This window comes from Kitasatospora arboriphila, from assembly GCF_039528095.1.
GTDB classification, from domain to species: domain Bacteria; phylum Actinomycetota; class Actinomycetes; order Streptomycetales; family Streptomycetaceae; genus Kitasatospora; species Kitasatospora arboriphila.
Map to the genome: position 1 here is coordinate 1 of NZ_BAAALD010000012.1, position 102,944 is coordinate 102,944.

84 protein-coding genes, 3 tRNA genes and 1 pseudogene are annotated in these 102,944 nt (G+C 72.9%); 50 read left to right on the top strand and 38 right to left on the bottom strand.

Translation table 11 applies throughout. The features are described from left to right. Positions 1 to 398 precede the first annotated feature (398 nt). The 3 genes from ABD353_RS09155 (at position 399) to ABD353_RS09165 (ending at position 4,193) form a co-directional block, all read left to right on the top strand. A complete protein-coding gene (locus tag ABD353_RS09155; RefSeq protein WP_344622990.1) occupies positions 399 to 1,790 on the top strand; it encodes a phosphomannomutase/phosphoglucomutase in 1,392 nt (463 codons plus the stop codon). Positions 1,791 to 1,910: 120 nt separating this feature from the next. Next, on the top strand, positions 1,911 to 3,104 hold the full coding sequence (gene manA, locus ABD353_RS09160) for a mannose-6-phosphate isomerase, class I (protein WP_344622991.1): 1,194 nt from the start codon (positions 1,911 to 1,913) through the stop codon (positions 3,102 to 3,104). A 165-nt stretch (positions 3,105 to 3,269) separates the two neighbouring features. Continuing rightward, the gene (locus ABD353_RS09165) at positions 3,270 to 4,193 is read left to right on the top strand and encodes an NADP-dependent oxidoreductase (protein WP_344622992.1); all 924 of its coding nucleotides are present in this window, start codon (positions 3,270 to 3,272) and stop codon (positions 4,191 to 4,193) included. 20 nt (positions 4,194 to 4,213) lie between these two features. On the opposite strand, the gene ABD353_RS09170 is transcribed toward ABD353_RS09165, so the two are convergent. After that, a complete protein-coding gene (locus ABD353_RS09170) occupies positions 4,214 to 4,801 on the bottom strand; it encodes an HD domain-containing protein (protein WP_344622993.1) in 588 nt (195 codons plus the stop codon). Positions 4,802 to 5,078: 277 nt separating this feature from the next. Here ABD353_RS09170 and ABD353_RS09175 point away from each other — a divergent pair, with 277 nt between their 5' ends. After that, positions 5,079 to 5,645 (top strand): dihydrofolate reductase family protein, encoded by a 567-nt coding sequence (locus ABD353_RS09175; RefSeq protein WP_344622994.1) that lies wholly within the window; start codon positions 5,079 to 5,081, stop codon positions 5,643 to 5,645. A 74-nt stretch (positions 5,646 to 5,719) separates the two neighbouring features. On the opposite strand, the gene dnaB is transcribed toward ABD353_RS09175, so the two are convergent. Further along, positions 5,720 to 7,306, bottom strand: coding sequence for a replicative DNA helicase (dnaB, locus tag ABD353_RS09180; RefSeq protein ID WP_425555107.1), 1,587 nt, complete (start codon positions 7,304 to 7,306; stop codon positions 5,720 to 5,722). Between the two features lie 488 nt (positions 7,307 to 7,794). Here dnaB and ABD353_RS09185 point away from each other — a divergent pair, with 488 nt between their 5' ends. Further along, on the top strand, positions 7,795 to 9,120 hold the full coding sequence (locus tag ABD353_RS09185) for an MATE family efflux transporter (RefSeq protein ID WP_344622995.1): 1,326 nt from the start codon (positions 7,795 to 7,797) through the stop codon (positions 9,118 to 9,120). A 127-nt stretch (positions 9,121 to 9,247) separates the two neighbouring features. Here ABD353_RS09185 and rplI read toward each other — a convergent pair whose 3' ends face one another. From rplI to rpsF, 4 genes are all read right to left on the bottom strand, one after another. Then, a complete protein-coding gene (gene rplI, locus ABD353_RS09190; protein ID WP_263104424.1) occupies positions 9,248 to 9,694 on the bottom strand; it encodes a 50S ribosomal protein L9 in 447 nt (148 codons plus the stop codon). Positions 9,695 to 9,711: 17 nt separating this feature from the next. Then, complete coding sequence (gene rpsR / locus ABD353_RS09195) at positions 9,712 to 9,948, bottom strand: 30S ribosomal protein S18 (RefSeq protein WP_030270170.1); 237 nt, start codon at positions 9,946 to 9,948, stop codon at positions 9,712 to 9,714. A gap of 109 nt (positions 9,949 to 10,057) precedes the next feature. Then, on the bottom strand, positions 10,058 to 10,660 hold the full coding sequence (locus ABD353_RS09200; protein WP_030270168.1) for a single-stranded DNA-binding protein: 603 nt from the start codon (positions 10,658 to 10,660) through the stop codon (positions 10,058 to 10,060). Positions 10,661 to 10,764: 104 nt separating this feature from the next. Next, positions 10,765 to 11,055 (bottom strand): 30S ribosomal protein S6, encoded by a 291-nt coding sequence (gene rpsF / locus ABD353_RS09205; RefSeq protein ID WP_030270167.1) that lies wholly within the window; start codon positions 11,053 to 11,055, stop codon positions 10,765 to 10,767. Positions 11,056 to 11,377: 322 nt separating this feature from the next. Between rpsF and ABD353_RS09210 the strand changes: the two genes are divergently transcribed. The 3 genes from ABD353_RS09210 to ABD353_RS09220 all read left to right on the top strand — a co-directional run bounded on the left by ABD353_RS09210 (position 11,378) and on the right by ABD353_RS09220 (position 14,068). Continuing rightward, the gene (locus ABD353_RS09210) at positions 11,378 to 11,686 is read left to right on the top strand and encodes a hypothetical protein (protein WP_344622996.1); all 309 of its coding nucleotides are present in this window, start codon (positions 11,378 to 11,380) and stop codon (positions 11,684 to 11,686) included. 185 nt (positions 11,687 to 11,871) lie between these two features. Beyond that, positions 11,872 to 12,990: a lipid II:glycine glycyltransferase FemX gene (locus ABD353_RS09215; RefSeq protein WP_344622997.1), complete on the top strand. Its 1,119-nt coding sequence runs from the start codon at positions 11,872 to 11,874 to the stop codon at positions 12,988 to 12,990. A gap of 31 nt (positions 12,991 to 13,021) precedes the next feature. Further along, the gene (locus ABD353_RS09220; protein WP_344623078.1) at positions 13,022 to 14,068 is read left to right on the top strand and encodes an alanine racemase; all 1,047 of its coding nucleotides are present in this window, start codon (positions 13,022 to 13,024) and stop codon (positions 14,066 to 14,068) included. Here the strand turns inward: ABD353_RS09220 and ABD353_RS09225 are convergent. Both ABD353_RS09225 and ABD353_RS09230 read right to left on the bottom strand, forming a co-directional pair. Further along, positions 14,065 to 15,636 carry a glycosyltransferase family 87 protein gene (locus tag ABD353_RS09225; RefSeq protein ID WP_344622998.1) on the bottom strand — a complete coding sequence of 524 codons (1,572 nt, stop codon included), beginning with the start codon at positions 15,634 to 15,636 and terminating at the stop codon, positions 14,065 to 14,067. The two genes, ABD353_RS09220 and ABD353_RS09225, sit on opposite strands and share 4 nt — an antisense overlap. A 102-nt stretch (positions 15,637 to 15,738) precedes the next feature. Continuing rightward, positions 15,739 to 18,057, bottom strand: a complete 2,319-nt coding sequence (locus ABD353_RS09230; protein WP_344622999.1) for a transglycosylase domain-containing protein — start codon at positions 18,055 to 18,057, stop codon at positions 15,739 to 15,741. A 726-nt stretch (positions 18,058 to 18,783) separates the two neighbouring features. On the opposite strand from ABD353_RS09230, the gene ABD353_RS09235 reads away from it, so the two are divergent. The 4 genes from ABD353_RS09235 to ABD353_RS09250 all read left to right on the top strand — a co-directional run bounded on the left by ABD353_RS09235 (position 18,784) and on the right by ABD353_RS09250 (position 22,935). Continuing rightward, complete coding sequence (locus tag ABD353_RS09235; protein ID WP_344623000.1) at positions 18,784 to 19,467, top strand: PadR family transcriptional regulator; 684 nt, start codon at positions 18,784 to 18,786, stop codon at positions 19,465 to 19,467. A 135-nt stretch (positions 19,468 to 19,602) separates the two neighbouring features. Beyond that, positions 19,603 to 20,685 (top strand): inositol-3-phosphate synthase, encoded by a 1,083-nt coding sequence (locus ABD353_RS09240; protein WP_263104417.1) that lies wholly within the window; start codon positions 19,603 to 19,605, stop codon positions 20,683 to 20,685. A 148-nt stretch (positions 20,686 to 20,833) separates the two neighbouring features. Next, complete coding sequence (locus tag ABD353_RS09245) at positions 20,834 to 22,186, top strand: MFS transporter (RefSeq protein WP_344623001.1); 1,353 nt, start codon at positions 20,834 to 20,836, stop codon at positions 22,184 to 22,186. A 56-nt stretch (positions 22,187 to 22,242) separates the two neighbouring features. Beyond that, positions 22,243 to 22,935, top strand: coding sequence for an LppU/SCO3897 family protein (locus tag ABD353_RS09250; protein WP_344623002.1), 693 nt, complete (start codon positions 22,243 to 22,245; stop codon positions 22,933 to 22,935). A 55-nt stretch (positions 22,936 to 22,990) separates the two neighbouring features. Here ABD353_RS09250 and ABD353_RS09255 read toward each other — a convergent pair whose 3' ends face one another. Continuing rightward, positions 22,991 to 23,749 (bottom strand): restriction endonuclease, encoded by a 759-nt coding sequence (locus ABD353_RS09255; RefSeq protein ID WP_344623003.1) that lies wholly within the window; start codon positions 23,747 to 23,749, stop codon positions 22,991 to 22,993. 122 nt (positions 23,750 to 23,871) lie between these two features. After that, the gene (locus ABD353_RS09260) at positions 23,872 to 25,293 is read right to left on the bottom strand and encodes a CCA tRNA nucleotidyltransferase (RefSeq protein WP_344623079.1); all 1,422 of its coding nucleotides are present in this window, start codon (positions 25,291 to 25,293) and stop codon (positions 23,872 to 23,874) included. Between the two features lie 386 nt (positions 25,294 to 25,679). Here ABD353_RS09260 and ABD353_RS09265 point away from each other — a divergent pair, with 386 nt between their 5' ends. From ABD353_RS09265 to trxA, 7 genes are all read left to right on the top strand, one after another. After that, positions 25,680 to 28,058 carry a DUF6049 family protein gene (locus tag ABD353_RS09265; RefSeq protein ID WP_344623004.1) on the top strand — a complete coding sequence of 793 codons (2,379 nt, stop codon included), beginning with the start codon at positions 25,680 to 25,682 and terminating at the stop codon, positions 28,056 to 28,058. Positions 28,059 to 28,099: 41 nt separating this feature from the next. Beyond that, the gene (murJ, locus tag ABD353_RS09270; protein ID WP_344623005.1) at positions 28,100 to 30,457 is read left to right on the top strand and encodes a murein biosynthesis integral membrane protein MurJ; all 2,358 of its coding nucleotides are present in this window, start codon (positions 28,100 to 28,102) and stop codon (positions 30,455 to 30,457) included. Positions 30,458 to 30,684: 227 nt separating this feature from the next. Further along, complete coding sequence (locus ABD353_RS09275; RefSeq protein WP_344623006.1) at positions 30,685 to 32,856, top strand: serine/threonine protein kinase; 2,172 nt, start codon at positions 30,685 to 30,687, stop codon at positions 32,854 to 32,856. Between the two features lie 26 nt (positions 32,857 to 32,882). Next, positions 32,883 to 33,614, top strand: coding sequence for an RNA polymerase sigma factor SigM (gene sigM, locus ABD353_RS09280; RefSeq protein ID WP_344623080.1), 732 nt, complete (start codon positions 32,883 to 32,885; stop codon positions 33,612 to 33,614). Then, positions 33,611 to 34,513, top strand: coding sequence for an anti-sigma factor family protein (locus ABD353_RS09285; protein WP_344623007.1), 903 nt, complete (start codon positions 33,611 to 33,613; stop codon positions 34,511 to 34,513). The genes sigM and ABD353_RS09285 overlap by 4 nt, the downstream gene beginning before the upstream one ends. A gap of 201 nt (positions 34,514 to 34,714) precedes the next feature. Further along, positions 34,715 to 35,680: a thioredoxin-disulfide reductase gene (trxB, locus tag ABD353_RS09290; RefSeq protein WP_344623008.1), complete on the top strand. Its 966-nt coding sequence runs from the start codon at positions 34,715 to 34,717 to the stop codon at positions 35,678 to 35,680. Between the two features lie 133 nt (positions 35,681 to 35,813). Then, positions 35,814 to 36,140 carry a thioredoxin gene (trxA, locus tag ABD353_RS09295; RefSeq protein ID WP_263104408.1) on the top strand — a complete coding sequence of 109 codons (327 nt, stop codon included), beginning with the start codon at positions 35,814 to 35,816 and terminating at the stop codon, positions 36,138 to 36,140. 93 nt (positions 36,141 to 36,233) lie between these two features. Here trxA and ABD353_RS09300 read toward each other — a convergent pair whose 3' ends face one another. From ABD353_RS09300 to rpmH, 9 genes are all read right to left on the bottom strand, one after another. Next, on the bottom strand, positions 36,234 to 36,851 hold the full coding sequence (locus tag ABD353_RS09300; protein ID WP_344623009.1) for a GNAT family N-acetyltransferase: 618 nt from the start codon (positions 36,849 to 36,851) through the stop codon (positions 36,234 to 36,236). A 117-nt stretch (positions 36,852 to 36,968) separates the two neighbouring features. After that, positions 36,969 to 38,054, bottom strand: a complete 1,086-nt coding sequence (locus ABD353_RS09305) for a ParB/RepB/Spo0J family partition protein (RefSeq protein WP_344623010.1) — start codon at positions 38,052 to 38,054, stop codon at positions 36,969 to 36,971. Then, positions 38,051 to 39,019 (bottom strand): ParA family protein, encoded by a 969-nt coding sequence (locus tag ABD353_RS09310; protein WP_344623081.1) that lies wholly within the window; start codon positions 39,017 to 39,019, stop codon positions 38,051 to 38,053. Before ABD353_RS09310 ends, ABD353_RS09305 begins: the two co-directional genes overlap by 4 nt. Before the next feature lie 289 nt (positions 39,020 to 39,308). Continuing rightward, positions 39,309 to 40,073: a 16S rRNA (guanine(527)-N(7))-methyltransferase RsmG gene (gene rsmG, locus ABD353_RS09315; RefSeq protein ID WP_425555113.1), complete on the bottom strand. Its 765-nt coding sequence runs from the start codon at positions 40,071 to 40,073 to the stop codon at positions 39,309 to 39,311. A gap of 220 nt (positions 40,074 to 40,293) precedes the next feature. Then, positions 40,294 to 40,824 carry a Jag family protein gene (locus ABD353_RS09320; protein WP_425555108.1) on the bottom strand — a complete coding sequence of 177 codons (531 nt, stop codon included), beginning with the start codon at positions 40,822 to 40,824 and terminating at the stop codon, positions 40,294 to 40,296. 79 nt (positions 40,825 to 40,903) lie between these two features. After that, a complete protein-coding gene (gene yidC, locus ABD353_RS09325; protein ID WP_344623012.1) occupies positions 40,904 to 42,064 on the bottom strand; it encodes a membrane protein insertase YidC in 1,161 nt (386 codons plus the stop codon). Between the two features lie 3 nt (positions 42,065 to 42,067). Continuing rightward, a complete protein-coding gene (gene yidD / locus ABD353_RS09330; protein ID WP_344623013.1) occupies positions 42,068 to 42,382 on the bottom strand; it encodes a membrane protein insertion efficiency factor YidD in 315 nt (104 codons plus the stop codon). Further along, positions 42,379 to 42,807, bottom strand: coding sequence for a ribonuclease P protein component (gene rnpA / locus ABD353_RS09335; protein ID WP_344623014.1), 429 nt, complete (start codon positions 42,805 to 42,807; stop codon positions 42,379 to 42,381). The genes yidD and rnpA overlap by 4 nt, the downstream gene beginning before the upstream one ends. Before the next feature lie 21 nt (positions 42,808 to 42,828). Beyond that, positions 42,829 to 42,966, bottom strand: coding sequence for a 50S ribosomal protein L34 (gene rpmH, locus ABD353_RS09340; RefSeq protein WP_030059672.1), 138 nt, complete (start codon positions 42,964 to 42,966; stop codon positions 42,829 to 42,831). A 746-nt stretch (positions 42,967 to 43,712) separates the two neighbouring features. Between rpmH and dnaA the strand changes: the two are divergent. The 14 genes and pseudogenes from dnaA to ABD353_RS09410 form a co-directional block, all read left to right on the top strand. Continuing rightward, positions 43,713 to 45,296: pseudogene (gene dnaA / locus ABD353_RS09345) on the top strand (chromosomal replication initiator protein DnaA); the annotation flags it as partial. Between the two features lie 976 nt (positions 45,297 to 46,272). Next, positions 46,273 to 47,403: a DNA polymerase III subunit beta gene (gene dnaN, locus ABD353_RS09350; RefSeq protein WP_030270114.1), complete on the top strand. Its 1,131-nt coding sequence runs from the start codon at positions 46,273 to 46,275 to the stop codon at positions 47,401 to 47,403. Positions 47,404 to 47,574: 171 nt separating this feature from the next. After that, a complete protein-coding gene (gnd, locus tag ABD353_RS09355; protein WP_344623015.1) occupies positions 47,575 to 48,450 on the top strand; it encodes a phosphogluconate dehydrogenase (NAD(+)-dependent, decarboxylating) in 876 nt (291 codons plus the stop codon). Positions 48,451 to 48,479: 29 nt separating this feature from the next. Continuing rightward, on the top strand, positions 48,480 to 49,613 hold the full coding sequence (gene recF, locus ABD353_RS09360) for a DNA replication/repair protein RecF (RefSeq protein WP_344623016.1): 1,134 nt from the start codon (positions 48,480 to 48,482) through the stop codon (positions 49,611 to 49,613). Between the two features lie 105 nt (positions 49,614 to 49,718). After that, positions 49,719 to 50,252 (top strand): DciA family protein, encoded by a 534-nt coding sequence (locus ABD353_RS09365; RefSeq protein ID WP_344623017.1) that lies wholly within the window; start codon positions 49,719 to 49,721, stop codon positions 50,250 to 50,252. A gap of 270 nt (positions 50,253 to 50,522) precedes the next feature. After that, positions 50,523 to 52,523, top strand: a complete 2,001-nt coding sequence (gene gyrB / locus ABD353_RS09370; RefSeq protein ID WP_344623018.1) for a DNA topoisomerase (ATP-hydrolyzing) subunit B — start codon at positions 50,523 to 50,525, stop codon at positions 52,521 to 52,523. Between the two features lie 115 nt (positions 52,524 to 52,638). Beyond that, positions 52,639 to 55,167 carry a DNA gyrase subunit A gene (gene gyrA / locus ABD353_RS09375; RefSeq protein ID WP_344623083.1) on the top strand — a complete coding sequence of 843 codons (2,529 nt, stop codon included), beginning with the start codon at positions 52,639 to 52,641 and terminating at the stop codon, positions 55,165 to 55,167. 268 nt (positions 55,168 to 55,435) lie between these two features. Continuing rightward, positions 55,436 to 56,059, top strand: a complete 624-nt coding sequence (locus tag ABD353_RS09380) for a DUF3566 domain-containing protein (RefSeq protein ID WP_344623019.1) — start codon at positions 55,436 to 55,438, stop codon at positions 56,057 to 56,059. A 207-nt stretch (positions 56,060 to 56,266) separates the two neighbouring features. Next, positions 56,267 to 57,643, top strand: a complete 1,377-nt coding sequence (locus tag ABD353_RS09385) for a class I SAM-dependent methyltransferase (protein WP_344623020.1) — start codon at positions 56,267 to 56,269, stop codon at positions 57,641 to 57,643. A 16-nt stretch (positions 57,644 to 57,659) separates the two neighbouring features. Then, positions 57,660 to 57,733 (top strand) — tRNA-Ile (locus ABD353_RS09390). 447 nt (positions 57,734 to 58,180) lie between these two features. Then, positions 58,181 to 58,831 (top strand): hypothetical protein, encoded by a 651-nt coding sequence (locus ABD353_RS09395; protein WP_344623021.1) that lies wholly within the window; start codon positions 58,181 to 58,183, stop codon positions 58,829 to 58,831. 105 nt (positions 58,832 to 58,936) lie between these two features. Then, positions 58,937 to 59,245 carry a DUF6191 domain-containing protein gene (locus tag ABD353_RS09400; protein ID WP_344623084.1) on the top strand — a complete coding sequence of 103 codons (309 nt, stop codon included), beginning with the start codon at positions 58,937 to 58,939 and terminating at the stop codon, positions 59,243 to 59,245. Positions 59,246 to 59,407: 162 nt separating this feature from the next. Next, a complete protein-coding gene (locus ABD353_RS09405; protein WP_014137031.1) occupies positions 59,408 to 59,536 on the top strand; it encodes a DLW-39 family protein in 129 nt (42 codons plus the stop codon). A gap of 130 nt (positions 59,537 to 59,666) precedes the next feature. Continuing rightward, a tRNA-Ala gene (locus tag ABD353_RS09410) sits at positions 59,667 to 59,739 on the top strand. Positions 59,740 to 59,832: 93 nt separating this feature from the next. Here the strand turns inward: ABD353_RS09410 and ABD353_RS09415 are convergent. Then, the gene (locus tag ABD353_RS09415; RefSeq protein WP_344623022.1) at positions 59,833 to 60,690 is read right to left on the bottom strand and encodes a DUF5324 family protein; all 858 of its coding nucleotides are present in this window, start codon (positions 60,688 to 60,690) and stop codon (positions 59,833 to 59,835) included. Positions 60,691 to 60,865: 175 nt separating this feature from the next. Between ABD353_RS09415 and ABD353_RS09420 the strand changes: the two genes are divergently transcribed. Both ABD353_RS09420 and ABD353_RS09425 read left to right on the top strand, forming a co-directional pair. Next, positions 60,866 to 61,390: a peptidylprolyl isomerase gene (locus ABD353_RS09420; protein ID WP_344623023.1), complete on the top strand. Its 525-nt coding sequence runs from the start codon at positions 60,866 to 60,868 to the stop codon at positions 61,388 to 61,390. Positions 61,391 to 61,471: 81 nt separating this feature from the next. Beyond that, positions 61,472 to 62,362 (top strand): rhomboid family intramembrane serine protease, encoded by an 891-nt coding sequence (locus ABD353_RS09425; protein WP_344623024.1) that lies wholly within the window; start codon positions 61,472 to 61,474, stop codon positions 62,360 to 62,362. A gap of 296 nt (positions 62,363 to 62,658) precedes the next feature. Here ABD353_RS09425 and crgA read toward each other — a convergent pair whose 3' ends face one another. After that, a complete protein-coding gene (gene crgA, locus ABD353_RS09430; RefSeq protein WP_344623025.1) occupies positions 62,659 to 62,907 on the bottom strand; it encodes a cell division protein CrgA in 249 nt (82 codons plus the stop codon). Between the two features lie 166 nt (positions 62,908 to 63,073). Here crgA and ABD353_RS09435 point away from each other — a divergent pair, with 166 nt between their 5' ends. The 5 genes from ABD353_RS09435 (at position 63,074) to ABD353_RS09455 (ending at position 66,615) form a co-directional block, all read left to right on the top strand. Next, positions 63,074 to 63,832 (top strand): DUF881 domain-containing protein, encoded by a 759-nt coding sequence (locus tag ABD353_RS09435; RefSeq protein WP_344623026.1) that lies wholly within the window; start codon positions 63,074 to 63,076, stop codon positions 63,830 to 63,832. Positions 63,833 to 63,911: 79 nt separating this feature from the next. Beyond that, positions 63,912 to 64,079 carry a hypothetical protein gene (locus tag ABD353_RS09440; protein ID WP_344623027.1) on the top strand — a complete coding sequence of 56 codons (168 nt, stop codon included), beginning with the start codon at positions 63,912 to 63,914 and terminating at the stop codon, positions 64,077 to 64,079. Between the two features lie 64 nt (positions 64,080 to 64,143). Further along, complete coding sequence (locus ABD353_RS09445) at positions 64,144 to 64,803, top strand: aminodeoxychorismate/anthranilate synthase component II (RefSeq protein WP_344623028.1); 660 nt, start codon at positions 64,144 to 64,146, stop codon at positions 64,801 to 64,803. Positions 64,804 to 64,807: 4 nt separating this feature from the next. Next, a complete protein-coding gene (locus tag ABD353_RS09450; RefSeq protein WP_344623029.1) occupies positions 64,808 to 65,896 on the top strand; it encodes a class E sortase in 1,089 nt (362 codons plus the stop codon). A 23-nt stretch (positions 65,897 to 65,919) separates the two neighbouring features. Continuing rightward, positions 65,920 to 66,615 carry a class E sortase gene (locus tag ABD353_RS09455; RefSeq protein WP_344623030.1) on the top strand — a complete coding sequence of 232 codons (696 nt, stop codon included), beginning with the start codon at positions 65,920 to 65,922 and terminating at the stop codon, positions 66,613 to 66,615. 78 nt (positions 66,616 to 66,693) lie between these two features. Here the strand turns inward: ABD353_RS09455 and pknB are convergent, their stop codons facing one another. From pknB to ABD353_RS09485, 6 genes are all read right to left on the bottom strand, one after another. Next, on the bottom strand, positions 66,694 to 68,754 hold the full coding sequence (pknB, locus tag ABD353_RS09460) for a Stk1 family PASTA domain-containing Ser/Thr kinase (protein ID WP_344623031.1): 2,061 nt from the start codon (positions 68,752 to 68,754) through the stop codon (positions 66,694 to 66,696). A gap of 288 nt (positions 68,755 to 69,042) precedes the next feature. Continuing rightward, the gene (locus tag ABD353_RS09465; RefSeq protein ID WP_344623032.1) at positions 69,043 to 70,506 is read right to left on the bottom strand and encodes a peptidoglycan D,D-transpeptidase FtsI family protein; all 1,464 of its coding nucleotides are present in this window, start codon (positions 70,504 to 70,506) and stop codon (positions 69,043 to 69,045) included. Between the two features lie 14 nt (positions 70,507 to 70,520). Beyond that, on the bottom strand, positions 70,521 to 71,954 hold the full coding sequence (locus tag ABD353_RS09470; RefSeq protein ID WP_425555109.1) for an FtsW/RodA/SpoVE family cell cycle protein: 1,434 nt from the start codon (positions 71,952 to 71,954) through the stop codon (positions 70,521 to 70,523). A 45-nt stretch (positions 71,955 to 71,999) separates the two neighbouring features. Beyond that, the gene (locus ABD353_RS09475; RefSeq protein ID WP_344623033.1) at positions 72,000 to 73,613 is read right to left on the bottom strand and encodes a PP2C family protein-serine/threonine phosphatase; all 1,614 of its coding nucleotides are present in this window, start codon (positions 73,611 to 73,613) and stop codon (positions 72,000 to 72,002) included. A gap of 122 nt (positions 73,614 to 73,735) precedes the next feature. Next, positions 73,736 to 74,251, bottom strand: coding sequence for an FHA domain-containing protein FhaB/FipA (locus ABD353_RS09480; protein WP_344623034.1), 516 nt, complete (start codon positions 74,249 to 74,251; stop codon positions 73,736 to 73,738). Between the two features lie 12 nt (positions 74,252 to 74,263). Beyond that, on the bottom strand, positions 74,264 to 75,133 hold the full coding sequence (locus ABD353_RS09485; RefSeq protein ID WP_344623035.1) for an FHA domain-containing protein: 870 nt from the start codon (positions 75,131 to 75,133) through the stop codon (positions 74,264 to 74,266). A 453-nt stretch (positions 75,134 to 75,586) separates the two neighbouring features. Here ABD353_RS09485 and ABD353_RS09490 point away from each other — a divergent pair. Next, positions 75,587 to 75,670 (top strand) — tRNA-Leu (locus tag ABD353_RS09490). A 153-nt stretch (positions 75,671 to 75,823) separates the two neighbouring features. On the opposite strand, the gene ABD353_RS09495 is transcribed toward ABD353_RS09490, so the two are convergent. Beyond that, the gene (locus ABD353_RS09495) at positions 75,824 to 76,960 is read right to left on the bottom strand and encodes a sensor histidine kinase (protein ID WP_344623036.1); all 1,137 of its coding nucleotides are present in this window, start codon (positions 76,958 to 76,960) and stop codon (positions 75,824 to 75,826) included. After that, a complete protein-coding gene (locus ABD353_RS09500) occupies positions 76,957 to 77,628 on the bottom strand; it encodes a response regulator (protein WP_344623037.1) in 672 nt (223 codons plus the stop codon). The genes ABD353_RS09495 and ABD353_RS09500 overlap by 4 nt, the downstream gene beginning before the upstream one ends. 268 nt (positions 77,629 to 77,896) lie before the next feature. Here ABD353_RS09500 and ABD353_RS09505 point away from each other — a divergent pair, with 268 nt between their 5' ends. Beyond that, the gene (locus ABD353_RS09505; protein ID WP_425555110.1) at positions 77,897 to 79,726 is read left to right on the top strand and encodes a phosphatidylglycerol lysyltransferase domain-containing protein; all 1,830 of its coding nucleotides are present in this window, start codon (positions 77,897 to 77,899) and stop codon (positions 79,724 to 79,726) included. Positions 79,727 to 80,019: 293 nt separating this feature from the next. Further along, positions 80,020 to 80,748 (top strand): hypothetical protein, encoded by a 729-nt coding sequence (locus ABD353_RS09510; RefSeq protein WP_344623038.1) that lies wholly within the window; start codon positions 80,020 to 80,022, stop codon positions 80,746 to 80,748. A gap of 44 nt (positions 80,749 to 80,792) precedes the next feature. Here the strand turns inward: ABD353_RS09510 and ABD353_RS09515 are convergent, their stop codons facing one another. Continuing rightward, positions 80,793 to 83,564, bottom strand: a complete 2,772-nt coding sequence (locus ABD353_RS09515) for a SpoIIE family protein phosphatase (protein ID WP_344623039.1) — start codon at positions 83,562 to 83,564, stop codon at positions 80,793 to 80,795. A gap of 361 nt (positions 83,565 to 83,925) precedes the next feature. Here ABD353_RS09515 and ABD353_RS09520 point away from each other — a divergent pair, with 361 nt between their 5' ends. The 5 genes from ABD353_RS09520 to ABD353_RS09540 all read left to right on the top strand — a co-directional run bounded on the left by ABD353_RS09520 (position 83,926) and on the right by ABD353_RS09540 (position 89,738). Then, positions 83,926 to 85,110 carry a rhodanese-like domain-containing protein gene (locus ABD353_RS09520; protein ID WP_344623040.1) on the top strand — a complete coding sequence of 395 codons (1,185 nt, stop codon included), beginning with the start codon at positions 83,926 to 83,928 and terminating at the stop codon, positions 85,108 to 85,110. Between the two features lie 153 nt (positions 85,111 to 85,263). Then, the gene (locus tag ABD353_RS09525) at positions 85,264 to 85,893 is read left to right on the top strand and encodes a DUF5819 family protein (protein WP_344623041.1); all 630 of its coding nucleotides are present in this window, start codon (positions 85,264 to 85,266) and stop codon (positions 85,891 to 85,893) included. Beyond that, positions 85,890 to 86,942, top strand: coding sequence for an HTTM domain-containing protein (locus tag ABD353_RS09530; protein ID WP_344623042.1), 1,053 nt, complete (start codon positions 85,890 to 85,892; stop codon positions 86,940 to 86,942). The genes ABD353_RS09525 and ABD353_RS09530 overlap by 4 nt, the downstream gene beginning before the upstream one ends. Before the next feature lie 10 nt (positions 86,943 to 86,952). Continuing rightward, positions 86,953 to 89,067: an FUSC family protein gene (locus ABD353_RS09535; RefSeq protein ID WP_344623043.1), complete on the top strand. Its 2,115-nt coding sequence runs from the start codon at positions 86,953 to 86,955 to the stop codon at positions 89,065 to 89,067. Continuing rightward, positions 89,064 to 89,738: a TrmH family RNA methyltransferase gene (locus tag ABD353_RS09540; protein WP_425555111.1), complete on the top strand. Its 675-nt coding sequence runs from the start codon at positions 89,064 to 89,066 to the stop codon at positions 89,736 to 89,738. Before ABD353_RS09535 ends, ABD353_RS09540 begins: the two co-directional genes overlap by 4 nt. 7 nt (positions 89,739 to 89,745) lie before the next feature. Here ABD353_RS09540 and ABD353_RS09545 read toward each other — a convergent pair whose 3' ends face one another. From ABD353_RS09545 to ABD353_RS09565, 5 genes are all read right to left on the bottom strand, one after another. Continuing rightward, positions 89,746 to 91,086 (bottom strand): peptidoglycan-binding protein, encoded by a 1,341-nt coding sequence (locus ABD353_RS09545; RefSeq protein ID WP_344623044.1) that lies wholly within the window; start codon positions 91,084 to 91,086, stop codon positions 89,746 to 89,748. Positions 91,087 to 91,212: 126 nt separating this feature from the next. Continuing rightward, positions 91,213 to 92,100, bottom strand: coding sequence for a pyridoxamine 5'-phosphate oxidase family protein (locus tag ABD353_RS09550; RefSeq protein ID WP_344623045.1), 888 nt, complete (start codon positions 92,098 to 92,100; stop codon positions 91,213 to 91,215). A gap of 8 nt (positions 92,101 to 92,108) precedes the next feature. Then, positions 92,109 to 92,582, bottom strand: coding sequence for a VOC family protein (locus tag ABD353_RS09555; RefSeq protein WP_344623046.1), 474 nt, complete (start codon positions 92,580 to 92,582; stop codon positions 92,109 to 92,111). 118 nt (positions 92,583 to 92,700) lie between these two features. Further along, positions 92,701 to 93,783: a hypothetical protein gene (locus ABD353_RS09560; RefSeq protein ID WP_344623047.1), complete on the bottom strand. Its 1,083-nt coding sequence runs from the start codon at positions 93,781 to 93,783 to the stop codon at positions 92,701 to 92,703. 269 nt (positions 93,784 to 94,052) lie between these two features. Beyond that, complete coding sequence (locus ABD353_RS09565; RefSeq protein ID WP_344623048.1) at positions 94,053 to 96,200, bottom strand: protease pro-enzyme activation domain-containing protein; 2,148 nt, start codon at positions 96,198 to 96,200, stop codon at positions 94,053 to 94,055. A gap of 199 nt (positions 96,201 to 96,399) precedes the next feature. On the opposite strand from ABD353_RS09565, the gene ABD353_RS09570 reads away from it, so the two are divergent. After that, positions 96,400 to 96,957, top strand: coding sequence for a CGNR zinc finger domain-containing protein (locus ABD353_RS09570; protein ID WP_344623049.1), 558 nt, complete (start codon positions 96,400 to 96,402; stop codon positions 96,955 to 96,957). A gap of 24 nt (positions 96,958 to 96,981) precedes the next feature. On the opposite strand, the gene ABD353_RS09575 is transcribed toward ABD353_RS09570, so the two are convergent. Further along, positions 96,982 to 98,466, bottom strand: a complete 1,485-nt coding sequence (locus tag ABD353_RS09575) for an FAD-dependent monooxygenase (RefSeq protein WP_344623050.1) — start codon at positions 98,464 to 98,466, stop codon at positions 96,982 to 96,984. A gap of 104 nt (positions 98,467 to 98,570) precedes the next feature. On the opposite strand from ABD353_RS09575, the gene ABD353_RS09580 reads away from it, so the two are divergent. Continuing rightward, on the top strand, positions 98,571 to 99,788 hold the full coding sequence (locus ABD353_RS09580) for a bifunctional glycosyltransferase family 2/GtrA family protein (RefSeq protein WP_344623051.1): 1,218 nt from the start codon (positions 98,571 to 98,573) through the stop codon (positions 99,786 to 99,788). Between the two features lie 76 nt (positions 99,789 to 99,864). Here the strand turns inward: ABD353_RS09580 and paaN are convergent, their stop codons facing one another. Continuing rightward, positions 99,865 to 101,565: a phenylacetic acid degradation protein PaaN gene (gene paaN / locus ABD353_RS09585; protein ID WP_344623052.1), complete on the bottom strand. Its 1,701-nt coding sequence runs from the start codon at positions 101,563 to 101,565 to the stop codon at positions 99,865 to 99,867. Between the two features lie 101 nt (positions 101,566 to 101,666). Then, on the bottom strand, positions 101,667 to 102,944 hold a 1,278-nt coding region (locus tag ABD353_RS09590), incomplete at its 5' end, for a hypothetical protein (protein ID WP_344623053.1).

The window sequence follows — 102,944 nt, forward strand, 5'->3', positions numbered from 1 at the left end:
CTGCCGAGATCGGCGAAGGTGGTCTCCTCAGGGGCAGTCACGGCACAGCCTTTCGAAACTTCGGGGAACGTGCGGCGAGCCCGCAGCCGGAGGGGTCGACGGCGCATGTCATCGCGACAGGGCCCGGATGGCTCCCGAGCACACGGCCCGGAATGCGGATCGTACAACGTCGTGTCCACCCGACCGGCCGCCGGGACGGGCCCTGCCCGGGCAACAGGTAGTCTCAGCACCACGTGAACACCCGAAGGTCGCGCAGCAACCGGTCGCTCGCGACCGGCTCCCCGGCCGGCCGGCGCCCTCCCCGGGCATCGGCGGCGCCCGGCACCCGGAGCCCCGCACCGGGTGTCGACGAAGAGACCGTGCGGGCCGTCCCGCACCGAAACAGGGTGGGAGCCGCGATGCGGGACCTCAGTCAGCTGGTGAAGGCGTACGACGTCCGGGGCGTGGTGCCGGACCAGTGGGACGCCTCCTACGCCCGTGCCTTCGGCGCGGCCTTCGTCCAGGTGCTGGGCGCCTCCGCGGTCGTCGTCGGCCACGACATGCGCCCCTCCTCCCCCGAGCTGTCCCGGGCCTTCGCCGAGGGCGCCGCCGCGTACGGCGCGGACGTGGTGGAGATCGGCCTCTGCTCCACCGACCAGCTCTACTACGCCTCCGGCAGCCTCGACCTGCCCGGCGCCATGTTCACCGCCTCGCACAACCCGGCCCAGTACAACGGCATCAAGCTGTGCAAGGCCGGCGCCGCCCCGGTCGGCCAGGACACCGGCCTGACCGAGATCCGCGAGCTGGTGGAGTCCTGGCTCGCCGAGGACGGCACCGTCACCGTCCCCGCCGCCGCCGAGGGCACCGCCCCGGGCACGCTGTCCTCCCGGGAGACCCTGGACGGCTACGCGGCCCACCTGCTCTCGCTGGTCGACCTGTCCGGGATGCGGCCGCTCAAGGTCGCCGTCGACGCCGGCAACGGCATGGGCGGCCACACCGTGCCGGCCGTGCTCGCCGCGCTGCCCGTCGAGGTCGTGCCGATGTACTTCGAGCTGGACGGCACCTTCCCGAACCACGAGGCCAACCCGCTGGACCCGAAGAACCTGGTCGACCTGCAGGCCAAGGTGCGCGAGGTCGGCGCCGACCTCGGCCTCGCCTTCGACGGCGACGCCGACCGCTGCTTCGTGGTGGACGAGCGCGGCGAGCCGGTCTCGCCCTCGGCGATCACCGCCCTGGTCGCCGAGCGGGAGATCGCCCGTGCCCGCGCGGCCGGCGAGGAGAAGCCGACCGTGATCCACAACCTGATCACCTCCTGGACGGTGCCGCAGGTCGTCACCGACCTGGGCGCGGTGCCCGTCCGGACCCGGGTCGGCCACTCCTTCATCAAGGAGGAGATGGCCCGCACCGACGCCGTGTTCGGCGGCGAGCACTCCGCGCACTACTACTTCCGCGACTTCTGGCGCGCCGACACCGGCATGCTGGCCGCCCTGCACGTGCTGGCCGCGCTCGGCGGCCAGGAGCAGCCGCTCTCGCAGCTGTGCGCCCGGTACGACCGCTACGCGGCCTCCGGCGAGATCAACTCCACCGTGGCGGACCAGGCCGGCCGGACGGCCGAGGTGCGCGCGGCCTACGGCGCGCTGGAGGGCGTGACCGTCGACGAGCTGGACGGCCTGACGGTGGCCGGCGCCGACTGGTGGTTCAACCTCCGGGCGTCCAACACCGAGCCGCTGCTGCGGCTGAACGTCGAGGCCGAGGACCCGGCCCGGATGGCCGAGCTCCGCGACGCCGTCCTGGCGATCGTCCGCGCCTGACCCCGGGGTGCGGTGCGGCGTCCCGGCCGGGATGCCGCACCGCACCCCGTCCGTACACACCGCTCGGCTAGAGTCTGGCGTTCCGACAGCAACCCCGCGGAACAGCGAGGAACCGAGCCGATGGACAGGCTGCAGAACACCGTCCGCCCCTACGCCTGGGGATCGACCACCGCCATCCCCGCCCTCCTCGGCCAGCAGCCCACCGGGGAACCGCAGGCCGAGATGTGGCTCGGGGCACACCCCGGCGACTCCTCCCGGGTGGACCGCGGCAACGGGCCAGCCACCCTCGACGCGGTGATCGCCGCCGACCCCGAGCGCGAACTCGGCGCCGCCGCCGTCGCCCGCTTCGGCCCCGCCCTGCCCTTCCTGCTCAAGGTCCTCGCCGCCGGCCGGCCGCTCTCCATCCAGGCCCACCCCACGCTGGAGCAGGCCCGCGCCGGGTACGCCGCCGAGGAGGCCGCCGGCATCCCGGTCGACGCTCCGCACCGCAACTACAAGGACGCCAACCACAAGCCGGAACTCCTCTGCGCGCTGGACGAGTTCGAGGGCCTCTGCGGCTTCCGCGAGCCCGCGGAGGCGGCCGCGCTGATGGCCTCGCTCGCGGTGCCGGCGCTCGACCCGCTGATCGACGTCCTGCGCAGCAAGCCCGCCGCGGAGGCGCTCGCCGAGACCCTCGCCGCCGTCCTCTCGCTGACCGGCGAGGAGGCCGGGCGCACCGTGGCCGAGGTGGCCCGCGCCGTCGAGGCCGCCGCCGAGGGCGACCCGTCGGGCGCCATGGCCGGATACGCCTTCGCCGCCCGCGAGTTCCCCGGCGACACCGGCCTGATCGCCGCCCTGCTGCTGAACCACGTCCGGCTGCAGCCCGGCGAGGCGCTCTACCTGGGGGCCGGGGTCCCGCACGCCTACCTCCGCGGCACCGGCGTCGAGATCATGGCCAATTCCGACAACGTGCTGCGCTGCGGGCTCACCCCCAAGCACATCGACGTCCCCGAGCTGCTGCGCGTGGTCCGCTTCGAGCCCGGCGCCCCCGACGTGCTGCGGCCCGCGGCGGCCGCCGACGGCGAGCACCACTACCCGGTGCCGGTCGACGAGTTCCGGCTCTCCCGGTACACCCTGGGCGCCGAGCCCGCGGTACTGCCCGGCCCGGCCCCCCAGGTCCTGCTCTGCACCGAGGGCTCCGTCCGGCTCACCTCCGCCGACGGCGGCACGCTGGATCTCGCCCGCGGGCAGTCCGCCTTCCTGCCCGCCGACGGCACCGACACCGCCGTCGCCGGGCCGGGTGCCACCGTCTTCCGCGCCACCGTCACCCTCTGACGCCGGGTCGCCCGGGCGGCGGGGTACGACGGCCCCGCCGCCCAGCCCGGGACCGGCAGTCCCAGGGTCAACTCTCCTCTGCCGCCGCCGATCGCCCGGTGACAGCCTCGAAGCACACCGACCGGCCGGGCCGACGCCCGGCCGACGAGAACCGAGGAGAGCACCATGCGCGCTGTCACCGTCCGCAGCTACGGCGACGCCCGGCAGGCCGAGATCACCGAAGCGCCCGTCCCCGTCCCAGGGCCGGGCGAGGTCCGGGTCCGCAACCGGGCGCTGGCCGTGCACCCCGCGGACACCGCGGTGCGCTCCGGTCTGATGGCCGGACTGCTGGGCGCACCACCGTTCCGGCTGGGCTGGGACGTGGCCGGCACGGTCGACGCGGTGGGCGAGGGCGTCACCGCCTTCGCGGTCGGCGAAGACGTCATCGGCCTCTCGCACTGGTTCGCGACCCGCAACGGCACCCACGCCGACTACGCGGTGCTGCCCGCCGACCAGCTCGCCCCCGCCCCGGACGACGTCCCGGCCGCCACCGCCGCGGCGCTCCCGCTCAACGGGCTGACCGCGCTGCAGGCCGTCGAGCGCACCGGCCTCGGCGCCGGCGCCACCCTGGTGGTCACCGGTGCCGGCGGCAACCTGGGGTACCTCACCACGCAGCTGGCGCTCGCCCGCGGGCTGCGCGTGCTCGCCGTCGCCGGCCCCCGGGACGAGGCGGAACTCACCGCGATGGGGGCGGAGTTCGTCGCCCGCGGGGAGTCGGCGGTGGACGCCCTGCGCGGCCTCGCCCCCGGCGGTGCCGACGCGGTGGTCGATGCCGCCGGCCTCTCCACGCCGCTGCTGGCGGCGGTGCGCGACGGCGGGCTGTTCGTCGCCGTCCGTCCGCCGGCCGCACCCGCGGCCGAACGCGGCATCGAGGTCGCCGTCCACAACGTCCGCCCCGACGGGCCCGCGCTCGCCGGACTGGCGAAGCTGGTCGCGGACGGCCGACTCGTCGTCCGGGTGGACTCCGTCCTCCCGCTGGAGGAGGTCGCCGCCGCGCACGCCCGGCTGGAGGCGGGCGGCACGCGGGGCGCGGTGGTGCTGACCGTGTGACCGGGCGGCGCTCCGGGGCCTCAGCCCAGGACGGGGTGGGCGGCCTGGTAGGCCAGGCGTTCGTCGGCGCCGTCACCGATGCGGGTGAGGAGTTCGTCCAGGGCCAGGAACTCCTCCCACCCGGGGCGGCCGCCGGCCCGGCACAGCTCGGCCACCACGCGGTCCTCCAGGTCCGGGACGCGCTTGTTCTTCCAGACCTTGTCGGCCAGGCTCACCAGCAGGTCCTCGGCCCGGGTGCCGGGGGCGTCCCAGGTGGCGTGCCCGGCGGCGAACCGGGCCAGCTCCGCGGACACCCCGTGCTCCAGCAGAAGGTCCCGCCCGGCCGGTTCGTGTGCGGAGCCGGGGCCGGACAGCTCGGCGGGGTGCCGGACCTTGCCGATGTCGTGCGTGGCCGCGCCGAACAGCACGGCCCCCCGGTCGAGTTCGAGCGCCGGGCAGTGCTCCGCCACCCAGTCGAGGAGCTGCCCCGCGACCTCGTGGACGGCCCGCAGGTGGGCCACCAGCCGGGGCGGGGCGCCGAGGTCCCGCAGCAGTTCGGCGACCTCCTGCGGCAGCGGCCGCAACCGCGGTGTCCGGCAGTCGTCCAGGGCGACGGCGAGCACGTCCACGACCCCCTCGTAGGGTCTCGCCGCCCGCGACATGTCGATCTCGCGTGACCCGGGCGTTCCCGGCTGCCTCACGGCCCTGTCATCCATGATCGGTCTCACATCCGTGGCATGCCCTCGCGAGGGCGAGGCCGGAATCGGGCGGCTTGCCCGTGCCGGCCAAGTACACCAGGCTGAGCCACGAGCACGAGGACCACCGGCGAGCCCGGTTCGCGCACCGACGGGCTTCCCCGGCCGCGCCGGTCCGTACGCCGGACACCTACGGACGGAAGGCTGAGCCGTGCGGAAACTGATCTACGGGATGAACCTGACCCTGGACGGCTACATCGCCGCGGCCGGTGACGACATCGGCTGGAGCGGACCGCCGAGCAGCGAGCTGTTCCAGTGGTGGCTCGACCACGAGCAGGCAAGTGAACTGTCGCTGTACGGGCGCAAGCTGTGGGAGACCATGAGCTCCTACTGGCCGACCGGCGACCGGCAGCCCGACGCCACCCCGGCGGAGGTCGAGTTCGCCCGGAACTGGCGGGACACGCCGAAGGTGGTGTTCTCCTCGACGATCCACGAGGTCGACTGGAACACCCGCCTGGTCACCGGCGACGCGATCGCCGAGATCACCCGGCTCAAGGCCGAGGACGGCGGCCCCATGAACATCGGCGGCGCAACGCTCGCCGGGGCCGCCATGCGCGCCGGGCTGATCGACGAGTACGTGATCGCCACCCATCCGGTCCTGGTGGGCGGCGGCACACCGTTCTTCACCGCGCTGGACGGCTGGGTGAACCTGAACCTGGTGGAGACGCGGACGTTGCCCGGCGGCGTGGTCCTGACCAGGTACGAGACGAGGCGCTGAGCAGCTTCCCGCTGCCCCGGATCCGTGTCGGACATGCCGTCGCCGGCCACGGAGTCCGAGACCTTGCCTGCCCCTCAGCCCATGTCGCGGGTCATGTCGACGAAGCGCGAGTAGTGGCCCTGGAAGGCGACGGTGATGGTCGCGGTGGGGCCGTTGCGGTGCTTGGCGACGATGAGGTCGGCCTCGCCCGCGCGCGGGGACTCCTTCTCGTAGGCGTCCTCGCGGTGCAGCAGGATGACCATGTCGGCGTCCTGCTCGATGGATCCGGACTCTCGCAGGTCCGAGACCATCGGCTTCTTGTCGGTGCGCTGTTCGGGTCCACGGTTCAGCTGGCTGAGCGCGATGACCGGGAGCTCCAGCTCCTTGGCGAGCAGCTTGAGGTTTCGGGACATGTCGGAGACCTCCTGCTGACGGCTCTCGGCCCGGCGGGAGCCGCCGGACTGCATCAGCTGGAGGTAGTCGATGACGACCAGTCGGAGGTCGTTGCGCTGCTTGAGCCGGCGGCACTTGGCCCGGATCTCCATCATCGACAGGTTCGGCGAATCGTCGATGTAGAGCGGCGCGTTGGTGACGTCGGGCATCCGGCGGGCGACCCGCGTCCAGTCGTCGTCCGTCATGTTGCCCGAGCGCATGTGGTGCAGCGCCACCCGCGCCTCGGCGGACAGCAGGCGCATCGCGATCTCGTTGCGCCCCATTTCGAGCGAGAAGATGACGCTGGGCAGGTTGTTGTGGATGGAGGCGGCCCGGGCGAAGTCCAGCGCCAGGGTCGACTTGCCCATCGCGGGACGGGCCGCGATGACGATCATCTGACCCGGGTGCAGTCCGTTGGTCAGCTGGTCGAAGTCGGCGAACCCGGTGGGCACGCCGTTCATCTGGCCGGCCCGCGAGCCGATCGCCTCGATCTCGTCGAGGGCGCCCTCCATGATGTCGGCGAGCGGGGCGTAGTCCTCGTTGGTGCGCTGCTCGGTGACGGCGTAGATCTCGGCCTGCGCGGCGTTGACGATCTCGTCGACGTCCCCCTCCGCCGCGTAGCCCATGCCGGCGATCCTGGTGCCGGCCTCGACCAGGCGTCTGAGGACGGCCCGCTCGTGGACGATCTCCGCGTAGTACTCCGCGTTGGCCGCGGTCGGAACGGAGTTGACCAGGGTGTGCAGGTAGCCGGGGCCGCCCACCCGGGCGAGCTCGCCGCGCTTGGTCAGCTCGCCGGCGACGGTGATCGGGTCGGCGGGCTCGCCGCGGGCGTACAGGTCGAGGATCGCGCCGTGGATGAGCTCGTGGGCGGGCCGGTAGTAGTCGGCCGGCTTGAGCACCTCGACGACGTCGGCGATGGCGTCCTTGGAGAGCAGCATGCCGCCGAGGACGGACTGCTCGGCCGCCAGGTCCTGCGGGGGGACGCGCTCGAAGCCGTCCGCGGCGGGCATCCGCTCCTCGTCGGACCCGCCGTCCCGCCGGCCGCCGTCGCCGCGCCGGAAGCCGTCGCCGCCGCGCTGGAGGGAGCCCCGGCCGCCGCCCTGGCCGCCGCCGTCACGGCTGCGGGAGACCGGCAGGCGGTCGCTCGGCGTGCTGGGGAAGGAGCCGGGACCGAAGGCGTCGTCGGACGGCTGCCAGTCGTCCTCCGGGGGCGGGGGAACGTCGTGGTCGTCGTACTGGGGGCCGGTCACGCGTGTTCCCCGATCAGCGAATCGTGCGAGTGGAGCGGGCCTTGCCGATGACGCATCCTCCTTCATACGCCACCCGGCCGACATTTCCGCCACCGGGCCACGGGTGTCGCGCGGGGCGGCCCCGGCCGGGCCCGGAACGGGCACGGGGCAGGGGCGGGTCGGCGCCCCACGCTACGGCGCCGGGGGCTGTTCGGCCAAGACGGTTATCCACAGGGGGTGTGGACGACGGGTCGCCACCTGTGGAGAAGTGCCCGAAACCTGTGCACAACCCTGTGGACAGGTCTGTGGATAACCACACCATCCTCCACCGTCAACCGTTTGACCTGCGATTACTTCCTCGATCGGCTGTGCATGAGAAAAAGTTCACACGGCCGCCCGTTCACCCGACGGGCCGTGGACATCCCGTTCCGTGGTCCCTCGATCAAGATTTCGAGTAAGTGATGCATATCCTATTCACCACTTACCTGTGGATGAGTAGTCTGGCTCACATGACCTCCCCGACCGCCCGTCGCAGCCACGACCGCGAGATCCTCGCGCTCGCCGTGCCGGCCTTCGGCGCCCTGGTCGCCGAGCCGCTCTTCCTGATGGCCGACTCGGCGATCGTCGGCCACCTCGGCACCGCCCAGCTGGCCGGGCTCGGCATCGCCTCCGCCGTGCTCACCACCGTCATCGGCGTCTTCGTCTTCCTCGCCTACGCCACCACCGCCGCGGTCGCCCGCAGGATCGGCGCCGGCGACCGGCGGGCCGCCGTCCAGCAGGGCGTGGACGGCATCTGGCTGGCCCTGCTCCTCTCCGCCGGGCTCGTCCTGCTGACCGTGGCGCTGGCCCCGCAGGCGGCCGCCCTGCTGGGCGCCTCCCCCACCGCGGCCCCGCACGCCGTCACCTACCTGCGGATCAGCGCCCTCGGCATCCCCGCCATGCTGGTCGTGCTGGCGGCCACCGGCGTGCTGCGCGGCCTGCAGGACACCCGCACCCCGCTGCTGGTCGCGGTGGCCGGCTTCGCGGCGAACGCCGTGCTCAACCTCGGCCTGGTGTACGGGGCCGGCCTCGGCGTGGCCGGCTCCGCCTGGGGCACCGTGCTGGCCCAGAACGCGATGGCCGCCGCCTACCTGGTCGTGGTGGTGCGCGGCGCCCGGCGGGAGGGCGCCGGCCTGCGGCCGGACGCCGCCGGGATCCGGGCCTGCGCCCGGGCCGGCGGGCCGCTGCTGGTCCGCACCCTCAGCCTGCGGGCCGTGCTGCTGATCGCCACCGCGGTGGCCGCCACCCTGGGCGACGCCGAGATCGCCGCCCACCAGATCACCATGACCATCTGGTCCTTCGTGGCCTTCGCCCTGGACGCCGTGGCGATCGCCGGGCAGGCGATCGTCGGCCGGTACCTGGGCGCCGGCGACGTGGCGGGCACCCGCGCGGCGACGCGGCGGATGGTCGAGTGGGGCATCGGCGCGGGCCTGCTGCTCGGCCTGCTGATCGTGCTGGCCCGTCCGCTGTACGTGCCGCTGTTCACCGCCGACCCGGCGGTGCGGGCGGAGCTGGGCACCGCGCTGCTGCTGGCCGCGCTGACCCAGCCGGTGGGCGGTGTGGTGTTCGTCCTGGACGGGGTGCTGATGGGCGCCGGCGACGGCGGCTACCTGGCGGCGGCGATGCTGGCGACCCTGGTGGTCTTCGCCCCGGCCGCGCTCGCGGTGCCGGGCCTCGGCGGCGGGCTGGCCGCGCTCTGGTGGGCGATGAACCTCTTCATGCTCACCCGGGCGTTCTTCCTGGTGCTCCGGGTGCGCACCGGGCGCTGGCTGGTGACCGGCGCCGTCCGCGCCTGAGCCGCACCTGAGCCGCACCTGAGCCGCACCCGTCCCCTCCGGGGCCGGGCCCGGACGGGACGGCGGAACGACCGAGGGCCGGCCTCCCCCTGCGGGGAGACCGGCCCTCGAACTGCTACGGGAGCGCTCAGGCGGCCACGACGTTGACGTCGAGGTTGGCCTGCACGTCGGAGTGCAGCTTGACCGAGACCTTGTGGGTGCCCAGGGTCTTGATCGGGGAGGCGATCGCGACGGCGCGCTTGTCCACCGCCGGGCCGTCGGCGGCCTTGATGGCGTCGACGACGTCGGCCTGGGTCACCGAGCCGAACAGGCGGCCGGCGTCGCCCGAGCGGACGGCGAGCTTGACCTGCAGGCCCTCGAGCTTGGCCTTGACCTCGTTGGCCGCCTCGAGGGTCTGGATCTCGTGGATCTTGCGGGCGCGACGGATCGCGTCGACGTCCTTCTGGCCGCCCTTGGTCCAGCGGATGGCGAAGCCGCGCGGGACCAGGAAGTTGCGGGCGTAGCCGTCCTTGACCTCGACGACCTCGCCGGCGCTGCCGAGGCCGGGGACCTCGTGAGTGAGGATGATCTTCATTGTTCGGTCACCCTCTCTTAGCGCGTGGTGGAGGTGTAGGGCAGCAGCGCCATCTCACGGCTGTTCTTCACGGCCGTGGCGACGTCACGCTGGTGCTGGGTGCAGTTGCCGGTGACCCGGCGGGCACGGATCTTGCCGCGGTCGGAGATGAACTTCCGCAGCAGGTTCGTGTCCTTGTAGTCAACGTAGTTGACCTTGTCCTTGCAGAAGACGCAAACCTTCTTCTTCGGCTTGCGAGCAGGCGGCTTCGCCATCATGTGCTCCATTGGGGATGGACGGTCCGGACGCGCGAGGCGGCGCGGACCGCACGAAATCTCTCAGCATGCCGGGGCCCGGCCCAGGGGCCGTGCCCGGCGTGCACCGCTAGAACGGAGGCTCTTCCGAGTAGCCGCCGCCGGAGTTGCCACCCCAGCCGCCGCCGCCCTGGTTGCCACCGGAGGGCGCGGAGGACGCCCACGGGTCGTCGGACGGGCCGGACTGACCGCCGGAGTTGCCACCCCAGCCGCCGCCGCCACCGCCCTGCTGGCCGCCCCAGCCGCCGCCGGACGGAGCCCCGCCCTGCTGGCCGCCGAAGCCGCCGCCACCGCCGGGGCCGCCGGACCGGTTGGCCCGGGTGACCTTGGCGGTCGCCGACCGCAGGCTCGGGCCGACCTCGTCGACCTCCACCTCGAAGACCGTCCGCTTCTCGCCTTCCTTGGTGTCGTAAGACCGCTGGCGCAGCCGGCCCTGCACGATGACGCGCATGCCCTTCTGCAGCGACTCGGCGACGTTCTCCGCCGGCTGCCGCCAGACGTTGCACGTGAGGAAGAGGCTCTCGCCGTCCTTCCACTCGTTGGTCTGGCGGTCGAAGGTGCGCGGGGTGGACGCGATACGGAACTTCGCGACCGCGGCACCCGACGGGGTGAAGCGCAGCTCGGGGTCGTCGACGAGATTGCCGACGAGGGTGATGACGGTCTCGCCTGCCATGGTGGTGATGACCTCTCGGAAAAAGGAGTTCTGCGGTGCTCGCTCGGTGTTTCACGTGAAACACCGGGCGTGAGTCACCTGACGCCGGAGGCGTCAGAGGTGGCTCAGTGGGTGTCCGGGCGCAGGACCTTGGTCCGCAGAACCGACTCGCTCAGGCTGAGCTGGCGGTCGAGCTCCTTGACGACCTCAGGCGTGGCCTTCAGGTCGATGACCGAGTAGATGCCCTCGGACTGCTTGTTGATCTCGTAGGCCAGACGACGACGGCCCCAGGTGTCGATCTTCTCGACCTTGCCGCCACCGGTGCGGACAACGTTGAGGAAGTTCTCGATCAGGGGGGAGACAGCGCGCTCCTCGACCGACGGGTCGAGGATCACCATCACCTCGTAGTGACGCATGGGTAACCCACCTCCTTTGGACTCAACGGCCACGGTCTCTCCGTGGCAGGAGGGTTGTGCAGCGTCGCACCGGTGCGGTGTCGACTCCGGCCACCGTAGTGGCGGGGTCTGACAACCGGTCCCGGCGAAGGGCACACGGGGGCACACCTACACCAGTGCAGACCGCACAGCCTACCGGGCCGGAGGGTCCGACCCAAAACGCATAGGGGTTGTGATCCTGGGCATACCGGCCGCAATCTGGACGGAACGGCACGCTGTCCGGTCCGTGCCGCCGACGGGCACCGCCCCGTCCCGCCCGTAGTCCACCCGGGAGGTGGGTCCCATGGCTCAGACCGTCCGCCGGTTTCCGGCCCTCACCCTCAACACCGACGGCCACACGCACCCGCGCGAGAACGCGTTCGTCGCGGTGGCCGCCATCTTCGGCCTGCTGGCCTTCGTCAGCGCGTTCTTCGACAACCTGCACATCATGAGCTCGTGGACCGGCCTGGTCGGCATCGTGGCCGGCCTGTGGGGCCAGTTCATCTCGGTCACCACGGCCGAGCGCTTCGCCCTGGTGATCTCCACCGGCCTGGCCGGTGTGGGCCTCTACCTCGGCCTCGCGCACGGCGGCTTCTTCGGGGGCTTGTGGTGACCCGCGCGCGCCGGTCCGCCGCGTGACCTCCGGTGCCCTCCTCGCGTACTCGCCCGTGCTCGGGTATCAGGTACGCGGAGAGGGCACCGGCATGTCCGGCCAGCCCCGGCAGAAACGGACCATTCGGGCGATAGGGTCGCCGTGACCTCACCCTGGACCGCCCGACCGAGGAGGAGCATCCCAGCATGAGCCTGCGCCTGAGGACGATCAGCCGCGAGGAACACCTCGCCTTCATCCAGTCCCGTCCCTCCGCCAGTCACATGCAGGTGCCCGCCTGGGCGGACGTGAAGGCGGAGTGGCGCTCGGAGAGCCTCGGCTGGTTCGACGAGTCGGGCGTGCAGGTCGGTGCGGGCCTGGTGCTGTACCGGCAGCTCCCCAAGGTGAAGCGCTACCTGGCCTACCTGCCGGAGGGCCCGGTGATCGACTGGTTCGACCGGGACCTCGACGGCTGGCTGCAGCCGATGCTGGCGCACCTCAAGGACCGGGGCGCGTTCTCGGTGAAGATGGGCCCGCCGGTGGTCGTCCGCCGCTGGGACGCCACCACCCTCAAGGCCGCCATCGCCGGCGGACAGGCCAAGCGGCTGCGCGACGTCGAGCCGGACTGGTACGAGCCGCGCGCCTTCGAGGTCGCCGACCGGCTCCGCAAGGCCGGCTGGCTGCAGGGCGAGGACGGCGGCGCGGGCTTCGGCGACGTCCAGCCCCGCTACGTCTTCCAGGTGCCGCTCGCCGACCGCTCGCTCGACGACGTCCAGCGCGGCTTCAACCAGCTGTGGCGGCGCAACATCAAAAAGGCCGAGAAGAGCGGCGTCGAGGTCGTCCAGGGCGGCTTCGACGACCTGGAGGTCTTCCACCGCCTCTACGTGGTCACCGCCGCGCGGGACCGCTTCACCCCCCGGCCGCTGGCCTACTTCCAGCGGATGTGGAAGTCGCTCGCCGCCGAGGACCCGAACCGGATGCGGCTCTACATCGCCTACCACGAGGGCGAACCGCTGGCCGCGACCACCATGCTCGCCGTCGGCGAGCACGTCTGGTACTCCTACGGCGCCTCCGCCGACCACAAGCGCGAGGTCAAGCCGTCGAACGCGATCCAGTGGCGGATGATGCGCGACGCCTACGCGCTGGGCGCCACCCTCTACGACCTGCGCGGGATCAGCGACACCCTCCAGGAGGACGACCACCTCTTCGGGCTGATCCAGTTCAAGCTCGGCACCGGCGGCCAGGCCGCCGAGTACCTCGGCGAGTGGGACTTCCCGCTGAACAAGCTGCTGCACAAGGCGCTCGACCTCTACATGTCGCGCCGCTGAGACGCCCTCACCACATCCTCGGGGAGTGACGATGACCCTGTCGCTGTACGTGGACACCGCCCGCTGGCGGGCGCACCAGCAGGCGGTGCTGGCGGAGTACCCCGGCCTGGTGCCGGTGGCCAAGGGCAACGGCTACGGACTGGGCAACGCCCGGCTCGCCGAGGAGGCGGCGCTGCTCGGCACCGGGATGCTGGCGGTCGGCACCGCCCAGGAGGCCGCCGACGTGTCCTTCCCCGGGGACCTGCTGGTGCTCACCCCGTACCGGCCGGGCGAGGACGCGCCCGCGGTGCCGCCCGGGACGATCCGCACGGTCGCCCACCTCGACGCCCTGCGGGCGCTGCCGGCCGGCGCCCGGGTGGTGGTGGAGTGCATGACCAGCATGAGACGCCACGGCATCGCCCGCGCCGACCTGGCCAAGCTGCCCACCGACGGCCCGGTGGTGGAGGGCTTCGCGCTGCACCTGCCGCTGGACCGGCCGGACGGCTCGGACCCGGCCGGCGAGGTGGCCGACTGGATGGAGGCGATCGCCGCGGCGGGCCCGGCGCCGGGCACGGTCTACCTGAGCCACCTGGCCGCCGCCGACGTGGCGCGCCTGGGCTCCCGGTACCCGGACACCGCCTTCCGCTCCCGAATCGGCACCCGGCTCTGGCTTGGCGACGTCGCCGCGCTGCACGCCGCCGCCACCGTGCTGGACGTGACCGCGGTGGCCAGGGGCGAGCGCTACGGCTACCGCCAGCACAAGGCGCCCTCCGACGGCCACCTGCTGGTAGTCACCGGCGGCACCGCGCACGGCGTCGGCATGGAGGCCCCCAAGTACCTGCACGGCGTGCTGCCCCGCGCCAAGGGCCTGGCCCGGGCCGGGCTGGCCGCCGTCAACCGCACCCTCTCCCCGTACGCCTGGGGCGGCCGCCAGCTGTGGTTCGCCGAACCGCCGCACATGCAGGTGTCGATCCTCTTCCTGCCGGGCGCCACCAAGCCCCCGGTGATCGGCGACGAACTCCCGCTCACCGTCCGCCACACCACCACCCACTTCGACCGGGTGGTCGACCACCGGGAGACCCTGCTGGGCGCCGCCTAGGCGCCGGGCGCGTCCCGGTCGGGGGCCGCGCCGTCGGCGGGCACCGGGGCGGCCTCGTCGGGCGCGCTCCAGGTCCAGTCGTACTGCGGCGCGTACTCCGCGTAGGTCGCCTCCTCGCGCAGCCGGCGGGCGGCGCCGAGCACGAAGACGTCCGGGGCGCCGTCCAGCACACCGCCGGAGGGGTCGTCGCTGCCGTCCCAGCGGACGGGGTCGTGCTCCGGGTGCAGCATGTCGCGGACGACCATCGCGCAGAGGTAGAGCGTGCCGAGCAGGTGCAGGGCGATCGCCAGGTGGTACCAGTCCTGGCCGATGCCGTGCTGCTTGGAGTCGCCGGTGTAGGCGAGGTACGACCAGACGCCGAGGAAGTACAGCACCTCGCAGGTCTGCCAGATCAGGAAGTCCCGCCAGCGCGGCCGGGCGAGGGCGGCGAGCGGGATCAGCCACAGCACGTACTGCGGCGAGTAGACCTTGTTGGTGAGCACGAACGCGGCGACCACCAGCAGGGCGAGCTGGGCGAAGCGGGGGCGGCGCGGCGCGGAGAGCGCCAGCCAGCCGACGGCCAGGCAGCACAGCACCAGCAGCACCGAGATCCAGGTGTTGAGGGTGGGCAGCTGCTGGTTGCGGTCCTGCATGAGGATCAGCCAGAACGAGCCGAAGTCCTCCTTGCGGACCTGGCTGAAGGTGTAGAAGGTCGCCCAGCCCTTGAAATTGGCGATCATGATGGGCAGGTTGACGACCAGCCAGGCCGCGACCGCGCCGCCGAGCGCCCGGCCGAAGTCGCGCCACTTCCCGGCGCGCCAGCACAGCACCAGCAGCGGCCCGAGCAGCAGCACGGGGTAGAGCTTGGCCGCGGTGGCCAGTCCGATGAGGACACCGGCCGCGACCGGCCGGGAGCCCGCCCAGTACGCCATGGCGACGGCGGCCAGCGCCACCGCGAGCATGTCCCAGTTGATGGTGGAGTCCAGGGCCAGGCAGGGCGCGACGGCGAACAGCAGCGCGTCCCACGGGCGCCGGCGGTGGGTGCGGGTGAGCGCCACCACGACGACCACCGCGCAGACCATCAGCATGCCCGCGTTGACCATCCAGAACCACTGTTCGCGCCCCTGCAGCTCGCCGCCGGTCGGCGTCAGCCAGGCCGCGACCTGCATGAACAGACCGGTCAGGACGGGGTACTCCAGGTACTGCATGTCCTGGGTCGGGAAGGGCAGCGGGTCCAGGTACGGGTGGCGCCCGCTGTCGAAGCCGCGACCGGAGAACAGGTGCGGGATGTCGCTGTAGCAGGCGTGGGTGTACTGGGTGGTCGCGCCGTGGAACCAGCCGCCGTCGTAGCACGGCACCTTCTGCACCAGGCCGAGCACGTAGGTGGCGATGACGACCAGGGCGAGGAAGCGGGCCGGGGTCCACCAGGAGACGCCGAGCAGCGCGCGGCGTCCGGGCGGGCCGCCGAACACCTCGCTGCCGGCCGCCGCGACCGGGTCCTCGTCGGCCGGCACGACGACGGTGTTGGGCAGCGGACCGGCCGCCGGTGCGGGCGCGGGCCCGGCGGTCTCGTGGGTGCTGGACGTCATGGCGGACATACTGCCGCACCACCGCCCGCACGACGAGGAGACCCCGGCAAAGACACCGGCGCCGGCCCGCCCCCTGGGGGGTGGACCGGCGCCGGTGCTCCGTCACTGTCCTGTCAGCGCGCCTCCGCCGCCTCCTCCGCCGCCACCGCCCTGGGTGGAGGTGTCGGTCGGGCTCGGCGAGGGCTTGCCGGTCCGGGTCGGGCCCGTCCTGGTCGGGCAGATGAGGAAGCAGCTCTCCGTCGCGGTCGGCGAGGGGCTGCCGGTCGGCCCGGTGGTCGGGCTCGGCGTGGTCGACGGGCTCCCCGACGGGGAGGCCGAGGCCGAGGCCGAGGCGGAGGCCGAGGGCGACGCGGTCGACGGGGCGCCCGAGGCGTCCACCTTCACACCGGCCTCGCCCGGGTCCGGGAAGTTGCGCGGGTTGCCCGGGCCGATGACCTTCATGTAGCGGGTGAAGACGTCGGTCGGGAAGTCACCACCGTGGATCTCGGTCTTGCCGGCGGTGCCGTCGAGCGAGAGCAGACCGGGCTTGCCGGGCTCCTCGCGCCACATGCCGACCGAGGTCACCAGGCTGTTGGTGTAGCCGACCCACCAGGCCGAGGTGCCGGAGTCGGTGGTGCCGGTCTTGCCCGCCACCGGGAAGCCCAGCTCGTTGGTCTTCTTGCCGGTGCCGTTCTTGGCCACGTTCTCCAGCACGTCGGTGATGTTGTCGGCGACGGCCGGGTCGAGCACCTTCTTCGCGGGCGGCTTGGTGAACATCGGAAGGTCGACGCCGTCCTTGGACACCCGCTTCACCGAGTACGGGTCGGTCTGCTGGCCGTGGGCCGCGAACACCGAGTAGGCCGAGGCCATGCGGATCGCGCTCGGCGTCGAGGTGCCCAGCGGGAAGGTGATGGTGCTGGACGGCGCCAGGCTGCCCTGGCGGAGGCCCATCTTCAGCACCATGGCCTCGACGTTCTTGCCGCCGACGTCCTGGTTGAGCTGGACGAAGGGCACGTTGTAGGAGTTCTTCATGGCCTCCTTCAGCGTCACGTACCCCGGGGCGGAGGTGCTGTCGTTGCGCTGGCGGTAGGGCTGGCCGTTGTCGCCGATGACGGGGCTGCCGTCCGGCTTGAAGATCTCGGTCAGGTTGTTGGCCATGTACCGGCTGTCGGTGCTGATCTTGGTCGGATGTCCCTCGTCGTCCGTCTTGGTCAGCACGCCGGTCTGCATGGCGGTGGCCAGGACGAAGGGCTTGAAGGTCGAGCCGACCGGGATGCCGGGGGCGTCGGCGTTGTTGGTGTAGTGGCCGTTCTCGATGCCGTCGCCGCCGTAGATGGCCACGATGGCACCGTCGTTGGGCACCACCGAGGCCGCACCCATCTGCACGAACTTGTCCTTGTCGTGCTTGTCCGGGTGGAGGTTGTCCTTCTGGAAGCCGTCCACGGCGGCCTTCAGCGCGTCGACCTTGGTCTTCTCGAAGGTGGTGTAGATCTTGTAGCCGCCGTGCTGGAGGTCGTTGTCCTTGATGGTCGGGTCCTTGGCCATCAGGTACTTGTTGGCCGTCTCCACCAGGTAGCTGATCTCACCCTTCATGTTCGACTGGGCCTTCGGCGGGATCGGCTCCGGGAAGGTCTTCCCGCACTTGTCGACGTCCGCCTGGGTGGCCAGGTTGGCGACGACCATGCGCTTGAGGACGTACTCCCAGCGCTCCTGCATGCGCTTGCGGTTCTCGGGGGTCAGCGACGGGTCGTAGAGGCCCGCGCCCTTGAGCAGGCCGGCCAGCATGGCGCCCTTGCAGATGTCGATCTGCGAGGCGTCCTTGCCGTAGTAGGCCTGGGCCGCGGCCTGGACCCCGATGGAGTTGCGGCCGTACCAGCTGGTGTTGAGGTAGCCCTTGAGGACATCGTCCTTCTGGTCGGCGATCTTGAGCGTGATGAACAGCTCCTTGACCTTGCGGGTCACGGTCTGGTCCTTGCTCAGGTAGTAGTTCTTGACGTACTGCTGGGTGATCGTCGAGCCGCCCTGGGTCTCGCCGCCGGAGGCCATCTTGTAGACGGCGCGGGCGATGCCCTTGGGGTCGATGCCGCTGTCGGTGCGGAAGGTCTCGTTCTCGGCCGCGATCGTGGTGTCCTGCGCCGCCCGGCTGATGTCGGCCAGCGGGACGACCTGGCGGCTGGTGGTGCCGCCCGTGCGGGTCATCTCACTGCCGTCGGCCCAGAAGTAGATGTTGTTCTGCTCGTCGAACTCCTTGTTCGCGTCCGGGACGGGGGTCAGCGCGAAGGCGACGCCGACGGCCGCGACGGTGCCGCCGAAGAAGACGAGGAAGAGCGTGAGGATCTGCTTCCACGAGGGGATCCAGCGGCGGAAGCCGCTCCTGCCCCAGCGCGGGTAGTCGACGAAGCGCTTCTTGGGCGGCGCGCCGGCCGGCGGGGCGCCGCGCACCCCGCCGCCGCCCCCCCCGCCCCCCCCCCGGGGGTGGGGGCGCGCGCGCCGCCGCGGCCCGCCGCGAGCCCCCCCCCCGCCCGCGCCGCCGCCCCTCTGGGCCTGGCGGCGCATCTCGGCACGGGTGAGCTGGGGCTGCTGCGCGGTCTCCCGGGCGGTCGCGCGCGCACGGCGGAGCCCGTCGGCGCGGAGCTCGTCCTGCCCGGGCCGACCGCGGGAGGGCGCACCCTGCGGGGGGTTGCCCGGCGGGTACGGGCGACGACCGTCGCCGTGGCCGCCCGGGGGCTGGCCTCCGCCGTTGGGCGACCTTCGCCGGTGTTCGCTCATCTCTCAGCAACTCCTCGGTCGGGCTGTCCGGGCCCGAAGGCAGGGTTCACGTCCGATGCCCGCAACCGCCTGAATCCCCGGAGGTGGTCCTCGTGCACACGCGACAGCGTACGCATCCTTCAATCGTCAACATCCGGACATCAAAGGACAAAAGCCGCATATGTTCGGCAGATCATTACAGTGCCGTTGCCTAGCGGGCCGCGTCGGCCCTTGACGCGGGGCCCTGCGCGCCCCGTCGGCACACGCCCCCGCCGCCTTGTGATCACGTTCACGCGTGCCCCCCTTGCTCGCATCGTGACCCCGGTTTACTGTTCTCGATATATCGAGCCGATACATCGGAGCGGCATAGCCGCGCCGTGCACCGGACCGAACGGCCACGGGGAGAGGAGGCGGCAGGGGATGAGCAGGCGTTCCGGAGTGCTGGAGTTCGCCGTTCTCGGCCTGCTGCACGACGCCCCCATGCACGGCTACGAGCTGCGCAAGCGGCTCAACGTCCTGCTCGGCTCGTTCCGCGCCTTCTCGTACGGCACGCTGTACCCCTGCCTGAAGAACCTGGTCGCCCAGGGCTTCCTGGTCGAGGACAACCCGGACGTCGAGTACGTCCCCGCCACCGCGCTCAACGGCAAGCGGTCGAAGATCGTCTACCGGCTCTCCCCCGAGGGCAAGCAGCGCTTCGAGGAGCTGCTCGCCGACTCGGGCCCGGACGCCTGGGAGGACGAGCACTTCGGCGTCCACTTCGCGTTCTTCGCGCGAACCGACAGGGCCGTGCGGATGCGCGTCCTGGAGGGCCGCCGCAGCCGGCTGGAGGAGCGGCTGGAGCGGATGCGCAGCTCGATCGCCCGCACCCGCGAGCGGTTCGACGACTACACGCTCGAACTCCAGCGGCACGGACTCGAATCGGTCGAGCGCGAGGTCCGCTGGCTCAACGAGCTCATCGAGACCGAGCGGGCCAACCGCACCGGGCGCAACGGCGCGCCGAACGGTGCCACACAGACTTCGGACGGCCGTGGCCAGGAGGCCGGGTCCTCGGACCCGCCGGGGCCACCGCACGACCGCCCGGGGCGCTCCGCACAGGAGCGCTGAGACCCGCGGCCCGGTGCCCTCGCAGCACCGGATCCACGGGAGGAGTGGGCGCCGCGCGCCCGTCAGACAGTCATACCAGTAGGGACGAGAACCGCCTTCCCGGCGGGCCTCATGAGAACACAGGGAGCAACCGGAATGGGTTCGGTTCGCGTAGCCATCGTGGGCGTAGGCAACTGCGCCGCGTCGCTGGTGCAGGGTGTCGAGTACTACAAGGACGCCGACCCGGCCGGCAAGGTCCCCGGGCTGATGCACGTGCAGTTCGGCGACTACCACGTCCGTGACGTGGAGTTCGTCGCCGCGTTCGACGTCGACGCCAAGAAGGTCGGCTTCGACCTGGCCGACGCCATCGGCAACAGCGAGAACAACACAATCAAGATCTGCGACGTGCCGCCGACCGGCGTCACCGTGCAGCGCGGCCACACCCTGGACGGCCTGGGCAAGTACTACCTCGAGACCATCGAGGAGTCGGACGAGGCCCCGGTCGACGTCGTCCAGGTCCTCAAGGACAAGCAGGTCGACGTCCTGGTCTGCTACCTGCCCGTCGGTTCCGAGGCGGCCGCCAAGTTCTACGCCCAGTGCGCCATCGACGCCAAGGTCGCCTTCGTGAACGCCCTCCCGGTGTTCATCGCCGGCACCAAGGAGTGGGCGGACAAGTTCACCGAGGCCGGCGTGCCGATCGTCGGTGACGACATCAAGTCCCAGGTCGGCGCCACCATCACGCACCGCGTGATGGCGAAGCTCTTCGAGGACCGCGGTGTCATCCTCGAGCGCACCATGCAGCTGAACGTCGGCGGCAACATGGACTTCAAGAACATGCTCGAGCGCGAGCGCCTGGAGTCCAAGAAGATCTCCAAGACCCAGGCCGTCACCTCGCAGATCCGCGACCGCGAGCTGGGTGCGAAGAACGTCCACATCGGCCCCTCCGACTACGTCGCGTGGCTCGACGACCGCAAGTGGGCGTACGTCCGTCTCGAGGGCCGCGCCTTCGGCGACGTCCCGCTGAACCTGGAGTACAAGCTCGAGGTCTGGGACTCCCCGAACTCGGCCGGTGTCATCATCGACGCCGTGCGCGCCGCGAAGATCGCCAAGGACCGCGGCATCGGCGGCCCGATCCTCTCCGCGTCCTCCTACTTCATGAAGTCCCCGCCGGTGCAGTACTTCGACGACGAGGCCAAGGAGAACGTCGAGAAGTTCATCCGCGGCGAGGTCGAGCGCTGAACGGACGGCTCCGCACCCGGCGACGGGCGCTGATCCGCTGAGCACGCCTCCCCGAGGGGCCCCGGTCCACGACCGGGGCCCCTCGGTGTTCCCGGGCCGAGGGATGTTTCACGTGAAACCGCGCCGCCCGGCATGGCAACCTGTCCGAGTGGCGATCATCCAGAACGACGGCAGGCAGGCACCCCACCGCGCCACCCTCCGCGGGCTGCTGCGAGGGCGCGACTTCCGCCGGCTTCTGGTGGTCCGGATGCTCAGCCAGCTCTCCGACGGCACCTTCCAGGTCGCGCTCGCCGCGTACGTGATCTTCTCCCCCGAGCGGCAGTCCTCGCCCGCCGACATCGCCGCGGTGCTCGCCGTCATGCTGCTGCCCTTCTCGGTGGTCGGCCCGTTCGCCGGTGTGCTGCTCGACCGCTGGCGCCGCCGGCAGGTCCTCCACTACGGCAACCTCGCCCGGTTCGGGCTGGGCCTGGTCACCGCGGCCCTGCTGCTCGGCCGCGCCCCGGAGTGGCTGTTCTTCGCCTCCGCGCTGCTGGTCACCGCCCTCAACCGGTTCATCCTGGCCGGCCTGTCCGCCGCCCTGCCCCGGGTCGTCGGCCCGGGCCAACTCGTCACCGCGAACGCCGTCTCCCCCACCCTCGGCACGGTCGCCGCCACCCTGGGCGGCGGACTCGGCTTCCTCGTCCACCAGGTGCTCCCGCCCAGCCCGCGGGCGGACGCCGCCCTGGTCGGCATCGCCGCACTGCTGTACCTCTCCGCCGCCCTGGCCGCCCTGCTGATCGACCGCGACCTGCTCGGACCCGAGCACCACCCCGGCCGGCCGCCGCTGAGCCGGGCGCTCACCACCGCCGCCCGCGACCTCGGCACGGCGCTGCGGCACCTGGTCCGCGACTGCCGCCCGGCCACCCACGCGCTGGCCGCCGTCACCCTGGCCCGGTTCTGCTACGGCGTGCTGATCGTCGTGGTGCTGATGCTCTCCCGCTACACCTTCAACTCCCCCGACGACGCCGCCGGCGGCCTGACCAGCCTGGGCCGCGCGGTCGGCTTCTCCGCGGTCGGCTTCTTCCTGGCCGCGCTGATCAGCCCCTGGTGCACGCGCCGGCTCGGACTCACCGGCTGGATGGTCACCTGCCTCGCCGCCGCGGCGGTCTTCGTCCCCGCCCTCGGCCTGTTCTTCCGCGAGTGGCCGAGCCTGGTCGCCGCCCTGCTGCTCGGCGTGGTCACCCAGGGCACCAAGATCTGTGCCGACACGCTCGTCCAGGAGTCGGTCGAGGACGACTTCCGCGGCCGGGTGTTCGCCGTCTACGACGTGCTGTTCAACGTCTCCTTCGTCGCCGCCGCCGGCGTCACCGCGGTGGTCCTGCCGCTCGACGGACGGTCCGTCGCGGTGGTCTGCGGAGTCGCCCTGACCTACGCGCTGGGCGCCCTGTACTACGCCCGCGCGGCCCGTTCCGACCGCCGCGGGCCGGGACTGACGTCCCGTCGGCCCGCCGGGAGTCGCTAAGGTACGTCCGCGTACGTCCGCGTACCGGCGCGACCTCAGAGCCCACGGGGGGACCGATGAGCACACCGCAGAATCCGTACGGCCAGCCGCAGTACGGCGCAGCGCCCCAGGGGCAGCCGCCCTACGGCGCACCGCCGCCGCCTCCGGCGTACGGCCAGCCGCCCGCCTACGGGCAGCAGCAGCCCTACGGCCAGCCTCCGGCCTACGGAGCGCCGCCCGCGTACGGACAGCAACCGCCGGCGTACGGCTACCCCGGCCCGGGGCAGCCGCCGCCCGCACCGCCCGGCGGGCCGCAGCCCCCGTACGGCGGCGGCCCCGGCCACCAGGCACCCGCGTACCCGCCGCCGCCCGGCCCCGCCGCGATGCCCGCACCGCCGAAGCCGAAGCGCCCGCTGAAGTTCTGGCTGCGCGGCGCCGTGGCGGCGGCCGGCCTGGTCGTGATCGTCATCGGCTTCTTCGTCGCCGACTCCTCGCCGTCGGCGGCCAAGGCGGGCGACTGCGTGGAGAAGACCGGCTACAAGAGCGTCTCCAAGGTGTCCTGCACCGACCCGAAGGCCACCTACAAGGTGCTGAACAACATCAGCGGCGGCAGCACGGCCGCCTGCGACGGCACCCCCGGGACGACGGCCACCTTCAGCGGCAGCACCGGCCGCCGCTGGCGGAAGAAGCACTACGTGCTCTGCCTGGGCCCGCTGACCTCCGGTTCGGTGAAGACCCCGGGCTCGGCTGCCTCGCCGAAGAAGTTCTGACCCTCGGCACCCCACGGGGCCCGGGGCGGGTGTTCCCGCCCCGGGCCCCGCGCCGTCAGCTCAGCAGGGCGGCCAGTTCGTCACCGTCCGCACCCTCGTCGACCGCCTGCAGCAGGGGGCGGCGGCGCCGGGCGACGGTGCGCTCTCCGTCGTCGAGGACGATCCGCTCCAGCCGGTCGACCCGGTCGGCCATCGCGTCGATCTTGCTGCTGTTCCGGCCGACCTCGACCGCCAGTGCGTTGAGCAGCGGCACCACCGCCGTGCCGACGACGTCCCGGACGACCTGCTCGGCCACCCCGGCGACCGCCGCCTGCAGCGAGCCCTCGGGCCACCTCGGAGCGTTGTCCACAGGCGGTGCGGCGCCGTCCACAGGCGGTGCGGCGCCGTCCACAGGCGGTGCGGCGCCGTCCACAGCCGCCGGGCGCGCCGCCCGCTCGGCGTCCAGCAGGTGGCAGCGCACCTGCCGGGCGGTCTCGCTGTCCCGCAGCAGCATGGCGACGTTGAGGACGGCGCGCCTGGTGAACAGGGCGAGCGAGCGGGCGCGCGACTGAATCCCACTGACTTCCTTGAAGGAAGTCAGTCGCGCACCGGCCACCACGACGTACCCGTTGGAGGCGAGTTCGGAGCGGTGGTCGGCCACCAGGGAGTAGATCGCGTTGATCCCCACCCCGAAGTAGGCCGCCACCCCCTCGGTGGTGACGTGCACGCCGTCCGGCAGCAGTTCCAGGGCCCGCACCCGGTCGAGCGCCTCGACCCGGCCCGCGACGGTCGCCCGCATGGTCGGCGACTCCAGGAGGACTGCATCCACAGCCATGGCCGTGTCCTTCCGTCCGGGGAGGGGCGGATCCCCTCCCTCGGACGGAGCAACGCTCCGCCGAGCGGGTGGTTACGCTCGGCGATGCTCGGATGCGAGGTTCCCGGCCGGGGCCGGGCGGCTCACTGCTGGCCGGCCCACCACTCCCGCAGCGCTGCGACGGCCTCCTCGTACTCCATCGGGCCGTGCTCCAGGCGGAGTTCCATCAGGAACCTGTAGGCCCTGCCGACCTGCGGGCCGGGCTTGAGGCCGAGCAGCTCCATGATCTGGTTGCCGTCCAGCGCCGGCCGGATCGCGTCGAGCTCCTCCTGCTCCTTGAGCAGGGTGATCCGCTCCTCCAGCGAGTCGTAGGTGCGGGCGAGCGCGGCGGCCTTCTTGCGGTTGCGGGTGGTGCAGTCGGAGCGGGTGAGCTTGTGCAGGCGCTCCAGCAGCGGGCCGGCGTCGGTGACGTAGCGGCGCACCGCGGAGTCCGTCCACTCGCCGCCGCCGTAGCCGTGGAAGCGCAGGTGGAGCTCGACCAGCCGGGAGACCTCGTCCACCAGCTCGTTGGAGTACTTGAGGGCGCGCATCCGCTTGCGGGTCATCTTGGCGCCGACCACCTCGTGGTGGTGGAAGGAGACCCGGCCGTCGGACTCGAAGCGGCGGGTGCGCGGCTTGCCGATGTCGTGCAGCAGCGCGGCGAGCCGCAGGGTGAGGTCCGGGCCGTCCTGCTCCAGCGCGATCGCCTGCTCCAGGACGGTGAGCGAGTGCTCGTAGACGTCCTTGTGGCGGTGGTGCTCGTCGCTCTCCAGCCGCAGCGCGGGCAGCTCCGGCAGCACGTGCTCGGCCAGGCCGGTGTCGACCAGCAGCCGCAGGCCCTTCACCGGGTGGGCGGCGAGCAGCAGCTTGTTGAGCTCGGCCTGGACGCGCTCGGCGGAGACGATGGTGATCCGCTCGGCCATGGCGGTCATCGCGGCGACGACCTCGGGCGCGGGCGTGAAGTCCAGCTGCGCCGCGAAGCGGGCCGCGCGCATCATCCGCAGCGGGTCGTCGGAGAAGGACTCCTCGGGGGTCGCCGGGGTGCGCAGCACCCGGGCCTCCAGGTCCTCCAGGCCGCGGTGCGGGTCGACGAAGCCGCGGCCGGGCAGGTCGACGGCCATCGCGTTGACGGTGAAGTCCCGGCGGACGAGGTCCTGCTCGATGGTGTCGCCGTAGGTGACCTCGGGCTTGCGCGAGGTGCGGTCGTACGCCTCGGAGCGGTAGGTGGTGATCTCGATCAGGAAGGAGCCGTCGGCGGTGTCCTTGCGGGCGCCGACCGTGCCGAAGGCGATGCCGACGTCCCAGACCGCGTCGGCCCAGCCCTTGACCAGCTTGAGCACCTGGTGCGGGCGGGCGTCGGTGGTGAAGTCGAGGTCGTTGCCCAGCCGGCCGAGCAGCGCGTCCCGGACGGAGCCGCCGACCAGCGCCAACCGGAAACCGGCCGCCTGGAAGCGGCGGGCGATCTCGTCGGCGACCGGCGAGACCCGGAGCAGTTCCTGCAGACCGAGGGTCTGCGCCTCGCTCAGCCCGGGAAGGGCGGTCGGCGCGGTGGAACTGGAATGATGGACGCTGGAGTCATTGGCAGTGGACACGGCTCCCTAGGGTACGTGCCCGGCAGGCCGCGCCGCCCGTCCGTTTCCGCCGTGTGCGGCGCTCGACGCCGGGGCGCGCCGGGTGCCCCTCCGGGCAGTCGGCGGCCCGCACCACCGGTCGCTCGGACACGTCGTTACCATGCCGGGAGAGCCCGGTGCGGGCGGCGCCCGCGGTGCTCCGGTCGGTCGGGGCTGCCCGGCGCCGGACGAGGCCTCCGGCCGGGTCCGCGATGGTCATGGCTATCCACTCATTCGATCGAGAAACGGCGAGGGCACAGCACGTGGGCGAGGCGCGGCACGGCCTGACAGCGTACGGACGCGTGGGACGGGCGGCGCGCCGCCTGGCCGCGGTGCTGGCCGGCGGTACCGTCCTGCTGTCCGCGGCGCCGTACGCCACCGCCGCGGCCCCGGCCCGGACGGGCTTCCCGGCCGCCTCCCCGGACTACCCGGCGACCGTGCAGATCGACTCGCTCTCCGCGCCGGTGGCGGGCGACAACGCCACGGTGACGGTCACCGGCCGGGTCACCAACGCCGGCTCGTCCACGGTGAAGGCCGCGCACGTGGTGCTGCGCTCCCCCAAGGAGGAGCTGGACACCCGCAGCGCGATCAACCTGGTCGCCGGGCGCACCGGGCCGACCGGCAAGGACGGCACCGTCCTGGCCGGCCACAAGGCCGACCTCGGCGACCTCGCGCCCGGCCAATCCCGGGCGTACACCCTGCAGGTGTCGACCGCCGACCTCGGGCTCAGGACGGCCGGCGTGTACGAGCTGGCGGTGGACGTCCGCGACGCGGACGAGGACCGCCCGCTCGGCATCGCCCGCACCTTCCTGCCGTTCAACACGGCGCCGAGCGGCAAGCAGACCCGGATCGCCACGCTGTGGCCGATCACCCACGCCCCCGAGCTGGTCGCCCAGACCATGCCGGACAACGACCAGATGCCGGTGCTGCGGGACGACAGCCTGGCGACCGAGCTCGCGCCCGGCGGACGGCTCGGCAAGCTGGTGAGCATCGGCCAGACCCTGCCCAACCTGACCTGGGTGGTCGACCCGGACCTGCTGGACACGGTGTACGCGATGACCAAGCCGTACCGGGTGCAGAAGCCCGGCACGGCGGGCGAGTCCGCCAAGGACGAGAACACCGTCGCCGGCACCGGCCAGAACGTCGCCGCCGCCTGGCTGGCGCAGCTGCGCACCGCAGTGGCCGCCAACGGCTCGCAGGTCGTGGCGCTGCCCTACGCCGACCCGGACCTCGCCTCGATCGCGCACAACGGCAACGGGCTGGCGGGCATGGACACCGCGCTGCGGAAGGCCTCCACCGCGGGCAAGGTGACCGCCGAGGGCCGGCTGTCGGTGGACGTGAGCGGCAACGTCGCCTGGCCGTTCCTGGGACGGCTGGACCAAGCGACCGCCGGTGTCGCCCGGACGGCCGGCGAGGACCTGGTGCTGGTGAACGGGTCGAGCATGCCGGAGTCCCGCTCGCTCTCCTACACGCCGAACGCGGTGCGGCCGATCGGCAACGGCCAGACCGCGGTGGTCGCCGACCCGGTGCTCTCCTCGCTGTTCTCCGGCGACCTCGACTCCGACCAGGCGCAGAGCCTCGCGCAGCAGCGTTTCCTGGCCGAGACGATGACGATCACCCAGCAGCGTCCGGACGACCAGCGCAGCCTGCTGGTGATGCCCTCCCGGACGCTGACGGTGGGCACCGCGGAGGCGCTCGCCGACGCCCTGCACGCGGCGGCGCAGCCGAACGGCTGGGTGGCGCCCACCCGCCTCGACGCGGTGGCCACGGCCGCCGCCGACCCGGAAGCCAACGGTTCGGTGCCGGGCGACTACCCGGGCGAGCTGCGGGGCTCCGAGCTCTCCTCGGCCGCGCTGGGCTCGGTGATGGGCGTGCAGACCGGGCTGGACCAGCTGCTGCAGATCCTGACCCAGCCGCAGCGGGTGCGCGGCCCGTTCAACGCCGCCATGGTCCGCTCGATGTCCACCCAGTGGCGCGACCACGCCGAGGCGTCCGCCGCCTACCGGAACGGCGTGCGGAGCTACCTGGACAACCTCACCGCAGCGGTGAAGGTGCCCGCCAAGAGCTCGATCACGCTGCCAGGCGACAACGCCATCCTGCTCGTGAGCGTCAAGAACGACCTCAACCAGGCGGTCGGCAACCTCGAACTGCGGGTCACCTCCGCGCAGGTGAACCGGCTCAACGTGGGCCAGCCGGCGACCGTGGTGCTGGACGGCACCACCAGCCGCACCTTCCGCTTCCCGGCCGAGGCGCAGGTCAACGGCCCGGTGCAGATGACCGCCCAGCTGTGGACGACCGGGCCGAACGCGCAGCCGTACGGCCAGGCGGTGTCCTTCACCGTCGAGGTGACCTCGGTGGCGAGCGGCGTCATGTACGTCATCGGCGGCGGTGTGGTGCTGATGGCGCTGGCCGGCGTCCGGTTCTCGCTGCAGCGCAAGAAGCGCTCCGCGGCCGGCGAGGTCGACCTCGACCCGGAGCGGCTGCTGGAGCCCGAGGACGCCGAGGCCGGGGCCGACGCCGCGGCGGCCGCGGACAGCACCGCGGAGACCGCCCCGGGGACCGCCGAGGAAGCGGTCGGCGCGGCCGGCGCGGAGGGTGTCGGGGAGCCGTCCGACTCCACGCCGGAGAGCGCCTCAGATGCCCGGGATCGGGCCACCGGTGATGAGAAGGTTGGTCACTGAGGGAACCCCGTCCGGGCTCCACCGACCAGCGAAGAGGTGGCATGAGCAGCGGTCCGCGCGAGGAGCGAGCACAGGGCCGGGGCGGCCCCGGCAGCACGGGCGGGCCGAAGGCCGCCGAACCCGCCACCGACTGGTACGTGGACGACACCTACGCCCGTGATCCGCACGCGGGCGACGCCTTCGGCAGCGCGGCGGAGCACGATCCGTACGGGCTGGCCGCCGCCGAGGCCGCGGCCCTGCCGCCGCAGCCCGGCCCCCAGCCCGCCGAGGCGCAGCCGGCGGTCCTCGGCGCCCCCGTCCCGCACTGGGCGGGGACCCCGGTGCTGACCGCGGCGGAGCCGCCCGCCCGGAACGGCGGGAACCACGAGGGGAACGACGGCAGCGGGGACGACGACGGCACGGCCGACGAGGACCCCGACGAGGACTCCGACGCGGACGGGGCCGGCGAGACCGGGGCCGACGCCGAAGCCGAGGCGGAGGCGGAGGCCGAGGCCGAGGCCGAGGCGGAGGCGGAGGCCGCCGACTACCTGGGCGTCGACGCGCTGCTGAGCGGCGACCGGAGCGCCCCCGAGCCGCTGCCCTTCGTCCCGGCGATCGAGTTCGACCCGCCGCTCACCGCGGAGGAGGCGAGCCTGCACGAGGCGCTCGCCGAGGGCGGCCCTCAGGGCACCTCCGCCGCCCCACCGCCCGCCGGCCCGCCGCCCGCGGCCCCGCCGGCCGCTCCCCCGCCCACAACCGCGCCCGCCCCGGTGGCGGGCAGGGTCTCCGGCCTGGTCAACTCCAGTGCGCTGATGGCCGCCGGCACGCTCGTCTCCCGCGGTACCGGCTTCCTGCGCACGATGGTGATCGCCGCCGCGATCGGTGTCGGCACCATGGGCGACTCGTACAACGCCGCCAACACTCTGCCGACCCTGCTCTACATCCTGATCGGCGGCGGCGCGCTCAACGCCGTCTTCGTGCCGCAGCTCGTCCGCAGCATGAAGAACGACGAGGACGGCGGCACCGCCTACGCCAACCGGCTGCTCACCCTGGTGGTCTGCGGGCTGGCGGGCGTGGCGGCGGTGGCCGTGATCGCCGCGCCGCTGCTCGTGCAGCTGATCTCGCACTCGCTGATGCGCGACCCCGCCAGTGCGGAGACCACCGTCGCCCTGGCCCGGTACTGCCTGCCGACCATGTTCTTCATGGGTGTGCACGTGGTGATGGGCCAGATCCTCAACGCCCGCGGCCGGTTCGGGGCGATGATGTGGACGCCGGTGCTCAACAACCTGGTGGTGATCTCCACCTTCGGCGCCTACATCTGGGTCTACGGCACCTTCCAGCACAGCCAGGTGACGCCGCAGACGATCGCCCCCGAAGGCGTCCGGCTGCTCGGCGTCGGCACCCTGCTGGGCCTGGCCGTCCAGGCGCTGTCGATGATCCCCTACCTGCGGGCCGCCGGGTTCTCGTTCAGGCCCCGCTTCGACTGGCGCGGCCACGGCCTGGGCAAGGCCGCCCGGCTGGCCAAGTGGACCTTCCTGTTCGTGCTGGCCAACCAGGCGGGCTTCCTGGTCGTCACCCAGCTCGCCACCGCCGCCGGCGCCGCGGCCGAGGAGGACGGCCACCTGGGCGTCGGCCTCGCCGCGTACTCCAACGCGCTGCTGATCTGGCAGCTGCCGATGGCCGTGGTGACGGTCTCGGTGATGAGCGCGGTGCTGCCCCGGCTCTCCCGGGCGGCCGCCGACCACGACGCCGGCGCCGTCCGCGACGACCTGTCGTACGGACTGCGCACCTCCGCGGTGGCGATCGTCCCGGCGGCCTTCCTCTTCCTCGCGCTCGGCCCGGTGATCGGCTACGCCGTCTACGGCCTCGGCAACGGCGGCTCGTCCGCCCACGGCGCCCTGTCGATCGGCTACATGCTGTCGGCGTTCGCGCTCGGCCTGATCCCCTACTCCGTGCAGTACGTGCTGCTGCGCGGCTTCTACGCCTACGAGGACACCCGGACCCCGTTCTCCAACACCGTCTGGGTGGCCGCCTGCCAGGCCGTGACCGCGGTGCTCTGCTGGCTGGTCCTCCCCGCCCAGTGGGCGGTCACCGGCATGGCGCTCTGCTACGGCGCCTCGTACGCGGTCGGCGTCGCCGTCGCGGTGCCCCGGCTGAAGGCCCGGATCGGCGGCCTGGACACCGGCCGGATCGGCCGCACCTACGTCCGTCTGGCGATCGCCTCGCTGCCGGCCGCCGCCTTCGGGCTCGCCGTCGAGCTGGTGATGCTCGACCTGCTGGACGGCTGGCCGGCCGGGGTGCTGACCCTGGTGCTCGCCGCGTCGGTGCAGACCGGTACCTTCCTGCTGGTCGCCCGGCGGATGCGCATCGAGGAGCTGAACGCGATGCTCGGCATGGTGCGCAGCCGGCTCGGCCGCTGAGCATGACATGACGTCAACCCGGCGCGGCCCGAGCGGCTGCGCCGAGGGGGACCCCGATGACGGGCCGTCCACCGGATCGCGGATGATTGCGCAACCGGTCGGGCGGCCCAGCGGTCGTACCAGGGGAGAATCAGTGGGCACAATTGTCCTGGCGGACCCGGCGGCCGGGCGGACGGGCAGACCGGATTCTCAGGACCGGGCCGGAACTAAGGGGAGGCAGGACCACGGTGGCTGATGGCACCAAGGCGGTCGTCGACACGTCCGTCGCGGACGGGGCGGCGCTGGCCGTGGCAATCGAGGACGTCGAGCCCGAGGACGGCACCGCGGCCGACGGGCACGGCTCCACGGACGGGACCCCTGACGCCGCCTCGGACGCCTCTGACGCCGGCTCCGCCCCCGCCGCAGCCACCACCCGCGGCAAGGGCTCCGAGAGCCGCTCCGAGGCCGCTCAGCAGCCCTCCGGGGCCGCTGACGACGCCGACGGCACGGAGGTCGGCAAGGCCGTCTCCGAGGCCGTCGAGGCGGCCGTGACGGTCCGTGAGCCCGCCTCCGAGTCCTCCGGTGCCGACCGTGCCACCGGTGCCCCCGCGACCACCTCGGACACGGCGGACGCGGCGCCCGCGGACGACGCCGGGGAGTCCACCGCCCAGCTCTCCGCCGCCGAACTCGCCGCCGAACTCACCGCCCGGGGAGCCGCCGCCCCGGCCCGCCGCCCCTCCCGCTCCGGCCGCCCCGCCCCGCAGGCCCCGGCCCGCGAGGACCGACCCGTCGTCAGCACCGAGACCCTGGACGCCGACACCGGCACCCTCCCGGCCGCCAAGCCGGCCCCCCTGCGGCACAGCGGCGACAAGATCGGCGGCCGCTACCGGCTGGAGGAGTGCATCACCCAGTCGGAGACCTTCAGCAGCTGGCGCGCGGTCGACGAGAAGCTCCGCCGCGCGGTCGGCGTGCACCTGATGGCGGCCGGCCACCGGCGCGCCAAGGCGGTGCTGACCGCCGCCCGCGCCGCCGCCCTGCTCAACGACCCGCGCTTCGTCCAGGTCCTCGACGCCGTCCAGGAGGGCGACCTGGTCTACGTCGTCCGCGAGTGGCTGCCGGACGCCTCCGACCTGGCCCACCTGCTGGCCGACGGCCCGATGGAGCCCTACGACGCCTACCAGATGGTCCGTCAGGTCACCGACGCGGTCGCCGCCGCCCACCGCCGCGGCCAGGCCCACCTGCGGCTCACCCCGCGCTGCGTGCTGCGCACCGACACCGGCCAGTACCGGATCAACGGCATCGCGGTGGACGCCGCCCTGCGCGGTCTGCCCACCGAGGAGGCCGAGCGCACCGACACCCGCGCGATCGGCGCCCTGCTGTTCGCCGCGCTCACCCACCGCTGGCCGTACCCCGAGGACCGCTACGACCTGCGGGGCATGCCCAAGAACCTCGGCTGCGTGCCGCCGGACCAGGTCCGGGCCGGCGTCCACAAGGGCCTGTCCGAGCTGGCCGCCCGGGCCCTGTGCGAGCACCCCCCGCACCACCAGGACCCGATCACCACCCCCGAGCAGTTCGCCAAGGCGATCGCGCTCATGCCCAAGGTCCGACAGCCCGAGCAGCCGGCCCCGGCGTTCACCGCCAAGCCGAAGCCCCAGCCCCAGCCGCAGCCGGCCCAGCACAGCGCGGCCGCGCACACCGCCGTGCTCCAGCCCCCGCACGCCCGGCCGCCGCACGCCCCCCACCCGGACCCCGTCCCGGCGCCCCGGCCCCGGCGGCGCCGCCGGTTGGTGCGCACCGCCCTGCGCACGACCGCCTCGCTGGTGGCACTGGCCGCGATCGTGGTCGGCTCCTGGCAGGGCGTCGAGTACCTGAACAAGTCGAAGAACGGGCAGGCCGACGCCCCGCCCGCCCAGCAGTCCAGCGCCCCGCCGGCCCAGCAGTCCGGTGCGCCGCTCTCGGGCGTCACCCTCGACTACACGCCGACCTCGTTCAACGCCTTCGGCGACCGCAAGGACGAGCACGCCTCGGAGCTGTCCCTCCTCAAGGACGGCAAGGCCGACACCGCCTGGACGACCCAGAGCTACAACGACCCGTTCGGCGGCGGCTACCGGCCCGGCACGGGCCTGTTGCTCGACCTCGGCTCGGCCCGCCCCGTCGGCTCGGTCGTCGTCAAGCTCGCCGGCGGCGCCCACACCGTCGAGCTGAAGGCGCTGCCCGGCGCCACCTCGGCCCCGCAGATCAGCAAGGCCGGCTTCGAGAGCTTCGGCGACGCGATCGCCTCCGGCACCAGCAGCAACGAGCTCCAGCTGAAGCCCAAGAAGCCGGTCACCACCCGCTTCCTCTTGATCTGGCTGACCGCCATCCCCAACGATGGGAGCGACTACAAGGGCCAGGTGGCCGAGATCACGGTCAACGGCTGAGCGAGGACGGACAGGGGGTGGCGGACATGGCGGAGGAGCCGTCCGACGCCGATCTCCTGGCCCGGCACGTGGCCGGGGACCCGGACGCCTTCGGCCTCCTCGTCCGGCGCCACCGGGACCGCCTGTGGGCGGTCGCCCTGCGCACCCTCGGCGACCGCGAGGAGGCCGCCGACGCCCTCCAGGACGCCCTGGTCTCCGCGCTCCGCGCCGCCCACACCTTCCAGGGGCGCTCCCAGGTCACCACCTGGCTGCACCGGATCGTGGTCAACGCCTGCCTCGACCGGGCCCGCCGGGCCGCCTCCCGCCGCGCCGGCTCGCTGGACGAGGACCCGCAGCGCCTCGACGCCGCCCTCGGCAGCGCCGAGGCCACCGACAGCGTGGTGGTCCGCGCCGAACTGCGCCGCGAGGTCGCCGAGGCACTGACCGCCCTGCCGGCCGAGCAACGGGCCGCCCTCGTCCTGGTCGACATGCAGGGATACCCGGTCGCCGAGGCGGCCGAGGTGCTGGGCGTACCGGTCGGCACGGTGAAGAGTCGCTGCGCCCGCGGCCGGGCCCGTCTGCTGCCGCTCGTCCGCCATCTGCGCGGCGACGCCGTTTCACGTGAAACGGCGGAGGAGGACGGCCCGGCCCGCGGCACTCGCACGGATGTTTCACGTGAAACGCCGCCCCGTGGGAACCCGTCCGGCACCCGCGCCGTCCCAGCTACGGACGCCGCCGGGCGCCGCAGCGTGGTGGAAGGAGATGCGACCAAGCGATGACGCCGCACCCGCCTTCCACGCCGTCCGCCCCGGACCCCGGGCACCCGGACGTCGAGGCACTGGCCGACCTCGCCGAGCAGCTGACCGACCCCGCCGACGAGCCGGCCCTGCGGCGCCACCTCGCCGGCTGCGCCGAGTGCGCGGACACCTTCGCGGCCCTCGCCGAGGTGCGGGAGCTGCTGGGCGAGGCGGAGACGCCGCCGATGCCCGCCGACGTCGCCGAACGGATCGACGCCGCCCTGGCCACGGCCCGCACCGAACCGGCCGCCGCCACGACGCCGGCTGCCGACCGCCCCGCCACAGCTCCCGGTGGTCCCGGTGCCGCCTCGCCCCCCGCCGGACGGCCCGCCGGCAGCACCCGCCCGGGCAACGGCGGACCGGGCCGCGAGCGGCGCCCCCGACGCCGCGTCCGCCTCCTGCTGGCCACCGTCACGGCCGCCGCCGCGATCGGCTTCGGCGCGCTGCTGCTCCCGCTCTCCACGACCGGCGGCGGCACCGCGGGTGCCCCCGCCGACAGCGCCGCCCGGCCCGCCGCGGGCTCCGCCCAGAAGCCCGCGCTCACCGCGGGCACCGCCTTCCAGGACGGCACCCTGGCCGCCCAGGCCCAGCAGCTGGTCCGCGCCGCCTCGGCCGCCCCCGGCAGCTCGAAGGCGCCCGAGGGGCTCGCCCAGCCGGACCGCGACGGATCCCCCGCCGGCACCGGTGCGCCGTCCTGCGCCGCGGCCCTCACCGGGCAGGGCGACCGGACACCGCTCGCCGTCGCCGGCGGCCGGTACGGCTCCACGGCCGTCACCGCCCTGGTGTACCCCGACGGCTCCGACCGGCTGGACGTCTACCTGATCACCCCGGACTGCTCGGCCCCCGGCGTCGTGCTCCACCGGACGGTCCCCGCGGGCTGATCGGGCCGACCGCCCCGGCCCGGAGCACCCGGCAGCGGGCACCGGGAACGGCCACCCATCGGAACATCCGCTCCCACAGTGCGGGCATGTGGCACAGCCGGGCCCGGGAATGCGGGAGACTGGTCAGTCGTTGTCCCGGGCGGCGGAGCAGGACCGCCCTCCCCGCCCCAGCGCGGGTCGCGAAGCGAACCAGGAGATGCAGTGAGCGACGTCCGTAACGTGATCATCATCGGTTCCGGCCCCGCCGGATACACCGCTGCGCTGTATACCGCGCGCGCCTCCCTGAAGCCGCTGGTCTTCGAGGGCGCCGTCACCGCGGGCGGCGCGCTGATGAACACCACCGAGGTCGAGAACTTCCCCGGCCACCGCGACGGCATCATGGGCCCCGAGCTCATGGACAACATGCGCGCGCAGGCCGAGAAGTTCGGCGCCGAGCTCGTCCCGGACGACATCGTCGCCGTCGACCTCACCGGCGACGTCAAGACCGTCACCGACTCCGAGGGCACCGTCCACCGCGCCCGCGCCGTGATCGTCGCCACCGGCTCCCAGCACCGCAAGCTCGGCCTCCCCCGCGAGGACGTCCTGTCCGGGCGCGGTGTCTCCTGGTGCGCCACCTGCGACGGCTTCTTCTTCCGCGACCAGGACATCGCCGTGGTCGGCGGCGGCGACACCGCCCTGGAGGAGGCCACCTTCCTCTCGCGCTTCGCCCGCAGCGTCACCGTCGTGCACCGCCGCGACAGCCTGCGCGCTTCCAAGGCCATGCAGGAGCGCGCCTTCGCCGACCCGAAGATCACCTTCGCCTGGGACAGCGCCGTCCAGGAGATCCACGGCGACCCGAAGCTGACCGGCCTCACCCTGCGCGACACCACCACCGGCGAGACCCGCGAGCTGCCGGTCACCGGCCTGTTCATCGCGATCGGCCACGACCCGCGCACCGAGCTCTTCACCGGCCAGCTCGACCTGGACGCCGAGGGCTACCTCAAGGTGGAGTCCCCCTCCACCCGGACGAACATCCCCGGCGTCTTCGGCGCCGGCGACGTGGTCGACCACACCTACCGCCAGGCCATCACCGCCGCCGGCACCGGCTGCTCCGCCGCCCTGGACGCCGAGCGCTACCTCGCCTCGCTCGCCGACCTGGAGGCCCAGGCCGCGGCCGTCGCGGTCTGACGCCACCGAGGCCACGAGGCCTCGAAGGCCCCCGAAACAGAACAGCCCTCGCGGTTGTTGTCCCTACCGAAGGTGCCGAGCCGCCGCCCGGGCGGGGAGGCACCGCCTCGTCCGTGACCCCAAGGAGAGTTCCGTGGCCGGCGCCACCATCACCGTGACCGACGCGACCTTCGACGCCGAGGTGCTCAAGAGCGACAAGCCCGTCCTGGTCGACTTCTGGGCCACCTGGTGCGGCCCGTGCCGCCAGGTCGCTCCGATCCTGGAGGAGATCGCCGCCGAGCACAGCGACAAGCTGACCATCGCCAAGCTCGACGTCGACAACAACCAGGAGACCGCTGCCGCCTACAACGTCATCTCGATCCCGACGCTCAACGTGTACCAGAACGGCGAGCTGGTGAAGACCATCACCGGCGCCCGCCCGAAGGCCGCGCTGCTGCGCGAGCTGGCCGACTTCATCTGAGTCGCCGCCCGCCTGCCGGCCGCGGAGGGCCCCCGGACGATCCGGGGGCCCTCCGGCGTTTCCCGGCCCCCTCGCGGAGGCCTCCGGCACGGCTCAGAACGGCCGCAGCGCCGGCTCCTTCCGGGCTCCGCCCAGCAGCCGTTCCAGCGCCCCCTCGACGTCGCTGCGCCAGGACAACGTGCTCCTGGCCTCCAGCCGCAGCCGCGGGTAGCGGTGGTGCGGCCGTACGGTCTTGAAGCCCACCGCCAGCAGGTGGTCGGCGGGCAGCACGCAGCTCGGCGTCGGGCGGCCCACCGCCCCGAACGCCTCGATCGCCCGGAAGCCCCTGCGGAGCACGTCCTTGGCGACCGCCTGGACCAGCACCCGGCCGAGTCCCTGCCGCTGGTAGCCGGGCACCACCCGGCTCACCATCAGCTGCACGGCGTCCGAGGACACCGGGCTGGTCGGGAACGACTGCGAGCGCGGCACGTACGCCGCCGGTGCGAAGAGCACGAAGCCCGCCGGGACGTCGTCCACGTAGACGATGCGTCCGCAGGAGCCCCACTCCAGCAGCACCGCCGAGATCCACCCCTCCTTCTCCAACTCCCCCTTGCCCCCGTCCACCGCTGCCCGTCCGCTGACCGGGTCGAGTTCCCAGAACACGCACGAGCGGCAGCCGTCCGGCAGGTCGGCCAGGTTGTCCAGCGTCAGCGGAGCGAGCCTGCGACCCACGCCCCACACACCTCCTCCGGCTCGGTCCCACACCACGAGCTTGCTCCGAAAAACGCGAGGGGTGCACGTTTCACGTGAAACATGCACCCGCTCGTCCGCTTCTCGGTGAGCCTCCGGTCAGCCCTGGGAGAGCCGCAGCCCCTCCTCGCCAGGGGCGAGGCTGTCCAGGATCCGGTTCAGGTCCTCGACCGAACCGAACTCCAGCACCACCTTGCCCTTGCCGAGCTTGCCGCCGCGCTGCGAGACCTCGACCTTCACCCGGGTCTCGAACCGGTCGGAGAGCCGGCCCGCCAGGTCGTCGAAGGCCGGCGAGAGGATCCGCCCTGCCTTGGGGGCGGCGGCCTTCTTCGGCTTCTCCTCCCGCTCCATGAGCGAGACGATCTCCTCGGTGGTCCGCACCGAGAGGCCCTCCGCGACGATCCGCTGGGCCAGCGCGTCCTGCCGCTCGGCGTCCGGCACCCGCAGCAGCGCCCGGGCGTGGCCTGCGCTCAGCACCCCGGCCGCGACCCGGCGCTGCAGCGCGGGCGACAGCTTCAGCAGCCGCAGGGTGTTGGAGACGTGCGGACGCGAGCGGCCGATCCGGTCGGCCAGCGCCTCGTGGGTGCAGGCGAAGTCCCGCATCAGCTGGTCGTAGGCGGCCGCCTCCTCCAGCGGGTTCAGCTCGGCCCGGTGCAGGTTCTCCAGCAGCGCGTCCAGCAGCAGCTTGTCGTCCTCGGTGGCCCGGACGATCGCCGGGATCACCTCCAGGCCGGCCTCCCGGGAGGCGCGCCAGCGGCGCTCGCCCATGATGAGCTCGAAGCGCTCCGGGGCGGTCTGCCGGACGACCACCGGCTGCAGCAGGCCCACCTCCTTGATGGAGGCGACCAGCTCCGCGAGCTTCTCCTCGTCGAAGACCTCGCGCGGCTGCCGGGGGTTGGGCGTGATCGCGTCCAGCGGCAGCTCGGCGAAGCGCGCCCCGTCCACCGGCGCCAGCGCCGGCTCCGGGACGCTCCGCGCATGGGCCTCGCCCGCCAGCTCCCGCAGGCTCTCCGCGGCGGCCTTCGCCGCCACCGTTCCGCGGCCGGTCGGCAGGACCGGCACGGCCACCGGGGTCGCCGACCCCGCGGTCGCGGCCGGGACGGCCGCCGGCGTCCCTGCCGCCGGGGTGGCGGCCGGGATCAGCGCCCCCAGACCCCGTCCCAGTCCTCTGCGCCCACCACTCACCGGTTGCCCTCCATCGTGCCGTGCTGTGCCGTCGCGGCGGTCGCCGCCGCGGCAGCCGTCCGCTGCTGCCCGACCGCACCGTAACCGGCCGGGGCACCGGGCGCGAAACCGCCCTCCGCGGACCGCATCGCGATCTCCCGGGCGGCCTCCAGGTAGGAGAGCGCACCGGTGGAACCGGGATCGTAGGTGAGCACGGTCTGCCCGTAGCTGGGCGCCTCGGAGATCCGGACCGAGCGCGGGATGGCCGTCCGCAGCACCTCGTGCTCGAAGTGCGTCCGGACCTCCTCCGCGACCTGGGCCGCCAGCCGGGTGCGGGCGTCGTACATGGTGAGCAGGATCGTGGAGACGTGCAGCGCCGGGTTGAGGTGGGCGCGCACCAGCTCGACGTTGCGCAGCAGCTGCCCGAGGCCCTCCAGCGCGTAGTACTCGCACTGGATCGGGATCAGCACCTCCTGGCCGGCGACCAGGGCGTTGACGGTCAGCAGGCCGAGCGAGGGCGGGCAGTCGATCAGGACGTAGTCCAGCGGCTGCTCGTACGCGGCGATCGCGCGCTGCAGGCGGCTCTCGCGGGCCACCAGCGAGACGAGTTCGATCTCCGCACCGGCCAGGTCGATGGTGGCCGGGCAGCAGAACAGCCCCTCCACGTCCACCACCGGCTGGACGACGTCGGCGAGCGGCTTGCCCTCGACCAGGACGTCGTAGATCGACGGCACCTCCGCGTGGTGGTCGATGCCGAGCGCGGTGGAGGCGTTGCCCTGCGGGTCGAGGTCGACGACCAGCACCCGCAGCCCGTGCATCGCCAGGCCGGCGGCCAGGTTGACGGTCGTGGTGGTCTTGCCCACCCCGCCCTTCTGGTTGGCCACCACGATCACCCGGGTGCTGGCCGGCCTGGGCAGCCCCTCCCCGGTCCGCCCGATGGCCTGCACCGCGGCCTGGGCGGCGCGCGCGATCGGCGTGTCGTCGATCTGGTGAATGGTCTCGGAGTCCTGCATGGGGGTCAGTGTTTCACGTGAAACCGGAGCGGCAACAGTCACCGCCATGGCGCGGTCGAGGATTCCGGGGAGCAGTGAGCGTCGTTTCACGTGAAACACCATGACCGGAATGTCACACATCTGACGGTGCGACACTCCGTCCCCGATCCGATACCACCCTCCTGGCGACGTTCCCGTCCGGAGCACCGCCTCCGGCCTGCACAAACGCGAGGAGCGGGCGGCCCGACGGCCACCCGCTCCCGGCACTTCCGGAACCGGTCGATCAGCGCCGGCGGCGCGCACCCCCGCGGCCGCCGTCCTTGGCGCCGCGGCCGGCCCGGGCCGCCTTGGCCCGCCGAGTGGCCGCCCTCACACCGCCGGGGCTCTCGCCCGCCTCCACCCGGACCACCCGGGTCGAGGTCTCCAGCGTGCCCTCGCCCACCGAGATCACCGACCAGCGCTCCGCACCCAGCTTGGTGAGCGCGGACCGCGAGTCCTCGATCTCCTGCTCCGCGGTGTCGCCCTTCAGCGCCAGCATCTGGCCGTACGGCCGCAGCAGCGGCATCCCCCAGCCGGCCAGCCGGTCCAGCGGGGCCACCGCCCGGGCCGTGACGATGTCCACCGCGACCTTGCCGACCATCTCCTCGGCCCGGCCGCGCAGCACCGTCACGTTCTCCAGACCGAGCTCGCGGACCACCTCCTCCAGGAAGGTGGTGCGCCGCAGCAACGGCTCCAGCAGGGTGACCGAGACGTCCGGCCGGGCCATCGCCACCGGGATGCCCGGCAGGCCGGCCCCGGAGCCGACGTCGCAGAGCGAGGCGTTGGCCGGCAGCAGCTCCGCCAGCACGGCGCAGTTCAGCACGTGGCGGTCCCACAGCCGCGGCACCTCGCGCGGACCGATCAGCCCGCGCTGCACCCCGGACGTCGCGAGCAGCTCGGTGTACCGCACCGCGACCGGCAGCCGGTCCCCGAAGATGCCCGCCGCGGCCGCCGGCGGCTCGCCGGGCCCCGCACCGGGGGCCGGAACGCCGGCAGCGGCGTCCTCCACCGGGGTGCCCCGACCGGGTGCGCCCTCCGACGGGCCGCCCTCGGTCGCCACGCCGTCCGTCTCCATGTCAGCCTCTCCGCTCACCGTATCCACCCCACATCAGGCACCATCCTCACGCGGACACCCGCCCCGCACGCAAACCGGGCCGTACGAACCACCCTCGAAGGAACGACGACCCCGCCCGCACGCGGCGGACGGGGTCGCTCGACAGGGCACGGGGTCAGCTCGGAAGCACGACCACGCACCGCTGGGGCTCCTCGCCCTCCGACTCGCTGCGCAGACCGGCGGCCGCGACCGCGTCGTGCACCACCTTGCGCTCGAAGGGGGTCATCGGGCGGAGCTTGACCTGCTCGCCGGTGGACTTCGCCTTCTCGGCCGCCTCGGCGCCGAGCGTGGCCAGCTCGGCCCGCTTGCGGGCCCGGAAGCCCGCGATGTCCAGCATCAGACGGCTGCGCTCGCCGGTCTCCCGGTGCACCGCCAGGCGGGTCAGCTCCTGCAGCGCCTCCAGCACCTCGCCGTCCTGGCCGACCAGCCGCTGCAGCGCCCGGTCGGTGCCGTCGCTGACGATCGAGACCAGCGCCCGGTCGCCCTCGACGTCCATGTCGATGTCGCCGTCCAGGTCCGCGATGTCCAGCAGACCCTCCAGGTAGTCGGCGGCGATGTCGCCCTCGCGCTCCAGCCGCGCGACGACGCTCTCGCCGGACTCCGCGCCTGCCTCGACCTCGACGGCGGAGGTGGTGCCTTCCGTCACTGATGGACTCCTTCGGGGATGGGCCCTCGGGTGGGGCCGAGAGGGAAGATCTGGGTCCGCGTCGACCGGCGTCGGCCGGTCAGGACTTCTTCTTCGGCCGCTGGCCGCCGCCCTGGCCGCCGCGCTTCGGCTGCTGGCGCGGACCGGTCTTGCCGGCGGGCTGCTTGGCCGCGGAGTGACCGGCCGGGACGGCGTCGTCCTGCTTGGACAGCGCCACCGGCTCGTCGGCGACGTGCTCCTCGGCGTGCTCGCCGGTCGTCGTCTGCGCCTGGTGGCCGGCGGTCTGCTGGCGCTGCGCCTTGCTCTGCTTGCGCGGCTGCTGGCGACGGACCTGGACGGTCTCGGCCACCACGGCCTCGGCGGTCGCCGCGGGCTGCTTGTTGCCACCCGTCAGCGCGGCCAGCCAGGGGGCCTTGCGGGCGGAGCCGTCCGGGTTGAGCCGGCCGGCCTTCTTCAGACGGGCCTGGCGCTCGGCGAAGGCCTTGGAGCCCGGCGTCGGGTTGTTGCGGATGACGATCAGCTGCTGGCCCATCGACCAGACGTTGGTGGTCAGCCAGTAGACCAGGACACCGACCGGGAAGTTGATGCCCATCACGGCGAAAATGATCGGGAAGACGTACATGAGCATCTTCTGCTGCTGCATGAACGGCGTCTTGATCGTCAGGTCGACGTTCTTGGTCATCAGCTGGCGCTGGGTGACGAACTGCGACAGCGACATCAGGACGATCATCACCGCGACGACGATCTTGACGCTCAGCTCGCTGCTGCCCAGGAAGGTCGCCGAGAGCGGGGCGCCGAAGATGTGCGCCTGCTTGGCGCTGTCCAGCAGCTGCTCGTTGATGACGCCGATCGTCTTGTCGGCGGCCACCGAGGCCAGCACTCCGTAGAGGGCCGTGAAGAACGGGGCCTGCACCAGGATCGGGAGACAGCTCGAGAAGGGGTTGGTACCCGCCTCCTTGTAGAGCTTCATCATCTCTTCGGACTGGCGCTGCCGGTCGTTCTTGTAGCGCTCCTGGATGGCCTTCATCTTCGGCTGGATCGCCTGCATGGCGCGGGTCGCCTTGATCTGCTTCACGAAGAGCGGGATCAGGCAGATCCGGATGACGACCACCATCGAGACGATGGACAGACCCCAGGCCCAGCCGCCGTCCGGATCGAAGACGTGGCTGTACAGCGAGTGGAACTGGACGATGATCCAGGACACCGCTGTGTAGAGGGGGCTAAGGAAGGAGAACGTCACCGGTCAGGCTCCTTGGACATCAGGATTGGCCACCGGCTCCGGCCCGGCGGTCCCACTCTTCGGGCTCAGCAGATTGCGGACCCGGCGGTGCCACACCGGGTGCTTGCGCGGTGGCACATGGTCGACCCCACCCGGCGACCAGGGGTTGCAGCGCAGGATGCGCCATGCGGTCAGACCGCTCCCCTTGATCGCACCGTGCTGGCGCACCGCCTCGTACCCGTAGTGCGAGCACGAGGGGTAGTAACGGCACACCGGCCCGAGCAGCGGACTGATCGTCCACTGGTAGAGCCTGATCAGCCCCATCAGCAGGTACTTCATCGCCCTGCTCCCGTCGGCGCACTGCCGGTCGGCTCCGCCCGGAGCAACCGCCGCAGCGCCGCGTCCAGGTCGTGTTCGAGATCGATGTACGACGCCGACCCCGCCTGGGGCAACGCGCGTACCACTATCAGGCTACCTGCGGGCAGCCGGGGCAGACGCTCACGGACGAGGTGACGAAGGCGACGCTTCACGAGATTGCGCACGACCGCGGATCCCACGGCCTTGCTCACGACGAAACCCGCACGCGCCGAAGGAAGCCCCTCGGCGGCGTGCGGGCCGCAGTCGCTTTCCCGGTCCGTCGGCCCCGGCCGGCCACCCTCTCTGTCGAGGTGGACGACCAGCAGGGGCTTACCGGCCCGGCGACCGCGTTTCACCGCGGTCGAGAAGTCCTGGCGCCGCCGCAGCCGATTCTCGGAGGGCAGCACGATCAGAACCCGTGCGCCGGATCAGGCGGACAGGCTGGCGCGGCCCTTGCCACGGCGAGCGGCCAGGATGGCGCGGCCGGCGCGGGTACGCATCCGGAGCCGGAAGCCGTGGGTCTTGGCGCGACGGCGGTTGTTCGGCTGGAAGGTGCGCTTGCTCACTCGGGGGCTCCTGAGGTGAATCGTAGGATGACGGGACGTCGCTTGGCCGTCACCGTGCGTCCGCGCGATCTCCCCTTCGACGGGAAATCCACCCCAACGGCCCAGGTCTGCTGGGGTTGGGGCCATCCACGGCGCCCGTGCTGCGCGCCTTGTGGAAGCGGGTGGACCCGCGGGCATGCGGCAGCGGCCATCGACAACTCGACCTGGTTACGGTACGCGGCACCGCCCCGGAGGGTCAAACCGGCAGCCCCGCCGCCCGTCGCCCACAGCCTGTGGACAACAACTTGAATCAGCTCTGCCCGCTGACTACCGTTGCAGGACTTGTCGGGTTTGTTCATCGATCGGACCGGCACCCCGAGTCCCCCTGAGCCCCCCACCGCGGGGAACGAGAAAGCGTGCACCAGTGGCTGATGTCAACAGCGATCTCGTCCCGCTCTGGGCGAAGGTCGTCGAGCGGCTGGTCAACGACGCCGGGGTCGGGGACAGCGACAAGATGTGGCTGCGGCGCACCCAGCCGATGTGGATGATGCACGACACCGCCCTGCTGGCGGCCCCCAACGAGCGGGCCAAGCAGGTGCTGGAGGGTCGTCTCCTCCCCCAGCTCACCGAGGCGCTCACCTACGAGTTCGCCCGGCCCGTCCGGATCGCCGTGATGGTGGACGCCAACGCGCTGCCGACCCCCGCCCCCGAGCCGCAGCAGGCCGAGCCGCCGCGCCCGCAGCCCGGCCAGGAGTGGTCCGAGCGCCCGTACCACGGCGAGCCCGAGCGCTACGCACCCCCGTCCTACGACCAGCCCCGGCCGTACGAGCAGCAGCCCGAGCGCCCGTACGAGCAGCCGGAGCGGCCCGACCGGTACGACGCCCCACGCTACGAGCAGGTACCGGCCCCGTACGCCGAGGAGCAGCGGCCCTGGGGCGAGCGCCCCGCCGCCCCCGCCGAGTGGGACCGCCCCGACTACGAGCAGGCGCCTCCGCCCGCCGCCGAGCGGCAGCCCGAGCCGCCCCGGCCGAAGGGGCTGCCGACCGCCACCCCCGCGCAGGGCGACCTGTTCGGCGGGGTGCTGGGGCCGGACCCGTCCGAGGCCAGGCCGCGGGCCGGCGGCGGCTCGCGCCGCGGTGCCGCCCGGCTGCCCGTCGCCCCGGCCCCGGGCCCCCCGGCCCTGCCCGAGCGCACCCCGGCGCCCGGCGGGCCGGCGCCGCCCGGGGCCCCGCCGGCCGGCCCGGGGAGGCGGCTGCCGATGCGGGCGTTGTGCACCGCCGCCCGGGGCGCCGCCGGCCGGCGGCGCCCGCAAGGACGAGCCGGCCCGGCTGAACCCCAAGTACCTCTTCGACACCTTCGTTATCGGCGCGAGCAACCGCTTCGCGCACGCGGCCGCGGTCGCCGTGGCCGAGGCACCCGCGAAGGCCTACAACCCGCTGTTCATCTACGGCGAGTCCGGCCTCGGCAAGACGCACCTGCTGCACGCCATCGGCCACTACTCGCGCAGCCTCTTCCCCGGCACGCGGGTGCGGTACGTGAGCTCCGAGGAGTTCACCAACGAGTTCATCAACTCGATCCGGGACGGCAAGGCGGACGCGTTCCGCAAGCGGTACCGGGACATGGACATCCTGCTGGTGGACGACGTCCAGTTCCTGGCGAGCAAGGAGTCCACGCAGGAGGAGTTCTTCCACACCTTCAACACCCTGCACAACGCCAACAAGCAGATCGTGCTGTCGTCCGACCGGCCGCCCAAGCAGCTGATCACGATGGAGGACCGGCTGCGCAACCGCTTCGAGTGGGGGCTGATCACCGACGTCACCCCGCCGGAGCTGGAGACCCGGATCGCGATCCTGCGCAAGAAGGCGATCCAGGAGCAGCTGAACGCCCCGGCCGACGTGCTGGAGTTCATCGCCTCCCGGATCACCCGGAACATCCGCGAGCTGGAGGGCGCGCTGATCCGGGTCACGGCCTTCGCCAACCTCAACCGGGCCCCGGTCGACCTGGAGCTGGCCGGGATCGTCCTCAAGGACCTGATCCCGGGCGGCGACGAGGACGCCGGGCCGGAGATCACCGCGCAGGTGATCATGCAGCAGACGGCCGCCTACTTCGGCCTCGGCGTCGACGACCTCTGCGGATCCTCCCGCAGCCGGGTGCTGGTGACGGCGCGCCAGATCGCCATGTACCTCTGCCGCGAGCTGACGGACCTTTCGCTGCCGAAGATCGGCGCGCAGTTCGGCGGGCGCGACCACACCACGGTGATGCACGCAGACCGGAAGATCCGCTCGCTGATGGCCGAGCGCCGGTCGATCTACAACCAGGTCACCGAGCTGACCAACCGCATCAAGAGCTGATCCCCCGAGTCGCCCCGCGGGGCGACAGCCGGGCGTTCCAGGGCCCCGTCGACGCACCGTCGGCGGGGCCCTCGCCGTCCCCGGGGCCGGCCCGGCACGGGCGCCGGACGGGGTCGTACGGCAGGTGTGGACGCCGCCGCGCCGGGGCAGCATCCACCGGACGGCGCGAGGGGCGGGAAATGCGCCGAATGGAACGCGCGTCCAGAAATTCGAACGGGGCGGCCGCGGGGCGCTGCAATCCACAGGACGGCCGGGTTTTCCCCCGTCCACAGGGGCCGGGGCGCCGAGTTATCCAGAATTCGTCCACAGGGGCATCCGGGCTACGCTCTTCCCTGCAGGTCAGGTGGCTGTGGACTTGTGCACAACGGTTATCCACAGGGTGTGGAAAGTTGACGCTCCGCCAGTCGGCCGATCAGGTTGTCCACCGGTTGTCCCCAGGGAGTCGACGGTTTTCCCCAGGTTCTCCACAGCTGTATCCACAGTTCGACAACTCGGCGCAGATGTTCACCCCCAGGTGTGAAAGGCGTCACGTGATGTTGCTCGACACCCGTGGATAACCGGGGCATCATCTGGGGACAGTCCTGGGGATAACCTGTGGATACTCAGCGTGCCCTGTGGGTAACTCTCGGTTGTCCACAGCGGGGCCCGGTTGTCCACAGCGGCCGTCCACAGCGACTGTGGACAAAATATCGGCCCTGACCTGTGGAAACAGGGTTATCCACGGTTTCCACAGGCCCTACTACTACCACTACACATAGAGACCCCTGAGCTTGATCAACAGGGGGGCGGGCCGAAATCTGTGGACAACGCGATCCCGACACCTGTTCGGGTTGCTTCCGCCCATCTGCTCCGTCTGTCGGTGGAGTACGTCAGACTGTCCTCGGCAACTGGAAGCCGCGCGGTTGCGCCGGGCGGCCCAGTGCACCGAGACGATCGAGCGCGCAGCGCACAGCAGTGAGCCAGGAGGCGGTTACCGGTGAAGTTCCGGGTGGAGCGTGATGTCCTCGCGGAGGCGGTGGCCTGGGCTGCTCGCAGCCTCCCGGCGCGGCCGCCGGTGCCGGTGCTGGCCGGCCTGCTGCTGACGGCCCAGGAGGGCTCCCTGGCCCTCTCCGGCTTCGACTACGAGGTCTCGGCCAGGGTCGAGCTGGAGGCGGACGTCGAGGAGGCCGGCACCGTCCTGGTCTCCGGCCGCCTGCTCAACGACATCTCCCGCAACCTGCCGAACCGGCCGGTGGAGATCTCCACCGACGGCATGCGGGTCAGCGTGGTCTGCGGCAGCTCCCGGTTCACCCTGCCGACCCTCCCGGTCGACGAGTACCCGGCCCTGCCGGCGATGCCGACCGCCACCGGCACGGTCTCCGGCGACGTCTTCGCCTCCGCCGTCAGCCAGGCCGCCGTCGCCGCCGGGCGGGACGACACCCTCCCGGTGCTGACCGGCGTCCGGGTCGAGATCGAGGGCGACCGGATCACCCTGGCCGCCACCGACCGGTACCGCTTCGCCGTCCGCGAGCTGCTGTGGAAGCCCGAGCAGCCGGACATCAGCGCGGTCGCCCTGGTGCCCGCCAAGACCCTGCAGGACATCGCCAAGTCCCTCGGCAGCGGCGACACGGTCTCCATCGCGCTCGCCTCCGGCGGTGCGGGCGAGGGCCTGATCGGCTTCGAGGGCGCCGGCCGCCGCACCACCACCCGGCTGCTGGAGGGCGAGTTCCCGAAGTTCCGCAGCCTGTTCCCGACGGAGTTCTCGGCCGTCGCCGCGATCCAGACCCAGCCGTTCCTGGAGGCGCTCAAGCGCGTCTCCCTGGTGGCCGAGCGCAACACCCCGGTCCGGCTCAGCTTCGAGCAGGGCGTGCTGACGCTGGAGGCCGGCTCCGGCGACGACGCGCAGGCCACCGAGCGGATCGACGCCGACCTCGAGGGCGACGACATCTCGATCGCGTTCAACCCGGGCTACCTGGAGGAGGGCCTCAAGGCCATCGACTCCGCCTTCGCCCAGCTGAGCTTCACCACGCCGACCAAGCCGGCGCTGCTCAGCGGCAAGCCCGCGGTGGACGCCGAGGCGGACGAGGCGTACCAGTACCTGATCATGCCGGTCCGGCTCTCCGGCTGACCGCTGCGCCCGCCGTCCACAGGCGGGCGCAGCCGGTCCACACCCTGTGGACGACGAGGCCTCGCCCGGTCGGCTGCGACCGGCGGGGCCTCGCCCCTGGGCGGCGTAGGCTCAGGGCAGCGCGGCAACGGCGCCGCCGTCTCGGCACGAAACCACAGTGAAGGACTTGTCATGGAGCTCGGCCTCATCGGTCTCGGCAAGATGGGCGGCAACATGCGCGAGCGCATCCGCCGCGCCGGCCACACCGTCATCGGCTTCGACCGGAACCCGGACCTCGCGGACGTCGACAGCCTCCAGGAGCTCATCGAGAAGCTGCACGGCCCGCGCGTGGTGTGGGTGATGGTGCCGGCCGGCGGTCCGACCCAGGAGACGGTGGAGCAGCTCGCGGAGCTCCTCGCGCCCGGTGACGTGGTGGTCGACGGCGGCAACTCCCGCTGGACGGACGACGTCAAGCACGCCGAGCTGCTGGCCGCCAAGGGCATCGGCTTCGTCGACTGCGGCGTCTCCGGCGGTGTCTGGGGCCTGGAGAACGGCTACGCGCTCATGTACGGCGGCGACGCCGAGCACGTCGAGCGGGTCAAGCCGATCTTCGACGCGCTGAAGCCCGAGGGCGACTTCGGCTCGGTGCACGCGGGCAAGGCCGGCGCCGGCCACTTCGCGAAGATGGTCCACAACGGCATCGAGTACGCGATGATGCAGGCCTTCGCCGAGGGCTGGGAGCTGCTGGAGGCGGCCCCCGAGGTCACCGACGTGCGCGAGGTCTTCCGCTCCTGGCAGGAGGGCACGGTCATCCGCTCCTGGCTGCTGGACCTGGCCGTCCGGGCGCTGGACGACGACGAGCACCTCGCCAAGCTCAAGGGCTGGGCGGCGGACTCCGGCGAGGGCCGCTGGACGGTCGAGGCCGCGATCGACCACGCGGTGCCGCTGCCGGCGATCACCGCCTCGCTGTTCGCCCGCTTCGCCTCGCGGCAGGAGGACTCGCCGCAGATGAAGATGATCGCCGCCCTGCGCAACCAGTTCGGCGGCCACGCGGTCGAGTCGAAGTAGTCCACGGAAGGCGGGCGCAGTCCACCACCATGCATGTCGCGCATCTGTCGCTCGCCGACTTCCGTTCCTACGCCCGGGTCGAGGTGCCCCTCGACCCGGGCGTCACCGCGTTCGTGGGGCCCAACGGCCAGGGCAAGACCAACCTCGTCGAGGCGGTCGGCTACGTGGCGACGCTCGGCAGCCACCGGGTGGCCACCGACGCCCCGTTGATCCGGCTGGGGGCCGAGCGGGCGGTCGTCCGCTGTTCGATCGTGCGCGAGCAGCGGCCCACCCTGGTCGAACTGGAGATCACCCCGGGCAAGGCCAACCGGGCGCGGATCAACCGCTCGGACAACGTCCGGCCGCGCGACGTGCTGGGGCTGCTGCGGACGGTGCTGTTCGCCCCCGAGGACCTCGCCCTGGTGAAGGGCGACCCGGGGGAGCGGCGACGCTTCCTGGACGAGCTGCTGACCGCACGCGCCCCCCGGCTCGCCGGGGTCCGGCAGGACTACGAGCGGGTGCTGAAGCAGCGCAACGCCCTGCTGAAGACGGCGGCGATGGCCCGCCGGGCGGGCGGCGGCAAGGGCGCGGACCTCTCCACCCTGGAGATCTGGGACGGCCACCTGGCCCGGGCCGGCGCGGAGCTGACCGCCTTCCGGCTGCAACTGGTCGGTGCGCTGCAGCCGCTGGTCGCCCAGGCGTACCGGCAGCTCGCGCCGGGCGGCGGCGAGACGGTGCTGGAGTACCGCAGCTCCTTCGAGGGGGCGCTGCCCACCAGCCGGGAGCAGGCGGAGGAGCAGTTGCTCGCCGCGCTGCAGGAGATGCGCAAGCAGGAGGTCGACCGGGGGCTGACCCTGGTCGGTCCGCACCGGGACGAGCTGGTGCTGCGGCTCGGCCCGCTGCCGGCCAAGGGGTACGCCAGCCACGGCGAGTCCTGGTCGTTCGCGCTGGCGCTGCGGCTGGCCTCGTACGAGTTGTTGAAGGCGGACGGCGGCGAGCCGGTGCTGATCCTGGACGACGTCTTCGCCGAGCTGGACGCGCGGCGCCGCGACCGGTTGGCGGAGCTGGTGGCCGGCGGCGAGCAGGTGCTGGTGACCGCGGCCGTCCCGGAGGACGTCCCGAAGGCCCTGACCGGCGCGCGCTACGCCGTCTCCGAGGGCACGGTGGCCCGGCTCGACCCCTAGTTCCGGGCCCTCCCGGGCGTGCGGGCGGGCCCGCGCGCGTCCTCGTAGGCGGGCCGGTGCGTACCCTGGAAGGCTCAGTGTTGCCGCGACGAGGGAGAGCCGCGCATGGGCGAGACGCCGCCGCAGGGGGCCGGGCAGGCCGATCCGTCCGGGGTCGACCTGGCCCGGGTGGCGCTGCGGGCGGCCAAGGAGCAGGCGCGCCGGCGCGGCGAGCAGGTCCGGGAGAAGCGCGAGGCTAAGCGGCACGGGCTGCGCAGCGGGGCGCGGGCGGACGGCCGCGATCCGGTTCCGCTGGGGGCCGCGCTGAACCGTCTGATCACGGAGCGGGGTTGGGAGGCGCCTGCGGCGGTCGGCGGGGTGATGGGCCGCTGGCCGCAGATCGTCGGACCGGACATCGCGGCGCACTGTGTGCCCAAGCAGTTCGAGGAGGCCGCGGCGGTGCTCACCGTGCAGTGCGACTCCACCGCATGGGCCACCCAACTGCGGCTTCTGGCGCGGCAGTTGGTGGCTCGCTTGAACCACGAGCTGGGGCACGGCACGGTACGGGTGATCAAGGTTCTGGGGCCGGACGCCCCCAAGCGCGGCTACGGCCGGCTGCGTGCGCCGGGTAGCCGCGGGCCGGGCGACACCTGGGGCTGACGGCATCACCCGGAGTGAACGGATCCGGAACGGCTGGCGGCCCGTCCAGGGGCCCTGAGCCCCCCTGGCGAGTATCGGGACATGTGCGGAGGGGATTCAGGGCGGCACATCTGCCCTCAGGGGCTGCCAAACGCCCGTCTCTGTCAGTCGTACCGGTAGACTGAAGAGCAAACGCTGTTGCTCGCAGCAACCGAGTCGAAACGCCGTGGTCGCAGACCCGCCCGACGAAGGGGCGGGGTGCGGCCCGCGCTGTGCCAGAGAGGGCGCTTCGTGGCCGATTCCGGCAATCCCAGCCAGACCAATGAATCCATCGACCCCGCGACCGGGAAGTCCTACGACGCCAACGCCATCCAGGTGCTGGAGGGTCTGGACGCCGTCCGCAAGCGCCCGGGCATGTACATCGGCTCGACCGGTGAGCGCGGCCTGCACCACCTCGTCTACGAGGTCGTGGACAACTCCGTCGACGAGGCACTGGCCGGGCACGCGGACACCATCGGCGTGACGATCCTGGCCGACGGTGCCGTCCGGGTCGTCGACAACGGCCGCGGCATCCCCGTCGGCATCGTGCCGGGGCAGGAGAAGCCCGCCGTCGAGGTCGTCCTCACCGTGCTGCACGCGGGCGGCAAGTTCGGCGGCGGCGGCTACGCCGTCTCCGGCGGTCTGCACGGCGTCGGCGTCTCGGTCGTCAACGCGCTGTCGACGCGTCTGGCGGTCGAGATCCACACCGACGGCCACCGCTGGACCCAGGACTACAAGATGGGTGCGCCGACCGCGCCGCTCGACCGGCACGAGGCCACCGAGCGCACCGGCACCAGCGTCACGTTCTGGGCCGACGGCGACATCTTCGAGACCACCGTCTACTCCTTCGAGACGCTCTCCCGCCGCTTCCAGGAGATGGCCTTCCTCAACAAGGGCCTGACCATCTCGCTGACCGACGAGCGCCCCGAGCACTCCGACGACGAGGGCAACCCGCTCTCCGTCACCTACCGCTACGACGGCGGCATCGCCGACTTCGTCGCGCACCTCAACTCCCGCAAGGGCGAGGTCGTCCACCCCTCGGTCATCTCCTTCGAGGCCGAGGACAAGGACCGGACGATCTCCGTCGAGGTCGCCATGCAGTGGAACGCCTCGTACAGCGAGGGCGTGTACTCCTTCGCCAACACCATCCACACCCACGGCGGCGGCACCCACGAGGAGGGCTTCCGCGCCGCGCTGACCGGTCTGATGAACCGGTACGCCCGCGACAAGAAGCTGCTCCGCGAGAAGGACGACAACCTCTCCGGCGAGGACATCCGCGAGGGTCTGACCGCGATCATCTCGGTCAAGCTCGGCGAGCCGCAGTTCGAGGGCCAGACCAAGGACAAGCTCGGCAACACCGAGGCCAAGACCTTCGTGCAGAAGGTCGTCAACGAGCACCTCGCCGACTGGCTGGACCGCAACCCCAACGAGGCCGCGGACATCATCCGCAAGTCCATCCAGGCCGCCAGCGCCCGGGTCGCCGCCCGCAAGGCCCGCGACCTGACGCGCCGCAAGGGCCTGCTGGAGACCGCCTCGCTGCCGGGCAAGCTCTCCGACTGCCAGTCCAAGGACGCGGCGGAGTGCGAGATCTTCATCGTCGAGGGCGACTCGGCCGGCGGCTCGGCCAAGCAGGGCCGCGACCCCCGCACCCAGGCGATCCTCCCGATCCGCGGCAAGATCCTCAACGTCGAGAAGGCGCGGATCGACAAGGTGCTGCAGAACACCGAGGTCCAGGCGCTGATCTCGGCCTTCGGCTGCGGCATCCAGGAGGACTACGACGCCGAGAAGCTGCGGTACCACAAGATCGTCCTGATGGCCGACGCCGACGTCGACGGCCAGCACATCCGCACCCTGCTGCTCACCCTGCTGTTCCGCTTCATGCGGCCGCTGGTCGAGGCCGGGTACGTGTACCTGGCGATGCCCCCGCTGTACAAGATCAAGTGGGGCAAGGACGACTTCGAGTACGCCTACTCCGACCGCGAGCGCGACGCCGTGATCGCGGCCGGCGTCGAGGCCGGCCGGCGCCTGCCCAAGGACGACGCCATCCAGCGCTTCAAGGGTCTCGGCGAGATGAACGCCGAGGAGCTGCGGATCACCACCATGGACCCGGCGCACCGCCTGCTGCTGCAGGTGACCCTGGAGGACGCCGCCCGGGCCGACGACCTGTTCTCCGTCCTGATGGGCGAGGACGTCGAGGCCCGCCGCTCCTTCATCCAGCGCAACGCCAAGGACGTCCGCTTCCTGGACGTGTGATCCCCACCGGGATCCCACGGACCAGTCACGCGTGAAAGGAAACTGACCACCAGTGGTCGACGACAACCGTCCGGACGGCGACGAGACTCCGGAGAACACCGAGGCCCAGGGCACCCTGCGGATCGAGCCGATCGAGCTCGAGACGGAGATGCAGCGCTCGTACCTCGACTACGCGATGAGCGTCATCGTGAGCCGGGCCCTGCCCGAGGTCCGCGACGGCCTCAAGCCGGTGCACCGGCGCGTGCTCTACGCGATGTACGACGGCGGCTACCGCCCCGAGAAGGGCTACTACAAGTGCGCCCGCGTCGTCGGCGACGTCATGGGCAACTACCACCCGCACGGCGACTCGTCGATCTACGACACCCTGGTGCGCCTCGCCCAGACGTGGTCGATGCGGATGCCGCTGGTCGACGGCAACGGCAACTTCGGCTCCCCGGGCAACGACCCGGCCGCGGCGATGCGCTACACCGAGTGCAAGATGATGCCGCTGGCCATGGAGATGATGCGCGACATCGACGAGGAGACCGTCGACTTCGCCTCCAACTACGACGGCCGCTCGCAGGAGCCGACCGTCCTGCCCTCGCGCATCCCCAACCTGCTGATCAACGGTGCCACCGGCATCGCGGTCGGCATGGCCACCAACATCCCGCCGCACAACCTCCGCGAGGTCGCCTCCGGTGCCCTGTGGGCCCTGGAGCACCCCGAGGCCTCCAACGAGGAGCTGCTGGAGGCCCTGATCGAGCGGATCAAGGGCCCCGACTTCCCGACCGGCGCGCTGATCGTCGGCCGCCGCGGCATCGAGGACGCGTACCGCACCGGCCGCGGCTCGATCACCATGCGCGCGGTCGTCGAGGTCGAGGAGATCCAGGGCCGCCAGTGCCTGGTCATCACCGAGCTGCCCTACCAGGTCAACCCGGACAACCTCGCGCTGAAGATCGCCGACCTGGTCAAGGACGGCAAGATCGCCGGCATCGCGGACGTCCGCGACGAGTCCTCCTCGCGCACCGGCCAGCGCCTGGTCATCGTGCTCAAGCGGGACGCGGTCGCCAAGGTCGTGCTCAACAACCTGTACAAGCACACCGACCTGCAGACCAACTTCGGCGCCAACATGCTCGCCCTGGTCGACGGCGTGCCGCGCACCCTCTCGCTGGACGCCTTCATCCGGCACTGGGTCGCCCACCAGATCGAGGTCATCGTCCGCCGGACGACCTTCCGGCTGCGCAAGGCCGAGGAGCGCGCCCACATCCTGCGCGCGCTGCTCAAGGCCCTCGACCAGATCGACGCGGTCATCGCCCTCATCCGGGCCTCGGAGAGCGCCGACGCCGCCCGCACCGGCCTGATGGGCCTGCTCCAGATCGACGAGCTCCAGGCCAACGCCATCCTCGAGATGCAGCTGCGCCGCCTCGCCGCCCTGGAGAGCGCCCGCATCCTCAGCGAGCACGACGAGCTGCAGGCGAAGATCAACGAGTACAACCAGATCCTCGCCTCCCCCGTCCGCCAGCGCGGGATCGTCTCCGAGGAGCTCACCGCGATCGTCGAGAAGTACGGCGACGAGCGGCGCTCCACCCTCATCCCCTCCGACGGCGACCTCTCCATCGAGGACCTCATCGCCGAGGAGGACATCGTCGTCACCATCACCCGCGGCGGCTACGTCAAGCGCACCCGCTCCGACCTCTACCGCTCGCAGAAGCGCGGCGGCAAGGGCGTCCGCGGCGCCCAGCTGAAGCAGGACGACATCGTCGACCACTTCTTCGTGACGACGACCCACAACTGGATCCTGTTCTTCACCAACAAGGGCCGGGTCTACCGGGCCAAGGGCTACGAGCTGCCGGACGCCGGCCGCGACGCCCGCGGCCAGCACGTCGCCAACCTGCTCGCCTTCCAGCCCGAGGAGCACATCGCCCAGGTCATGGCGGTGCGCACCTACGAGGACAAGCCGTACCTGGTCCTCGCCACCCGGGCCGGCCTGGTCAAGAAGTCCGCGCTGAAGGACTACGACTCCCCCCGTTCCGGCGGCCTGATCGCGATCAACCTGCGCCAGGACGACGAGGGCCGGGACGACGAGCTGATCGGCGCCGAGCTGGTCTCCGCCGACGACGACCTGCTGCTGATCTCCCGCAAGGCCCAGTCGATCCGGTTCACCGCGACGGACGAGGCGCTGCGCCCGATGAGCCGCGCCACCTCCGGCGTGAAGGGCATGGCCTTCCGCGAGGACGACGAACTCCTCTCGATGAACGTGATCCGGCCGGGTACCTTCGTGTTCACGGCCACCGACGGCGGCTACGCCAAGCGCACGTCGGTCGACGAGTACCGTGTCCAGGGACGCGGAGGCTTCGGCATCAAGGCGGCGAAGATCGTCGAGGGCCGGGGCTCGCTGGTCGGGGCCCTGGTCGTCGAGGAGACCGACGAGATCATGGCCATCACCCTCTCGGGCGGCGTGATCCGGACGAGGGTTTCCGAGGTCCGTGAAACCGGACGTGACACCATGGGCGTCCAACTGATCAACCTCGGAAAGCGCGACGCGGTCGTGGGCATGGCCCGCAACGCGGAGGCGGAGGACGAGGACACCGCGGAGGGCGAGGCCGACGAGGCCCAGGCCGCCGCGGACACGACGACGGCGGACGGCACGGCCGACCAGGCCTGACCGCACGTCCGGGCGGCCGGCGCAGCCCTCCCCGAGGGGCGCGCCGGCCGCCGACCGGCGCCGGCCCACCTGGCCGGGGCCGGCCGACAGACGATGACCGGGCGGCGGCGGCCTCCCGGGAAGGAACGGCGGGAGGACCAGGGTGAGTGGAGCCACGGGCGGAGCGGGAGGTGCCGCGGGCGGAGCTCCGGGTGCCGCGCAGGGCGGAACGCCCTACAGCGGCGTACCGCAGCCTCCGGCCGAGCACCCGGCCGCTTCCACCTCGCTGATGCCCCCCGTCGCCTCCGCCGGCCAGCCCGGCTCCGGCGGCACCGGCGGCTTCCCCGCGGGCGGCGGCACTCCGCCGGCCCCCAGCGCCCCGCCCTCGCCGGGCGGCTACTCGCAGCCGACCACGTACTCCAAGGGCCAGCCCACGCCGGCCCGCGGAACCCGCGTCCCCGGCGCGGCGGCGCAGTCCGCCCCGGCCGCGCGCCGGCCCTCCGGCAGCCCCGGCTCCGCCGCCGGTGCCGGTGCCGGCGGCCGCGTCCGCAAGGCCCGGCTGCGGGTGATCAAGGCCGACCCGTGGTCGGTCATGAAGGTCAGCTTCCTGCTGTCGCTGGCCGTCGGCGTGGTCATCATCGTGGCCTCCGCCGTGCTGTGGATCGTCCTCAACGCGCTCGGCGTCTTCGACTCGCTGACCAGCACGCTCAAGGACGTCACCGGCTCGGACACCTCCGGCGGCTTCGACCTCATGGAGTACATCGGCTTCGGCCGGGTGATGGTCTTCACCACGCTGATCGCCATCATCGACGTCGTGCTGATGACCGCGCTCGCCACCCTCTCGGCGTTCATCTACAACACCGCGGCCGGCTTCACCGGCGGTGTCGAGCTGACCCTCGCCGAGGAGGACTGACCACCACCCCCGGATCACTGACATCGGGTCAGTTCCCGGGAACAACGCGGGCCCCGACGGCTGTTGCAGCTGTCGGGGCCCGCTGGCATCCGGGTGACAGCGCCACCGCCCCGGCGTGCCGGACGGCCCCGCGGCCCCGGGCGGCGGTTGGCTGTGGCGGTGCCGGGGGCGCCCGGACTGTCCGGTATGGCTGCTCGGAGGTGTCTGATGGCCGAGGTCGCGACGGAGCTGGTCGGTGCGGTGGAGTCACTGCTCGGTGCCCGGATCCCGGTGCGCCTGACGGCCTGGGACGGCAGCACCGCCGGCCCGCCCGGCGCCCCCGGACTCGTCCTGCGCAACCGGCGCGCCCTGCGCCGCCTGCTCTGGCACCCGGGTGAGCTCGGCCTCGCCCGCGCCTACGTCTCCGGGGACATCGACACCGCCCCGGACACCGACCTCTACGAGGTGCTCTCCGCCGTCGGCCGGTTCTCCGACCGCACCGACGTGCACCGGCCCGGCCTCGCCGACGTCCTGTCGCGCCCCGGGCGGCGCGCCCTGCGCACCGCCCTCGTGACGGGCGCCGTGGGCCCGCAGCCCGCTCCCCCGCCGGAGGAGGTCCCCAAGGGCCACGGGCGCGCCCACAGCCGCCGCCGGGACCGCGAGGCCATCAGCCACCACTACGACGTCGGCAACGACTTCTACGGGCTCGTCCTCGGCCCCAGCATGGTCTACTCGTGCGCGTACTGGACGCCCGGGGCCAAGAGCCTGGAGGCCGCCCAGGAGGCCAAGCTCGACCTGATCTGCCGCAAGCTGGGGCTGCGGCCCGGCCTGCGGCTGCTCGACGTGGGCTGCGGCTGGGGCTCCCTGCTGCTGCACGCCGCCCGGCACTACGGCGTCAGCGCGGTGGGCGTCTCCATCTCCGCCGAGCAGGTGGAGTACGCGCGCCGCCGGGTCGCCGACGCCGGTCTCGCGGACCGGATCGAGGTCCGGCTGCAGGACTACCGGGAGATCCCCGACGGCCCCTTCGACGCGATCTCCAGCGTCGGCATGGCCGAGCACGTCGGCGCCGTCCAGTACCTCGGATACGCCCGCGGCCTGTACGGGCTGCTCACCCCCGGCGGCCGGCTGCTCAACCACCAGATCTCCCGCCGCCCCGACCGCCCCGGCGAGCCCTACGTCCCCAGCCCCTTCATCAACCGGTACGTCTTCCCCGACGGCGAGCTCGCGCCGGTGGGCAGCACCGTCTCCCTCCTGGAGGAGGCCGGCTTCGAGGTCCGGGACGTCGAGTCGCTGCGCGAGCACTACGCACTGACCCTGCGCGAGTGGGTGGCCAACCTGGAGGCGCACTGGCAGACGGCGGCCCAGCTGGTCGGCCGCGGCCGTGCCCGGGTGTGGCGGCTGTACATGGCCGCCTCGGCCGTCGCCTTCGAGGAGAACCGCATCGGCATCAACCAGGTGCTCGCCGTCCGCACCACCGAGGCCGGCGCCAGCGGCCTCCCCGCCACCCGTGAGCAGTGGCTCGCCGAGGCCCGCCACAGCTCCGACCGGCACCGATCGGAGCATCCGGCCGATACGGATTTGGGAGATCGGCCGTCGGTCCGCTAATCTTTCAGTGCGGCAAGGGGCTATAGCTCAGACGGTTAGAGCGCTTCCCTGATAAGGAAGAGGCCACAGGTTCAAGTCCTGTTAGCCCCACCTGCCAGAAGGGCCCGGATGACTCGTCATCCGGGCCCTTCTGTTTGCCCGTTACGCCACCACGCCACGCCGACGGCGAATCAGCCCGACCGGGCCGGAGAACGGCTGTGCCGTGCCCACCCCACGGGCAGAGAGGCGGGCCGGTTCGCGGAGGGCCTGCCAACGGCCGCCTCACATCATGGACGGGCGGGCTCCTCACCTTGCCGCCCGAGCCGACGGTGGACCGGCGTGATGCAGCGCGCTCACCGCTCGTTGGACCGGGTACGCGGAGGCACCTCGGGGTTGGGCGACTCGAAACCGCCGTGAAGTCGGGGATCGCCGGGCGACGGAACCGGTCATTGGATCCGTGGACGTGATGCGACCTCCGCTCCTGCCGGCGGAAGACCATGCCCCCGGCCCGGGGTGACGGGGCGGTCCACCATCCACTCCGTTTCCGGAGGCGTACCCGTGTCCGGGGAAGCTGCCCTGCTCGAATCCCCGACTCTCCGCCGCAGCACGTGCGACCGGGTCGAGGCGCTCGACCGCGTGAAGGCGCTCGTCCTGCTGCCCGACGGGCTGCACATCACGACCCGGATGGTCGCCGACTGTTTCGAGGTCGGCGAGCGTGCGATCAACGCGGTTGTCCACAGGCATCGGGCCGAGCTTGTGGACAACGGCCTGAAGGTCGTCCGCAGGAATGCAAAAGCCCAGGTCACGCCCGGCTGCAAGTTGCAGCCTAACTCGAATGGGGGATGGCGCGCGGAGCTCTATCCGCGCCGGGCGGTGCTCGACGTGGCCATGCTGCTGCGCGACAGCGACGTCGCCCGGCAGGTGCGGTCGCACCTGCTCGACGTCGAGGAGGCGGCCGCCGTGCCGATCGGCCGTGATGGCTTCCTCACCGCCGCCGAGCAGTGGATCCTGGCCGGCGAGGTCGGCGACCGGCTCGCGGTCTGCGAGCGGATGGTGCTCGCCGACCGCGCCGTGGTGCGGGCGATGAGCGCCCGGCTCTGCGAGGTCGCCCACGACCTGCGCGAACTCCGTGAGGACGTCGCCGAGCTCCGCCGCGGCCTCGGTCGGCTCGGTGCCGTTCGGCCACGCAGGTGGAGCTTCGGCCGCTGACCGGGTGATCCACGTCCCTGGACCTTTCGTTCCGGGCCCGCCAGGCTGGTGCCGACGGACAAGGGCCCGGGACGGGAGGCGGTCGGTGTGGCGATCTTCTGGGCGATGAGCCTGCCCGGGCTGGTGTGTGCCCTGGTGGCCCTGGCCGCGGTGGATCAGCTGGCCCTGCGCGCACGCCGGGCCGGACGGCTGCCGTGGCGCGGTGCCGGCCGGGAGGGCCAGGTCTCCGCCACCGGGTTCGAGCAGCTGCACGCCCAGTTCGCCGCGGGCGAGCAGCACGAGCTGAAGCAGCGCGGCACCACGCTGATGCTCCGCGACGAGGAGGGCGACGGGGCCCCGCCCCGCGGCGGCGTCGACCTGCAGCGCGGCACCGCGGTGCTGTCCGCCCGTTCGGGCGCCGACGGCCGCCGCTAGGAGCCGTCGCGTCAATCGGGCACGGGGAGAGCGGCGTTGGACGCGGTGGCGGGCCGCTCGGAAGCGGGTTACCGGTGTGTATCATCGGCCGCAGGGCGGTCTGTCGGCCCGACCGCCCTTGATGCTCGTACATCCGATCTGCAAGAAGGACGAGGTCCCGCGGTGAAGAAGCTTCTCCTGGTCGCCCTGGTCGCCCTCGGCGGCTTCTTTGTCTACCGTCAGGTCCAGGCGGACCGCGCCGAGCAGGACCTGTGGACCGAGGCCACCGACCCGGTCCCGGCCGGTCGCTGAGACCCTGGACGATCTTCGTCGGTCCCGGTCCGGCCTGCCCGGCCGGGGCCGCTGTCGGCGGCCCGCTCAAGATTTCCGTCGGGAGCGGGTACGCTAGTGCGCAGTGCACGGCTCTTCGCGCACTGTTGCTGGGGCTTTAGCTCAGTTGGTAGAGCGCTGTCTTTGCATGGCAGATGTCAGGAGTTCGAATCTCCTAAGCTCCACACACGGATCGGCCGCTGACCTGGAATCAGGTCGGCGGCCGATCGTCGTTCCCGGGGCCGGATCCCCGGTGTCAGTCCGGTGTCTCGCCGGCGTCAGTGCGGCTTGCGCGGGTCGTGCGGCTTGGGCCGGTCGGCGTCCGGTCGGCTCGGCGGCGGCGGGGTGGGCTTCGGAGTGGTGTCGCCGCCCTGCTGCTGGTCGTGCGGGACGGAGCCGTTGACCGGGGCGTCCGCAGCCGTGGTGCCGGTGTCGGCGGGCCGGTCGGCGGTGTGGGTGCCGGTGCCGTTGTGCGCGCCCGCCGGGGGCTCGACCAGCCACTCCGGGTTGTTCTGCTTGCGCCACCACTGCCAGGCGCAGACGCCGGCGCCGATCGCGACGACGCCGCCGACCGCGAGGCCGGTCGCCCAGCCGCTGCGGTTCTCCTTCTTGATGTTCTTGGCGGCCAGCTCGCTGATCTCGGAGGCGGTCACGTGGCCCTGCAGCGCGGTGAGCGCCGCGGCGCCGCGGACCTGGGCCTCCTGGGCGACCGGGACGACGGTGGCCCTGGCGCCGCTGTACGCGTCGGTGACCTTGGGGCCGAGGGTGGCCTTGGCCTGCCCGGCGGCCTTCGTTGCGTTGATCTTGGCGGCCAGCGCCGCCTCCTGGGCGCGGTGGACGGCCTTCAGGGTGCTCTGCTGCGCGCCCGGGGGCAGCGAGAGGAAGGCTTGCTCCAACTGCGGAGCGACGTGCTTGGCGTACTGAACGCGGGCCGCCTGCGCGGCCTGGGTGGCGCTGCTGCGGGCCTGTGCACCGGCCGCCGCGGCCTTCGGCCCGAGCGCCTCGACGGCCGGGCCGAACCGCTGCCTGGCCTCGTCCGCGTAGTGGAGCGCGGCGTCCTTGGCAGTGGCGGCGTAAGCGGCGGCGGCTTCCTTGTTCCAGCCGGCGTTCTCGCGCGCTGAGTCCAGACGGGTCACGGGCTTCTCCTCTTCGGTGGCGTCCGGTATGCACATTTCCACCTCTTTCGAGATCATGCATCCCGTTACGGCGGGGGGCACGCCGGGCTGGGCCGTCCGCGGGGCCCGTGGGATGATTCCGGTGCCGAGTGACCGGAGCGACCCGGGGTGACACCCGGAACGAAGGAGGACGGTCGTGGCCCACGTGCGCACGGCGACCCTGAGGACGGACCAGGGCGACATCGTGGTCGACCTCTTCCCCTTCCACGCCCCGCGGACGGTGGCGAACTTCGTCGAGCTGGCGGAGGGCACCCGCGAGTGGGTGGACCCGGAGTCCGGCGAGAAGGTGGCGAGGCCGCTCTACGACGGCACCGTCTTCCACCGGGTGATCGACGGCTTCATGATCCAGGGCGGCGACCCGCTGGGCGACGGCACCGGCGGCCCCGGCTACGCGTTCGCCGACGAGTTCCACCCGGAGCTGGCGTTCACCAAGCCGTTCCTGCTCGCGATGGCCAACGCCGGCCCGGGCACCAACGGCTCGCAGTTCTTCATCACGGTCGCGCCGGCCACCCGGCTGACCCGCAAGCACACGATCTTCGGCGAGGTCACCGACCCGGCGGCCCGGGAGGTCGTGAAGAGGATCGCCGCCGTGGCGACCGACGGCGACGACCGTCCGCTGCGGCCCGTGGTGATCGAGTCGGTGGAGATCACCCGGCGCTGAGCCGCCGGCAGTAGCCTGGACGGTCCTGGTGGTGCCCGCGCAGGGCGGCCGCCGGGACCTGTCACGAGGAGGGAATCCCGGATGCTTCCGGACGAGCCCGTACGTCCGCAGCCGGAGGGGCCGGCGCCGCTGCCGGGCTGCTACCGGCACCCCGAGCGGGAGACCGGGGTGGGGTGCTCCCGCTGCGGCCGGCCGATCTGTCCGGACTGCATGGTGAGCGCCTCGGTCGGGTTCCACTGCCCCGAGTGCGTGCGCGGCGAGGCCGCGGAGCGGCGGCCGGCCAGGACCCTCTTCGGCGGGCTCCCGGTGACGGACGGCGCGCTGGTCACCAAGGCGCTGATCGCGGTCAACGCGCTGGTCTTCCTGGTGACGGAGTACCTCAGCCCGGAGTGGGGCGTCCGGCTGGCGATGCTCAGCGGAACGCACGCCGGGGCCTTCCCGGTGCGCTTCGGCGTCGCCGAGGGGCCCGGGGAGTGGTACCGGCTGGCCACCGCGGTCTTCGTGCACGCCGGGCCGTTCCACATCCTGATGAACATGGTCTCGCTCTGGGTGCTCGGTCCCCAGCTGGAGCGGGTGCTGGGACGGGTGCGCTACCTGGCGCTGTACCTGCTGTCCGGCCTGGCGGGGAACGCCTTCGCGTACGTGGTGACCGGGGGCAACGTCTACTCGGTGGGCGCGTCCGGGGCGATCTTCGGGCTGCTGGGCGCCACGGCGGTGCTGTTCCGGGTGACCCGGACGCCGCTCGGGCCGGTGATCGCCCTGCTGGTGTTCAACCTGGTGATCACCTTCTCGGTGTCGGCGATCGACTGGCGGGCGCACGTCGGCGGGCTGATCGCCGGCGCGGTCACCGGCGCGGGGCTGATGTACGCGCCGCGGGCCCGCCGGAACCTCGTCCAGGGGCTGACGGTGGCCGGCGTGCTGGCCGTGGTGGTGCTGATGGTCGTGGTGGAGACGGCCCGCCTGGGGGCCTGAGGACGGCCGTGGAACGGGTCGTTGTCCACAGCGCGCGGCGGGTTGTGCACAGCTTGTTCCATCACCGCTGTTCACTCGCCGGGTCTACGCGCGTCCCCCTCGGTGAATTCATGGTTCCGTGGAATGCGGGCCGTGGCCCGGCGGGGAAACGCGAACAGGTTATCCACAGGCCGGGGCGAGTTTTCCCCAGTGTGGATAACCGTGTGGATAAACGTACGATCGCCTGGACGGCGGGCAGCGAAACGCCGCCCCGGACGGACCGGGGCGGCGACAGGCGGAACGGATGCGCCGCGCTGCTACTTCCACTGCGTCGAGACGCCGAATCCCGCCGCGATGAAGCCGAAACCGACCAGGATGTTCCAGTTGCCCCAGCTGCCGACCGGCCAGTCGCCGCTCGTCACGTAGTAGGTGACGATCCACACCAGGCCGATGAGGAAGAACGCCAGCATCAGCGGGGCGACCCAGCCGCGGCCGGAGCTGATCTTCACGGCGGTGGTGGCCGGCGGCGTGTAGTCGGCCTTCTTCCGGACTCGGGACTTCGGCACGAGGGGCTCTCCTGTCGATGCGCTGTGACCGCGCGGTGTGCAGCGGAGCGCGGCGGCTGTGTGGGGCCGGTCCGTAGCGGGAGACGTGCTCCGCACATGCCACCGGCGTCCGTTAGCGTAGTGGTTCGCCGGGTCTGAAGGAGATAAGGGTACGGTGCCTAATTCCATGATTCCCCCTTCTCCGGCAGTTCGCCGCCCCTCGCGCATCCGAATTGTCGGCCGTGCCCTGACCTGCACCGTTTTCGCGCTGGCCGGTCTGCTCTTCTACATCAGCGCCCGCACCGCCCAGGGCACCGACCTGCGCACCGACGACTCCCTGCTGCGGCTCAGCGACGTCATACAGCAGCGCAGCACCCAGAACCAGCAGATCCAGGCGCAGATCGGCGGCCTGCACGACCAGGTCGACCGGCTGGCCGGCGACCAGAGCCAGGACCCGGCCGACACCGCGCACCTGGACGCTCTGGAGCGGACGGCCGGACTGGAGCCGCTGCGCGGCCCCGGCCTCACCGTCACCCTCAACGACGCCCCGCCCAACGCCACCGCCCGCATCCCCGGCGTGCCCGACCCCGGCGTCAACGACCTGGTCATCCACCAGCAGGACATCCAGGCCGTGGTCAACGCGCTCTGGCGGGGCGGCGCCGAGGGCATCCAGGTCATGGACCAGCGGTTGATCGCCACCAGCGCGGTGCGCTGCGTCGGCAACACCCTGCTGCTGCAGGGCCGGGTCTACTCCCCGCCGTACGTGATCCGGGCGGTCGGCAGGACGGACGCCCTGCGCTCGGCGGTGGACGCCGACCCGGCCATCAAGAACTACCTGCAGTACGTCGCCGCCTACGGGCTCGGCTGGAAGGTCCAGGAGAGCGGCGACCTCACCGTCCCGGCCTACCAGGGCTCGGTGGATCTCTCGGCCCAGGCCGCTCGTTAGGGGGTGCGGAAGGCGACGGACGGCGTGCCCCGGCGGTACGGCGTCTAATCTGGTCCCCGACCCCAATCCGAGGAGCTCGATGTACGGCTGGCTCTGGCGCCACCTGCCGGGGAACACCCCGGTCCGCGCGATCATCTCGCTGCTGCTCGTCCTCGGGGCGGTCTACGTCCTGTTCAGGTACGTCTTCCCGTGGGCCGAACCGCTGCTGCCCTTCGGCGACGTCACGGTGGAGAGCGGCACCGGCTGACCGGCCGCCGTTCCCCCGTCCCTTGCCCGATCCGCACCCCGGACCCACCCCAGGAGAAGCACGCATGAGCTCCGCAGGCTCGCCCCGGATCCTCGTGGTCGACAACTACGACAGCTTCGTCTTCAACCTCGTCCAGTACCTGTACCAGCTGGGCGCCACCTGCGAGGTGGTGCGCAACGACGAGGTGACCGTTGAGCACGCCGTGCGCCGCGCCGGGGACGGGGGCTTCGACGGGGTGCTGCTCTCCCCGGGTCCCGGCACCCCGGAGGAGGCCGGCGTCTGCGTCGAGATGGTGCACCACTGCGCCTCGACCGGCCTGCCGGTGTTCGGCGTCTGCCTCGGCCTGCAGTCGATCGCCGTGGCCTACGGCGCCGTGGTGGGCCGCGCGCCCGAGCTGCTGCACGGCAAGACCTCGCTGGTGGAGCACGAGGACGGCGGCGTCTTCGAGGGCCTGCCCTCGCCGATGACCGCGACCCGCTACCACTCGCTGGCGGTCGAGCCCGGCACCGTGCCGGACGACCTGGTGGTGACCGCACGGACGGAGAGCGGCGTGATCATGGGCCTGCGCCACCGCGAGCTGCCCGTCGAGGGCGTCCAGTTCCACCCCGAGTCGGTGCTCACCGAGGGCGGCCACCGGATGCTGGCCAACTGGCTCGCCGAATGCGGGTTCCCCGAAGCGGTCGGACGGTCCCGCGGGCTCGCCCCGGTCATCGGCCGGAGCTGACGCGGTGACCGCCGTACGCCCGGAGGGGGGCGGTCAGCCGGGTCGGGGGACCGACGACTGGGGCGTCTACGAGTCCGCCGACCCGCCGCAGCCGTTCCCGCAGCAGGCTCCGCAGCAGACCCCGCAGCAGCCGGGGTCCCACCGTGACGCGGCGCCGGGCGGGCAGGCCGAACCGCATTTCACCGAAACGCAGTTCGGCGGCCCGCAGTTCGACGACCGGACGATGCAGCTGCGGACGGTGCCCGAGGCGGCCGTGCCCGCGGCGCCCGCGGCGCCTGCGGTGCCCACCGTCCCCGGGGGCCGCGCCGAGCGCCGCCGGGCGGCGAGCGGGCTGGGCGCCCCCGGCACCGGCCGGCGCCGGGCCCCGGGCGGCTCCGGCGCCGCCGCCCGGCCGCGGCCGCAGGAGAAGAAGCGGGTCGTCGTGGCCCGGGCGGTCGGCGAACTCTTCATCACCCTCGGCCTGGTGATGCTGCTCTTCGTCGCCTACCAGCTGTGGTGGACCAACGTGCAGGCCGACGCCTCGGCGAACGCCGCCGGGGACCGGCTGGAGCAGCAGTGGAACAGCGCCCCGCAGCCCACCGGGACGCCCGCGCCCGGTGCGGCGCCCGCCGGGCAGTTCGAGCCCGGCAAGGGCTTCGCGCTGCTGTACATCCCCAAACTGGGCCTCAAGTACCCGATCGCCGAGGGCACCCAGAAGCAGCAGGTGCTCGACAAGGGCCTGGTCGGCCACTACACGGGCACCGCGATGCCGGCGGACAAGGCCGGCAACTTCGCGATCGCCGCGCACCGCACTACGCACGGTCAGCCCTTCCGCAAGATCGGCCAGTTGGCACCCGGCGACAAGATCGTGGTGGAGACCGCCACCGCCTTCTACACCTACGAGGTCGCCGGCGGCATCCCGGAGACTCCGCCGACCAACGTGACGGTCATCCAGGCCGTCCCCAAGGGCTCGCCGTTCACCCAACCGGGTCGTTACATCACGCTGACCACGTGTACACCCGAGTTCAGTGCCCGTGGACGCCTGATCGTGTTCGGGAAGATGCTCGAGGAACGGCCGAGGAGCCAGGGCAAGCCCGCCGCGCTCACCGGCTGATCCCGCACCCGGGAGGCCCCGCCGTGAGTCCTGTGTCCGTCGGTCGTCGGATCCGGGCGGCGGTCGGCGCCGCGGGCGAGCTGATGATCACACTCGGGGCGGTGATCGCCCTCTTCGCGGTGTACTCGGTCTGGTGGACGGACCTGGTCGCGGACCGGCAGACCGCGCAGCAGGCGGCCCGGCTGCGGGCCGGCTGGAGCGCCCCGCCGCCCGCCGGGGGCCGGGCGCGGTCCGCCGGCGCCGTGGGCTTCCTGCACGTCCCCGCGCTCGGCCGGGGCAACGAGGTGCTGATCCGGGCCGGCACCGGTGCCGACGTCCTGGACACCGGCGTCGCCGGCCTCTACGAGGCGCCGTACCGCTCCGCGATGCCCTGGGACCCGGTCGGCAACGTCACCCTGGCCGCGCACCGGGACGGGCACGGCGCCCGCTTCCACGACCTCGACCGGCTCGGCCCCGGCGACCCGGTGGTGATCGAGACCGACGACCACTGGTACGTCTACCGGGTCGACGGCGTCCTGCCGCAGACCTCCCCGGACGACACCGGCGTCATCGCCCCCGTCCCCGAGCGCTCGCCGTACACCCGGCCCGGCCGCTACCTCACCCTGACCACCTGCACGCCGGTGTACACCTCGCTGTACCGGCTGGTGGTGTGGGGGAGCCTGCAGCGGGTCGAGCCGGTGGACGCCCGCCGCACCCCGCCGCCCGAACTGACGGCCTGAAGGGCTGCGGCGACGTACCCGGGGAACGCGGAAGGGGCCGCGCGGTGCTGCGCGACCCCTTCCGTGGGCTTCGGTCCGTCAGTTGCCCGTGGGCGGGCCGTCACCGGCCCGGGTGGTCAGACGGACGACCGAGCCCGCGTCGACCGGGGTGCCGGACGGCGGGTCGCTGCTCAGCACGATCGCGTTGTCGTCCTGCGGGCCGAAGACGACCTGCGGCTGGAGGCCCTTCTGGGTCAGCAGTGCGAAGGCCTGCTTGTAGGTCTTGCCCACGAGGATCGGCACCGAGGGCTTCTCCGCCATCTTGCCGACCGTGATGGTGACCTGAGCGCCCTTTTTCAGTTGGCCGCTCTTCGGGTTCTGGTCCAGGACGACGTCCACCTGGGCCGGATCGGTCACCGACTGGGTGCTGACCTTGACCGTCAGGCCGGCGTCGGTGATCGCCTGGCTGGCCGCGTCCTTGGTCTGGCCGGTCACCGGCGGCACCGCGACCTTCCCTGCGCCGCCGGAGATGGTCAGGGTGATCTGCGTGCCCGCCGCGGCCTTGCCGTTCGGGCTGTACGAGATGACCTTGTCCTGGGCGACCGAGTCGTCGTTCTTGATCTCGGTCTTGACCGTGAAGCCCTTGCCCGTCAGCGTCGTGGTCGCCGCGTCCACCGACTGGCCGGTGACGTCCGGGATGTCCGTCTCCACCGGGCCGGCGGACAGGTGCACCTTGATCGGCGTGTTGACGTCGATCTGCGAGTTGGCGACCGGCTCCTGGGTACAGACCTGATCCTTCTGGATCTTGGCGTCCGGGCAGGCGATCGGGGTGCTCTGCTGCACCTGCAGCTTCTCGTTCTGCGTCTTCGCCTTCGCCTGCGCGTCGGCGAGGCTCAGGCCGACCAGGTTCGGCGCGGTCGTCTTGCCGCCGCCGCCACCGCTGTTCAGCATCGCCTGCACGACGAAGAACGCACCCACCAGCACCAGCACGGCCGCGACGGCCAGCACGATCCAGGAGGTGTTGTTCTTCTTCTGCTGGCTCTGCCGGCGGCTGCCGCGGCCGTAGTTGTCGTCGTCCTCGTAGCCGCCGCCCCGGCCGCCGGAGCCGCCGTAGCCGTCGTCCTGCGCCTGGGGCGGGTAGCCGTAGCCCGGCTGCTGGGAGCCGACCTGCGGCAGCATCGTGGTCGGGCCGGCCGCGCCCTGCTGCGGCAGCAGGTTGGTCTGGCCGTACGGGTCGTACTGCGCGGCGCCGGCCTGGTCGTAGCCGTACCCGGCGCCGCCCATGCCGTACGCGGCCGCTTGCTGGGCCGCGGCCACCGGCAGGCCGTCGAGGAAGCGCTCGATGTCGTCGCGCATCTCGTCGGCGCTCTGGTAGCGGTAGTCGCGCTCCTTGGCGAGCGCCTTCAGCACGATCGCGTCGACCTCGGGGCGGACCTCCGGGTCGAACGCGGACGGCGGCTGGGCCTCCTCCCGCACGTGCTGGTACGCCACCGCCACCGGCGAGTCGCCGACGAACGGCGGACGCACGGTCAGCAGCTCGTACAGCAGGCAGCCGGTGGAGTAGAGGTCGGAGCGGGCGTCGACCGTCTCGCCCTTGGCCTGCTCGGGGGAGAGGTACTGGGCGGTGCCGATGACGGCCGAGGTCTGCGTCATCGTCATGCCGGCGTCGCCCATCGCCCGGGCGATGCCGAAGTCCATCACCTTGACGTTGCCCTGGCGGGTCAGCATCACGTTGGCGGGCTTGATGTCGCGGTGGACGATGCCGGCGCGGTGCGAGTACTCCAGCGCCTGCAGGATGCCGATCGTCATCTCCAGAGCGCGCTCCGGCAGCAGCCGGCGGCCGGAGTGCAGCAGCTCGCGCAGGGTCGAGCCCTCGACGTACTCCATCACGATGTACGGGATGGAGATGCCGTCGATGTAGTCCTCGCCGGTGTCGTACACGGCGACGATCGCGGGGTGGTTCAGCGAGGCCGCGGACTGCGCCTCGCGGCGGAAGCGCGCCTGGAACGACGGGTCGCGTGCCATGTCCGCGCGGAGGGTCTTCACGGCGACCGTGCGGCCGAGCCGGGTGTCATGGGCCAGGTAGACCTCGGCCATGCCGCCGCGTCCGAGGACGCCGCCGAGCTCGTACCTGCCGCCGAGGCGACGAGGCTCTTCCATAGTTCCGACCCTCTCCCTCACCGGGTGGTGAGGATGTGACGTAGGTGACCCCGCACGCACTGTTGGACGCTTGCCACCGCCACAGCGGTTCTGCGGCGCCGACCCCGCGGCCGGAGCCGCGGCTCAGCAGTGGGTACACCCGCTGCTGGCGGATACGCTACCGGGCGAACCCGTGGCAACCCGAACAGCCTGCCAGCTGAGACCAGACCGGTATGCACCGGAACGGTCCCACTGTGACGATTCCCTCAGGTCGTCGGGCCTTCGGATCCTCGGGGCGGGCGCCCGCTGCTACTTGCCCTGCACCACCGCCTGCATGATGCTCTTCGCGATCGGCGCCGCGATCGAACCGCCGCTGATCTCGTTCCGGTCGCTGTCGCCGTCCTCGACCACGACCGCCACCGCGACCTGCTTGCCGTCCGCGCCCTTGGCGTAGGACATGAACCAGGCGAACGGCAGGCCGCTGTTGTCCTGGCCGTGCTGGGCGGTGCCGGTCTTGCCGCCGACCGTGACCCCGTCGATCTTCGCCTTGGTGCCGGTGCCGTTCTGCACCACCGACTCCATCAGCTGCTGCAGCTTCTGGGCGGTGGTCGCCGAGACCGCCTGGCTCATGACCTTCTCGGAGTGCTTGGACACCACCGCGAGGGTGCTGGACCGCTCCTGGTCGACCAGGTACGGCTCCATCAGCGTGCCGTTGTTGGCGATCGCCGAGGCGACCATCGCCATCTGCAGCGGGGTGGCCCGGGTGTCGTGCTGGCCGATGGCGTCCATCGCGGTGCCGTCCGGCGAGGAGTTGGACGGGAACACGCTGGTGGTGGCCCGGATCGGGACGTCCACCTTGGGGTTGTTGAAGCCGAACTTCTCCGCCTGCGCGCGCAGCTTCGCCCCGCCCACCTCGGCGCCGATCTTGCCGAAGACGGTGTTGCAGGACAGGTCCATGGCGTCCTGCAGCGTGGCGTTGGTGCAGGGCTCGGTCTTGCTGGCGTTCTTCAGCTCGGTCTTGGTGCCCGGCAGGAAGAACTGCTCCGGGGTGTCGGTCTTGTCGCCCGGGTTCTGGAACTTCCCGTCCTCGAACGCGGCGGCGGCGGTGACCAGCTTGAAGGTCGAGCCCGGCGGGTAGGTCTCGCGCAGCGCCCGGTTCAGCATCGGCTTGTTCTGGTCCGCGTTGAGGTCGTTCCACGCCTTGGCGTCCGCCGCAGAGCTGCCGGAGAACTTGCCCGGGTCGTAGGACGGGGTGGAGACCAGGGCCAGGATCGCGCCGGTGCGCGGGTCGATGGCGACCGCCGCGCCCTTCTTGTTGCCGAGGCCCTCGAAGGCTGCCTTCTGGGCCTTGGCGTCGATCGTGGTGACGACGTCGCCGCCCTTCTTGTCGTCACCGGTCAGCATGTCGAGGGTGTTCCGGAAGAACAGCCGCGAGTCGGTGCCGGCCAGGATGCCGTCCTCCAGCGACTCCAGCTGGCTGGTGCCGAAGGACTGCGAGGAGTAGCCGGTGACCGGCGCGTACATCGCGCCGTCGACCCAGCTGCGCTTGTACTTGTAGCGCAGGCCGTTGACGAAGTCCGAGTTGGTGACCGCCTGGCCGCCGACGATGATGTTGCCGCGCGGGTAGGCGTACCGGTCGTACTTGTTGCGGTCGTTGTTCTCGTTGGTCGCCCAGGCGTGCGCCTGGACGCCCTGCACCCAGTTGGTGCGCACCATCAGGGCGAGGACGAGGATCAGGCAGAAGACCGAGACCCGGCGGATGGGCTTGTTCACGTGTCGGATCCCTTTCAGGCCGAGGCCGGGGCAGTGGCCGGCTCCGGTTCGGCGGCCGGGCGGCGCGCACTGTCGCTGATCTTGAGCAGGATGGCGATCAGGGCCCAGTTCGCCACCACCGAGGAACCGCCCTGGGCGAGGAAGGGCATCGTCATACCGGTCAGCGGGATGAGGCCGGTGACGCCGCCGGCGACCACGAAGACCTGCAGCGCGAACGCCGAGGACAGGCCCACCGCGAGCAGCTTGCCGAACGGGTCGCGGGCGGCGACGGCCGTCCGCAGACCGCGCTGCACGATCAGGCCGTACAGCAGGAAGACCGCCATCATGCCGGTGAGGCCGAGCTCCTCGCCGAACGAGCCGAGGATGAAGTCGCTCTTCGCGGCGAACTGGATCAGCCACGAGCGGCCCTGGCCGAGGCCGCTGCCGGTGACGCCGCCGGAGCCGAAGGCCATCAGGGTCTGGCCGATCTGCTCGCTGGTGCCGGGCGGCGGCGGGTCGGCGAAGGCCGCCATCGGGTCGAGCCAGGAGTTGATGCGGGTCTGCACGTGCGACTCGACGGAGGCCACCACCGTGGCGCCGCCGATCGACATCACCAGGCCGAAGACGATCCAGCTGGTGCGTTCGGTGGCGACGTACAGCATCACCACGAACAGGCCGAAGAACAGGAAGGACGAGCCGAGGTCGGTCTCGAAGACCAGGATCAGGATCGACAGCAGCCAGACCACGATGATCGGGCCGAGGTCGCGGCCGCGCGGCAGGTACAGGCCCATGAAGCGGCGGCTCGCCAGCGCCAGCGCGTCCCGCTTGACCATCAGGTAGCCGGAGAAGAACACCGTCAGGATGATCTTGGCGAACTCGCCGGGCTGGATCGAGAAGCTGCCGATGTGGATCCAGATCTTGGCGCCGAAGTCGCCCGCCCGGGCCGGGAAGAACGCCGGCGCGGCGAGCAGCACCAGGGCCACCGCCATCGAGATGTACGTGTACCGCTGCAGGATCCGGTGGTCCTTCAGCAGCACCATGACGCCGATGAAGAACGCGATGCCCAGGCCCGACCACATCAGCTGGTTCGCGGCCGCCGGGAAGTTGTTGGCGAGCAGCTTGCCGGCCTTGTCCAGCCGCCAGATCATCACCAGGCCCAGCCCGTTGAGCAGGGTGGCCAGCGGCAGCAGCAGCGGGTCCGCGTACGGCGCGAACCGGCGCATCAGCAGGTGCGCGACCAGCGCCAGGGCGCCCATGCCGAGGCCGTACGCCAGCATGCCGGCCGGCAGCGAGCCGTCCATCGCGAGGCCCACGTTGGCGTAGGCGAACATCGGCAGCACCACCGCGAAGCCGAGCATGGCCAGCTCGGTGTTGCGGCGGTTCGGCGCGTTCTGCGGCGTGATCGTGGTGTTGCCCCGCCGCGCGCCGCGGCGGTCGGTGTCGCTGTTGCTCAGGTCAAAGGTGCTCACGTGTAGGCCGCTCCCCGACGGCTGAGTCCCCTGGCGGGGTCGGTGCTAGGGGGTCGGGCAGGAGGACGCCAGCTGCTTCTCCTGCTCGGTCAGTTCGGGCGTGGTGCCGGGGTTGCCGGTGCTCAGGGTGTCGGTGCTCGGGCTCGGGCTCGGGCTGGCCCCGGGGGCCGGGGTCTCGTTGCGGAAGCCCACCTGGGTCAGCGCCGTGCCGGAGGCCGACGGGGCGGCCGCCGACGCGGTCGGGCTCGGGCTCGCCCCGGGCTGCGGCGTCGCGCCGCCGCCGGTGGTGGTGCCCTGCGCCGGCTTGGCGCCCTGCGCGACCTTCTTGCAGACCGAGGCCTGGGTGCCCAGGGTACGGACCTGCTCGCGGGCGTCCGCCAGGCTCTTCGCCTGGATGGTCTTGGTGACCTGCGTCCGCTGGTAGGTCGGCAGGAACTTGAGTTCGATGTCGTCGTGCTGCTCGTACACCGAGGACAGGCTCAGCCCGGCCAGCGACTGGTTGAGGCCGCGGTAGACCGCCACGCCCTCGCCGTCGGCACCGACGTAGTACTGGTCCTGCGTCCACTTCCAGCCGACGTACCCGCCGGCGCCCAGCAGGCCGAGCACCGCCAGCACCGCCAGCGAGACCTTCAGCTTCCGGCCCTTGCGCTTGCGCCGGGACGGGCGCTCGCCCTCGTACGGCTGCGCGTCGGCGCCGTAGCCCTCGGCCGCGCCGTAGCCGTCGTCCTCGTAGCCCTCGGCGGGGCCGAAGCCCGCCGCCTCGTAGCCGCTGGCCGGGCCGAACGCGCCCTGCGGGGCCTGCGGGCGGCCGAGACCGGCGGCGCGGCCGGCCGGGGTGTTCAGCAGGTTGTGGTCGCCGTGGTGCGGCTGCGCCTCGGCCACCGCGCCGACGACCACCGGGATGTCCGCGAGCTGGCCGCTCAGGGTGTCCGTGGCGCCGACGTCGATGACGTCCGCCACGATGCAGGTGATGTTGTCCGGGCCGCCGCCGCGCAGCGCCAGCTGGATCAGCTCCTGGACGGTCTGCTGCGGGGCGTAGTAGCTCCCGAGCGTGGCCTCCAGGGTCTGGTGGCTGACCGGGCCGGACAGGCCGTCGGAGCAGATCAGGTAGCGGTCGCCGGCCCGCACCTCGCGGATCGAGAGGTCGGGCTCGACCTGGCCGCGGCCGTCCAGCGCGCGCATCAGCAGCGACCGCTGGGGGTGCGTCTCCGCCTCCTCCGGCGTGATCCGGCCCTCGTCCACCAGCCGCTGGACCCACGTGTGGTCCTGGGTGATCTGGGTCAGCGAGCCGTCCCGCAGCAGGTACGCCCGGGAGTCGCCGATGTGCACCAGGCCCATCCGCTGGCCCGTCCACAGCATCGCGGTGAGGGTGCAGCCCATGCCCTCCAGCTGCGGGTCCTCCTCGACCATCTGCCGCAGCCGGTCGTTGGCGCCCTGGACGGCGTCGCCGAGCAGGGTCAGCAGGTCGGCACCGGGGACGTCCTCGTCCAGCCGGACGATCGAACCGAGCACCTCCGAGGAGGCGACCTCGCCGGCCGCCGCGCCGCCCATGCCGTCGGCGACGGCGAGCAGCCGCGGACCGGCGTAGCCGGAGTCCTCGTTCCCCTCCCGGATCAGGCCCTTGTGGGAGCCGGCGGCGAAGCGCAGCACCAGGCTCATGCCGTCGCCGCCCCCTTCCGGGCCCGGGCGGTGGCGACCGTGCCGTGGGCGCGCACGGCAGCGGCAGCGCGGCGCCCGCGCTCCCGGCTGGTCTTGGACGGGGTGGTGTCCCTCATGCGCCGCTACTTCCGCAGTTCGATGACGGTCCGGCCGATACGGATCGGCACGCCGGGCTGGAGCGGCATCGGCGCGGTGAGCCGCTGCCGGTCCAGATACGTGCCGTTGGTGGAGCCTAGATCCTCCACCGTCCACTGCCCAGTCTGATCCGGGAAGATCCTGGCATGGCGGGAGGAGGCGTAGTCGTCGTCCAGCACGATCGTCGAGTCGTGCGCCCGGCCGAGCGTGATGGTCTGCCCCTGCAGGGCGACGGTGGTGCCGGCCAGCGAGCCCTGCACGACCACGAGGTGGGTCGGCGCACCGCGGCGCTGGCGCGGCTGCGGCGGCGCGGCGGCCTGCCCGCCCTGCTGGGGCGGACGGCCCGTGGACGCGGTGGCGGCCGAGGCGGTCCGCCGCGCCGTGCGCGGGTTCACCTTGGTGCCGAACAGGTCGCTGCGGATGACCTGGACCGCGACGATGACGAACAGCCACAGCACGGCGAGGAAGCCCAGCCGCATGACCGTGAGGGTCAGTTCTGACATGAGTGGCCCGCTCTACCCTTCGACCTGTCGGTAGACGATGGTGGTGGACCCGAGGACGATTCGGGAGCCGTCGCGGAGCGTAGCGCGCTGGGTGTGCTGTCCGTCCACCACGATGCCGTTGGTGGACCCGAGGTCGAGCACCATCGCGGGCGTCCCCGGCCGGATCTCCGCGTGCTTGCGGGAGACCCCGGGGTCGTCGATCCGGATGTCCGCCTCGGTGGAGCGGCCGAGCACGCACGCGTTGCCCGTGATCTGGTGCCGGGCGCCGTTGACCTCCACCCAGCGGCGGGTGTTCGCACCGCTGTGGCCGGCACCCGGGAAGGGGCGGACGTTCCCGCCGGTCGCGGGCGGACCCTGCGGCGCCGCCGGGGGAGCGGCGGGCGGCGGCGGCGCACCGTACGGCGCCGCACCCTGCTGCTGCCACGGCGCACCGGGCGCGGGCGGGGTCGGGGGCCGCTCGTAGCCGCCCGGGGCGGCCGGCGGCTGCGGCACCTGCGCCGCGGGCTCCTCGCCGGCCAGGGTGCGGCTGCGCACCCGGTACAGGCCGGTGTCCAGCTCGTCGGCCTTCTCCAGGGTCACCTGGAGCGGGCCCATGAAGCTGTAGCGCTGCGCCTCGGCGTACTCGCGGACCATGCCGGCGAGCTCGGTGCCGAGCTGGCCGGCGTACGGGCTGAGCCGCTCGTAGTCGTGCGGGCTGAGCTCGACGATGAAGTCGTTCGGGACGACCGTGCGGTCGCGGTTCCAGATGGTCGCGTTGTTGTCGCACTCGCGCTGGAGCGCGCCGGCGATCTCGACCGGCTGGACCTCGGACTTGAACACCTTGGCGAAGGTGCCGTTCACGAGACCCTCGAGCCGCTGCTCGAACTTCTTCAGGACTCCCACGGGGCACCCCCTTCCAGGGCGTCGGCCGGGCCGCGCTCGCGGGCCGGGTTGCGGTTTTCCGTACTGATCGTATCCACGTCGGGCCCATCCGTACGGTTCCCCGGGAACGTGGTCCCGGGGCGTGAGACCGGGCACACCGCCCGCCACCTGCCCGGCAGGGGGCCGGGCGGGGGCGTGCGCCGGGTGCGGACAGCCGTGCGGAGGGAGCCGCACGGCATGCGGGAGGTACCCGCGGCGGGCCCCGATCATCCCTCGGTCACCCGTTCGTCCGCCCCGCGTCGGAGCGGTTCCCCGGGGTGCGGGGAAACGGATTCGGAGGTAGCCCGCAGGCCGTGCTAATGTTTTCCACGTCGGAAGGGGCGCCCGAGAGGGAGCCGAACGGAAGACCAAGCGAGATACGGTAAGGTTCTCGTCAGGTCGGAAGAGCGGGAAGCATCTTACGACAGCACCCATGCGCGGGTGGCGGAATAGGCAGACGCGCTGGATTCAGGTTCCAGTGCCCGAAAGGGCGTGGGGGTTCAACTCCCCCCTCGCGCACAGCGAAGCCCCGCAGATCTTCGGATCTGCGGGGCTTTCTCGTTTTCCGGCGACGGCACCCACGGCAATTCCCTTCCGTGCGGACGGCCGGGTCGGGCGGCGGAATTCCCGCCGAGCACCGGCCGCACCCGGGGGCGCGGCCGGTGCCGGGGTTCAGTCCGCGGCGGCGGGGAGGGCGGCCCGGACGGTGAAGCCGCCGTCCGCGGTGGGGCCGGCCACCAGGGTGCCGCCGAGCAGCTGGGCCCGTTCGCGCAGGCCGACCAGTCCGTGCCCGCCGCCGGGCAGCACCGGCCGGTCGGAAGCGTCCTCGGGCGGCGGGGCGTTCCGCACCTCGACCAGCAGCCGGGAGCCGCCCCCCGCCACCCGGACGGACACCGCGGCGCCGGGCGCGTACTTGGTGATGTTGGTCAGCGCCTCCTGGACCGTCCGGTACGCGGCCCGCTCCACCGCCTCCGGCCAGTGCCGGCCGCCGGTGGAGAGGTCGCTGGTCACCGGCAGGCCGCTGCCGTCGATCAGCTTCGGCAGGTCGGCCAGCCGCGGCTGCGGGGCGAGCGGCTCGGAGGGCTCGACGCCCGCGGCGCGCAGCACCCCGACCATCTGGCGGAGCTCCTGGAGGGTGCGGACGGCCAGCTCGCGGATGGTCGAGGCGGTGTCCTTGGCGGCCGGGTCGCCGGTGGACACCTGCAGCGCACCGGCCTGGATGGAGATCAGGCTGACCTGGTGGGAGACCACGTCGTGCATCTCGCGGGCCAGCCGGGCCCGCTCGGTGGCCAGCACCCGCTCGGCGAGCAGCCGGCTCTCGCGCTGCTGGCCGCGGGTGAGCTCGTCGAGGCGGTGGGCGAGCTCGCGCCTGGTGCGGGCGAGCAGACCGAGCGCGGCGGGCCCGGCGGCCAGCATCACGCACTGGATGGCGTACAGCGCGTTGTCCCGGTCGAGGGCGAGCGGGTGGTCGGCGAGCGGCCAGTGGAAGAACTCGACCAGGGCGAAGGCGGTGGCGCAGGCCGCGGTGACCCTCAGCGCCGCCCGCTGCGCGGCGACCGTGTAGACCGCGGTCATCGGCGCCAGCCAGATGTAGTTGACGAACGCCCCGGGCAGGGTGAGCAGCAGCACCGTCACCGGGAGGCGGCGGCGCAGCAGCAGGGCGAGCGCGGCCAGGACGGAGAGCGCCGCCTCCCACCACTTGGCGCCCTTGGAGACCAGGGCGGCGTCGACGAGCGAGATCAGCACCGGCAGCAGCAGCATCAGCCAGGTCGCGGTGCACCAGGCCGGCAGGGCTCTGGGGCCGGTCATGCGCCCGGGCCGCCCTGGGCGCGGACCAGCCCGGCGCGGTGGGCGACCACGGCGGCCTGGACCCGGTTCGCCGCGCCGAGCTTGGCGAGGATCGCGCTGATGTGGTCCTTCACGGTGCCGGTGCCGAGGTAGAGGCGGTCGGCGATCTCCGCGTTGGACAGGCCCTCGCCGAGCAGGGCGAGCACGTCGAGCTCGCGGGTGGTGAGCTGGCGGGCCAGCGCGGCGGCGTCCGCGTCGGGGCCGCCGCCCTCGACGTAGCCGTTGATGACCGTGCGGGCGACGGTGGGCGAGAGCATGCTGCCGCCGGCGGCGAGCACCCGGACGGCGTGCACCAGCTGCTCGGGGGCGGTGTCCTTGAGCAGGAAGCCGGCCGCGCCGGCGCGCAGGGCGGTGCCGATGTACTCGTCGGTGTCGAAGGTGGTGAGCATGGCCACGGCCGGCGGGTCGGGCAGGGCGCGCAGCCGGCGCAGCACGCTGATGCCGTCCAGGTCGGGCATCCGGATGTCGAGCAGGACGACCTGCGGGCGCAGCTCGACGGTCTGCTGCTCGGCCTGGCCGCCGGAGCAGCCGCCGACCACCTCCAGGTCGGGGGCGGAGCCCACGATCAGGCCGAGGCCCGAGCGGACGAGGACCTCGTCGTCCACGATCAGGACGCGGATCGGTGGCATGGCTCTCCTCGGGCGTGCGCGGCTCGTCTTCGAGCCTAGGGGCCGGCGGGGCGCGATCCGGTCCACCGGCGGGGTGGTGACCCCCGCCGAACGGCGGGGGTCGGAATCCGCTACCGGATTCACGCAATTCTCATCCGGGGTGGGGAACCATGGAACACGGAGCCCCCTGTGGGCCCTGGCCGCTCGGTGACCGGGTGTGCGGGCCGCTCCGTCCCTCCCGGGTGTCGTACGGATGCGTCCCCCACGTTGATCGTCTGCAATTGGAGCTGTGTCCACCGTGAAGCCGGCGCCCACCGCCGTTCCCGCGCATGTCGGATCCCCGTCCGGGCTGCTCGCCCGGTGGCGGCCGAGGGCCGCCGCGACGACGGTCTGGTACCTGAGGCTGCTGGCCCTGCTGAACCTCGTCGCGGTGCTGGCGGTGCCGTTCCGGGACCAGGTGCAGGAGCACAACGAGGGCGAGTACTTCACCCCGTACCTGCTGACGGCCGGTCTGACGACCGTGCTGCTCTCGCTCTTCCTCGCGGTGGCGATGCGGCGCCGCAAACGGGCCGCGTGGATCTTCAACGCGGTGGTGTCGGGGCTCTTCTCGGTGCTGTACCTGCTGCTGATGCTGGTGCCGGACAGCCCGTTCGCGGACCATCCGATGAACTGGTTCTCCACCGTGCTGACGGTCGGCTTCTTCCTGACGCTGCTGGTCGGCCGGCGGGAGTTCACCTCCAAGGGGGACCGCTCCAACCCCAAGACCGGGGTGGCGACGTTCATCGGCGGCCTGCTGTTCGGCGGTGTGGTCGGCGCGACCCTGGTGCAGCTGACCAACGCCGTGCACGGCGCGGAGTTCGGCACCCGGTTCGGCTACGCGGTGGCCCGGATGGTGACGATCACCCCGTCCGGCCGGCTGGCGGACGAGATCTCCGTGCCGACCTGGGTGAACGCCTTCATCAACGCGATGGGCGCGGTGCTCTTCCTGCTGGTGCTGTACCTGGCCTTCCGCAGCCCGCGCGGCCAGGAGCTGCTGACCGCGGAGGACGAGGTCCGACTGCGCGAGCTGCTGGAGCGGCAGGGCGAGCGCGACTCGCTGGGCTACTTCGCGCTGCGTCGAGACAAGGCGGTGATCTTCTCGCCGTCCGGCAAGGCCGCGGTGGCCTACCGGGTGCTGGGCGGCGTCTCGCTGGCCTCCGGCGATCCGATCGGCGATCCGGAGGCCTGGCCGGGGGCGATCGACGCGTGGCTGGAGGAGGCCCGGGAGCACGCCTGGGTGCCGGCCGTGATGGGCGCCTCCGAGGAGGCCGGCGTGATCTACGCCCGGCACGGCCTGGACGCGCTGGAGCTGGGCGACGAGGCGATCGTCGAGGTCGACGAGTTCTCGCTGGACGGACGCGCGATGCGGGTCGTCCGGCAGGCGTACAACCGGGTCAAGCGGGCCGGGTACACGGTGCGCATCCGGCGGCACGAGGACATCCCCGACGAGGAGATGGCGGAGCTGCTCGACAAGGCCGACCACTGGCGGGACGGCCAGACCGAGCGCGGCTTCTCGATGGCGCTGGGCCGGCTCGGCGACCCGGACGACGGCCGCTGCGTGATGCTGGAGTGCCACGACGCGGACGGCGAGCTGCGGGCGCTGCTGAGCTTCGTCCCGTGGGGCCGCAACGGCCTCTCGCTGGACCTGATGCGCCGGGACCGCGACAGCGAGAACGGCCTGATGGAATTCATGGTCATCGAACTGCTGCAGCGCGCCGACGAGGTCGCCCTGGAACGGGTCTCGCTGAACTTCGCGATGTTCCGCTCGGTTTTCGAGCGCGGTTCCAAGCTGGGCGCCGGTCCGGTGCTGCGGCTGTGGCGCTCGGTGCTGGGATTCTTCTCCCGCTGGTGGCAGATCGAATCGCTGTACCGGGCCAACGCGAAGTACCGGCCGATCTGGGAGCCGCGTTATCTGCTCTTCGAGAAGAGCAGCGAGATTCCGCGGATCGGCATCGCCAGTGCGCGCGCCGAGGGCTTCATCACGGTGCCGAGTCTCCCCGTCCTCTTCCGTCGCCGTCACGTCCGGGCCGCCGCGCAGGCGGTGTCCGGCGGGGGGTCGGCGGCGGAGCGGGACGGGTAGGGGTAGTCCCTCCGCCGGGGGGCGGAGGGCCACCGCCGATCGGGGGGTGCGGCCGCGTCCGGTGGTCGCCCCCCTCCGACTTGAGGATGATCCGCGATTCGCCTCGCAAGGTGACGCCCCCCGTTTGTCCGATGCCTACCGTGGATGTATCGGCGGGAGAAACCCCGGCCGTACGGGAAATGTCCCGGGAATTGCACGGCGGGGCGCGGGGGTGCCGGCCGGAAAACGGACGGGGAGATTCAGCGGTGGATCGGATGGCTCGTGCGGGGGGCGTACGACCGGGTGTCGGACCGGTGGCGGTCCGGGCCGCGGTCGCGGAGTGGGGCACGCTGATCGGAATCGTCCGCGGGCACGTGCGCCGGCACCGGTTCGCCTCCGTCCCGCTGGCCACCGCGGCGACCGTGCTGGTGCTGCTCTTCTCCGTCGTCCAGCACCTGCCGGGCGGCGAACGGCTGGTCACCCAGGTCGGCGTCGTGCGGGCCGCGCTGCCGCTCGGGATCTCGCTGCTGCGGACACCGCTCTCGCTGTACGTCCCCGCGCTGGACCTGCCGGTGTGGGGCGCGCTCGTCCAGGTCTTCCTGGTCTTCGGGATCGCCGAGATCGTCCTCGGCCGCCGCCTCACCCTAGCCGTCGCCTACGCCTGCACCCTGGCGGGCACGCTGTTCGCCCGGATCGGCGTGGAGCTCGGCCCGGAGCACCTCTTCGGCTTCCCCACCTGGGTGGGACACGTCCGGGACACCGGCCCGTCCGCGGCCGTGGTCGCGCTGGCGGTCTGCGTGGCGATCCGCTGCCGGGCCTGGTGGACGGGCGGTGCGGTGGTGCTGGCGATGGTCGTCGAGGCCGTGCTGCTGCCGAACCTCGCCGGGCTGGAGCACGTCGTGGCGGTGCTGGTGGCCGGGCTGATCGCGGCCTCGCTGGAGGTCTTCGGGCAGTTCTGGCCGCGGGTGCTGGCCGGGGTGGGCGCGGCCGCCTCCGTGGCGGCCGAGGGCGGCCCGCGGACGGCCGTGCCCCTGGTGCGCTGAGGCGGCGGAGCCGCGCCGTACGGCCGGGGCCGTACGGCGGTGCCTCAGCTCCTCGGCAGTGCCAGTTCGAACCAGACCACCTTGCCGACCGCCTTGCGGGCGGTGCCCCAGCGCTCGGCGAGCTTGCTGACCAGGTGGAGCCCCCGGCCGTGCTCGTCCATCGAGCCGGCGGGCTCCAGCGAGGGCAGGTTGTGGTTGTCGTCGCTGACCTCGACCAGCAGCTTGTCGACCCTGATCAGCTGCAGCTGGACGTGGTCCCTGGCGACCCGGACGGCGTTCGTCACCAGCTCGCTGACCAGCAGCTCCACCGTGTCGTCCACGGCGTCCAGTCCCCAGGCGGCGAGCTGGCCGCGCACCAGCGACCGGGCCCGGCGGACCTCGCCCTCCGCGACGGCGAGCTCCCAGGTCGCCACCTCGCTCGGCGGCACGCCGTCGAAGCGGGCGACCAGCAGGGCCACGTCGTCGGCCCGGTCGTCGGAGTGCAGCCGCTCCAGCACCGTGTCGCAGGCCTCGTCCGGGGTCTGCTTGGGGTCGATCAGGTTGCCGCAGAGCGCGGCCAGGCCCTCTCCTATGTCACCGCCCCGCACCTCGACCAGGCCGTCGGTGCACATCACCAGCATCGAGCCGTCCGAGACGTCGATCCGCTTCGCCACGAACGGGACCCCGCCGACGCCGATCGGTGCGCCCTCCGGGATCTCCAGCAGCTCGCCCCGGCCGTCGGGGTGCACCAGCACCGGCGGGACGTGCCCGGCGCTGGCCAGCTCGCAGGTGCGGTTGATCGGGTCGTAGACCGCGTACAGGCAGGTCGCCAGGTGGTCGTCGCCGAGCTTGTGGGCCAGGTTGTCCAGGTGCCGCAGCAGCTGGCCGGGCGGCAGGTCCAGCGCGGCGAGGGTCTGCATGGCGGTGCGGAACCGGCCCATCGCGGCCGCCGAGTGCAGGCCGTGGCCCATCACGTCGCCGACCACCAGGGCGACCCGGCTGCCCGGCAGCTGGATCGCGTCGAACCAGTCGCCGCCGACCTCCGCCCGGGAGTCGCCCGGCAGGTAGCGGTGCGCGATCTGCACACCGGGGATCCGCGGCGGCCGGGTCGGGATCATCGACCGCTGCAGGGTGGTCGCCACCCGGGACTCCGCCCGGTGCAGCCGGGCGTTGTCCAGCGACAGCGCGGCCCGGGCCGCCAGCTCCTTCAGGGTGGCGGCGTCGGACTTGTCGAACGGCGAGCGGTCCGGCAGCCGCAGCAGCTTCAGGATGCCCAGCACCGTGCCCCGGGCGGACAGCGGCAGCACCAGCATCGACCGGCCGACCACCACCGGCACCAGGTCCGGCCCGCCGCCCAGCGAGGCCGCGTAGTCCACCGCCACGTCCGGGTCGATCACCGGCACCAGCACCGGCTGGTTCTCCTGCAGGGCGAGGCCCGGCGGCGTGGAACGGGGCATCGCGAGCAGGGCGCCCTCGTCCAGGACGTGGTCCCAGTGGCCGGGGGAGCTGTTCACCGCGCGGGCGACCCGGCGCAGCATCGTCCGGTCGTCCGGGCGTTCGTCGGGCAGCTCCGAGTCGGAGATCAGGCCGTCCAGGAGGTCGACGCAGGCGAAGTCGGCGACCCGCGGGACGAGGACCTCGCACAGCTCGCGGGCGGTCGTGTCGAGGTCCAGGGTGGTGCCGACCCGGTTGCCGACCTCGCTCAGCAGGGCCAGCTGCTCGCCGGCCTGGCTGACGGTCAGCACCTCGACGGACGGCGGTGCCGGCGGTGCCGGGACACCGGGGGTGTCGTGGGGGTGTCCGTCCGGCCCGTCCGATCGGCCCTGCGGCGGAGCGGACCCGACGGCGGCCCTGACGGGCGCGGTGCCGTTGGCGGTGGACTCGATGGCTGGGCCTCCCTGGCTCTGGCCGTTCGCGGTGACCGCCCCGGACTCGCGCTGCCCGGGCACGGTGGTGCCGATCCCCCGCCCGTCCTCGGCGCCGCGCGGCGCCCCGGCGGGCAGGACCTGCAGGCCGATCGTGCGGCGCCCGCCGGGCGCGGCCGGATCGGCCGGGCGGCGGGCCGCCCGGGGCCGGTCGGCGCGCTGCAGCGGGGTCGGGTACCGGCGGACCAGTCCGGCGGCGACCCGGGCCGCGCCGCGGCCGGCCGGCTCGTAGGGGAGGACGGGCAGTCTGGTCGCCGCGTCCACCCAGAGCGCGGGCACCCCGGCCGCGGCGACCTGCCCGAGCAGCCGTCGGCGGCGCTCCTCGGAGCCGCGCGGCAGCAGGCCGTCCAGCTGCGCCGCACCGCCCGGTCCGACCGGGGCGAAGGCGGGGGAGACCCGGTGGAAGGCGCCGGTCGCGGCGGGCGCCGCGGCGTACGCCAGCAGCCGCTCGCCGAGCGCTATCCGCGGCCCGCCGGCCCGCAGCGGCCGGGCGTCCGCGGCCAGCGCCAGCAGGCTGCGGCCGGCCGGCTCGACCAGCGGGTACGCCCACCAGATGACGTCGCGCAGCCGCTCCTCGCGGTCGACCACGGCCATCGCGCCCGACCAGGCGGCGTCGGGCCGGGTCAGGTCGTCCAGGGTGTCCAGGGCGTCGCAGCGCCGCGGCGGCGTGCCCGGACGCGGCGCACCGGTCTCCGGGCGGGGTTCGACGGCGGGCAGCAGACCGGAGGCGGTGCGGCCGCAGGCGACCTCCGCCCGGTGTCCGAAGAGCTCCTCCGCGGCGCGGTTCCACAGCGCGATCCGGCCGTCCGGGTCGACCATCACCGCGGCGACGCGCAGCAGGGCGACCACTCCGGAGGGAGGGTCGCCCGCGGCCTCTCCCGCCGTCGGTGCGGAGTTCGGCTCGTCCACCATCGGTTCGGTCTGCTCCCGCCTGGCCGCCCTGCCGGGGAGCGGCCGCCGTGTCGGCGCGGCGCACCGGCTCCTTGTCTCCGGCCGCTCCTGCGTGTCCCATCCTTCTGTACGCGGGCCCCCGGGCTGTGTTCGGCCACAGGCGCGGCGCAGGACGGAGGCACCCTCCAGCGAAGCACGTGCGAGCCCGGCTCCGACAGCGAATCGCGGAGATTCCTCGGTATCAGTTGCGTGTCGCTGGGTGAGCGCCCGTGTGCGCTGCGGGTTCAACCGGAAGGGGTACCGGGACGCGGGCCCGGCGGACCGGTCCGGCCCCCCGGTAGGGTGGCAGGCTCGGAGACCGGGTGCATGCGGAGGCGGACTGGTGAGCGCGGAGAGCCCCGTCCAGTGGAGCGAGCAGGATCGGCTGCTGCTCGAGGAGCGGGTGGCGGCCGCCGAACTGGCCTGGCTGACCCTCGACGTCGACGTCGCCACCCTCCGGGTGGAGATCGACAACTTCGCGCTGGTCCACCACCAGCTGCTCGGGCCGCTGTACGCCCGCCTCGACGAGCTGGACGCACTGATCGCCGAGGCCGTAGCCGTCCGCACCGGGGACCCGGAGGCGCTGCGCCGCGCGGCCGAGGCCCGCAGCCGGGTCGCCGAGCCGGACGACCCGGCCGCCGCCGACCTCGCCCCCGAGCCGCCGGCCGCCGCCAAGGTCCGGCCCGACCGGGACGCCCAGCGGATCTACCGCGACCTCGCCCGCCGCGCCCACCCCGACCTCACCACCGACCCGGCCGAGCAGGAGCGCCGCTCGGCCTTCATCGCCCGGGTCAACGAGGCGTACGCGCAGGGCGACACCGCCGGCCTGGAGGAGCTGGCCGGCGAGTGGTCGACCGCCCCGGAGACCGCGCCCGACCCGGACTCCCCCGACCGGCCGGACTGGCTGCTGCGCCGCCTGGAGTGGCTGACCGCGCGGATCGGCCAGCTCGCCACCGAGCAGGTCCGCCTGGAGCGCACCCCGATGGGCGAGCTGCTGCTGCTGGCGCCGCAGGAGCCGGAGCGGCTGCTGGAGGAGCTCGCCGAGCAGCTCCTCGCCCGGGCCTCCGAGCGGCGCGCCGACCTGGAGCGGCTGCTCGGCGACGACGTCGTGCCCGGTCCGGCGCCGACCGGTCGGCACAATGGAGGGGAGGACCCCTCGCAGACCCGCCCCCGTACCCACGCCCAGGAGAATCCGACGATGTTCGCGCAAGCGCTGCCCACCACCGACGCCGCGTCCGTGCCGGCCGACGCCGCACTGCTCGACGTCCGCGAGCAGGACGAGTGGGACGCCGGCCACGTGGACGGCGCGCTGCACATCCCGATCGGCCAGGTGATCGCCCGGATCGACGAGCTGCCCGACGGCAGGCTGTACGTGCTCTGCCGGGTCGGCGGCCGCTCCGCCCAGGTCGTCCAGTACCTGGTCGCGCAGGGCCGGGACGCGGTCAACGTGGACGGCGGCATGTTCGCCTGGGAGGCCGCCGGCCGCCCGATGACCGCCGCCGACGGCCGGGACCCGTTCGTCCTCTGACCGCACCGCGGCCGCCCGCCCGGCTCCGGGGCCCGCTCCGGCGGGCCCCGGCCGGGCTGCCAGGGGCCACTCCCCGGCCCTGTCCCCCGGCGCGCCGGTACGGCAGGATGACCGGGCGAACCGTGCCGCAGCAGCCGTAGGGGAGGACACCGCGTGCGCACCTGGTCCACCCCCGCCCTCACCGTGCTCTGCCTCTCCGGGGCCGGCATGATCGGCGGGACGGCGATCCTGCTCGGGGCGCTGTTCCTGCACAACGCCCCGTCCAACGCGCTCTCCCAGGAGTACCGGCAGCAGCTGGACGGGCTGGTCTACCCCGAGTTCGAGCAGAACTGGAAGCTGTTCGCGCCCAACCCGCTGCAGCAGAACATCACCGTCGACGCCCGGGTGCAGACCATCGCCGAGGACGGCGAGGTGCACACCCGCGACTGGACCGGCCTGACCGCCCGGGACGCCGCCGCGATACGCCACAACCCGGCGCCCAGCCACGTCGACCAGAACATGCTGCGCCGCGCCTGGGACTTCTACGAGTCCAGCCACCCCGCCGAGGACGGCGCCGTGCCGGGACAGCGCGGCAAGCTCGCCGAGGAGTACCTCAAGCGGATAGCCCTGCAGCGGTTCGGCCGCACCGCCGGCGGCGAGCGGATCCTGCAGATCCAGTTCCGCTCGGCGGCGAAGGCCGTCCCGCCGCCCGCCTGGAGCACCGAGGAGCCCGGCGAGTCCACCCCGTACAAGGAACTGCCCTGGTGGCCGGTGGACGAGGACGACTACCGGGGGCTGCTGTGAGCGGAACGGCCACCGACCCGGTCGCGGCCACCGACCCCGCGCCGGTCGCGGCGGCGCCGCCCACCCGCTTCGAGCGGCTCTTCGACGCCTTCACCGGCACCGTCGTCGGCCGCCGCCAGGCGGCGGTGGTCCGGATCGGCTTCGGCCTGGCCTGGCTCGGCTTCCTGCTCCGCGAGTGGCCGAACCGGCGGGTGCTGTACGGCGACCGCTCGCCGTGGTCCGCCGACCTCTCCGACCGGCTGCTCTCCGCGACCCACGCCTTCACCGTGCTCTCCTGGTCGGACGGCCGGCTCTGGTTCGAGACCGTCTACCACCTGGGGATCCTCGCCGCCGTGCTGATGGTGCTGGGCTGGCGCACCCGGGCGAGCGCCGTGCTCTTCGCCGTCACCGTGCTCTCCCTGCAGAACCGCAACGTGCTGGTCGGCGACGGCGGCGACAACGTCGTGCACCTGATGGCGATGTACCTGGTGCTCGTCCGCTCCGGCCTGGTGTGGTCGCTGGACGCCCGCCGCCGGGCCCGCCGGGAGGCGCCGGCCGCGCCCGTCGGGGAGCTGCGGGCCGTCCGCGACGCGCTCGTCACCATGCTGCACAACTGCGGCATGGCGATCATCGCCGCGCAGGTGGTGCTGATCTACTCCACGGCCGGCTGGTACAAGGTGCAGGGCTCCCGCTGGCAGGACGGCACCGCCCTGCACTACCCGCTGCACCTCGACTACTTCGCGCCCTGGCCGGAGCTGTCCGCGCTGCTGGGCTCCAGCCTGCTGATCACCTTCGTGCTCAGCTACGGCACGGTGATCCTGCAGGTGGCCTTCCCGTTCACGCTCGCCAACCGGCGCCTGAAGAACGTGCTGCTGGCCCTCATGATCGCCGAGCACTCCGCGATCGCGGTCGTCCTCGGGCTGCCGTTCTTCTCGCTGGCGATGATCGCCGCCGACCTGGTCTTCCTGCCCACCGCCTTCCTGGAGCGGCTGGACGCCCGCTGCGGCCCGGCCGCCCGACGGCTCCGGGCGGCCGTACGCCTCCCGGCGGCGCGCCCGCCTTCGCCCTAGACTGCCCGACATGCCCTGGTCTGTCGCACTTCGGGAGACTGCGAAGGCCGGACTCGTCCCGGCCCGCGAACTCTCCGACCCGCGACGGGCCGTGCGCGGCGCCCTCGCCGTCGGCCTGGTGCTGTTCCCGGTGCTGGCGGTCGCCGGCAGCGGCCCGGCCACCTCGGCCGCGATGGGCGGCTACATCGCCGGCACCGCGACCTTCCAGCGCACCTTCCGCCCGCGCGCCTCGATCGCCGTCGGCGCCGGACTCGGCCTCGGCATCAGCACCTTCCTCGGCTACGCCGCCGTCGGCGTGCCCGGCGCCTTCCCGGTGCTGCTCGCCGTCTGGGCGTTCGGTGCCGGGATGATCTGGGCGGTCGGCCCGACCGGCGGCACGGTCGCCGCCACCACGATCTCCGTGATGCTGGTCGTCGTCCAACTGCCCGTCAGCCTGGCCAGCGCGCTCGGCCACGGCCTGCTCTGCGCCCTCGGCGGCGCCGTCCAGGCGCTGGTCACGCTGCTCTGGCCGGTCGACCGCTGGCGCGGCCACCGCGACGCCCTCGCCGACACCTACGCCGAACTCGGCCACTACGCCCGCCGGCTGCGCCACGACCCGCTCGCCGCCGTCGACCCCGAGCCGTTCATGACCGCCCGGCGGGCCGGCGCCCTGACGGGCTGGCAGGCCCGGCACCGGCCGCCCGAGATGCGCGGCCTGCGAGCCGTCGCCGAGCACATCCGGCCCGCCCTCGCCGCCCTCGCCGACCCGGCGGTCGGCGCCCCCGCCGAGGGCCCCGGACGCGACCTCGCCCGCGAGATCCTCGCCGCCGCGGCCGAACTCCTGGACGCCGTCGCCGCCGCCGTCCGGGCCGGGGAGGCCGTCCGGCCGCCGACCAGCACGCCCGCGCTCACCATCGCCGAGGCCGCCCAGAGCCCCGACCTGACCGGCGCCGCCCGCCGGGCCGCCAAACGGCTCGCCACCCAGCTCTCCCGGGCCACCGGCGCCCTCGACCGGCAGGACCGGACCGTCGTGCGGACGAGCGGCCCGCAACTGCGCCGCCCCCCGCTGCTGAAGATCGTGCCGGTCGCCCTCCAGACCGTCCGGCGGCAGCTGCAGCCGCGCTCCGCGGTCTTCCAGCACGCCGTGCGGCTGTCCGCCGTGGTCACCCTCTCCTACCTGGCCGCCCGGCCGACGGGGCTGCACCACAGCTACTGGGCGCCGCTGACCGCCGCCATGGTGATGCGGCCCGACTTCGCGCAGACCTTCAGCCGCGGCGTGGCCCGGCTGGCCGGGACGGTCGTCGGCGTGGCCGTCACCACCGCCGTCGTGCAGCTGCTGGACCCGGGCGCGTACCTCTCCGCCGCCCTCGCCGTGGTCTGCATCGGCGGCGCCTACCTGACCATCCGCACCGGCTACGCCTTCACCACCGCCTGCGTCTCCTCCTACGTGGTGTTCCTGCTCGGCCTGCAGGCCGGGAACCCGCTAGAGACCGCCCTGGAGCGGGTGCTGCTGACCCTGCTCGGCGGCGCCATCGCGCTCGGCGCCTACGCGCTCTTCCCGACCTGGCAGACCGCGCGGCTCGCGGAGCGGCTCGCCGAGTGGCTCGCCGCGGCCGGCCGCTACGGGGCGGCCGTGCTCCAGGCGTACGGCGATCCGGAGGGCCGCGACGACCGCGGGGTGCGGGACGCGCTGCTCGACTCCCGGGAGGCCCGCGCCGAGCTGATGGAGGCGCTCGAACGGGCCGACGCCGAGCCGGTCAAGCACGGCGACCGGCTGCCCGAGCTGAGCCGCAAGCAGCTCGACCGGGCCCGCACCGCGGTCGGACTCCTCGCCCGCAGCGCCGTCCTGATGGAGGCGCACGTGCCGCACCGGGACAGCCCGCCCGTCGCCGGCGCGGCCGAGTTCGCCGAGGAGCTCCAGTACGCCACCGCGATCGCCGCGGCCGGGGTGCTGATCGGTGAGCCGGTCGACTTCTCCGGGCTGCGCGAGGCCTACGCCCGCTGGGACGGGTACCCGGTCGGGGACGCCGTGCCCGGGCACGAGGACCGCGCGGTGGTCGCCCGGGCCGGCGCCAAGCTGATGCTGCAGGCGCTCGGCGACCTGGAACGGGCCGTCCGGCCGCGCCGCGTACCCTCGGGGGCGTGAGCGAGACCGGAGTGCCCCACGAGGGCGAGCAGTACGACGACGCCTTCGTGCCCGACGACCGGGAGATCGGCGTCGGCCCGCACCCCGGGCCGTGGCCCGAGGGCGACCACTGGGACCGCGGGCTGCTGGCCGACGGCGACCGCCGCAACGTGGTGGACCGCTACCGGTACTGGACCCGCGAGGCGATCGTCGCCGACCTCGACACCCGACGGCACGGCTTCCAGGTGGCCGTGGAGAACTGGCAGCACGACTTCAACATCGGCTCGGTGGTGCGCACCGCCAACGCCTTCCTGGCCGGGCAGGTGCACATCGTCGGCCGGCGCCGCTGGAACCGGCGCGGCGCCATGGTGACCGACCGCTACCAGCACGTCCGCCACCACGACTCGGTCGCCTCGCTGGCCGCCTTCGCGGCCGCCGAGGGACTGCCGGTGATCGGCATCGACAACCTGCCCGGCGCCGTCCCGCTGGAGACCTACGAGCTGCCGGAGCGCTGCGTGCTGCTCTTCGGGCAGGAGGGCCCCGGGCTGACCCCGGAGGCGTGGGAGCACTCCACCGCGGTCTGCTCGATCGCCCAGTTCGGCTCCACCCGGTCGATCAACGCCGGGGCGGCCGCCGCCATCGCCATGCACGCCTGGGTGAGGGTGCACGGCGCGGGCGTCGGCCGCCCCTGACCGCGGCTCAGCCGAACAGCAGCCGCCAGGTGTGCGGACCGGGGTAGCCGTCCGCCTCGGTGCCCGTCCAGCCCTGCGCCAGCTGGAACGCCTCGACGTTGCGCCGGTCGCCCTCCGTCCACTCGGGGCTCGGGCCGACGGTGTAGAACCCGCCGAAGCCCTTGCGGACCAGCTGCTCGCCGAGCAGCTGCACGGTGGCGTTCACCCGGCCCGGACCGAAGGCGTCCGTCCCGGGGAAGGCCGGCGCCGGCGCACCCGGGACCCTCGGCACCGGGGGCACGGTCGGCACCGTCGGAACGCCGGGAACGCCGGGAACGCCGGGAACGCCGGGGACGGTGGGTACGGGCGGCGGCACCGGCTGCGGGGCCTGTGGCGGGACGTCCCGGCCGCGGCCGGCCACCAGCAGCGCCCAGGTGTCCTTGCCCGGGACGCCGTCCGCCTCGGTGCCCGTCCAGCCCTGCGCCTGCTGGAACGCCTGGGTCGCCCTGCGGTCCGCCTCGCTCCAGGTCGCGTCCGCTCCCTCGGTGTAGAACCGCCCGGCGCCGCGCTGCACCAGCATCTCGCCCAGCCGCTTCACGTACTGGTTGGTCTGGCCGATGCCGAACCACACCGACCCGGGGAATGCCTCCCCGTCCGCCGCGGCGGCGACGCCCCGGTAGCGGTACGGCAGGTAGGAGCCCGAGTGGCTCCAGTAGGCGTACGGGGTGCTGCGTTTGATCGTGTTCGGGCTGGTCTGCTCGTACGCCGTGTAGCGGGTGTGGGAGGAGTCCGTCCAGCCGCCGAAGAGGACGGCGTGCGAGCCGCCCTGCGGGTTGGCGGAGTCGTTGTAGATCAGCGCGTCGCCGGGCTGCAGGTCGTCCTTGGCGATCCGGTCGGCGAAGTTCGGCAGCGTCCAGGTGGTCTGGCTGCTGCCCAGGCCCCAGGCCATCGAGATGAAGCCGGAGCAGTCCTGGCGGTAGCCGTCCGACCAGTACCGGCTCATCGAGTACGGCACCTTCCTGTCCACCCACACCTGGGCGCGGGCGAGGATCTCCTCGCGGGTGGTGGCGCGGAGCAGGGCGCGGGGCTGCTCGCCCTCGCCGCCGTAGGGGCCGGCGACCTCGCCCTGGGGGGAGGTCGGGGTCGGGGCGGGGGTGTCCGCGGCGGCGGCCCGCGGGACGACGGCTATGGCGCTGGTGGCGCCGCCGAGGACGGTGCCGACCGCGGCGATCAGCACGGCGGCTCGGCGGGCTCCCCGGGCGGCCGGCCCGGCGGCCGGGGTGCGGGCGGCGTGCAGCCGCGCGAGGCTTCGGGCGCCGCAGCCGGGGCAGCCGCAGCCGCCGTCCGGCTCGACCTCGGTGAACTCCATCAGCACGGTGGGTCCCTTTCTCCGGATTCAGGAAGGGGATGTGTTCCACCGTCAGCCGACGGAATATCACCTGATAGGTAACAAAATATGACAAGTCGGTGAAGCGGAGGGGACGCCGACGGCCGGTCAGCGGACCGGGCGGGAGATCGGGTGGGGGAGGGCCGGGGAGAACTCGGGGGCCGTCCAGGTGAGCGGTACGGCATGGGTCAGGTCGACCGTGCGGAGGACGGTGTAGTCGACGACCGGGGCGGACGGGTCGGACCAGTCGACCTCGGCGCGGCCGGTGAGCAGCAGGGCGTCGCCGGTGTCCCAGTCGGGCAGCAGCAGGCCGGCCGCCGGGTCGAGCTCCAGGTTCCCGAGGCTCATGAACATGCTGTTGCCCGCGTACTCCGCCCAGCGCAGCCGGTTCGGCCCCAGCACCTCGACGAAACCGGGGAAGCCGCCGCGGTGCGAGGCGTCCACCCGGCCGTCCGGGCCTGCGGTGGCCAGGAAGAAGGTGTCGGCGGCGGCGACGGCGAGCTGCCGGGGCAGCGTCAGCCGGTCGCCCGCGGTGGCGGTGGGCTCGGCGGCCGGCAGCTCGCGCGGGCTGCGCCGCTGGATGTACTTGGGGCAGTTGGCGTACACCTGCTCGGCGGTGATCCGCAGGCCGTCCGGGCCGTCCGGCTCGGAGCGGCCGTTGAGTCGCATCCGGCGCCGTCCGGCCGCGTCCAGCGCGATGGTGCCGACCTCGGCCGGCCCGGCCAGCACCTCGGCGAGCGGGTCGCCGGGGGCCGGACGGGCGGCCACCAGCACGGCGTGGTCGCCGTCGGCGCGGACGAAGCCGGGCGGACCGGCGAGCTGGGTGGCCCAGATCCGCCCGGCCGGGTCGGCCGCGCCGACCACGATCGTCCGCCGCTCGGTGAGGAAGCGGGCCGCGACCGGTGGGATCGTGCGCCCGATCGACCGGCCGGTGTGCTCGGCCCGCTCCTGCTGCCCGGTGCGCCGCTGGACGGCGCGCTCGCCCGCGTGCCACATCCCGGCTCCTAGAAGAATCCGCAGGTGGGGGCGGTGGCGTCGGGTGCGGTGGCCCCGGTCTCGGCCACCCCGGCGGGGGTGAAGATCTCCAGCCGGATGCCGTCCGGGTCGGTGAAGAAGACGCCGCCCGAGTCGGCGCCCTCGCGGTGCGGGACGACCCCCTCGTGGGCGAAGTCGGCGCCGAGCTCCTTGAGGACGGCCTCGGCGGCCCGGACCTCCTCGACCGAGTCCACCCGGAAGGAGAGGTGGTGCAGCCCGGGGGCGCCGGGGGCGAAGCTGCCGGTGCTCTGCTCCCAGAGGGTGAGCACCAGGGTGCCGTCGCGGCCGAGCAGGGCGTGGCGGCGGCCGGGCTCGTCGCTCGCGGCGGCCACGTCGAGGCCGAGCAGGCGCCGGTAGAAGGCGACCGAGCGGGTCAGGTCGGTGACGTTCAGCCCGACGTGGCCGGTCTGCAGGGTGCGTGGGGCAAGGGCGGCGGTGGACACGACGCATCACTCCCGGAAGAGGGGACGGCCCGGTCGTCTAACCGGTACCTCGGACAGTACGGGTTAGAAGATCGGGGCGCAAACCGGTATGGGGTCGTGTAATGGTTAGATGATCCGGCTACTCCCACTGCCAGCGGATGCCGACCTGGCCCGGGGGCTGGTCCGGGGCCAGCACGTGGGCGCTGGCCGAGGCGCCGATCCACAGCTGCTCGCGCTTGCGGTCCACCTCGGCGCACGGCTCGCGCTCGAAGCGCTCGCAGTGCGCGGGCACCGCGGCCGGGTCGAAGTGCACCTGCAGCACGTACTCCCGGACCGGCACGGCGAAGAAGCGGCCGTAGTCGGTGGTCGGCCCGGTGTCGGGGATGTCCACCTCGTACTCGAAGACGGTGGAGTCGCCCAGCGCCAGCGGGCGGTCCAGCAGCAGCTCGGCGACGAGCAGGCCGCTCTCCGGCCGGCGGCGGACCCGGCCGAGCCGGGCGTGCCGGACGGAGGTGATCTCGGGGCAGCCCGGGGCGCCCTCGTCCGCCTTGTGCACCACCACGCAGCGGGCGACCCCGCCGACGGTGGCCCGCACGACCTGGCGCATCCTCAGCAGGTGACCGCGGCGGTTGGCGTTCACGAAGTACGAGTCGTGGATCGAGAGCCGCTCCAGGTCGCCGGTGGGCGGGGCGTCCAGCTCCTCGAAGACCTCGGCGATCTCCTGCTCGCCCGGCCAGACCTGCTCCACCCGCAGGGCGTCGTGGGTGGTCGGGGCGATCCAGCGGCCGCGCGGGCGGGGCGGTCCGAGCAGCGAGGAGAGGGTGCCGCGGCGCAGCGCCAGCAGCTCCTCCAGCAGGTGGACGGCGCGCAGCGAGGCGGCCCGTTCGGGCTGGCTGCGGCCGCGCCGCCAGTAACTGAGGGTGGTGACGCTGATCCTGACGCCCTGGTGGGCGAGGGCGGCGCGGATCCGGTCGAGGCTGAGCCCGCTGGCCTCGATCGCCGCGTTCAGCACCTCGGCGAAGCCGAGCGCGCCGGCGGCGGGCGCCTGCGGCGCGGGCTGGGGCGGGACCTGGGCCGGTGCGGGGGGCTGCCCGGGCGTGCGGGCGGGCGGGGGCGCTGCGGCCCGGTCGCCGTTCGGCCGCGGCCGGCCGTACGCCGGCCCCGCGTCGCGCTCACCGACCAGCCTGAGCCGACCCGCGTGCTGCGGCTGCTGAGAACTCATCCGGATACCTCCCCCACCAGGCGAGTTCGGCGGCGTCGGCCCAGCGTTCCGTGATCGGGCTGCCACACCGAGCTGGGGGCACACCCTACGCACCGTCGAGAGGTTACGTCATCAACTCGGACATATGACAGTGGTCACGACAAGAAAGTCCCAGTTCACGGCGGATAGAAACACAGCCGCAACAGTGCGGGCGGGGGGGGGCGGGGGGGGGGCGGGGCGGGGCGGGGGGGGGGGGGGGGGGGCCGGCCCCGGCCGGGGCGATGGAGGTGTCAGGAGACGGTGAGCGCGGCGTCGTCCACGACGAAGCTGGTCTGCAGCGAGGAGTCCTCGGTGCCGGTGAACTTCAGCGTCACGGTCTGCCCGGCGAAGGCCGACAGGTCGAAGGACTTCTGCACGTAGCCGCTCGCGGCGTTCGTGTTCGAGTAGGTGGCCAGGGTGGTCGAGCCGGCCGCGACGGTCAGCTTGTCGTAGGCGGTGCTGCCGGTCTCGGCGGTGTCCACGTGCAGCCAGAAGGTGAAGGTCGCCTTGCAGCCGGCCGGGATCGACACGGTCTGCGAGACCGAGTCGGTGTGGGCGGAGCCGTAGCCGTCCATCCACGCCTTCCAGGAGCCGCCGTGCGCGGCCTCGGAGGCGCTGTTGTCGACGACGCCGGAGGAGGCCGTCCACGGCGCGGCGGTGCCGGTCTCGAAGCCGGCGTTGCCGAGCAGCTGGGCGGAGGTGCAGCCGCCGGTGGGCGGCGGGGTGGTGCCGCCGAGCAGGGCGGTGGTCAGCGAGTCGGCGACCGGGGTGCCCCAGCCGGTGACCTGGTCGTAGCCGGTCTTGGTGGAGAAGTCCTGGTTCTTGCCGGTGGTGACGTCGTGCAGCACGGTGCCGTAGCTGCTGGAGTTGGCCAGCGAGTAGAGCTTCGGGTTGGCCTCGCCGAGCACGGCCTGGCCGGCCGCCTTGGCCTTCTGGTTGAACAGCGCGGTGTAGCCGGACCACAGCGGGGCCGCGGCGGAGGTGCCGCCGTAGACCTGCCAGCCGCCCGTGGTGTAGATCGCGAAGCCGCTCGCCGGGTCGGCGTTGGAGGCGATGTCCGGCACGGTGCGCATGGTGCCGGTGACGCCGGTGCCGGTCTGCCAGCTCGGCTTGGCGAACTGGGTGGAGACGCCGCCGCCCGCGGTGCTCCAGGCGCTCTCCGAGGAGTACGCGTTGCCGCTCACCTTGAGGTTGGTGCCGCCGACGCCGGTGTTGTACGGGCTGGACGCCGGGAAGTCGACCGCCTTCACGGTGGAGCCGCTGGTCGAGCGGGTGCAGTCGCGGGAGCCGTCGTCGCCGGAGGCCGAGAAGATCGAGATGCCCTGGGCGGCGGCCTGCTTGAAGGAGTTGTTCACCGCGGTCATCGAGGACGCGGTGGTGTCCGGCTCGCAGGAGCCCCAGGAGATCGAGATGACCGAGACCCGGTTCTCCGAGACGATCTGGGCGGCCATGTCGATCTCGCCCTGGTCGCTGTTGGGGGCCTCGTAGACCAGCTGGGTGGCCTTCGGGGCGACACCGCGGACGATCTCGCTGTCCAGCTCGACCTCGCCCTGGCCGTCGCCCGGCTTGGCGTCGTAGTTGGCGCCGTCCACCGAGACGGTGGAGACCGCCGGGCCGGTCAGGCCGTACTGGCTGTCGTAGGTGCGCAGGTTGGTGGAGCTGTAGCCGTCGAACTCCCAGAGGGCGACGGTCGTGCCGGTGCCGTCCGCGCCGACCTTGTCGAGCCGGTAGGCGCCGTCGTACTGCGCCGGACCGAAGCCGCTCGGCGTCGCGTGGGGGGCGGCCGCCTTCGGCTTGACGGCGCGTGAGGTGCGCACGGTGTGGTTGTCGAGGCCGGAGACGCCCTCGACCGTGCCGGCCAGCTCGGCCGGCACGCTGGCCGCCGCGTCGTTGGCGAAGAAGGTGCGCCCGCCCTGCTGCGGGTCGCTGTACGAGCTCTCGTGGGTGCCGAAGGCCTTCGCGACCTGCGCCGCGGTGCCGCGGACGTTCACCACCTGGCGGTTGGCGCTCACCGAGTCGACCGTCAGGCCCTGGCCGGTGAGGTAGGCGCGGACCTTCGCCACGTCCGCCTCGGTCGGGCCGTACAGCGCGGTGAACTGCGCCGGCGTCAGGTAGCGGCCGTACTCCGGGGTGCCGGGCGTGCTGACCGCCTTCAGGAAGCGGTCGAGGTCGGCGGTGTTGCGCAGCTTCAGGTTCACCGAGACGGACATCGTCCGGTCGGCGGGCAGGTCGCCCTGCTTCTGCGAGCGGGCCACCGCCGGGGTCACGGTGTTCGGCAGGGCCACCCGGGAGGTGGCCTGCGGGGTCGGCGCGGCCTGGGCGGTGGAGACGCCCAGCGAAACCACGGTCAGGGGCAGGACGGCTATGGCCGCGGAAAGAGCGAGCGAGCGGGGTTGCACGGGGTCCTCCGGAAGGTGTGGGGCGTTCCGGGTTCGAAAACGCTTGCACGAAGTTCCCAGAAAGCACCCAGGAATGGGCCCATGCGGCAGCAATCGCTTGCTAAAAAACAGTCAAGTGTGGAATTCGGATCCATCAACAGAATGGATGTGAATTCATACAGTGAATGGCGTCCGGCGGCGCCGCACTACACTCGGCGGCATGGCTGACCCCCGCGACCCGCGACCGCTGATCGGCGAACCGCTCGCCCTCGATCTGCTGAACACCCGCTGGCGCGACGCCGGGCAGCAGGACCTCCTGACCGACCTCGACGGCTACCGCATCTGGCTCTCCTCGGCCGGCCTCGCCGACCGCTGCCCCGCCGACGAGACCTCGCTGACCGCGGTGAAGGCCGCCCGCAGCGCCCTCGACCTGCTCGTGGCCGACCCCGGCTCGGCCGAGGGCGCCGCCGCACTGAACGCCGTCCTCGCGCACGGCAGACTCCGGCACAGCCTCGGCCCGGACGGCCCCGCCGAGGCCGCCGAGGCCGACCCGCCGCAGCAGCTCGCCGCCTGGCTCGCCGCCGACGACTACCTCTCGCTGCTGCGCCGGGGCGCGCACCGCATCAAGCAGTGCGCACACCCGGCGTGCATTCTGCACTTCTTCGACACATCGCAGAACGGGCGCCGGCGGTGGTGCTCGATGGCGCTCTGCGGGAACCGCTCGAAAGCCGCCCGCCATTACGAGCGGACGGCCGGCGGGCGCACGGGCACGCTCTGAGGGACTCCCGTCCGGGAACGCTCCCTACGGCTGGGTGGGACGGCCGAGCAGCGCGGTGAGGGCGGCGCGGACCTCGGTGCGGGTGGGGTCGACCGCGGCCCAGGCCGCGTAGCCGTCCGGGCGGACCAGCAGGACGGTGTCGCGCAGCTTGCCGTGCGGGTCGGCGGGGGCCGCCGTCACCACCCGGCCGGCCCACTGGTCGGTGTACGGCTGCTCGTCGTTGGAGACCAGCACCGCGCGGCCGCCGCGCAGCGCCTCGTACAGCCGCGGCGCGTCCCCGGGCTCGTCCACCGCCAGCCGCAGGTCGGGGATGCGCCGGCCGACCAGCGGGTGCGCCTCCCCGGCCGGCGGGTACGCCACCGCGAGGCCGGAGACCGCCCGCGCGCCGAACCGGGTGAGCGGGCCGAGCCGGTCCGCCGCCGCGGTCAGCACCCCGCCCGCCACCCGGGCCGGCAGGGACTGCGCCAGCGCCACCCGGATCAGCGCGCCCGAGCTGCGCAGCACGGCCTTCCCGACCGGGTGGCGCTCGCTCTGGTAGGTGTCGAGCAGGGCGTCCGGCGCCCAGCCCTGCACCGCGCCGACGAGCTTCCAGCCCAGGTTGGCGGCGTCCTGGAGACCGGTGTTCATGCCCTGGCCGCCGGCCGGCGAGTGGCAGTGCGCCGCGTCGCCGGCGAGGAAGACCCGGCCGGAGCGGTAGGTCGGCACCTGCCGCTCGTCGCTGTGGAAGCGGGAGGACCAGCGGACGTCGTGGAGTCCGTGGTCGGTGCCCAGCACCGCGCGCAGCAGCCCGGTGAGTTCGGCCGGGTCCACCGGGGCGGCGTCCGGCAGGCTGCGGTGCCGGTCCCAGGCGATCACCCGGTACCAGCCGTCGCCGAACGGCGCGACGAAGGCGAAGCCCGCCTCGTTCGCGCCGACCGTGAGGACCTCCTCCGGCGCCTTCTCCAGCCGGGCGTCCGCGAGCATCACCGAGTCCACCACCGAGGTGCCCGGGAAGGGCAGGCCCAGCAGGTCGCGGACGGTGCTGTGCACGCCGTCCGTGCCGACCGCGTAGGCGGCCCGGTACGAGGCGGTGCCGCCGTCCTCGCGGACGTCCAGGCGCACCCCGGCGGCGTCCTGCCGCAGCCCCACCACCTCGGCGCCCCGGCGGATCACCGCGCCGGCCTTCAGCGCCCGCTCCTGCAGCAGCCGCTCGGTGTTCGACTGCGGGGTGATCAGCACGAAGGGGAAGCGGGTCGGCAGGTCGCCGAGCTCCACCCGGACCTTGCCGAACAGCCGCAGCGAGGACAGCGGTGTCCCGGTCGCGATCAGGTCGTCGGCCAGCCCTCTGGCGTCCAACTGCTCCAGGGTCCGGGCGTGCACCGCGAACGCCCGGGTCAGGTTGGACTCGGCGCCGCGCTTCTCCAACACCGTCACCCGGACCCCCGCCGCCGCCAGGTCGCCGGCCAGCAGCAGGCCGGTGGGGCCTGCGCCGACGACCACGACATCGGAGTTGAGCTGCCTGTCAGCCATGTGTCATCTCCCGTTGGTGGTACGGCGAGCGGGCTGCGCGGTTCTCAGTCCGCTCTCACCCTCCCATCATCCCGGGCCCATCAGCCGCTGTGAGCCTCTTTGGCATGACAGAGCCCGCAACGATCCTGGCCGACACCCCTCCGGGCGGTGGCACGGTACGGACGAGCCTGGTCGAGGTGGTCGTCCCGGTCTACAACGAGGAGCACACCCTGGAGCGGTGTGTCCGGCGGCTGCACGCCTACCTCTCCGAGACCTTCCCCTACCCCTACCGGATCACCGTCGCCGACAACGCCTCCACCGACGGCACCTGGCAGGTCGCGACCGCCCTCGCCGAGGAGATCCCCCAGGTCACCGCCGTCCACCTGGACCTCAAGGGCCGCGGCCGCGCGCTGCGGCAGGTCTGGGGCGACAGCGACGCCGACGTCGTCGCCTACATGGACGTCGACCTCTCCACCGGTCTGGAGGCCTTCCTGCCGCTGGTGGCGCCGCTGCTCTCCGGCCACAGCGACCTCGCCATCGGCAGCCGGCTGCACCGCGGCTCGGCGGTCGTGCGCGGGCCCAAGCGGGAGTTCATCTCCCGCACCTACAACCTGCTGCTGCGGGCGACCATGGCGGCCAAGTTCTCCGACGCCCAGTGCGGCTTCAAGGCGGGCCGCACCGCGGTGGTGAAGCAGCTGCTGGGCGAGGTCGAGGACAACGCCTGGTTCTTCGACACCGAGCTGCTGCTGCTCGCCGAGCGGTCCGGGATGCGCATCCACGAGGTCCCGGTGGACTGGGTGGACGACCCGGACAGCCGGGTGGACATCGTCCGCACCGCCCTCGACGACCTCCGGGGCATGGCCAGGGTCGCCCGCCGCTCGCTGTCCGGCGCCGGCGTGGTGCAGCCGCCCGAGCGGCCCGGGCAGGACCGGCTGCCGCCGGGCCTCGGCTGGCAGCTCGCGAGCTTCGCCGTGGTCGGCACGGTGTCCACGCTCGCCTACGTGCTGCTCTACCTGGGGATGCGTCAGCTGGTGCCGGCGCTGGCCGCCAACTTCCTGGCGCTGGCCGTCACCGCGGTGTTCAACACCGCCGCGAACCGCCGCTTCACCTTCGGGGTGACGGGCCGTCGGGACGCGCTCAAGCACCAGATCGAGGGCGGGATCGCCTTCGTCATCGGGCTGGTGCTCAGCAGCGGGGCGATCGCCCTGCTCGGGGCGGCCGCCCCGGCCGCCGGGCACTCCGCCGAGCTGGCCGCCCTGGTCGCCGCCAACGCGCTGGCCACGCTGGTGCGCTTCGTGCTGCTGCGGGTCTGGGTGTTCAACCCGCGGCGGGCCCGCCGGTGAGGCGGCGGGCCGGGGAAGGCCGGCGGCCCGCCCCCGCGGTGCGGGAGCGGGCCGCCGGACCGTGCCGGACGCCGGATCAGCCGTGCCGGCGGACCTCCACCGTGCGGAACCGGCCGGCGACGAACGCGCCGTCGCAGTAGGCCGAGTTGGCGGCCGGGTTGGCACCCGTGCCGTGCAGGTCGGAGAAGGCGGCGGTCTGGTTGACGTAGACCCCGCCGGTGAGGTTCAGCGAGAGCGAGACGCCGGAGTCCAGGCAGGCCTGGACCAGGGCCTGCTCCACCTCGGGGGAGGTGGTGTAGGCGCCGACGGTCATCGCGCCCTGCTCGCGGACGCTGCGGCGCAGCAGCTCGATGCCGGCCGCGGTGTTCTCCACCGCGACGGTGAAGGAGATCGGGCCGAACTGCTCGCCCAGGAAGGCCGCCCGGTCGTCCGGCTTGTCGGCGTCGGCCTTGACCAGGGCGGGCGTGCGGATGGTCGCGCCGGGGAACTCGGCGGAGGTCACCGGCCGCGGGGCGAGCGCGAGTTCGCCGAACTCGCCGCCGGCGGCCTGAGCGGTGCGCTGCAGCACGCCCGGGTTGACCACCGCGCCGAGGATGGCGGCCGCGCGGGCGTCGTCCGAGAGCAGCCCGTCGACGGCGGCCGCGAGGTCGGCGACCACCTCGTCGTAGGACTTGTCGCCCTGGTCGGTGGCGATGCCGGTGCGCGGGATCAGCAGGTTCTGCGGGGTGGTGCACATCTGGCCGCTGTACAGGGACAGCGAGAAGGCCAGGTTGTTCAGCATGCCCCGGTAGTCGTCGGTCGAGTCGACCAGCACGGTGTTGACGCCGGCCTTCTCGGTGTAGACGAGGGCCTGGCGGGCGTTGTCCTCCAGCCAGTCGCCGAAGGAGGTCGAGCCGGTGTAGTCGATGACCTTGACCTCGGGGCGGACGGCCAGCACCTGTGCGGCGGTGCCGCCCTCGTGCTCGGCGGCCAGGCACACCGTGTTGGGGTCGAAGCCGGCCTCGGCGAGCACCTCGCGGGCGATCCGGACGGTCAGCGCCAGCGGCAGCACGGCGCGCGGGTGCGGCTTGACCAGCACCGCGTTGCCGGTGGCCAGCGAGGCGAACAGGCCGGGGAAGCCGTTCCAGGTCGGGAAGGTGTTGCAGCCGATCAGCAGCGCGGTGCCGCGCGGCACCACGGTGAACTCCTTGACCATCTGCAGCGGCTCGCGCTTGCCCTGCGGCTTCGTCCAGCCGGCGCTCTGCGGCAGCCGGGTCTGCTCGGCGTAGGCGTAGGCGACGGCCTCCAGGCCGCGGTCCTGGGCGTGCGGGCCGCCGGCCTGGAAGGCCATGCCGAAGGCCTGGCCGGTGGTGTGCATCACCGCGTGCGCGAACTCGTGCGAGCGGGCGTTGATCCGGGCCAGGATCTCCAGGCAGACCGCCGCGCGGGCCGCCGGGCCGGCCGCCGCCCACGCCGGGCGGGCCGCCTCCAGCGCCGCGATCAGCGCGCCGGGCTCGGTGTGCGGGTAGCTGACGCCGAGCTCGATGCCGTACGGGGAGGTCTCGCCGCCGACCAGGTCGCCGTCGGTGGGCTGGCCCTCGACCGCGAACACGCTGCCGAGCAGGGCGTCGAAGGCCGCCTTGCCGTCCTCGGCGCCGGTCTCGCCGTACGCCTTGGGGAACTCGGGGTAGGGCGACCAGTAGTCGCGCTCGGCCATCGCGGTGAGCGCGCGGTCGAGGGTGTCCTGGTGGCGTTCGATCAGGTCGGCGACCTTGGGGTCGGGGGTCGCAGCAGCCATGGTGCGCTCCTCACAGGGGCGGGCGGGACACCCCAAAGAGTAACCGAACGATCGGTCGGGACAAGAGGGCGCGGCCGCCCGCCGCCCGGCCGCCTCCGCGGTTACGGAATGCCCAGCTCGAAGATCACGTAGCCGGCGTACCAGCCGGACGCGACGCCGGCCACGCCCAGCACCACCGCCAGCGACGGCAGGCTGAGCCGCCGCAGCCCGAGCGCCACCGGGATCGTCAGCGGGAACACCGGCAGCACGAAGCGGGAGAGCGTGCCGAACATCTGCTGGCTGCCCAGCGCCAGCACCAGCGTCCCCAGCGTGTAGACCACCAGCACCAGCGGCGGCCGCCGGGACAGGAACGGCACCAGCAGGCAGGGCAGCGCGAACAGCACCAGGACGGCGACCAGGTCCTCGGTCGGGTACGGGAAGAGGTAGGCGGTCTCGCCGACCAGGATGTTGGAGACGGCCGTGCTCGTGTACGAGCCCCAGTCGAAGAAGTGCAGCCAGCCGTAGCGCTGCAGGGTGAGGTAGCCGTCCAGGTGCCCCATCCGCCAGCCCACCCAGCCGATGTAGCCGAAGAAGCTCAGCGGCGGCAGCAGGATCGCCGTCAGCGGCCCGGCCACGCCCTCCTCCCGGCGCCGGAACAGCGCGACGGCGGCGGAGAGCGCGACACCGGCGATCAGCGTCATCGAGGTCGGCCGGCTCAGCCCCGCGACGAAGGCCACCAGCGCGGCCTGCGACCACTGCCGGGTGATCGTGAAGTAGCAGGCCCACGAGGCCAGCGCCACGAACAGCGACTCCGTGTACACCGCCCACTCGACGCCCGCCCCGGGGAAGGCGCCCCAGACCGCCGCGGCGATCACACCGGCCCGCCTGCCGCCGAGGTGCGCCGCCACCGCGTAGATGCCGGCCGCGGCCACGAAGGAGGAGACCACCGAGACGAGCATGCCCGCGCCGTACAGCCCGAGGCCGGTGCCGTCCGACACCAGCCGGACGAGGCCCGGGTACAGCGGGAAGAACGCCGAGGAGTCCTGGTGGACGGGGAAGAACCCGCCCGGGTCCGGTATCAGCTTGGGGTCGTAGCCGATCTCCGCGATCTGCCGGTACCACCAGCCGTCCCAGGAGCCGACCACGTCCCACGGGTGCGCGCCGCCGCCGAACCGCGGCGACTGCTCGCGGAACTTGCCGGACGACTCCAGCAGCATCATGAAGACGGCGAAACCGATCAGCTTGACCGCGCCGAACAGCCCGAGCGCCGGTCCGAAGCGCGCCGCCGCCGAGCCGAACGCGCCGCGCAGCGGCTGCGGGGGCCGCCGGTCGCCGCGGTCCTCCGCACCGGCCGGCACCGGATCGGCGCCCACCGGGTCGGGGGGGGGGCGGCGGCCGGG

What these genes read in the sequence shown, in the direction of transcription:
- ABD353_RS09495 (WP_344623036.1), bottom strand. Translation starts at nt 76,960, where the DNA reads ATGACCGGCCCCAGAGCCCTGCCGGCCTGGTGCACCGCGACCTGGCTG.
- ABD353_RS09200 (WP_030270168.1), bottom strand. Translation starts at nt 10,660, where the DNA reads ATGGCAGGCGAGACCGTCATCACCCTCGTCGGCAATCTCGTCGACGAC.
- paaN (WP_344623052.1), bottom strand. Translation starts at nt 101,565, where the DNA reads ATGGCTGCTGCGACCCCCGACCCCAAGGTCGCCGACCTGATCGAACGC.
- ABD353_RS09365 (WP_344623017.1), top strand. Translation starts at nt 49,719, where the DNA reads ATGGGCGAGACGCCGCCGCAGGGGGCCGGGCAGGCCGATCCGTCCGGG.
- ABD353_RS09240 (WP_263104417.1), top strand. Translation starts at nt 19,603, where the DNA reads ATGGGTTCGGTTCGCGTAGCCATCGTGGGCGTAGGCAACTGCGCCGCG.
- ABD353_RS09500 (WP_344623037.1), bottom strand. Translation starts at nt 77,628, where the DNA reads ATGCCACCGATCCGCGTCCTGATCGTGGACGACGAGGTCCTCGTCCGC.
- ABD353_RS09580 (WP_344623051.1), top strand. Translation starts at nt 98,571, where the DNA reads ATGACAGAGCCCGCAACGATCCTGGCCGACACCCCTCCGGGCGGTGGC.
- murJ (WP_344623005.1), top strand. Translation starts at nt 28,100, where the DNA reads ATGAGCAGCGGTCCGCGCGAGGAGCGAGCACAGGGCCGGGGCGGCCCC.
- ABD353_RS09385 (WP_344623020.1), top strand. Translation starts at nt 56,267, where the DNA reads ATGGCCGAGGTCGCGACGGAGCTGGTCGGTGCGGTGGAGTCACTGCTC.
- ABD353_RS09570 (WP_344623049.1), top strand. Translation starts at nt 96,400, where the DNA reads ATGGCTGACCCCCGCGACCCGCGACCGCTGATCGGCGAACCGCTCGCC.
- ABD353_RS09255 (WP_344623003.1), bottom strand. Translation starts at nt 23,749, where the DNA reads ATGGCTGTGGATGCAGTCCTCCTGGAGTCGCCGACCATGCGGGCGACC.
- ABD353_RS09165 (WP_344622992.1), top strand. Translation starts at nt 3,270, where the DNA reads ATGCGCGCTGTCACCGTCCGCAGCTACGGCGACGCCCGGCAGGCCGAG.
- sigM (WP_344623080.1), top strand. Translation starts at nt 32,883, where the DNA reads ATGGCGGAGGAGCCGTCCGACGCCGATCTCCTGGCCCGGCACGTGGCC.
- ABD353_RS09235 (WP_344623000.1), top strand. Translation starts at nt 18,784, where the DNA reads ATGAGCAGGCGTTCCGGAGTGCTGGAGTTCGCCGTTCTCGGCCTGCTG.
- ABD353_RS09545 (WP_344623044.1), bottom strand. Translation starts at nt 91,086, where the DNA reads ATGGAGTTCACCGAGGTCGAGCCGGACGGCGGCTGCGGCTGCCCCGGC.
- ABD353_RS09440 (WP_344623027.1), top strand. Translation starts at nt 63,912, where the DNA reads ATGTACGGCTGGCTCTGGCGCCACCTGCCGGGGAACACCCCGGTCCGC.
- rplI (WP_263104424.1), bottom strand. Translation starts at nt 9,694, where the DNA reads ATGAAGATCATCCTCACTCACGAGGTCCCCGGCCTCGGCAGCGCCGGC.
- ABD353_RS09220 (WP_344623078.1), top strand. Translation starts at nt 13,022, where the DNA reads ATGACCCTGTCGCTGTACGTGGACACCGCCCGCTGGCGGGCGCACCAG.
- ABD353_RS09215 (WP_344622997.1), top strand. Translation starts at nt 11,872, where the DNA reads ATGAGCCTGCGCCTGAGGACGATCAGCCGCGAGGAACACCTCGCCTTC.
- ABD353_RS09560 (WP_344623047.1), bottom strand. Translation starts at nt 93,783, where the DNA reads ATGAGTTCTCAGCAGCCGCAGCACGCGGGTCGGCTCAGGCTGGTCGGT.
- manA (WP_344622991.1), top strand. Translation starts at nt 1,911, where the DNA reads ATGGACAGGCTGCAGAACACCGTCCGCCCCTACGCCTGGGGATCGACC.
- ABD353_RS09435 (WP_344623026.1), top strand. Translation starts at nt 63,074, where the DNA reads ATGATTCCCCCTTCTCCGGCAGTTCGCCGCCCCTCGCGCATCCGAATT.
- gnd (WP_344623015.1), top strand. Translation starts at nt 47,575, where the DNA reads ATGGAGCTCGGCCTCATCGGTCTCGGCAAGATGGGCGGCAACATGCGC.
- ABD353_RS09425 (WP_344623024.1), top strand. Translation starts at nt 61,472, where the DNA reads ATGCTTCCGGACGAGCCCGTACGTCCGCAGCCGGAGGGGCCGGCGCCG.
- yidD (WP_344623013.1), bottom strand. Translation starts at nt 42,382, where the DNA reads ATGAAGTACCTGCTGATGGGGCTGATCAGGCTCTACCAGTGGACGATC.
- ABD353_RS09535 (WP_344623043.1), top strand. Translation starts at nt 86,953, where the DNA reads ATGCCCTGGTCTGTCGCACTTCGGGAGACTGCGAAGGCCGGACTCGTC.
- recF (WP_344623016.1), top strand. Translation starts at nt 48,480, where the DNA reads ATGCATGTCGCGCATCTGTCGCTCGCCGACTTCCGTTCCTACGCCCGG.
- ABD353_RS09550 (WP_344623045.1), bottom strand. Translation starts at nt 92,100, where the DNA reads ATGTGGCACGCGGGCGAGCGCGCCGTCCAGCGGCGCACCGGGCAGCAG.
- ABD353_RS09480 (WP_344623034.1), bottom strand. Translation starts at nt 74,251, where the DNA reads ATGTCAGAACTGACCCTCACGGTCATGCGGCTGGGCTTCCTCGCCGTG.
- ABD353_RS09250 (WP_344623002.1), top strand. Translation starts at nt 22,243, where the DNA reads ATGAGCACACCGCAGAATCCGTACGGCCAGCCGCAGTACGGCGCAGCG.
- rpsR (WP_030270170.1), bottom strand. Translation starts at nt 9,948, where the DNA reads ATGGCGAAGCCGCCTGCTCGCAAGCCGAAGAAGAAGGTTTGCGTCTTC.
- ABD353_RS09575 (WP_344623050.1), bottom strand. Translation starts at nt 98,466, where the DNA reads ATGGCTGACAGGCAGCTCAACTCCGATGTCGTGGTCGTCGGCGCAGGC.
- ABD353_RS09210 (WP_344622996.1), top strand. Translation starts at nt 11,378, where the DNA reads ATGGCTCAGACCGTCCGCCGGTTTCCGGCCCTCACCCTCAACACCGAC.
- ABD353_RS09445 (WP_344623028.1), top strand. Translation starts at nt 64,144, where the DNA reads ATGAGCTCCGCAGGCTCGCCCCGGATCCTCGTGGTCGACAACTACGAC.
- ABD353_RS09475 (WP_344623033.1), bottom strand. Translation starts at nt 73,613, where the DNA reads ATGAGCCTGGTGCTGCGCTTCGCCGCCGGCTCCCACAAGGGCCTGATC.
- ABD353_RS09380 (WP_344623019.1), top strand. Translation starts at nt 55,436, where the DNA reads ATGCCCCCCGTCGCCTCCGCCGGCCAGCCCGGCTCCGGCGGCACCGGC.
- ABD353_RS09185 (WP_344622995.1), top strand. Translation starts at nt 7,795, where the DNA reads ATGACCTCCCCGACCGCCCGTCGCAGCCACGACCGCGAGATCCTCGCG.
- ABD353_RS09285 (WP_344623007.1), top strand. Translation starts at nt 33,611, where the DNA reads ATGACGCCGCACCCGCCTTCCACGCCGTCCGCCCCGGACCCCGGGCAC.
- ABD353_RS09400 (WP_344623084.1), top strand. Translation starts at nt 58,937, where the DNA reads ATGAGCCTGCCCGGGCTGGTGTGTGCCCTGGTGGCCCTGGCCGCGGTG.
- ABD353_RS09155 (WP_344622990.1), top strand. Translation starts at nt 399, where the DNA reads ATGCGGGACCTCAGTCAGCTGGTGAAGGCGTACGACGTCCGGGGCGTG.
- ABD353_RS09515 (WP_344623039.1), bottom strand. Translation starts at nt 83,564, where the DNA reads ATGGTGGACGAGCCGAACTCCGCACCGACGGCGGGAGAGGCCGCGGGC.
- ABD353_RS09225 (WP_344622998.1), bottom strand. Translation starts at nt 15,636, where the DNA reads ATGACGTCCAGCACCCACGAGACCGCCGGGCCCGCGCCCGCACCGGCG.
- rpsF (WP_030270167.1), bottom strand. Translation starts at nt 11,055, where the DNA reads ATGCGTCACTACGAGGTGATGGTGATCCTCGACCCGTCGGTCGAGGAG.
- pknB (WP_344623031.1), bottom strand. Translation starts at nt 68,754, where the DNA reads ATGGAAGAGCCTCGTCGCCTCGGCGGCAGGTACGAGCTCGGCGGCGTC.